Annotated in this window: 97 protein-coding genes and 3 pseudogenes (1 of these 100 running past the window's edge); 67 read left to right on the forward strand and 33 right to left on the reverse strand. The window is 67.7% G+C overall.

Features of this window, described 5'->3' with window-relative positions:
* The 10 genes from NNJEOMEG_RS20345 to NNJEOMEG_RS13740 all read left to right on the forward strand — a co-directional run.
* The coding region (locus tag NNJEOMEG_RS20345) for a hypothetical protein (RefSeq protein ID WP_217270542.1) at positions 1-618 on the forward strand (618 nt) is incomplete at its 5' end.
* Positions 608-1,090 carry a hypothetical protein gene (locus NNJEOMEG_RS13700; protein WP_217270546.1) on the forward strand — a complete coding sequence of 161 codons (483 nt, stop codon included), beginning with the start codon at positions 608-610 and terminating at the stop codon, positions 1,088-1,090. The genes NNJEOMEG_RS20345 and NNJEOMEG_RS13700, both read left to right, overlap by 11 nt.
* A gap of 204 nt (positions 1,091-1,294) precedes the next feature.
* Positions 1,295-2,758, forward strand: coding sequence for a signal recognition particle protein (gene ffh, locus NNJEOMEG_RS13705; protein ID WP_173085411.1), 1,464 nt, complete (start codon positions 1,295-1,297; stop codon positions 2,756-2,758).
* 72 nt (positions 2,759-2,830) lie between these two features.
* Positions 2,831-3,076, forward strand: coding sequence for a 30S ribosomal protein S16 (rpsP, locus tag NNJEOMEG_RS13710; protein WP_173085413.1), 246 nt, complete (start codon positions 2,831-2,833; stop codon positions 3,074-3,076).
* A 61-nt stretch (positions 3,077-3,137) separates the two neighbouring features.
* Positions 3,138-3,371: a KH domain-containing protein gene (locus NNJEOMEG_RS13715; protein WP_173085415.1), complete on the forward strand. Its 234-nt coding sequence runs from the start codon at positions 3,138-3,140 to the stop codon at positions 3,369-3,371.
* Positions 3,372-3,388: 17 nt separating this feature from the next.
* On the forward strand, positions 3,389-3,910 hold the full coding sequence (gene rimM, locus NNJEOMEG_RS13720) for a ribosome maturation factor RimM (RefSeq protein ID WP_173085418.1): 522 nt from the start codon (positions 3,389-3,391) through the stop codon (positions 3,908-3,910).
* Positions 3,911-4,050: 140 nt separating this feature from the next.
* A complete protein-coding gene (trmD, locus tag NNJEOMEG_RS13725; protein WP_173085420.1) occupies positions 4,051-5,328 on the forward strand; it encodes a tRNA (guanosine(37)-N1)-methyltransferase TrmD in 1,278 nt (425 codons plus the stop codon).
* A 36-nt stretch (positions 5,329-5,364) separates the two neighbouring features.
* Complete coding sequence (rplS, locus tag NNJEOMEG_RS13730) at positions 5,365-5,718, forward strand: 50S ribosomal protein L19 (protein WP_173085422.1); 354 nt, start codon at positions 5,365-5,367, stop codon at positions 5,716-5,718.
* 321 nt (positions 5,719-6,039) lie between these two features.
* Complete coding sequence (gene rnhB, locus NNJEOMEG_RS13735; protein ID WP_173085424.1) at positions 6,040-6,669, forward strand: ribonuclease HII; 630 nt, start codon at positions 6,040-6,042, stop codon at positions 6,667-6,669.
* A gap of 166 nt (positions 6,670-6,835) precedes the next feature.
* On the forward strand, positions 6,836-7,237 hold the full coding sequence (locus NNJEOMEG_RS13740) for a YraN family protein (protein ID WP_173085426.1): 402 nt from the start codon (positions 6,836-6,838) through the stop codon (positions 7,235-7,237).
* 111 nt (positions 7,238-7,348) lie between these two features.
* On the opposite strand, the gene NNJEOMEG_RS13745 is transcribed toward NNJEOMEG_RS13740, so the two are convergent.
* Together NNJEOMEG_RS13745 and NNJEOMEG_RS13750 are read right to left on the reverse strand one after the other, a co-directional pair.
* Positions 7,349-7,939: an O-methyltransferase gene (locus NNJEOMEG_RS13745; RefSeq protein ID WP_173085428.1), complete on the reverse strand. Its 591-nt coding sequence runs from the start codon at positions 7,937-7,939 to the stop codon at positions 7,349-7,351.
* A gap of 45 nt (positions 7,940-7,984) precedes the next feature.
* Positions 7,985-8,188 (reverse strand): hypothetical protein, encoded by a 204-nt coding sequence (locus tag NNJEOMEG_RS13750; RefSeq protein WP_173085430.1) that lies wholly within the window; start codon positions 8,186-8,188, stop codon positions 7,985-7,987.
* Between the two features lie 95 nt (positions 8,189-8,283).
* On the opposite strand from NNJEOMEG_RS13750, the gene rsmI reads away from it, so the two are divergent.
* From rsmI to NNJEOMEG_RS13765, 3 genes are all read left to right on the forward strand, one after another.
* Positions 8,284-9,147, forward strand: a complete 864-nt coding sequence (gene rsmI, locus NNJEOMEG_RS13755) for a 16S rRNA (cytidine(1402)-2'-O)-methyltransferase (RefSeq protein WP_173085432.1) — start codon at positions 8,284-8,286, stop codon at positions 9,145-9,147.
* The gene (locus tag NNJEOMEG_RS13760) at positions 9,137-10,645 is read left to right on the forward strand and encodes a two-component system sensor histidine kinase NtrB (RefSeq protein ID WP_173085434.1); all 1,509 of its coding nucleotides are present in this window, start codon (positions 9,137-9,139) and stop codon (positions 10,643-10,645) included. The genes rsmI and NNJEOMEG_RS13760 overlap by 11 nt, the downstream gene beginning before the upstream one ends.
* Before the next feature lie 144 nt (positions 10,646-10,789).
* Positions 10,790-11,140 carry an Hpt domain-containing protein gene (locus NNJEOMEG_RS13765; protein ID WP_173085436.1) on the forward strand — a complete coding sequence of 117 codons (351 nt, stop codon included), beginning with the start codon at positions 10,790-10,792 and terminating at the stop codon, positions 11,138-11,140.
* 10 nt (positions 11,141-11,150) lie between these two features.
* Here NNJEOMEG_RS13765 and NNJEOMEG_RS13770 read toward each other — a convergent pair whose 3' ends face one another.
* Complete coding sequence (locus tag NNJEOMEG_RS13770; RefSeq protein WP_173085438.1) at positions 11,151-11,363, reverse strand: type II toxin-antitoxin system HicA family toxin; 213 nt, start codon at positions 11,361-11,363, stop codon at positions 11,151-11,153.
* A complete protein-coding gene (locus NNJEOMEG_RS13775; RefSeq protein ID WP_173085439.1) occupies positions 11,360-11,563 on the reverse strand; it encodes a type II toxin-antitoxin system HicB family antitoxin in 204 nt (67 codons plus the stop codon). Before NNJEOMEG_RS13775 ends, NNJEOMEG_RS13770 begins: the two co-directional genes overlap by 4 nt.
* Positions 11,564-11,876: 313 nt before the next feature.
* Here NNJEOMEG_RS13775 and NNJEOMEG_RS13780 point away from each other — a divergent pair, with 313 nt between their 5' ends.
* From NNJEOMEG_RS13780 to NNJEOMEG_RS13830, 11 genes are all read left to right on the forward strand, one after another.
* Positions 11,877-14,663: a glycosyltransferase gene (locus tag NNJEOMEG_RS13780; protein ID WP_173085441.1), complete on the forward strand. Its 2,787-nt coding sequence runs from the start codon at positions 11,877-11,879 to the stop codon at positions 14,661-14,663.
* A gap of 101 nt (positions 14,664-14,764) precedes the next feature.
* Positions 14,765-16,588: an ABC transporter ATP-binding protein gene (locus tag NNJEOMEG_RS13785; RefSeq protein WP_173085443.1), complete on the forward strand. Its 1,824-nt coding sequence runs from the start codon at positions 14,765-14,767 to the stop codon at positions 16,586-16,588.
* Between the two features lie 10 nt (positions 16,589-16,598).
* Complete coding sequence (locus NNJEOMEG_RS13790) at positions 16,599-17,231, forward strand: DUF4136 domain-containing protein (protein ID WP_173085445.1); 633 nt, start codon at positions 16,599-16,601, stop codon at positions 17,229-17,231.
* On the forward strand, positions 17,228-18,409 hold the full coding sequence (locus tag NNJEOMEG_RS13795) for a glycosyltransferase (protein ID WP_173085447.1): 1,182 nt from the start codon (positions 17,228-17,230) through the stop codon (positions 18,407-18,409). The genes NNJEOMEG_RS13790 and NNJEOMEG_RS13795 overlap by 4 nt, the downstream gene beginning before the upstream one ends.
* 348 nt (positions 18,410-18,757) lie before the next feature.
* Positions 18,758-20,710 (forward strand): hypothetical protein, encoded by a 1,953-nt coding sequence (locus NNJEOMEG_RS13800; protein ID WP_173085449.1) that lies wholly within the window; start codon positions 18,758-18,760, stop codon positions 20,708-20,710.
* Entirely contained in the window at positions 20,707-21,684 is a 978-nt protein-coding gene (gene galE, locus NNJEOMEG_RS13805) for a UDP-glucose 4-epimerase GalE (protein ID WP_173085451.1), read from the forward strand. Before NNJEOMEG_RS13800 ends, galE begins: the two co-directional genes overlap by 4 nt.
* A 303-nt stretch (positions 21,685-21,987) precedes the next feature.
* Entirely contained in the window at positions 21,988-22,269 is a 282-nt protein-coding gene (locus NNJEOMEG_RS13810) for a late competence development ComFB family protein (RefSeq protein ID WP_173085453.1), read from the forward strand.
* 313 nt (positions 22,270-22,582) lie between these two features.
* Positions 22,583-23,068: a type VI secretion system contractile sheath small subunit gene (tssB, locus tag NNJEOMEG_RS13815; protein ID WP_173085455.1), complete on the forward strand. Its 486-nt coding sequence runs from the start codon at positions 22,583-22,585 to the stop codon at positions 23,066-23,068.
* A 66-nt stretch (positions 23,069-23,134) separates the two neighbouring features.
* A complete protein-coding gene (gene tssC, locus NNJEOMEG_RS13820; RefSeq protein ID WP_173085457.1) occupies positions 23,135-24,628 on the forward strand; it encodes a type VI secretion system contractile sheath large subunit in 1,494 nt (497 codons plus the stop codon).
* Positions 24,629-24,654: 26 nt separating this feature from the next.
* Positions 24,655-25,140 carry a type VI secretion system tube protein TssD gene (gene tssD / locus NNJEOMEG_RS13825; RefSeq protein WP_173085459.1) on the forward strand — a complete coding sequence of 162 codons (486 nt, stop codon included), beginning with the start codon at positions 24,655-24,657 and terminating at the stop codon, positions 25,138-25,140.
* A gap of 447 nt (positions 25,141-25,587) precedes the next feature.
* Entirely contained in the window at positions 25,588-25,770 is a 183-nt protein-coding gene (locus tag NNJEOMEG_RS13830; protein ID WP_173085461.1) for a hypothetical protein, read from the forward strand.
* A gap of 311 nt (positions 25,771-26,081) precedes the next feature.
* Here the strand turns inward: NNJEOMEG_RS13830 and NNJEOMEG_RS13835 are convergent, their stop codons facing one another.
* Positions 26,082-27,587 carry a FliG C-terminal domain-containing protein gene (locus tag NNJEOMEG_RS13835; RefSeq protein ID WP_173085463.1) on the reverse strand — a complete coding sequence of 502 codons (1,506 nt, stop codon included), beginning with the start codon at positions 27,585-27,587 and terminating at the stop codon, positions 26,082-26,084.
* A gap of 33 nt (positions 27,588-27,620) precedes the next feature.
* Positions 27,621-28,901, reverse strand: coding sequence for a hypothetical protein (locus NNJEOMEG_RS13840; protein WP_173085465.1), 1,281 nt, complete (start codon positions 28,899-28,901; stop codon positions 27,621-27,623).
* 428 nt (positions 28,902-29,329) lie between these two features.
* On the opposite strand from NNJEOMEG_RS13840, the gene NNJEOMEG_RS13845 reads away from it, so the two are divergent.
* From NNJEOMEG_RS13845 to NNJEOMEG_RS13865, 5 genes are all read left to right on the forward strand, one after another.
* Complete coding sequence (locus NNJEOMEG_RS13845; RefSeq protein WP_173085467.1) at positions 29,330-29,572, forward strand: hypothetical protein; 243 nt, start codon at positions 29,330-29,332, stop codon at positions 29,570-29,572.
* Positions 29,573-29,618: 46 nt separating this feature from the next.
* Positions 29,619-30,035, forward strand: a complete 417-nt coding sequence (gene tssE, locus NNJEOMEG_RS13850; RefSeq protein WP_173085469.1) for a type VI secretion system baseplate subunit TssE — start codon at positions 29,619-29,621, stop codon at positions 30,033-30,035.
* Positions 30,036-30,038: 3 nt separating this feature from the next.
* Complete coding sequence (gene tssF, locus NNJEOMEG_RS13855; RefSeq protein ID WP_173085471.1) at positions 30,039-31,772, forward strand: type VI secretion system baseplate subunit TssF; 1,734 nt, start codon at positions 30,039-30,041, stop codon at positions 31,770-31,772.
* The gene (gene tssG / locus NNJEOMEG_RS13860; protein WP_217270555.1) at positions 31,736-32,770 is read left to right on the forward strand and encodes a type VI secretion system baseplate subunit TssG; all 1,035 of its coding nucleotides are present in this window, start codon (positions 31,736-31,738) and stop codon (positions 32,768-32,770) included. Before tssF ends, tssG begins: the two co-directional genes overlap by 37 nt.
* Before the next feature lie 148 nt (positions 32,771-32,918).
* Positions 32,919-34,676, forward strand: coding sequence for a chloride channel protein (locus NNJEOMEG_RS13865; protein WP_173085475.1), 1,758 nt, complete (start codon positions 32,919-32,921; stop codon positions 34,674-34,676).
* A gap of 29 nt (positions 34,677-34,705) precedes the next feature.
* Here the strand turns inward: NNJEOMEG_RS13865 and NNJEOMEG_RS13870 are convergent, their stop codons facing one another.
* Together NNJEOMEG_RS13870 and NNJEOMEG_RS20350 are read right to left on the reverse strand one after the other, a co-directional pair.
* On the reverse strand, positions 34,706-35,302 hold the full coding sequence (locus tag NNJEOMEG_RS13870; RefSeq protein WP_173085477.1) for a CBS domain-containing protein: 597 nt from the start codon (positions 35,300-35,302) through the stop codon (positions 34,706-34,708).
* A 3-nt stretch (positions 35,303-35,305) separates the two neighbouring features.
* Positions 35,306-37,255 carry a methyl-accepting chemotaxis protein gene (locus NNJEOMEG_RS20350; RefSeq protein ID WP_235956965.1) on the reverse strand — a complete coding sequence of 650 codons (1,950 nt, stop codon included), beginning with the start codon at positions 37,253-37,255 and terminating at the stop codon, positions 35,306-35,308.
* Positions 37,256-37,499: 244 nt separating this feature from the next.
* Between NNJEOMEG_RS20350 and tssH the strand changes: the two genes are divergently transcribed.
* From tssH to NNJEOMEG_RS13920, 9 genes are all read left to right on the forward strand, one after another.
* The gene (gene tssH / locus NNJEOMEG_RS13880; RefSeq protein WP_173085479.1) at positions 37,500-40,124 is read left to right on the forward strand and encodes a type VI secretion system ATPase TssH; all 2,625 of its coding nucleotides are present in this window, start codon (positions 37,500-37,502) and stop codon (positions 40,122-40,124) included.
* 257 nt (positions 40,125-40,381) lie between these two features.
* The gene (locus tag NNJEOMEG_RS13885) at positions 40,382-43,042 is read left to right on the forward strand and encodes an ATP-binding protein (RefSeq protein ID WP_173085482.1); all 2,661 of its coding nucleotides are present in this window, start codon (positions 40,382-40,384) and stop codon (positions 43,040-43,042) included.
* 91 nt (positions 43,043-43,133) lie between these two features.
* Positions 43,134-43,988, forward strand: a complete 855-nt coding sequence (locus NNJEOMEG_RS13890) for a PilZ domain-containing protein (protein ID WP_173085484.1) — start codon at positions 43,134-43,136, stop codon at positions 43,986-43,988.
* A 252-nt stretch (positions 43,989-44,240) separates the two neighbouring features.
* Positions 44,241-44,441, forward strand: coding sequence for an SAP domain-containing protein (locus NNJEOMEG_RS13895; protein WP_173085486.1), 201 nt, complete (start codon positions 44,241-44,243; stop codon positions 44,439-44,441).
* Positions 44,442-44,666: 225 nt separating this feature from the next.
* Entirely contained in the window at positions 44,667-45,797 is a 1,131-nt protein-coding gene (locus tag NNJEOMEG_RS13900) for an FtsX-like permease family protein (RefSeq protein ID WP_173085487.1), read from the forward strand.
* Position 45,798: 1 nt separating this feature from the next.
* A complete protein-coding gene (locus NNJEOMEG_RS13905) occupies positions 45,799-46,503 on the forward strand; it encodes an ABC transporter ATP-binding protein (protein ID WP_173085489.1) in 705 nt (234 codons plus the stop codon).
* Between the two features lie 125 nt (positions 46,504-46,628).
* Complete coding sequence (locus NNJEOMEG_RS13910; protein ID WP_235956966.1) at positions 46,629-47,510, forward strand: HlyD family secretion protein; 882 nt, start codon at positions 46,629-46,631, stop codon at positions 47,508-47,510.
* Between the two features lie 115 nt (positions 47,511-47,625).
* Positions 47,626-48,279 carry a DedA family protein gene (locus NNJEOMEG_RS13915; RefSeq protein WP_173085493.1) on the forward strand — a complete coding sequence of 218 codons (654 nt, stop codon included), beginning with the start codon at positions 47,626-47,628 and terminating at the stop codon, positions 48,277-48,279.
* A gap of 192 nt (positions 48,280-48,471) precedes the next feature.
* The gene (locus NNJEOMEG_RS13920; protein ID WP_235956967.1) at positions 48,472-49,467 is read left to right on the forward strand and encodes an SDR family oxidoreductase; all 996 of its coding nucleotides are present in this window, start codon (positions 48,472-48,474) and stop codon (positions 49,465-49,467) included.
* Between the two features lie 120 nt (positions 49,468-49,587).
* Here NNJEOMEG_RS13920 and NNJEOMEG_RS13925 read toward each other — a convergent pair whose 3' ends face one another.
* The 18 genes from NNJEOMEG_RS13925 to NNJEOMEG_RS14005 all read right to left on the reverse strand — a co-directional run bounded on the left by NNJEOMEG_RS13925 (position 49,588) and on the right by NNJEOMEG_RS14005 (position 72,334).
* The gene (locus NNJEOMEG_RS13925; protein ID WP_235956968.1) at positions 49,588-50,799 is read right to left on the reverse strand and encodes an acylneuraminate cytidylyltransferase family protein; all 1,212 of its coding nucleotides are present in this window, start codon (positions 50,797-50,799) and stop codon (positions 49,588-49,590) included.
* The gene (locus tag NNJEOMEG_RS13930; protein ID WP_173085495.1) at positions 50,796-52,139 is read right to left on the reverse strand and encodes a glycosyltransferase family protein; all 1,344 of its coding nucleotides are present in this window, start codon (positions 52,137-52,139) and stop codon (positions 50,796-50,798) included. Before NNJEOMEG_RS13930 ends, NNJEOMEG_RS13925 begins: the two co-directional genes overlap by 4 nt.
* A gap of 23 nt (positions 52,140-52,162) precedes the next feature.
* A complete protein-coding gene (locus tag NNJEOMEG_RS13935; RefSeq protein ID WP_173085497.1) occupies positions 52,163-53,467 on the reverse strand; it encodes a radical SAM protein in 1,305 nt (434 codons plus the stop codon).
* A 67-nt stretch (positions 53,468-53,534) separates the two neighbouring features.
* Positions 53,535-53,918 (reverse strand): nucleoside-diphosphate sugar epimerase/dehydratase, encoded by a 384-nt coding sequence (locus NNJEOMEG_RS13940; RefSeq protein WP_173085499.1) that lies wholly within the window; start codon positions 53,916-53,918, stop codon positions 53,535-53,537.
* Positions 53,919-54,430: 512 nt separating this feature from the next.
* Positions 54,431-55,633: a DegT/DnrJ/EryC1/StrS family aminotransferase gene (locus tag NNJEOMEG_RS13945; protein WP_173085501.1), complete on the reverse strand. Its 1,203-nt coding sequence runs from the start codon at positions 55,631-55,633 to the stop codon at positions 54,431-54,433.
* A 22-nt stretch (positions 55,634-55,655) separates the two neighbouring features.
* Positions 55,656-56,843, reverse strand: coding sequence for a GNAT family N-acetyltransferase (locus tag NNJEOMEG_RS21000; RefSeq protein ID WP_173085503.1), 1,188 nt, complete (start codon positions 56,841-56,843; stop codon positions 55,656-55,658).
* Entirely contained in the window at positions 56,843-58,099 is a 1,257-nt protein-coding gene (locus NNJEOMEG_RS13955; protein WP_173085505.1) for a DUF268 domain-containing protein, read from the reverse strand. The genes NNJEOMEG_RS21000 and NNJEOMEG_RS13955 overlap by 1 nt, the downstream gene beginning before the upstream one ends.
* A gap of 8 nt (positions 58,100-58,107) precedes the next feature.
* Positions 58,108-59,214: a UDP-galactopyranose mutase gene (locus NNJEOMEG_RS13960; RefSeq protein WP_173085507.1), complete on the reverse strand. Its 1,107-nt coding sequence runs from the start codon at positions 59,212-59,214 to the stop codon at positions 58,108-58,110.
* Positions 59,215-59,245: 31 nt separating this feature from the next.
* Positions 59,246-60,427, reverse strand: coding sequence for a DUF268 domain-containing protein (locus NNJEOMEG_RS13965; RefSeq protein WP_173085509.1), 1,182 nt, complete (start codon positions 60,425-60,427; stop codon positions 59,246-59,248).
* Positions 60,424-61,548 carry a class I SAM-dependent methyltransferase gene (locus NNJEOMEG_RS13970; protein ID WP_173085511.1) on the reverse strand — a complete coding sequence of 375 codons (1,125 nt, stop codon included), beginning with the start codon at positions 61,546-61,548 and terminating at the stop codon, positions 60,424-60,426. The genes NNJEOMEG_RS13965 and NNJEOMEG_RS13970 overlap by 4 nt, the downstream gene beginning before the upstream one ends.
* Positions 61,545-63,221, reverse strand: coding sequence for a hypothetical protein (locus tag NNJEOMEG_RS13975; RefSeq protein WP_173085513.1), 1,677 nt, complete (start codon positions 63,219-63,221; stop codon positions 61,545-61,547). The genes NNJEOMEG_RS13970 and NNJEOMEG_RS13975 overlap by 4 nt, the downstream gene beginning before the upstream one ends.
* A complete protein-coding gene (locus tag NNJEOMEG_RS13980) occupies positions 63,202-64,935 on the reverse strand; it encodes a glycosyltransferase (RefSeq protein ID WP_173085515.1) in 1,734 nt (577 codons plus the stop codon). The genes NNJEOMEG_RS13975 and NNJEOMEG_RS13980 overlap by 20 nt, the downstream gene beginning before the upstream one ends.
* Before the next feature lie 14 nt (positions 64,936-64,949).
* The gene (locus NNJEOMEG_RS13985; RefSeq protein ID WP_173085517.1) at positions 64,950-66,197 is read right to left on the reverse strand and encodes a hypothetical protein; all 1,248 of its coding nucleotides are present in this window, start codon (positions 66,195-66,197) and stop codon (positions 64,950-64,952) included.
* Between the two features lie 148 nt (positions 66,198-66,345).
* Positions 66,346-67,890 carry a hypothetical protein gene (locus NNJEOMEG_RS13990; protein ID WP_173085519.1) on the reverse strand — a complete coding sequence of 515 codons (1,545 nt, stop codon included), beginning with the start codon at positions 67,888-67,890 and terminating at the stop codon, positions 66,346-66,348.
* A gap of 11 nt (positions 67,891-67,901) precedes the next feature.
* On the reverse strand, positions 67,902-69,068 hold the full coding sequence (locus tag NNJEOMEG_RS13995; RefSeq protein ID WP_173085521.1) for a hypothetical protein: 1,167 nt from the start codon (positions 69,066-69,068) through the stop codon (positions 67,902-67,904).
* Positions 69,056-70,342, reverse strand: a complete 1,287-nt coding sequence (locus NNJEOMEG_RS14000) for an SGNH/GDSL hydrolase family protein (RefSeq protein WP_173085523.1) — start codon at positions 70,340-70,342, stop codon at positions 69,056-69,058. Before NNJEOMEG_RS14000 ends, NNJEOMEG_RS13995 begins: the two co-directional genes overlap by 13 nt.
* 1 nt (position 70,343) lies before the next feature.
* Complete coding sequence (locus NNJEOMEG_RS21005; RefSeq protein WP_268885691.1) at positions 70,344-70,466, reverse strand: hypothetical protein; 123 nt, start codon at positions 70,464-70,466, stop codon at positions 70,344-70,346.
* A 77-nt stretch (positions 70,467-70,543) separates the two neighbouring features.
* Complete coding sequence (locus NNJEOMEG_RS14005) at positions 70,544-72,334, reverse strand: motility associated factor glycosyltransferase family protein (protein WP_173085525.1); 1,791 nt, start codon at positions 72,332-72,334, stop codon at positions 70,544-70,546.
* Positions 72,335-72,867: 533 nt separating this feature from the next.
* Between NNJEOMEG_RS14005 and NNJEOMEG_RS14010 the strand changes: the two genes are divergently transcribed.
* From NNJEOMEG_RS14010 to NNJEOMEG_RS14070, 13 genes are all read left to right on the forward strand, one after another.
* Entirely contained in the window at positions 72,868-73,788 is a 921-nt protein-coding gene (locus NNJEOMEG_RS14010) for an NAD-dependent epimerase/dehydratase family protein (RefSeq protein WP_173085527.1), read from the forward strand.
* Positions 73,785-75,341, forward strand: a complete 1,557-nt coding sequence (locus NNJEOMEG_RS14015; protein WP_173085529.1) for a methyltransferase domain-containing protein — start codon at positions 73,785-73,787, stop codon at positions 75,339-75,341. The genes NNJEOMEG_RS14010 and NNJEOMEG_RS14015 overlap by 4 nt, the downstream gene beginning before the upstream one ends.
* Positions 75,338-76,528 carry a radical SAM protein gene (locus tag NNJEOMEG_RS14020; RefSeq protein ID WP_173085531.1) on the forward strand — a complete coding sequence of 397 codons (1,191 nt, stop codon included), beginning with the start codon at positions 75,338-75,340 and terminating at the stop codon, positions 76,526-76,528. The genes NNJEOMEG_RS14015 and NNJEOMEG_RS14020 overlap by 4 nt, the downstream gene beginning before the upstream one ends.
* Before the next feature lie 94 nt (positions 76,529-76,622).
* Positions 76,623-77,624, forward strand: coding sequence for an NAD-dependent epimerase/dehydratase family protein (locus tag NNJEOMEG_RS14025; RefSeq protein WP_173085533.1), 1,002 nt, complete (start codon positions 76,623-76,625; stop codon positions 77,622-77,624).
* Between the two features lie 6 nt (positions 77,625-77,630).
* Entirely contained in the window at positions 77,631-78,236 is a 606-nt protein-coding gene (locus NNJEOMEG_RS14030) for a hypothetical protein (RefSeq protein ID WP_173085535.1), read from the forward strand.
* A complete protein-coding gene (locus NNJEOMEG_RS14035) occupies positions 78,220-79,314 on the forward strand; it encodes a phosphotransferase (RefSeq protein ID WP_173085537.1) in 1,095 nt (364 codons plus the stop codon). The genes NNJEOMEG_RS14030 and NNJEOMEG_RS14035 overlap by 17 nt, the downstream gene beginning before the upstream one ends.
* Positions 79,277-80,131 (forward strand): transketolase, encoded by an 855-nt coding sequence (locus NNJEOMEG_RS14040; protein ID WP_235956969.1) that lies wholly within the window; start codon positions 79,277-79,279, stop codon positions 80,129-80,131. Before NNJEOMEG_RS14035 ends, NNJEOMEG_RS14040 begins: the two co-directional genes overlap by 38 nt.
* A 3-nt stretch (positions 80,132-80,134) precedes the next feature.
* Entirely contained in the window at positions 80,135-81,064 is a 930-nt protein-coding gene (locus NNJEOMEG_RS14045; protein ID WP_173085539.1) for a transketolase family protein, read from the forward strand.
* 26 nt (positions 81,065-81,090) lie between these two features.
* Positions 81,091-82,614, forward strand: coding sequence for a PfkB family carbohydrate kinase (locus tag NNJEOMEG_RS14050; protein WP_173085541.1), 1,524 nt, complete (start codon positions 81,091-81,093; stop codon positions 82,612-82,614).
* Positions 82,615-82,643: 29 nt separating this feature from the next.
* The gene (locus tag NNJEOMEG_RS14055; protein WP_173085543.1) at positions 82,644-83,312 is read left to right on the forward strand and encodes a class I SAM-dependent methyltransferase; all 669 of its coding nucleotides are present in this window, start codon (positions 82,644-82,646) and stop codon (positions 83,310-83,312) included.
* Positions 83,313-83,319: 7 nt separating this feature from the next.
* Complete coding sequence (locus NNJEOMEG_RS14060; RefSeq protein ID WP_173085545.1) at positions 83,320-84,393, forward strand: radical SAM/SPASM domain-containing protein; 1,074 nt, start codon at positions 83,320-83,322, stop codon at positions 84,391-84,393.
* A gap of 28 nt (positions 84,394-84,421) precedes the next feature.
* On the forward strand, positions 84,422-85,288 hold the full coding sequence (locus NNJEOMEG_RS14065) for an SDR family oxidoreductase (protein WP_173085547.1): 867 nt from the start codon (positions 84,422-84,424) through the stop codon (positions 85,286-85,288).
* A 321-nt stretch (positions 85,289-85,609) separates the two neighbouring features.
* Positions 85,610-86,422 carry a hypothetical protein gene (locus NNJEOMEG_RS14070; protein ID WP_173085549.1) on the forward strand — a complete coding sequence of 271 codons (813 nt, stop codon included), beginning with the start codon at positions 85,610-85,612 and terminating at the stop codon, positions 86,420-86,422.
* Positions 86,423-86,447: 25 nt separating this feature from the next.
* On the opposite strand, the pseudogene NNJEOMEG_RS14075 reads toward NNJEOMEG_RS14070, so the two are convergent.
* From NNJEOMEG_RS14075 to NNJEOMEG_RS14085, 3 genes and pseudogenes are all read right to left on the reverse strand, one after another.
* A pseudogene (locus tag NNJEOMEG_RS14075) lies at positions 86,448-86,691 on the reverse strand (integrase core domain-containing protein); the annotation flags it as partial.
* 404 nt (positions 86,692-87,095) lie between these two features.
* On the reverse strand, positions 87,096-88,397 hold the full coding sequence (gene eno, locus NNJEOMEG_RS14080; protein ID WP_173085551.1) for a phosphopyruvate hydratase: 1,302 nt from the start codon (positions 88,395-88,397) through the stop codon (positions 87,096-87,098).
* The gene (locus NNJEOMEG_RS14085; protein ID WP_173085553.1) at positions 88,394-89,230 is read right to left on the reverse strand and encodes a type III pantothenate kinase; all 837 of its coding nucleotides are present in this window, start codon (positions 89,228-89,230) and stop codon (positions 88,394-88,396) included. The genes eno and NNJEOMEG_RS14085 overlap by 4 nt, the downstream gene beginning before the upstream one ends.
* Before the next feature lie 202 nt (positions 89,231-89,432).
* Between NNJEOMEG_RS14085 and NNJEOMEG_RS14090 the strand changes: the two genes are divergently transcribed.
* From NNJEOMEG_RS14090 to NNJEOMEG_RS21155, 3 genes and pseudogenes are all read left to right on the forward strand, one after another.
* Complete coding sequence (locus NNJEOMEG_RS14090; protein WP_173085555.1) at positions 89,433-90,488, forward strand: hypothetical protein; 1,056 nt, start codon at positions 89,433-89,435, stop codon at positions 90,486-90,488.
* A gap of 4 nt (positions 90,489-90,492) precedes the next feature.
* Complete coding sequence (locus tag NNJEOMEG_RS14095) at positions 90,493-92,979, forward strand: hypothetical protein (protein ID WP_173085557.1); 2,487 nt, start codon at positions 90,493-90,495, stop codon at positions 92,977-92,979.
* Positions 92,980-93,224: 245 nt separating this feature from the next.
* Positions 93,225-93,329: pseudogene (locus NNJEOMEG_RS21155) on the forward strand (IS481 family transposase); the annotation flags it as partial.
* Between the two features lie 164 nt (positions 93,330-93,493).
* Here NNJEOMEG_RS21155 and NNJEOMEG_RS14105 read toward each other — a convergent pair.
* The 4 genes and pseudogenes from NNJEOMEG_RS14105 to NNJEOMEG_RS14120 form a co-directional block, all read right to left on the reverse strand.
* Positions 93,494-94,615: an FkbM family methyltransferase gene (locus NNJEOMEG_RS14105; RefSeq protein WP_173085559.1), complete on the reverse strand. Its 1,122-nt coding sequence runs from the start codon at positions 94,613-94,615 to the stop codon at positions 93,494-93,496.
* A 166-nt stretch (positions 94,616-94,781) separates the two neighbouring features.
* Positions 94,782-95,831 (reverse strand): annotated as a pseudogene (locus NNJEOMEG_RS14110) (integrase core domain-containing protein).
* 199 nt (positions 95,832-96,030) lie between these two features.
* Positions 96,031-96,441 carry a hypothetical protein gene (locus NNJEOMEG_RS14115; RefSeq protein ID WP_173085561.1) on the reverse strand — a complete coding sequence of 137 codons (411 nt, stop codon included), beginning with the start codon at positions 96,439-96,441 and terminating at the stop codon, positions 96,031-96,033.
* Between the two features lie 284 nt (positions 96,442-96,725).
* Positions 96,726-97,085 (reverse strand): iron-sulfur cluster assembly scaffold protein, encoded by a 360-nt coding sequence (locus tag NNJEOMEG_RS14120; protein WP_173085562.1) that lies wholly within the window; start codon positions 97,083-97,085, stop codon positions 96,726-96,728.
* Positions 97,086-97,569: 484 nt separating this feature from the next.
* Between NNJEOMEG_RS14120 and NNJEOMEG_RS14125 the strand changes: the two genes are divergently transcribed.
* The 13 genes from NNJEOMEG_RS14125 to panB all read left to right on the forward strand — a co-directional run.
* Positions 97,570-98,139 carry a YkgJ family cysteine cluster protein gene (locus NNJEOMEG_RS14125; RefSeq protein WP_173085564.1) on the forward strand — a complete coding sequence of 190 codons (570 nt, stop codon included), beginning with the start codon at positions 97,570-97,572 and terminating at the stop codon, positions 98,137-98,139.
* A complete protein-coding gene (locus NNJEOMEG_RS14130; RefSeq protein ID WP_173085566.1) occupies positions 98,132-100,438 on the forward strand; it encodes a penicillin-binding protein 1A in 2,307 nt (768 codons plus the stop codon). Before NNJEOMEG_RS14125 ends, NNJEOMEG_RS14130 begins: the two co-directional genes overlap by 8 nt.
* Positions 100,439-100,458: 20 nt before the next feature.
* Positions 100,459-100,824 (forward strand): hypothetical protein, encoded by a 366-nt coding sequence (locus tag NNJEOMEG_RS14135; RefSeq protein ID WP_173085568.1) that lies wholly within the window; start codon positions 100,459-100,461, stop codon positions 100,822-100,824.
* A 445-nt stretch (positions 100,825-101,269) separates the two neighbouring features.
* Complete coding sequence (locus NNJEOMEG_RS14140) at positions 101,270-102,457, forward strand: AAA family ATPase (protein ID WP_173085570.1); 1,188 nt, start codon at positions 101,270-101,272, stop codon at positions 102,455-102,457.
* Complete coding sequence (locus tag NNJEOMEG_RS14145) at positions 102,454-103,011, forward strand: DUF4276 family protein (protein WP_173085572.1); 558 nt, start codon at positions 102,454-102,456, stop codon at positions 103,009-103,011. Before NNJEOMEG_RS14140 ends, NNJEOMEG_RS14145 begins: the two co-directional genes overlap by 4 nt.
* A gap of 127 nt (positions 103,012-103,138) precedes the next feature.
* A complete protein-coding gene (locus NNJEOMEG_RS14150; RefSeq protein WP_173085574.1) occupies positions 103,139-103,561 on the forward strand; it encodes a LexA family protein in 423 nt (140 codons plus the stop codon).
* Positions 103,546-104,805, forward strand: a complete 1,260-nt coding sequence (locus NNJEOMEG_RS14155) for a Y-family DNA polymerase (RefSeq protein WP_308464644.1) — start codon at positions 103,546-103,548, stop codon at positions 104,803-104,805. The genes NNJEOMEG_RS14150 and NNJEOMEG_RS14155 overlap by 16 nt, the downstream gene beginning before the upstream one ends.
* Positions 104,806-105,105: 300 nt before the next feature.
* Entirely contained in the window at positions 105,106-106,839 is a 1,734-nt protein-coding gene (ilvB, locus tag NNJEOMEG_RS14160; protein WP_173085576.1) for a biosynthetic-type acetolactate synthase large subunit, read from the forward strand.
* Positions 106,840-107,022: 183 nt separating this feature from the next.
* Complete coding sequence (locus tag NNJEOMEG_RS14165) at positions 107,023-107,946, forward strand: DUF362 domain-containing protein (RefSeq protein WP_173085578.1); 924 nt, start codon at positions 107,023-107,025, stop codon at positions 107,944-107,946.
* Positions 107,943-110,288: a carbamoyltransferase HypF gene (gene hypF, locus NNJEOMEG_RS14170; protein WP_173085580.1), complete on the forward strand. Its 2,346-nt coding sequence runs from the start codon at positions 107,943-107,945 to the stop codon at positions 110,286-110,288. The genes NNJEOMEG_RS14165 and hypF overlap by 4 nt, the downstream gene beginning before the upstream one ends.
* A 440-nt stretch (positions 110,289-110,728) precedes the next feature.
* Entirely contained in the window at positions 110,729-111,406 is a 678-nt protein-coding gene (locus NNJEOMEG_RS14175) for a LexA family transcriptional regulator (protein ID WP_173085582.1), read from the forward strand.
* Positions 111,407-111,661: 255 nt separating this feature from the next.
* Entirely contained in the window at positions 111,662-112,288 is a 627-nt protein-coding gene (locus NNJEOMEG_RS14180; RefSeq protein ID WP_173085584.1) for a LexA family transcriptional regulator, read from the forward strand.
* Positions 112,289-112,707: 419 nt separating this feature from the next.
* Positions 112,708-113,033, forward strand: the 5' end (the start) of a protein-coding gene (gene panB / locus NNJEOMEG_RS14185) for a 3-methyl-2-oxobutanoate hydroxymethyltransferase (RefSeq protein ID WP_173085586.1). The gene runs 526 nt beyond the window's last position; only the first 326 of its 852 coding nucleotides appear in the window; the start codon lies at positions 112,708-112,710; its stop codon lies beyond the right edge, outside the window.

Raw genomic sequence — 113,033 nt, forward strand, 5'->3', positions numbered from 1 at the left:
CCGGGCTGGGCATCGCCTCAAGGGGCAGCGCCCGGGCATGGTCTCCTCGGGTGGGCCGCTGCAACGCAACAACCGGGGCAACCCGGCCAGACCGGCACGTTTTGGGGCGATACGGTCCCATCGCCGTGGGATCGGCATGAGTCGCCGGAAGGCTGGCAGGAGGGTGGCGGCGATGGGCAGGAGGAAGAAAAGCCCAAGGAGGCCCCGAGCCCGGGAGGGACGATTCTGATTACGACGTATGGAACGTATGGGGGAATGTCGGTTGGTGACCATTCCGCGCTGTACGTTGAGGGCAAGAATTTCTTGTACGATCCTGGGGGCAGTTTCCGGAATGGTGAACGAGGGAGCGGGGATGTTTTCGATCTGGGCGACGAGGGTCTTGAATCGTACATCAAGTATCAGGAGAGCATCGGATCAACTGTTTGCAAGACAAATATTCCGACGACTGCAAGTGAGGAGGCAGAGATCGTCTCCAGGGCCGAGCTTCAGGGTGGAGGAAGAAAAGGGTCGTGTGCTCGTGATGTTTCAGCCGCCCTCGGTGGGGTGTGCGGCATCACCGGAGCGCTTACGCCAAGTGGACTTCATTCGCAGGCTGAAGGAGCAGTGCGTGAAAAATAAATTGACGGTGAAACGCGCAGTGTTGATTGTCGCGACTGTCTGTGTCGTGACATCAGTCTGGCTGATGACACCAATGTACAGAGTGTTCTATTTTCCCATGCCGTCGTCCAGGTTTAGGTTTGAGATGGCAGTGTTGTTCGTGGTGTGTTTCGCAATGTTTCTGTTGCGATGCAGAGCATTCGTGGAAAATAGGTCGCCTGTCGTTGTTGCCTCGGCATCAGCAGTGGCGGGGTTCGTGGTGACGATCTTTGGTATTGTCTATGAGCAATGTCGTTCTTGCTTGATGTACGGGTGCAAGTCCATGGGTGTTGGTGTCGATGCGACGGATGCGCTGATCGTCTTGGGGGTCGCCACGTTTCGTTCATGGTTTGTGTTGGCTGTCGTAATTGCATTGACTTACAAATTCCTTCCGAGAGTGGTAAGCGCCTGCTCGACGTTTTGGAGAAATGTTAAATCCTGGAAGGAAGGCTGACAGTCTTCAGCAGAAGCTGATCGGGTGATCAAGGGATCGTGGTTGCGCGAGGCTCATCCGCTCCGGCCATGGTTGCGCCATCGCCACGCCAATCTCCCGCGCGCGCCCGGTCTTCCCTCACCGCTTGTCGACACCCCTTGACTTGACGGCCCCCCCTGGCTAAGGGGGAGGGCTTCTTTTTTCACGAAGCCTAAAGAAGGGACCATGTTCGAAAGCCTGCAAGACCGCCTCGAAGGCGTATTCAAGAAGATTCGCGGCCACGCCCGCCTGGACGAGACCAACGTCCAGGAGGCCCTGCGCGAGGTGCGCCTGGCGCTCCTGGAAGCCGACGTGAACTTCAAGGTGGTCAAGGCCTTCACGGAGCGCGTGCGCGAGCGCGCCCTGGGCCAGGACGTCTTGAAGTCCCTCACGCCGGGCCAGATGGTGGTGAAGATCGTCCACGAGGAGGTCCTCGCCCTCCTGGGCGGAGAGGCCCAGACGCTCGACTTCCGCCAGAAGCCCCTCATCGTGATGATGACCGGCCTCCAGGGCTCCGGCAAGACCACCACCACCTCCAAGCTGGCACTCTGGCTGCGCCGCCACCACAAGCGCAAGCCCTACCTGGTGCCCGCCGACGTCTACCGCCCCGCGGCCATCGACCAGCTGCACAAGCTGGCCTCCCAGCTCGATTTCCCCGCGCACCCCTCCACCACCGGCCAGAACCCCGTGGACATCTGCCGCGAGGCCGTGGAAGAGGCCGCCCGCCAGGGCTGCGACGTGGTCATCCTCGACACCGCCGGACGCCTGCACATCGACGAACCCCTCATGGAGGAGCTCAAGGCCATCAAGGCCGCGGTGAACCCCCACGAAATCCTCTTCGTGGCCGACGCCATGACCGGCCAGGACGCCGTGACCGTGGCGGGCAGCTTCAACGAGCGCCTGGACATCACCGGCGTCGTGCTCACCAAGATGGACGGCGACGCCCGGGGCGGCGCGGCCCTCTCCATCAAGGAGGTCACGGGCAAGCCCATCAAGTTCGTGGGCATGGGCGAAAAGGCCTCGGACCTGGAGATCTTCCACCCGGACCGCGCGGCCTCGCGCATCCTGGGCATGGGCGACATCCTCTCGCTCATCGAGAAGGCCCAGGAGGAGTTCGACGCCACCGAGGCCGCCGAGATGGAGCGCAAGCTCCGCCAGGCCCAGTTCACCCTGGACGACTTCCGCACCCAGATGCGCCGGGTGAAGAAGCTGGGCTCGCTGGAGTCGATCCTGAAGATGATCCCGGGCATGGGCAAGATCACCAAGCAGCTTGGCGAGGTGCAGATGCCCGAAAAGGAGATGGCCCGCCTGGAGGCCATTATCGGCTCCATGACCAAGAACGAGCGCCTGGAGCCCAAGATCATCAACGATTCCCGCAAGCGCCGCATCGCCAAGGGCTCGGGCGTCCAGGTGGGCGACGTGACGGCGCTGTTGAAAAATTTCGAGCAGATGCGCATGATGATGCAGCGCATGATGGGCGGGGGCAAAATGCCCAAGATGCCGTCCATGCCCGGAGGGCGCATGCCCGCCGGAATGCCGGGCATGCCCGGTATGCCCGGCATGGCGGGACTGGCCGGGGCCATGGGGGCCAAGGCCGGGTCCACCAAGAAGAAGAAGGACAAGCGCAAGAAGCGCAACAAGAAGCGCTGAGCGCGGCCAAGCCCCACCGGGCTTGCCAGCGGAAGAAAACACGTTACTTATCCTCACTGGGGGTGAACGATTATGGCCGTCAAACTGAGACTTACTCGCATGGGCTCCAAGAAGCGTCCCTTCTACCGCATCGTCGCCATGGACAGCGCCACCCGCCGCGACGGACGCGCCCTGGACTACATCGGGCACTACAACCCCATGGCGAACCCCGCCGAGGTGGTGGTGGACGCCGAGAAGGTGGCCCAGTGGATCGAGCGCGGCGCGCAGCCCACCGACACCGTGGCGGCTCTCCTGCGCAAGGCCGGCAAGAGCAACTAGCCCGGATGCCGGTCGGCTCGATGCGGCGCCCTGAAACGTGCCCGACACACGGAGGCGCCAGATGTTGAAAGACCTCATCGAATACGTTGCCAGGTCGCTGGTCGACAATCCCGACGCCGTGCAGGTGAAGGAAGTCGAGGGCGAGCAGACGTCGGTGATCGAGCTCAAGGTCGCCAAAGAGGACCTGGGCAAGGTCATCGGCAAGCAGGGGCGCACGGCCAGGGCCATGCGCACCATCCTTGGCGCGGCCTCCACCAAGGCGCGCAAGCGCTCGGTGTTGGAGATCCTCGAATAGGCCGGGAGGGCCGGAGATTGGAGAAGTCCAAGCTGGTCGTCATCGGCGAGGTGGTCAAACCTCACGGTATCCGGGGGGAGTTCAGCGTGGAGAGCCACGCGGACTCCCCCCGGCTGTTCGCCGTCGGGGCGCGCCTCGGGCTGCGCGGGAAGAACCGCCCGGAGCGCTTCGTCACGGTGCGCTCGTGCCGTCCGCACCAGGGGCGGCTTTTGCTCACCATCGAGGGCGTGGAGGACCGCGACGCCGCCGAAGCTCTGCGCGGGCTGGAGGTGGTGGTGCCCCCCGAGGCCCTGCCGGAACTCCCCGACGACGAAATCTACCTGCACGAGATCGTGGGCTTCGCCTGCGTGCTGCCCGACGGCACGCCCGTGGGCGAACTGGAAGCCTTCATGGACTCCCCTGGGCAGGACCTCTGGCTGATCCGCGCCCCGGACGGACGCGAAATCCTGTTTCCCGCCCACGACGAATCCGTGCTGGAGATCGACGAGGAGCAGCGGCGGATCGTGATCGACCCGCCGCCGGGGCTGCTGGAGCTCTAGCGGGTGTCGCTTCCCTGCCCAGCCGTGGTGGAATGTTCACCACGCCGTGGTAAAATTTTTACCATGTCGGCGCGTCACGGTCTCCCCTCCCTCGGCGACCGCCTTTGGGCCGTGCCCGTCACGGCCCTGTGGAGCTGACCATGCGCTTCAACCTCCTCACGCTCTTCCCCGAATTCTTCGAGTCCCCGCTCTCCTGCGCGCTCATGGGCAAGGCCCGCGAGCAGGGCGTGGTGGACTTCAACCTCGTGAACCCGCGCGACTTCGCCTTCAACAAGCACCGCTCCGTGGACGACCGGCCCTACGGCGGCGGGCCGGGCATGGTCATGGCCCTGGACCCCCTGGCGCACGCCCTGCGCTCCCTGGAGAACCCCGGACGCATCCTGCTCATGAGCCCGCGCGGGCGGCCCCTCACCCAGGCCCTGGCCCGCGAGCTGGCCGCCGCCCCCGCCGTGACCATCCTCTGCGGGCGCTACGAGGGCATCGACGAACGCCTCCTGGACCTCTTCCCCGTGGAGCTCGTCTCGGCCGGGGACTTCGTGCTCTCGGGCGGAGAGTCGGCCGCCATGTGCCTCGTGGAGGCCGTGGCGCGCCTCGTGCCCGGGTTCATGGGCAAGGAGGAGTCCGGCGAGGAGGAGAGCTTCTCGGCCGGGCTGCTGGAATACCCTCAGTACACGCGCCCCGAGGTCTACGAGGGGCTGGGCGTGCCGGACGTGCTCCTGGGCGGCGACCACGCCAGGGTGGCCGCCTTGCGGCGTGAACAGTCCCTGGGCCAGACCCTGGCCCGGCGGCCCGACCTGCTGGGCGAGGCCCCCCTCACGGGGCCGGACCGGCGCTTCCTGGCGCAAAAGCCCCGCACTCTCCTGGGGCGCGCCCTCTACGTGGCCCTGGTGCACGGCCCGGTGCTCAACAAAAAAGGGCACACGGTCACTGTGTCCTTGACCAACCTCGATCTGCACGATATAGCCCGCATTTCCCGAACATACGGGCTTGCAGGGTTTTTCGCGGTCACTCCCCTGGAGGACCAGCAGGCCCTGGCGCGCACGCTCCTGGACCACTGGACCCTGGGCGCGGGCGGCCGGGCCAACCCGGACAGGGCCGAGGCGTTGGGGAAAGTCCGGGTGGCGGCCACTCTCGAAGAGGCCGTCTCCCAGGCGAGGGAACATGCGGGGCAGGACCCCTGGGTGCTGGCCACCAGCGCCCGGCCCGACGGCGGGGTGACCCCCGGCGCGGTGCGCGAAACGCTGCGGGAGCGCCCGGTGCTCCTGGCGCTGGGCACGGGTTCGGGGCTGGCCCCCGAGGCGCTGGCCCTCACGCACGGCCAGTTGGCCCCCGTGAGGCCCTTCGGCGCCTACAACCACCTGCCGGTGCGCGCCGCCTTCGCCATCCTCGCGGACCGCATCCTGGGCGACATTTTTTGAGGCTTCCCGGTGAAGCCAGACATAAGGAGACAGGCCATGGACATCATCCGTCAGATCGAAAACGAGCACATCCGCCTGGACATGCCCCAGTTCAAGCCCGGCGACACCGTGAAGGTGCACTTCCGCATCCTCGAGGGCGAGAAGGAGCGCATCCAGGTGTTCCAGGGCGCTGTCCTGCGCCTGCGCAAGGGCACCACCAACAGCACCTTCACCGTGCGCAAGGTCTCCGACGGCGTGGGCGTGGAACGCGTGTTCCCCATGTACTCGCCCTTCATCGAGCGCGTGGAAGTGATCACCGAGGGCAAGGTGCGCCGCTCGCGCCTGTACTACCTGCGCAAGCTGCGCGGCAAGGCCTCCCGCATCAAGTCCAAGAACGACTGGAACAACTAGTCCGTTTCCCGGCGATGCCGTTTCGGGCCGCCGACGCCAGCGCATTCGTCCGCTCCCGTGCCATCCGGCGCGGAGCGGGAGAGCCGCGCGGGCGTCGGCGGCTTGTCGTGTTTGCCGTGCGCTCCGGCGGGGCTGACGGCTGGGCGCGCCTGCGGCGCGGCCACGGCCTGACGGGAAGAGGTGTCGGCGTGGGCCTCGCAGGGGCGCGCGTCGGCCTGTCCGAGGCATGGGCCAAGGTCTGGCCCGCGTCGCGCGGCCTTGCTGGGCGTTGCGCCGGTTTGTCCGGGCTTTTCGTCCCGGCCTGCACAGCGCCGCGCGTTTTTGCGGCGCATCTCGGAGGTCGCCGTGCTGGCCGGGGTTGACGAGGCCGGGCGCGGCTGCCTGGCCGGTCCCGTGGTGGCCGGGGCCGTGATCCTGCCCGCCTCCTTCGACCTGCCCGGGCTCACCGACTCCAAGAAGCTCACCCCCGCCCGGCGCGCGCGCCTGGAGGGGGCCATCAAGGCCCAGGCCGCGGCCTGGGGCCTGGGTGTGGTCTGGGCCGCCGAGATCGACCGCATCAACATCCTGCAGGCCACCTACCGGGCCATGGCCCGGGCCGTGGCGGCACTGCGCGCCGTCCCCTCGGGCCTGGAGGTGGACGGCAACAAGACGATCCCCCCGCACCTGCTGGCCCTGCCGGGGCTCCCACAGCGGGCGGTGGTGGGGGGCGACGCGCTCATCCCGGCCATCTCGGCCGCGTCCATCCTGGCCAAGACCTTCCGCGACCGGCTCATGGAACACCTCGACCGCAAGTACCCCGGCTACGGCCTGGCCGGGCACAAAGGCTACGGCACGGCCGACCACCTGGCGGCCTTGGTCCGGCTCGGCCCGTGCAGGCTGCACCGCCTGACGTTCCGGGGCGTTCTGCCCGAGCCCAGGGGCGCGCAGGCGGTCCAGGGCTCCCTGTTGTGAGAGCGTTCATGGCGGCCTGCCGCAGGCCCGTCCGTCCGGCGGATGCCCCCCGGAAACCGCCCCCGGGGACTGCCAACCGCACCTGCCCCCCGCCGAGGAGTCCAGAGGAGCCTGCTCCTCTGGCCGCCAGAGGCTTCTCCAGCGACATTCCCCCCAAGCACGCCCCATGATCGCCGATCATCTCCTCCTGGGCCGCGAAGGCGAGGACGCGGCGGCCGCCCATCTCGCGTCGCGCGGCTACGAGGTCCTGGAACGCAACTGGCGCACGCCGCGCGGCGAGGTGGACCTGATCTGCCGCCACGGGGACACCCTGGTGTTCGTGGAGGTGAAGACGCGGGGCCAGGGCAGCCTGGCGGCCGGGACCGACGCTGTGCACGGGCGCAAGCGCTCCCGGCTTTTGCGCGCGGCGGCCGAATACCTCTCCGCAGGCGACTTGTGGGCCAGGCCCTGCCGCTTCGACGTTGTGAGCGTCGTACGCCACGGCGCATCCCTGCGCGTGGAGCACCTGGAGGACGCCTTCCGGGCCGATTTCGAGCGCTCGGGAGGGCGCGGCTGGCAGCCCTGGTGAATCTCTAGTGTTTCGTCCTCGAAATCCATCCATACGGATTGTCAAAACAAGCAGCCAAAACCATTGATTTACATTTTGAAAAACATATTCATGTTTTTCAAAATCGCGACACTAAAGCTTCCTGCAGACCAGTTCGCCGGAACCGATCGGGACCACCAGCGAGTCCACGCGCGGGTCCGTGGGGACGTATTCGAGAAACTCTGCCATCTCGTGGGAGTGGCTGATGGCGTTGTCAACCACGAGCAGCCCTCCGGGCACCAGCTTGGGCACGATCGCGTCGAAGCAGGCGCGCAGGATGGCGCGCTCGGCGTCCAGGAAACAGAAGGCCAGGGGACCATGGCCCGCCAGGAGCGGCACGGCGTCGGCCTCCACGAGGCGCACGCGGTCTTGCGCCCCGGCGGCGGCGAAGCTCTCCCGGGCCAGGGCGGCCTTGCGGGGGCTTATCTCGTAGGTGGTGAGCCGCGTGCCGCGCAGCCCGGCGGCCTGGGCCAGCCAGAGGGCCGAGTAGCCGCCCGACGTGCCCACCTCCAGCCATTCGCCCTCGGGCGCGTTGGCCGCCAGCAGGCAGAGGAACCGGCCCGTCTCGGGGGGGATCTGGCGCAGGCGGTCGAAGCGGGGGGTGCCGTCGGTCTTGTCTGCCTCGTGCATGGCGGCCAGCAGGGCCATGCGTTCGGTCACGGCCTCGGGAATGCTGTGGAACACCGGGACCTCCAGGGAAGACGGGCGGGACTCGGGGGCGGTTTCGGCCTAGATGACCACGTTGCCGATGATGCGCCCTTTCTCGGCGTGGTCGTAGACGCCGGTCCAGGCGTTCACGGAGACCGGCGGCTCGGCGGGGCGCTGGGCGAACTTCTCCACGGCGACCTGCTGCGGGTCGAAGGTGATGAGGCCGTTGGAGTTGGCCATGGAGATGGGGCCGTTGGAGCCCACGTCGTAAGCGGGATCTGCCATGGTTGAGACGTATGCCCGGCGTCCCGGCCTGTCAATGGCCCGCTTGCTCCTCGGCCCCGCTTGCATTCGGGCCGGGGCCATGGGATAGCCCTTCCATGCAGGGTGAGCCGGGAACGCTGTGGGTGGTGGCCACGCCCCTGGGCAACGCGGGGGACCTGACGCCCCGCGCGCGCGACATTCTCGGGCGCGCGGGCCTCTTGCTTTGCGAGGACACCCGCCGCGCGATCCGGCTCCTGGCGGACCAGGGCATCGCCCAGCCCCCGGAGGGACGGCGCATGCTCTCCCTCTTCGACCACAACGAGGAAGGCCGCATCCCCCAGGTGCTGGCCCATCTGGACCAGGGCGGCGAGGCGGCGCTCGTCTCCGACGCGGGCACGCCCGTGCTCTCCGATCCGGGATACCTGCTGGTGCGCGCCTGCCTGGAGGCCGGACACCGCGTGCGCCCGGCGCCCGGGCCCTCGGCCGTCATGGCCGCGCTGTGCGTCTCGGGCCTCGCGCCCCAGCCCTTCGTCTTTTTGGGCTTTTTGCCGCGCAAGTCCGGCGACGTGCGCCAGGCCCTGGCCCGCTTCGCCCCCACGGGGTGCACCCTGGTGTTCTTCGAGCGCAAGGACCGCCTGGCCAAGACCCTGGCCCTGGCCCTGGAGGTGCTGGGCGAGCGCGACTGCGTGGTGGCCCGGGAGCTTACCAAAACCCACGAGGAATTCCTGCGCAGCAGGCTCTCCGAAATGGCCGCCCAGGAGCGCGAACTCCTGGGCGAGATCACCGTGGTGCTCGGACCCGCCCTGGAGCAGGCGACGGCGGACCCGGATATGGTGCGCCGCGTGCTGGAGGAGGAGGCCCGCGCCGGGGGCAGGCCGCGCGAGGTGGCCCGCCGCGCGGCCGCCAGGCTGCCGGGACGAACGGCCAAGGAGCTTTACGCGCTCCTGGGCCAGGGGCGGGGAGGTGAGCATGTCACCTGAACGGCTGCCCGACGGATACTGCCTGTGGGAGCTGGAGGACAGCGCCTTCTGCGTGGGCATCATGGGCACGGGGCCGGGATTTCTCTCCATCCTGGACATCATCTTCAATCCGGCGGTGGCCGATTTCCTGCCACCCATGACCCTTGCCGCCCTGGCCGAGCCCGGCCCGGAGCGCGAAAAGCTGGGCGATCCCCGCGTGGAGGGCCTGCCGGTCTACGAAACCCACCAGGAGATGCTCCGGGCGCACCCGGACATCAACCTGCTCATCGAGCTGGTGGGCAAGCGCCACAAAGTGAAGTCAATCGTGGCCGGGCTGCCGGGCCACGTGAGCTTCATCGACCACACGGCCTCCTTCTTCCTGTGCGCCCTCAACAAGTTCGCGGCCATCAGCGCGCGCTGCCAGCTCAACCTGGACAACCAGCGGGTGCTCGTCCAGGCCGTGCTGGACGAGGTGCCCGAGGACATCCTGCTCCTGGACCGCCAGGGCCGCGTGGTGGACGTGAACCGCAACGTGGCCCTTCGCCGGGGCGCGCCCAAGGAGGAACTCCTGGGCAAGCCCTGCTGGGACGTGCAGGCCGTGCGCGACGACATGCCCTTCTGCCACCCCGAGACCAGGGACTGCCCCTTCCACCAGGCCCTGCGCACCGGCCGCAAGGCCGAATCCCTGGAGACCAGGGTGAGCAAGGAGGGCAGGCTCCTCTATTTCCGCGAGTACGCCTATCCAATCTTCGACGCCTCCGGGGGCATCTCCCACGTGATGGTCATGCGCCGCGACATCACCTCGCGCACCGAGTCCGAGAAGCGCGCCCAGCAGACCGAGAAGGTGGGCGTGGTGGAACGGCTCTCGGCCTACATGGCCCACGAGATCCGCAATCCGCTCTTCGCCATCGGCGGGTTCACCAACGCCCTGCTCAAATCGCCCAACCTGAGCGAACGCGAGCGCGAGAAGGTGCGCATCATCCTGGAGGAGACGGCCAAGCTGGACCGCATCCTCAAAGAGATGATAGGGTTCTCCCGGCCCGGCTCGGAACAGCCCGGGGAGGTGGACGCCGCGAGCGTGGCCCGCGAGGCCGTGGAGGTGCTGCGCGCCGGCTTCCTGCCCGCCGGGGTGGAGATCGCCCTGCGCCTGGAGGAGGCCCTGCCCCGGGTGAAGGCCCACGAGGAGACCCTGCGCCGGGCCATGATGCATCTGGTGACAAACGCCCTGGAGGCCATGGACGGACCGGGCCTCGTGGAGGTGTCGGCCGGGCTTTCGGCCGGTAACGTGATGCTGTCCGTCCGCGACACGGGCCGGGGCATGTCGCAGGAGACGCTGGAGCGGGTGTTCAGCCCGTTCTTCACGGGCAAGGGGCTGGGCAAGGGCAAGGGCTACGGCCTGGGCCTGGCGCTCATCCGCAAGGCCGTGGAGGACTGGGGAGGCCGGGTGGAAGTGGCCAGCCGCGAAGGCGCGGGCACCACGGTGTCGCTGGTGCTGCCGCCCGCCCTGGCACTGCCTTAGGATCGCGCCGGGCGGGACGCGCGGGCGTTCCCGGGCAAGGGCCAGGGCGCTGCAACCGTCCGCGAAGTCGCCGTTCTTCCCGTTGCCGAGGCCCCTACGGGGCCGACCGCGCCGGGCCGGACAAGCAAACATGAGGAAGTGGGAATGGTCGCGAATCTGGTGGACATGGCCAAGCTGGTGGAACGCATGGAAGGGGACCAGGACCTCATCAACGAGGTCTTCGACATGTTCGTGGAGGAGGCCCCGGCGCGCCGCGTGAAGTTCCAGGCCGCCCTGGCCGGGCAGGACGCGCAGGCCGTGGTCATGCTGGCCCATTCGCTCAAGGGCGCGAGCGGCACGCTGCACTGCGAGCCCCTGCGCCAGGCCTGTTTCGAGCTGGAGCACGCCGCCCGCGCCGCGGACCAGGAGCAGGTGTCGGCGCTCACGCCGCCCGTTCTGGATCTGCTGGAAAAGACCGCCGCCTGGATGGCTGCGTATCGCAAACAGGGGGCGTGAATCCGGCCCCCTAAATATCCCGCGGCCGCAATCCGGTATGCTTTGCGATGCGGGCCAACATGCGCGGCCCGATCTCCTCGTCGTCCCCGAAGGGAAACACATAGTGAGGCCACCCCTCGCGGACAAGAACCTTGTGGGATGTTCCTTTTCGAGCCCGGATACCCCATCCGATTCTGCACAGCGCCGCGAGCACGCGCCTGCCTTTCGAGGAGGCCCAGATCACGCGAAGCAGAGGGTTTCGCGCGTCTCCAGCGAGGCCTCGCCGTGTTCGATTCGCTCGGCCAGCACCCGAAGCGCCAGGGCCACGGCCATGTTGTAGGCCTCGCGCTGGGTGGCCCCGTAGGCCATCACTCCGGGAATCTCGGGGATTTCGGCGATGTAGCGCCCGTCCTCCTCTCGATCGAACTCAACAGTGTATCGCATGGGATGCTCCTTGGAGTTTTCCTTAACGCGCCTTGTGCGCGGGGTAAAGCGGGGGCGTGAATCCGGCCGGTTCCGCCAAAGTCCGTCAAGGGAAATTATCGTAACCGCCGCGTGCGCAGTTTTCGTAACCGGAGCGCGTCACGCATTTCACATGCCCGCCCGGCGCGGCTTCCCGGCCGCCTCGGCGCATGGCACACGCCTTGCTTTCACCCGCCCGCGCCGTCAGGCGCCTCCCCCGGCCGGGCACGCGGCCCGCTCCGGGAGATCACCAAGCGCGATCAACCGGCCATGCGCCGGAAAAGGTGAGGGCACCATGTTCCAGTTAGAAGGCGGCAGCGCCTCCCCGGCCATCTTCGAGCGCCCCCGCGTCCACGGACGCTTCCTCTTCCTGGGCGACAAGAAGTTCTTCATCAAGGGCGTCACCTACGGTCCGTTCCCCGAGAACGAGAACGGCGAGCCCCTGCCCGAGCCCGAGCGCGTGGCCGAGGATTTCCGCCTCATGCGCTCCATCGGCGTGAACACCATCCGCGTCTACTACGTGCCGCCCAAGTGGTTCCTGGACGCCGCCGCGACCCACGGCATCCACGTGATGGTGGGCATCCCCTGGCCCCAGCACCTGTGCTTCCTCGACCAGTGGGAAGTGAAGGAAGCCATCAAGGACGCCATGCGCGAGGCCGCCCGCGCCTGCGCCGGACACCCGGCCCTGCTGGCCTACCTGATCGGCAACGAGATCCCCAGCCACATCGTGCGCTGGTCCGGGGCCAAGAACGTGGAGAAGTTCCTGGGCAAGCTGGCCGCCATCGTCCGCAGGGAAGACCCCACGGGCCTGGTGACCTACGCCAACTACCCCTCCACCGAATACCTGAAGCTCCCCTTCCTCGATTTCCTGTGCGTCAACGTCTACCTGCACGAGGAAACGAGCTTCCGCGCCTACGTGAAGCGCCTTCAGAACGTGGCCGGAGACCTCCCGCTCGTGCTCTCCGAGTTCGGCATGGACTCCCTGCGCCACGGCGACGAGGCCCAGGCCAGGTTCCTCGAATGGCAGGTGCGCGCCGCCTTCGAAGAGGGCGTCTCGGGCACCATGGTCTTCGCCTGGACCGACGAGTGGTACACCGGCGGCCACCTCATCGAGGACTGGAAGTTCGGCATCGTCGACGCCGACCGCCAGCCCAAGGCCGCCTTCAACGCCGTGGCCAAGGCCTACGCCAACCCCCTGCCGCCCCTGCCGCCCCACGCGCCCATGATCTCCGTGATCGTCTGCGCCTTCAACGCCGACTCCACCATGGAAGGCTGCCTGGCCAGCTTCGAGCACGTGGAATACCCCAACTTCGAAGTGATCGTGGTGGACGACGGCTCCACCGACAAGACGGGGGAAATCTCCGACCGCTACGCGGCCAAGTTCCCCTTCATCCACGTGATCCACCAGCCCAACCTGGGCCTCTCCGCCGCGCGCAACGTGGGCATGCACGCCGCCCAGGGCGAGATCATCGCCTACACCGACTCCGACTGCTACGTGGACCCCCACTGGCTCACCTACATGGCCTGGGCCTTCCGCGACCAGCGCTTCGCCGCCGTGGGCGGACCCAACCTGCCCCCGCCCGAAGACAACCGCACCGCCGCCTGCGTGGCCGTCTCCCCCGGCGCGCCCACCCACGTGCTCGTCACCGACGAGATCGCCGAGCACATCCCGGGCTGCAACATGGCCTACCGCCGCGAACACCTCCTGGCCACAGGCGGCTTCGACGTGACCTACCGCGCCGCGGGCGACGACGTGGACCTCTGCTGGAGGCTCATGGACATGGGCCACACCATCGGCTTCCACGCGGGCATGATGGTCTGGCATCACCGCCGCAACACCGTGAAGGCCTACCTCAAGCAGCAGAAGGGCTACGGCCGCGCCGAGGCGCTGCTCATGCCCAAGCACCCGCAGCGCTTCAACGTGCTGGGCAACTCCCGCTGGGCCGGGCGCATCTACGGCGACATCTCCGGGGCGCTGCTCTCCACGCGCCCGGTGATCTACCACGGCGTCTTCGGCTCCGGCCTCTTCCAGACCCTCTACGAGCCCAAGGGCAGCCTGACCGCCTACCTGCCCATGAGCTTCGAATGGATGCTGGCCGCCGTGGCCGTGCTGGCCTCCGGCTTCGCCTTCGCGCCCCTCTTCGCCCTGGGCGCGGCCATGCTGGGCGTCACCTTCGCCTTCGTGGGGCACCGCGCCGCCCAGGCCAAGCTCCCCAAGGCCCACGACACCTTCCTGGCCCGGCTGACCATCTTCCTGCTCACCCTGGCCCAGCCCTGGATTCGCGGCAAGGCCCGCTACCAGACCCTCATGGACTTGCGCCGCCAGGGCCGCAGGGGCATCAAGAGCGGCAGCCTGGCCGTGCTGGGCCTGCCCGAGGAAGCCAACCTGCCCAAGTACACCCTCTGGACCCGCGTGAAGGACACCTGCTCCATCTTCCGCAGGGGCCTCAAGTTCCACCGCTTCTTCTGGAACGGCGCGTCCCTGGAGCGCGAGGACGTTCTCGACCACATCCTGCGCGTGCTGCGCACCCTGGGCGTGAGCCACACTGCGGGCACCGGCTACGCCGCCTCCTCCAGCGTGGCGCCCTGGGACCTGCGCATCCAGCCCGGGCTCATGAGCGCCCTGATGCTGCGCGTCACCGTGGAACACCACGGCGGGGACAAGCGCTTCGTGCGCCTGGCGGGCTCCGTGGCCCCCACCGGCCTGGCCGTGGCCCTCACCGGTCTCTCCCTGGCCGCCGGCCTGGGCTGCCTGGCCCTGGGAGCGCTGATCCCGGCCGCCGTCTGCGGCGGCGCGGCCCTGACGGCCATGCTCTGGACGGCCAAGGGCATGTCCTCCTCGGCGGCCATGGTCACCAAGCTGGCCCAGCACCTGATGACCTGCAAGCACGGCTGCTCCCTCACCGAGCCCGAGGACCCCAAGAAGGCCGCCAAGGAAGCCGCCAAGGCCGCCAAGGAAGACCAGGCCATCGCCGTGAAGCCCGTGAACGCCCCGGCCCAGGCTCCGGCCGAGGAAGACGAGCACCTGGAGGCCGGAAAGGCCGAGGCCGCCCGCGCCGCCGTGGACGCGCCCCTTCAGTAGTCGACATCAAAGACGCCATCGCGTAAGACCCGGACCGGGCCGGGGGGGCAGCCCTGCCCTCCCGGCCCGCTTGCGGTCAACCATCCAACCACCCGGATACCATGGCAGTTTTCCTCAAGCTTCTCGGCTACCTGCGGCCCTATTCACTCCTCTTCGCCTTCTGTCTGGGCCTGGTGGGGGTGCAAAGCGCCCTGGAACTGCTCAAGCCCTGGCCGCTCAAGCTCTGCGTGGACCAGATCATCGCCCGCCAGCCCCTGGAATTCTGGGGATGGACCGTGCCCGCCGACGTGCTCTCCACCGGGACGGAGCTGGCCGTGGTGGCCATCGCCCTGGTGGCCGTGCACTTCCTCTCGGGCTTCGTCCAGCTGGCCAACAACTACCTGACCATCCGCATGGGGCAGGACATGGTGCAGGACTTCCGCTGCGAACTCTTCGACCACCTGCAGCGCCAGTCCCTGCTCTTCCACCAGACCCGCCCCACCGGCGACCTGCTCTACCGCCTCATGGGCGACACCTACTCGGTGCAGACGCTGCTGATGAACGGCGTGTTCACCACGCTCACGAGCATCGTGCTCCTCATGGGCATGTTCTTCGTGCTCCTGGGCATCGACTGGGAGCTGACGCTCTACGCCATGGCCGTGGTGCCGCTCCTGATCCTGGCCATCGCCAGCGTGACCAAGAAGATCGGCAACCTGACCTACGAGACCCACATGAAGGAGTCCAAGGTCTATTCCACGGTGGAGAACATCTTCAACTCCATCTCGCTGGTGCAGGCCTTCGCCCGCGAAGACGAGGAGCGCAGGCGCTTCGTGGCCGAGAGCCAGCACAGCTTCGACCGCAAGCTCACGCTCTATTCGCTGCAGACGGCCTACGGCTGGCTGGTGGGCGCCATCACGGCGGCAGGCACGGCCTACGTGCTCTACGTGGGCGCGCGCCACGTGCTGGAGGGCGACCTCTCCACGGGCGACCTGCTCATCTTCCTGGGCTATCTGGCCTCGCTCTACACGCCGCTTAACAACATCGCCAACACCATGGGGGCCATCCGGGGCTCGCTGGCCCAGGCCCGGCGCGTGCTCGACGTGCTCGCCGAGGACAAGGCCGTGCCCGAGGCCCCCGACGCCAAGCCCCTGGAGATCACCAAGGGCGCGGTGGAGTTCTCCGGCGTCACCTTCGGCTACGATCCCGAACGCCCCGTGCTGAGCGGCGTGAGCTTCAAGGCCCGGGGCGGGGCCACCGTGGCCGTGGTGGGCCAGACCGGCGCGGGCAAGACCTCGCTCATCAGCCTGCTTCTGCGCTTCTACGACCCCCAGAAGGGGGCCATCACCATCGACGGGCAGGACCTGCGCAACGTCACCCTGAAGAGCGTGCGCCAGCAGGTGGCCATCGTGCTCCAGGACACGCACCTCTTCCCCATGAGCGTGCACGACAACATCGCCTACGGCAAACGCACCGCAACCCGCGAGGAAGTGGTGGCCGCGGCCACGCTGGCCAACGCCCACGAGTTCATCGAGGCCATGCCCCAGGGCTACGACTCGCTGCTCGACGAGCGCGGCTCCAACCTCTCGGGCGGCCAGCGCCAGCGCCTCTCCATCGCCCGGGCGCTCCTGAAGGACGCGCCCCTGCTCATCCTGGACGAGCCCACCTCGGCCCTGGACGCGGGCACCGAGGCCCAGATCATGGAAGGCCTGGACCGGCTCATGGAGAACCGCACCACCTTCGTGATCGCCCACCGCATGTCCATGATGCGCCGGGCCGACCTGATCCTGGTGATCAAGGACAAGACCGTGAGCGAGATGGGCACGTTCCAGGAACTCCTGGACAAGGGAGGCGAGTTCGCCCGTCTCCATGCTCTTCAGTTCGCGCCCCTCAAGGAACGCCGCCCCCGCGACGCCCAGGGCCAGGAGATCGTCGCCGAGGCGCCGTAAGGAGGCGTCCATGCCAAGCCGTTTCACCAGACTTCCGGCGCTGTTCGCGGCCCTTCTGCTGGCCGTGCTTTCGGTCGGCTGCTTCGGCGCCTCGGGCCTCTACACCATGCGCCTGGACGCCTACGCCGAGCATCTGCCCTACGGCAAACGCTTCGTGGTGCGCCCCGGGTTCATGGACATCGCGCCCGACGACAAGACCTTCCTGGCCTGCGCGGACATGCTCGCCAAGGCCCTGGAGCCCAAGGGCTACACCCGCGCGGCGTCACTGGAGGAGGCCGACCTGGTGGTCTACCTGGCCTGGAACGTCTCCGAGAACCGCCACATCCCGGCCGAATCCATGCCCCAGGGCTTCGCGGGCCACAACGCACGCCTGCTGGCCTTCCTGGACTACACCCGCGAGCTGGCCGTGGAGGCCGTGGACATGGCCCGCTTCAAGGCCAACCTCCCCAAAAACGTGGTCTGGCGCATGTACGTCATCTCCACCGGGCCCACCTCCGGCATGGAGAAGTCCATGCCCTATTTCGCGGCGGCCATCGCCGAGTACGCGGGCAAGAGCGGCGACGTGTCCGTGGAAGTTGATTCCGACTTCACCATCCGGCCCGTGAAACCGGCCCCCAAACCCTCAAAAGGCCCGAGGCCATGAACAAACGCACCATCATCGTCTCCGGACTGGCCTGCACCTACCCCCTGGGTGGCGTGGCCTGGGACTACATCCAGTACCTGCACGGCTTCCACAAGCTGGGGCACGACGTCTACTACCTGGAGGACACCGGCGGCTGGGCCTACGACCCCTTCAACGTCACCTTCACGGAAGACTATTCCTACCACATCAAGTACCTCACGGACTATCTCACGGCCCTGGACCCGGACCTGGCCAAACGCTTCTGCGTGCGCGACCCGTCCGACAACTTCCACGGCCTCTCCCAGGAGCAGCTCACCGACGTGGTGAAGCGCGCCGACGTGGTGTTCAACATCTCCACCACCCTCTGGCTGCGCGAGGAGTACCAGGGCATCCCCGTGAAGGTGCTCATCGACTCCGACCCCATGTACACCCAGGCGGGCATCCCTGATTATCTCGCGGGCACGGCCTCCGAGAAGGACGTGAAGAACATCGAGCACATGAAGCTGCACGATCGCTTCTTCAGCTTTGCCGAGAACTTCGGCAAGCCCGGCTGCCTGATCCCCCAGGGCGTCTTCGACTGGCGGCCCACCCGCCAGCCCATGGTCCTTGAGAGCTGGGACACCCCCCGCAAACCCGCCTCCGACGCCTTCACCACGGTGCTCTCCTGGCAACCCAAGGAGTCCGGCCCGGTGATCGGCGGCGTGCAGTACGGCGGCAAGAACATGGAATTCCTGCGCTTCATCGACCTGCCCAGGAAGACCTCCGCCACCCTGGAGCTGGCCCTGGGCCAGGGCAGGCCCCCGCGCGAGATGCTGGAGGAGAAGGGCTGGAAGCTCGAGGACGGCTTCGCCAAGTCCACCACTCCCTGGCTCTACCGCGACTACATCCAGGACAGCTTCGCCGAGTTCTCCATGGCCAAGAACGCCTACGTGGCCTCGCGCTCCGGGTGGTTCTCCTGCCGCAGCACCTGCTACCTGGCGGCAGGGAGGCCCTGCGTGGTGCAGGACACGGGCTTCTCCGAGTTCATGCCCACGGGCGAGGGCGTGCTGGCCTTCTCCAGCGAGGACGAAGCTTTGGCGGGCATCGAAGCCGTGCGCGCCGACTGGGACAGGCATTCCAAGGCCGCGAAGAAGTTCGCGAAAGAGTGGTTCGATTCCGACGCGGTGCTCTCGAAGCTCCTCAAGGAAGCGATGGAGTAGGGCGGCTGGCCCGCCCGGAGGCCGCGCGGAGGCCGTGCGCACCGGCGCTGACCGGCGGCCCTGTCCCGTGTCGGCCTTGCCGTACCGGGCGAGACCCGAGAGGTCTGGCCGGTGTGGGCAGGACCGGAGGGGTCCTGTCCGTGCCGGTCCGGTCCTGTCCGTGCCAGTCCGGTCCGGTCCGGTCCGGTCCGTGCCGGTCCGGTCCGGTCCGTGCCGGTCCGTACGGGGCCGGGCTCAGGGGCCTATCGACTCCCGAAGGAAAGGCCCCCGGTCCCGGAAACCGGCAACGGCGTCGGCGCGCGTTCGCGGGCCGACAACGGAACAACCAACAGATCACAGGACGTAGACGTGAGCCTTTCGCATCGCACGACGCGCCCCAGCCCTGGCCGTCCCCACGCCGCAGGGCGTTACTTCGCCCTGGCCGCCCTCCTGCTGGCGGCCATGCTTCTCGCGCCCGCCGTCGGTCTCGCGCGCGGCTGGTCCGTGGACACGTCCGCCGACGTGCGCTGGCTCGTCACGCCCCAGGGCGAGCGATTCTTTTCGCTGGGCGTGAACACCACCAACGGCGGCTCGAAATTCGACCTGGAAAAGGGCGACAAGGCCTACCACTTCAAGCGCTTCTACCCGGACCTCGCGGCCTGGGGGGCCAAGGCCCAGGAGCGCCTGACGGCCTGGGGCTTCAACACCGCCGGGGGCTGGTCCGAGCCTTCGGCGGTCATGAGCCTGCCGCTCATCCCCGAGATCGACCTGGGCCGCAACGCCAAGCTCCACTGGTACGACATCTTCGCCCCCTCCATGCAGGACGACGCCGACGCCATGGCCCGCGAGATCATGGGCTGGACCAGGAACAATCCCCGCGTGCTGGGCGTGTTCACCGACAACGAGGTGGGCTGGTGGAACGCGCCGCTCTTCTCCTGGCACCTGGAGCGGCCCTGGGCCATCCACTCCAAACGCGTGCTCTGGCGCATGCTCTTCGAGCGCTACGAGGGCAAATGGGAACGGCTTCTTGAGGATTTCGTCCCGGCCTCCGAAGGGCTCGACTCCTTCGAGAAGCTCAAGGAGGGCGGGGCCTCGCTCAAGCTGCGCCCCGGCGGGCGGGGCATCCGTGCCGTGGGGCAGTTCACGCGGCGCATCGCCGGGCGGTACTACGAGCTGGTCTTCCGGGCCATGCGCAAGGCCGCGCCGGAGCTTCTGGTGGTGGGCGACCGCCTGCCTCTCTATTACGACCAGAACGCCGTGCTGGCCCAGAGGGGCTTCGTGGACGTGCTCTCGAGCAACTACAACGTGGACTGCGAGGACGGCTGGGTGGCCCCGTACTACTTCGAGGGCCTGCGCGAGCTCTCGCCCGCGCCGGTGCTCATCTCCGAATTCTTCTTCGCCGCCGACGAGAACCGCAGCGGCAACACCAACAACGGCCACCTGATGCACGTGGCCACCCAGGCCGAGCGCGCCCGGGGCGCGGCCGCCGCCGTGCGCAACTTCGCGGGCTTCCCCAACGTGGCGGGCGTGCACTGGTTCCAGTACAACGACGAGCCCACCGGCGGGCGCGGCGACGGGGAGGACTTCAACATGGGCCTCGTGGACATCCACGACAAGCCCTACGAGCTGCTCACCCAGGCCCTCACGCAGGCCAACGCCCAGGCCCCGGCCATCCACGTCGCCAGCCGCTGGGCGCAGGCCCCGGCCGAGGGCGTGGCCCCGGTGCTCCTGCGCGCCGCGCCCGGGCATTCCGCCGCCGACGGCTCGCTCCTGGACTGGAAGGACAAGGCCGGAACGCGCCTCACGGGCTTCAAGGCCCCCAGGCCCTACGCGCCCTTCGGCGACGTGCACGTGGCCTGGTCCCCGGAGGGGCTTTCGTTCTTCACCATCGCGGGCAACTACGTGGACCTCTCGCTCATGGACGCCGCGAACTTCCCCCTCTCCGAGACCTTCCAGCTGCGCTTCACCGTGGACGCAGGGGCCGGTCCGCGCACCTTCGGCATCCACCTGGCCCCCAGGCCCCATTCGGTGTGGCCCGGCCGCTACGAGCTGGTCCCGCAGCTGTGGCGCTACGAGAACGGCAAGCCCGCAGAGCGCGTGGACGCCCCGGATCTGGTGAAGGCCCTGGACAAGCCCCTGCCCCACATCCAAGTGGAGGGCTTCCTCCCGGCCGGGCTCCTTGGCGTGCAGGCCCTCGGGCCAGGGCAGGAGATCCGCCTTGGCGTGGAGGCCGAGAACTTCTATCGTGAACTGACCATGGCCTGGGCAGGACGGACCGTCGTCCTGGGACAGGCCCTGGACAACGCCGGAGAAAAGCAATGAGCGCGAACATCCTGGTGACGGGCGGGGCGGGCTACATCGGCTCGCACACCTGCAAGGCCCTCAAGGCGGCGGGCTACAACCCCGTCACCTTCGACAGCATGGTCTACGGCCACGAGTGGGCCGTGAAGTGGGGGCCGCTGGTTCGGGGCGACATCCTGGACGGCGAGGCCCTGGACGCCGTGTTCCGGCAGTACGCCCCCCAGGCCGTGCTGCATTTCGCGGCCTTCGCCTACGTGGGCGAGTCCGTCTCCGATCCGGAGAAGTACTACCGCAACAACGTGGTGGGCACGCTGTCGCTGCTTTCGGCCATGCGCCGGGCGTCTTGCCGCCACATCGTGTTCTCCAGCACCTGCGCCACCTACGGCGTGCCCCAGGAGCTGCCCCTGCGGGAGGACCACCCCCAGAAGCCCATCAACCCCTACGGCTGGACCAAGCTCATGATGGAGCAGACCCTGGCCGACTTCGACCACGCCTACGGCATCCGCCATGCCAGCCTGCGCTACTTCAACGCCGCCGGGGCCGACCCCGACGGCGAGATCGGCGAAGACCACGACCCCGAGACCCACCTGATCCCCCTGGTGGTGTACGCCACGCAGGGCAGGCGCGGCCACGTGGAGATCTACGGCACGGACTACGACACCCGCGACGGCACCTGCGTACGCGACTACATCCACGTCACCGACCTGGCCGACGCGCACATCCTGGCCCTGCGCCGCATCCAGGACAAGGACGAAAGCCTCACCGTGAACCTGGGCACCGGCAACGGCCAGACCGTGCGCGAGGTGATAAGGGCCGTGGAGAAGGTCTCGGGCAGGCCCACCCCCGCGAAGGAAGGCCCGCGCCGCCCCGGCGACCCGCCGGGCCTCTACGCCCGCGCCGACAAGGCCTGCGAACTGCTGGGCTGGAAGCCTCAATTCGGCGACGTGGAGACCATCGTGGGCACCGCCTGGAAGTGGCACGAGAAGCACAGGTAGGGCGTAATCCGGCTCCCCTTCGACCCCGAGCGGCCGCGTAGGCCCCGCTGCGGTCGCGCGCGGCCTGGTGGAGTGCGATATCACGGCCTGTCTGGGCGGAACCCAGTGAAGCGAAACCCCTTCGGGCGAGTCCCGGAGGGGTTTCGCCGCCCATGGAGGGCGGGAACGGTGCAAGATGCGTCCGCGCGGCTGGCCTCTTCGCATCCGGAGCCCCCAACCCACGAGAACCTTTGACCCCGGCGCGCACTCTGTTATGGTGACCCGGACTCTTTTGGTTCCAACCGCCGTCGACGGAGGCCCCGCATGAAGGAAGAAAAGCTCGCCGCGCGCGGCGTGGATCTCTCCAGCATCCGCAACAAGAACGAGGGGAGGGTGGCCAGAATCCTGGAGGAAATCCTGGGCGAGGAGGCCGAGCCCCTCGACTCCCTGGACATCCAGGACATCTACGCCCTGGCCCTGAACCTCCTGCCCGCGCGCTACCGCCAGCAGGGCTCCATCGTGCTCTCGGAGCCGGTCAAGGACGCGCACATCGAGTCGGCCATCCGACGGGCCATGCGCTCCGTGAAGGAACGGCCCGGCCACTGAGCCCGGGCGGCTCCCCCCCCCTCGGCCGGACTGAAGGACCCGCGCCCGAATCCGCCGGGGCGCGGGGGCGAAAAACGTCCATGCGCCACCAGGAGGCCGACGGAACGCTCCGGAACGGCGCGACTGCCGCCGTGTAGGCCCGTGGCGAAGCGTTCGGGCCGGGAGGGCGGCCTCCGCGAGGCGTTTCCAGGCCTGCGCGCCGCTCCGACTCCAGCCTGCCGAGCGGCTTGCCACGAAAATAACGCTTTCAATTCGGACTGATTCTGGTAGAGAAAGAGCCGAAACTCCCACTATCGTTCAGGAGGGATCCCCAATGGCCCAGGAAGCTTCCGTCGCCCCCAAGGAGCGCGTGAACATCGTCTACAAGCCCGCAACGGGCGATGCCAAGGAAGAGGTCGAACTTCCGCTCAAGCTTCTCGTGCTCGGCGATTTCACCAATCGCCCCGACGACCGCACCGTGGAGAACCGCGACCCCATAAGCGTCGACAAGGACAACTTCGACGACGTGCTCAAAGCCCAGAACATCGAGCTGAACATCTCCGTGCCCAACAAGGTCTCGGGGAAGGACGGCGACGAAATGGGCGTGAAGCTCAAATTCGACAAACTCAAGGACTTCGAGCCCGACGCCATCGTGGCCAAGGTGCCGGAGTTGCAAAAGCTCATGGAACTGCGCGAGGCCCTGAAGGCCCTCAAAGGCCCACTCTCCAACGTGCCCGAGTTCCGCAAGAAGGTGCAGGAGATGGTGCAGGACCCGGCGCTGCGCGACAGGCTGCTCAAGGAACTGGGGGTCAACGCCTAGGCGCGGGGACCATTCCGCCGTTTTGCATGCCGGACGTCCGGCAAGGCCTTTCAAGGAGGACCACAGATGGCTGACGAAGCGACCCAGGCCCAGGAAGCGCCGGCCCAGGCACAGGCGGCCGCGGCCGATTCCTCGCTTTTGGACGATATCGTCGAGGCGACCAAGCTCAAGCCCTCGGACGACGCCTTTTCCACCACCAAGCAGGGCCTTCAGGCCTTCCTGGAGGAACTGGTCAAGCCCGAGCGCTCCGGCGCGCGCGTCTCCGGCGCGCTCGTGGACGACATGATCTCCCAGCTCGACCAGAAGCTCTCCAGCCAGGTCAATGAGATCATGCACAATCAGGACTTCCGCAAGCTCGAAAGCTCCTGGCGCTCCCTCAAATACCTGGTGATGCACACCGACTTCCGCGAGAACGTCCGGTTGCAGTTCATCAACGCCACCAAGGAAGACCTGCTCTCGGACTTCGAGGACGCCCCCGAGGTGGTAAAGTCCGGGCTCTACAAACAGGTCTACACGGCCGAATACGGCCAGTTCGGCGGCCAGCCCTTCGGGGCCATGATCGCCAACTACGAGTTCGGTGCCGGACCCCAGGACGTGAAGCTCCTGCAATACTGCGCCTCCGTGGCCTCCATGGCCCACGCGCCCTTCATCGCCGCCGCCGGGCCGCAGATGTTCGGCATCGAGAAGTGGGAGGACCTGCCCAACCTCAAGGACCTCCAGTCCATCTTCGAGATGCCCCAGTACACCAAGTGGAACTCCCTGCGCGAATCCGAAGACGCCCGCTATCTGGGGCTCACCCTGCCGCGCTTCCTGCTGCGCCTGCCCTTCGGGCCGGACACCGCGCCGACCAAGTCGTTCAACTTCAAGGAAGACACCTCCGGCGGCGACGACGACTTCTGCTGGGGCAACGCGGCCTTCGCCTTCGCCTCGCGCCTTACCGACTCCTTCGCCAAATACCGCTGGTGCGCCAACATCATCGGCCCCCAGGGCGGCGGCGCGGTGGAAGACCTGCCCCTCTACCAGTACGAGGCCATGGGCGAGATCCAGACCAAGATCCCCACCCAGGTGCTCATCAGCGAACGCCGGGAGTTCGAGCTGGCCGAACAGGGCTTCATCGCCCTCACCATGCGCAAGAACTCCGACAACGCGGCCTTCTTCTCCGCCAACTCCGTGCAGAAGCCCAAGTATTTCGGCATCTCCAAGGAAGGCAAGGAGGCCGAGCTCAACTACAAGCTCTCCACCCAGCTGCCCTACATGTTCATCATGAACCGCCTGGCGCACTACATCAAGGTGATCCAGCGCGAGAACATCGGCACCTGGAAGGAACGCTCCGACCTGGAAGACGAACTGAACAAGTGGATCAGCCAGTATGTGACGGAAATGGACAACCCCGCCCCAAGCGTGCGTTCCCGCAGGCCGTTGCGCATGGCCAAGATCGAAGTGCACGACGTGGAAGGGGATCCAGGATTCTATTCCGTCACCCTGCTGGCAAGGCCGCACTTCAAGTACATGGGCGCTTCGTTCACCCTGTCCTTGGTCGGCAAGCTCGATAAGAAATAAACCTGCATCAACACGGAGGTCTCGACATGGCTCTTACCGGTTACATGAAGGTCACGGGCAAGACTCAGGGACAGATCAAGGGCGATTGCGATCAGTCCGACTCCAAGAAGAAGGACACCATGCTGGTCTACCAGACCAACCACAACGTGGAAATCCCCAAGGACACCCACACCGGTCTGCCCACCGGCCAGCGCATCCACCATCCCTTCACCGTGACCGTGCACAAGAACCCCGGCTCGCCCAAGATGGCCCAGGCCTGCTGCAAGGGCGAACAGTGCACCGTGGAGATCAACTACTTCCGCATCAAACCCGACGGAAAGGAAGAGAACTACTACACCGTGAAGATGGAAGACGCCATCATCGTCACCATGCGGGAATACACCCCCATGACCTTCCTTCCCGACAACAAGCCCTTCCACGACATGGAAGAGTTCAGCTTCACCTACTCCAAGATCACCTGGACCTACAACGACGGCAACATCGAATACACCGACGACTGGAAGGGCGCGTAAAGCGCTTCCCGGACCGGCGGCCCAAGCGGGCCGCCGGAGCCGGGCTGTCCCACCGGGAGGCCCCATGAACGACGACGCGGCCGATCTGGCCCCGCTGAAAGACCCCATCCAGGATCCCCTCAAGGACCCCATCGTCAACCCCCTCGTGGACCCCATCACCGGGCTCCCCGAGGAATAGGCCTTCGCCCGGCGCTGCCCGCAACCGCGCGGCAGCGCCCCGCGCAGGCGGCGGTCGCGGACCCGGCTCACCGGCGCGGCGTCCGGCCGGGGCGGCAGCGCCGTCCCTTCGCCGTCGGCACGATCGGCTTGGCGGTTTGGCAGGCAACCGCAGCGAAGTGCGGCAGGGAGCAGGGCGGCTCTCAAGCCCCTCTCCGAGGGGCCGCCAAACCTCGGACGCGGGCCCGGACTCCGGCCCCGCCGCATCAATCCTTCCGCGCGAGGTGTCCCATGGCCGAGAGCGCATCCTTCTTCGACGACGTTGAACCAGCAGACAGCCTCTACCGGCTGCCGCCGGATCCCCTGTGCGATCCCGTCTACGCTCCCCCCGGCGCCGAGTCGGCAGCCGCTCCCGAGCCCGGCGCGGCGGCGCAGTCCGGACAGGCAGCCCCGGCCGGGGCCGCAAAGGCCTGAGCGGCCGCGCACCCCGCGACAGGATAGACCGGCCTGGGCCGATGTGTCCGCTCCAGTGCACGGAGAGCGTCGTCCCGCTCCCGGACGGACCGGCCTGAAGCCATGTGCCCGACCCACTGAACGACGAGCGACTTCCCGCGCTTGCCTGGCCCGGCCCGCGCGGCCAGCGCCAGGGCGCGGCTTCGGCGGCGGTCGGCCCGCGAGGGCAGGGCGTCCCGCCAGGCGTCCGTTTCGTCTCCCAGTTCAGGGCGCGTTCGCCGCGCGGGGAAAGCCGGGGAGATGCGCACCCAGGCGGAACGCTGGCAAAGCCCTCATCCCCTCAGCCCGGCGGGCAGCCTGATGCGGCCCTCGCGGGCCAGCCTCAGCGCTGCGGCCAGCACATCGCGTTGCGCGCTCCGCACATCCCGGAGCAGTACCCGGCCCATGCCGTTCACGTCCTCGCGAACCATTTGGTAGGCCCGTTCGCTCAGGTTCCGGCGGCACTTTTCGCGCAGGGCGTCTCCCGCGACGGCCAGGCTCTGGGTCAGCTCCTCGTTGCTGACCTCCTTGAGCAGCTCGCGGAAATCCTCGTCCGCGAGGTCGGCCAGCACGTCCACAGGAGCGGTCAGCAGGGTCAAGGCGCTCCCGGTCAATCCGGGACGCGCCTCCCTCGCGGCGGCCAGGAGCCGCACGCGGTCCGCCCGTCCCAGGCCGTCGAGCAGGGCCGACACGACCCAGGGACGGGCCCGCCCCCTCTCCGCCGGGTCGCCCGGCGCCTCCGCGAGATCCCGGGCCTCCAGTGCGAAATCCGCCAAAACGCCAGCCTGGACCGGCAACGCGAGCATCCCGAAAACCTGCTCCCCGCCGAGCCCAAGTGAAGAGGCAAGAGCCTCACCCACGCACCTGGGGCACTCGCGCCCGCCTGTTTCAAACAGCGCGTCGCGCCACGCGCTCACGCCGCAGGCCTGTCCGGCCGCTTCCCACGCGGCGCACCGCTCGCCCGTACAAGCGGCGCGCAGCAGCGGGCAGCACCTCGCGCCGTCCGTCTCCAGGCCGGGGGGCAGGGCCGCGCACGGCAACGGTTCGAGCCCGCTGAAGGCGGCTGAGAAGCCGGGCAGGTGCAGGCTCAGGCCTCCGTCCTCGCTGAGAAGCGCGGCCCGCTCCAGGGCGTCCCCGGCCAGGGCCAGGACCCCGGGCATGAAAACGGGGGATGCGCGGCGCGCGGCTTCCATGTCCCGGGACGTTGCCGCCGGGGCGGCCGCAAGCAGCGGCGCGCAATCCGCGTCGTCCAGGAGAACGGCCAGGCTTTCCAGTTCGTCGGGGCGGCAGGCGGCCACGAAGGTTTGCGCCGCATCGCCCCGCAGGAACCGGAAATCCCAGATTTCCCAGAAGGTCGAGGCGGCAGCCCGGCGGGGCATGCCGATGGCCTGGAGGGCTGTCGGCCCGAGCCGGTCCATCAGCCGGGCCAGCCTGTGGAAGGTCCGGCGCGGGTCGAGCCCCAGGCGTTCATCCAGGGTGGGGACGAAGCGCCGGGCGGCGTCTGCAACGATTTCGGCGTCCCCGGCAGGCCTGCCCGCGAGCGCCGCCGCGCTCCACGCGGGCGGGGCGCAGAGCAGCAGGCGGGCCAGAGCGGAAAACCCCTCGCCGGGGCGTGGAGACGGGGAGGGCAAGGCGCCAAGGAGCGCGACGCCTGCAAGGCAGTGCCGCGCCACGCAGCCCGGGCCGCCGCCGTTCCCGGCGGACCAGAACAGGCAGCCGCTTCCCCGGCAGGGACCGTTCAAAAAACGACAGGAGGCTCCGCCGCCGTCGGCCTGGGAATGCTGAAAAATGCCTGGCATGGACGTCTCCTGAAATGAGTTTCGCTCCGCCGGTCAGCGGAGGTAGTCGCGCGGATCGCGGCATTGCGCCAGCTGAGCCTCCATGAGCGCGAACGGCGTGAACCAGAACGACGCCATGGCCCCGGGGGAAAGCGCGGTCAGGACCATGGAGGTCCGGCGCTCCCAATCGGCCATCAGGGTCTTCGTCTTGAGCCGGACGGCCTCGCGCAGCAGCTCGGGGTCGCAGACCGCGCACAGGACGTTCAAGCCGCAGAGCATGACCGGGCATTGGCCCTCCGGACTGTCCGTGACCGCCTCCAGGGAGATCAGACCCTTTTCCCGGGCCAGCCGGTGCAGATGCGCCAGCGCAACGATCTGCGCGGCGGGTTCCATGTCCGGGCTGAAGCGCTGGAGGGGTGCGTGGGCCTCGAAGGGCGGCAGCTCGGGCAGGTCCGGGCCGGGCGATGCGTCCCGCAGGCGTTCCAGCAGGACAGGGGTTTCGATGGGCGCGTTGCCCTGGAAAACGCTGAAGAAGGCCTCGGCGCGGCGGTAGTAGGCCTCGAAGCGCTCCCGCTGCGCCCGGTGGAGTTCGCGCGAGCGTTCGAGGAACACGGCGTCCTCGTGGCGCTCCAGCACGAGGATGGCCAGCGACCGGCTGAAGGGGTCCAGCCTGTCCACGACTGCGGCAAGGGGGGCCGTACCGGCGTTGCGCATCTCCTTGTGCAGCGACACCCAGAACCCGATGCACGCTTCGGGCGTGGCCGTGAGGCAGTCGAAGAGGAGCGCCGGCCCGGCGTCTGGCAGAGTGGGTGGGGCGGTCTTCCCGGCTTGAGGCGTCGGGGAGAACCTTAGAAGCCGGAGCAGGCCCCTGGGGCTGGGCGCGGGCTTGCCGGGGGGCTCCCAGGGCCTGGTCTCGAGGACCGCGCTTGCCCCCATGTCGAACCTGGGGCCGGGGAAGGCGAGGGGGCCGATGCGGCCGTCGGAGATTTCATGGGCCAGGGTCCTTGCGAGGCGCTCGATCGCCTCCCGGGCCTCTTCGCTGGCGGGCGTCTCTCCGCCGAGGGGGTCGATTCCGGCCAGGACGCGCACGATCACCGCCCGGCGGAACGCGTCGAGGTTGGCCTGGGTCCGCTGGCGCGTCTCCGGGGAGGCCTCGAGCAGGAGCAGGGCGAGCTGGCGGTTGGTCAGCGAGCGCTCCGGGTCGCGCAGGGCGAGCAGGAGGGCGATGTCCCGGTCGGAGAGGAATTGGAATATCTCCGGGCCGTACTTGCGGACGGACGCTTCGATGGGGGATGGCGCTTCGGCGCCGGAGAGGCCTCCGGGGAGGTTGTTCATGGGGTCCGCCGGTGGATGGAGTGACGAAACGATCGAATGCCGGAGCGCGGCACGAGCCGATTCCGGGAGGCCGGGCGGGCTGATGGCGACGACGGGGCGCTGCCCCGGCATGGCTCCCGGCGTCCGACGCGGCGGCCCGGAAGGTTCGGGACGTCGCGGGCCTCCGCCAAGTCTCCAGGGAAGCCATGCCAGTCCCGGCGCGCTTGGGCAAGCGGGTCGCGGCGCCTGTGGGGGAAAGCCTCTCGCGTTGCGGGGCGCTTTCGCGCGCCGGGAGCCGGTCGCTGGCTCCTGCCGCCGCGTTGCCCGGGCATGGCGCGGGGAAGGACGACGGGCATCGCGCCGGGCAGTGTGAAGGGGGGGACTGCGGCAGCGCGGCCCGGGGCCATCCGCCCTTGACCTGGCGGCCCGGATCGGGCCAAGGTCGCCCCATGCGTGGAGACGACATCCAGGAAGACAACGCGCGCAAGCGCGGCGCGGTGCACCACGAAACCCCGCCCTCGCGCTCCGACGAGGCCCGGCCCGACCTGGTGACCCCGCCCGCCGGGCGCGACGTGGCCGTGATGTTCTGGGAGTCCATCGGCATGAAGCCGGGGGACGACTGGCGCGTGCGCGCCTCCGGGAGACCGGGGGAGACCCCGGACGAAGACCCCTCCCGGGAGACCCCGCGTTGACGCGATGCCGCGCTTGCTCTAACTCCTGCGCGAGGAAGGATTCTCCATGTACCAGCAGCGCCTCCTCGAACGCATCCGCGAGATGGAAAAGCACCCGGAGCTGCGCGGCAACCCCGACCCCGAGGTCGTGGTTGCCTCGGTGATGCGCCACCTGCGCATGATCCTCAACACCAAGCAGGGCACCGCCCCCATCGACGACGACTTCGGCGTGCCCGACTTCACCAACCTGGGCTCCACATTCGGCCAGGACACCATCCCCGACATCCAGCGCTCCATCGCAGACGTGGTGCGCAAGTACGAGCCGCGCCTGAAAAACGTCAACGTCACCTACATCCCCCAGAGCGACGACGTGCTCCAGGTGGCCTTCAAGCTCGAAGCCACCATCCAGACCGAATCCCGCGAGGTGCCCGTGGTCTTCGAAACCGTCATCGACCCCGACGGCAAGGTCAGCGTGAAGGAATAGCCCGTGATCAACCGCTACTACCAGCGCGAACTGGCCAACCTGCGCACCCTGGCCGTCGAGTTCTCCAAGAAGCACCCCGCCCTGGCCCCCATGCTCTCCGGCCCCTCCCAGGACCCGGACGTGGAACGCCTTCTGGAGGGCTCCGCCTTCCTCTCGGGCCTGCTGGCCCAGAAGCTCGACGACGAGTTTCCCGAGATCATCCACGGGCTCATGCGCCTCGTCTTCCCGCACTACCTGAGCCCCGTGCCCTCCATGACCATCCTCAAGTACACGCCCAAGCGCTCGCTCATGGAGCCCCTGACCGTGCAGGCCGGGTCCCACGCCGCGTCCATTCCCGTGGAGGGCACCAGTTGCACCTTCACCACCTGCTACGACGTGGACCTCTACCCCCTGGCCATCACCGACACGGCCCTGGTCACCTCGGCCGGGCGCGCCTCGGCCCTGCGCGTCTCCCTGGAGATGAGCGGCATGCAGCTCTCCAAGTGGCAGCCGCCCGCGCTGCGCTTTCACCTGGCCGGAGACTACGGCCACGCGGCCGACCGTTTCCTGCTGCTCATGCGCCGCACCGCGCGCATCGTGGTGCGCGCCAAGGAGGGCGGCGGCCAGGCCGTGCTGGGGCGCAGGAACCTGGTCCCCGTGGGCTTCGGCGAGAACGAGGCGGCCATCCCCTATCCGCGCCAGTCCTACCCGGGCTACCGCATCCTGCAGGAATACTTCACCCTGCCGGAGAAATTCCTCTTCTTTGACGTGACGGGCCTCGAGGCCTGGCAGGACCGCGGCACGGGGCAGGCCTTCGAGATCGTCTTCGAGTTCGACAAGCCCGTGACCGACCCCCCGGCCTTCACCAAGGACAGCCTCGCCCTCTTCGCCACTCCCGCCATCAACCTCTTCCCCCACGAGGCCGACCCCGTGCTCCTGGACCACCGCATGCCCGAATACCGGGTGATCCCGGCGGGCGAGTCCACGGGGCACTACCAGGTCTACTCCGTGGACAAGGTGATCGGCTTCATGCAGGGCTCCGTGGGCCAGCGCGAATACTACCCCTTCGAGATGTTCAACCCCATGAGCGAGGCCCGCCCCGTCTACTCGCTCAACCACCGCCAGAGCGCGTTGACCGAGCGCACCGACCTCTACCTCTCCGTGGCCTACCCCAAGGGCGCGGGCGACCCGCAGACCGAGACCCTCTCGCTCTCCATCCGCTGCACCAACGCCACGCTGCCCGAGAACCTCCAGATCGGCGACATCTCCAAGCCCACCGAGACCTCGCCCGTGCTGGCGGACTTCTCCAACCTGCGCCCCCCCACGGCCACGCGCCAGCCTCCCATCGGCAAGGAGAGCCTCTGGCGGCTTCTGTCGCACCTCTACCTCAACTACCTGCCCATGGCCGACACCGAGAACCTCAAGGCCCTGGTCAAACTCTACATCTTTCCGGAAACCAAGGACCGCGCCGGGGTGCTCGCGGGCATCAAGCGCGCCGAGGCCGTCAACGACCTCAAGGTGGAGACCACCAACCGCCTCGTGGGCGGCATCATGATGCGCGGACAGCTCATCGAAATGCGCCTCGACCCCACGGGCTTCGCCAGCATGGGCGACATGTACCTCTTCGGCTCCGTGCTGGATTGCTTCCTGGCGGGATACGCGGCCGTGAACTGCTTCACGCGCCTGGCCGTTGAGGACGTCTTCAAGAAGGAGCGCTACGAATGGCCGGCCCGGATCGGGGAACGCTACCTGCTGTGATCGAAACCCTGGCGGCCAAGCCCCAGGGTTTCTCCTACTTCCAGGCCATCAGGCTCCTCAAGCTCTGGGCGGGCAAGACCTCCCGGGACGACGCCGAGGAGTTCTACGACGCCGCCCTGCGCGTGCGTCCCTACCTCTCGCTCTCGTTCCCGGCCACGGACATGACCGACGTGGTCATCTCGCCCCCGGAGGAGGAGGGCGGCGAGCCGCGCGTGGAGATCACCGCCACCTTCCTGGGGCTCTACGGCACGGGCTCGCCCCTGCCAACCTTCTACACCGAGGAACTGCTCGAGGAACGCTCCGACGACAAGAGCGTCTCCAGGGACTTCCTGGACATTCTGGGCGATCGCTCCTACGTGCACTTCTACAGGGTCTGGTCCAAGTACCGGCTCATGGTGAAGACCCTCGAAGAGGCGGACCCGGACTACCTGGACCGCCTCTACTGCCTGCTGGGCCTGGGCCACGAGGAGCTGCGCTCCCGGCTTTCGCGCCCGTCGGCGGCCTTGCGCTACATCGGGCTCTTCACGCAGTACCCGCGTTCGGCCCTGGGCCTGCGCACCATGCTGGCCGACGCCGTGGAGGGCTCGCGCGTCAGCGTGGAGCAGTGCGTGCACCGCTGGGTGCCCATCCCCGACGACCAGCGCAACGTGGTGGGCCTGGCCAACTGCGCTCTGGGCGAAGACTGCTGGGTGGGCCATCTGGTGGAAGACCGCATGGGCAAGGTTGTGGTGGAATTCGCCGACCTGGAGGCCGACCGCTTCCACGAACTCCTGCCCGGCAGGGAACTTAACTACCATGTGGAGAGCCTCATCGGCATGTACCTGGTGGAGCCCGTGGAGCACGACCTTCTCCTGAAGCTAAGGCCGGGCGAGGTGCGCCGCGCCCAGTTGGGGGCTTCCCTGTGGTCGCGCCTGGGCTACGACACCTGGCTGTTGCACGACGGCTACGCCGGTTCGGCCGAGGCCACCTTCCAGGGGGCCAGCGGCGTGCCGGCCTGACGCCCCGGTCCCGGACAGCGGCCACGCGGACCGCGCGTCCGGGCGGCTCCGGCCGTCGACGCCAGGCGGATCGACGGTCCTTGTCTTTCAAGAGCGCAAAATGGCGCGGCGGGGGGGCTGACTCCCGGACGCCTCGCCGGATCACGGGATGTTGACGCCACTGAAACGTTTTTTCGGGTCCCGCCGCCTGCGGCGGGTGCTGCTCTTCGTGGGGGTGGGGGCTGCCACGGGCCTGTTGGCCGTGGCCTACTCCTTCGCGCTGGAAGTCGGCTCCCGTCTGATCCAGGGAGGACTCCTGGGGCTTCATGAGCCCACGGCCTCCTCCATGGCCACCCTGGCCCGGCCCTGGCTCCTGCCCGTGATCACCACCCTGGTGGGGGCGTTCACGGGGGTGTTGGTGGGAAAATTCCTCCCCGAGGCCCAGGCCTCGGGCACCGACGGCACCGACGCCATGATCCGGGCCTTCCACCAGGGGCAGGGGCGCATCCCGCCGCGCGCGGCGGCCCTGCGCACGGCCACCTCCGTGCTGACCATCGCCTCGGGCGGCAGCGCGGGCAAGGAGGGTCCGGTGGCCTTTCTCGGCGCGGGGTTCGGCTCCTGGCTGGCGGGCAAGTTCGGACTCACCGACCGCGACCGGCGCGTCCTGCTGCTCGCCGGGGCAGCCGGAGGCCTTGGGGCCATCTTCCGCTCCCCCCTGGGCGGGGCCATGACCGCCGTGGAAGTGCTCTATTCCGAAGACTTCGAAGGCGAAGCCCTGCTGCCCTGCATCGTCTCCTCGGTGACGGCCTATCTGGTCTGCACCTTCTTCTACGGCACGCAGCCCATCCTGCACATTCCCGACCCCAGGCCCGCCACGCTCCGGGAGATTCCCTTCTACCTCCTGCTGGCTGCGGCCTGCGCCGGGAGCGCGTGGCTCTATGTGCGGGGGTTCTTCTTCATCAAGTACAAGGTGTTCCGCCCGCTCGGGAAGCGCTTCGGGCTCGCGGCGGCCACGGCGGCGGGGGGGCTGGCCATGGGGCTCGTGGGCATGGCCTTCCCGGACGTGACCGGCTCCAGCCACGCCAGCCTGGAGCTGGCCGTGCTGGGGCAGATCCCGGCCATGACCCTGGCGGCGCTCCTGCTGGGCAAGATCGTGGCCACCTCCTTGACCATCGGTTCGGGCTTCTCGGGGGGCATGTTCGCCCCGGGGCTCTTCGTGGGGGCCATGACCGGCGGCCTGGCGGGCAAGCTGCTCGCCTTCTGGCGGGCGGACCTGGCCCCGAGCCAGGGCGCGTTCGTGCTGGTGGGCATGAGCGCCTTCTTCGCCTGCGCGGCCAACGCCCCCCTGGGGCCGCTGATCATGGTCTGCGAGATCAGCCAGGGCTACGCGCTGCTGGCCCCGCTCATGCTCTGCACGGCGGTTGCGCTTCTGCTCTCGGGGCGCTTCTGCCTCTACGAGAACCAACTGCGCGGCAAGGTGAACTCCCCGGCGCACCGAGGCGAAGCCGCCGAGGCGGCCCTGCGCCAGCTCCGGGTGGCGGACGCCTACACCCCTGGACGCGTGGCCGTGCTGGAGGAGGGCACCACCCTGGGCGCGCTTCCGGACATCATCGCCGGGACCGAGAACATCACCTTTCCCGTGCGCGGGGAGGGCGGGCGCATCACCGGGCTGGTCACCCTGGCCGACGTGCGCCGCGTGCTTTTCGAGAGCGCGCTCTATCCGCTGGTGGTGGCGCGCGATCTGGCGCGCCCGGCCGCGCTGCTCACGCCCGGGCAGGACCTGCACGAGGCCCTGCTGCTCTTCGTGGAGGCGGGCGTGCACCAGCTCCCGGTGGTGGACCCCGCGGACCGGGACGTGATCCTGGGCGCGCTCACCCTGCGCGACCTGCAGAACGCCCAGCGAGACCGGCAGCCCACCGGGGGCTGAGGCCGTCGCGCGCGGGCCCGAAGCCTGCGTCAGGCCATCTCGCCCAGCAGGTTGCCGAAGGCATGCAGGAGGTCCGTCTGGGTGATGATGCCCACGAGGCGTCCATCCTCCACAACGGGCAGACGGCGCACGCCTTCGCGGGCCATGAGCCCGGCAGCGTCAGAGGCGGGCAGCTGCGGGGACACGCTGAGGGGGGGCGTGGTCATGATGCGGCTCACGGGACCGCCGGGCAGGGAGGCGGGCACGGCCGCGCCGCCGGAGAGCACCCGCGCGGCCAGGGCCACGGGGGGCGCGTCCTTGGGCAGGCCCAGGGCGCAGAGGAAATCCTTCACCGAGACAACGCCCACCAGCCGCGCCCCCTGGCAGACCGGAGCCCCCGAAATGCCGGCCCGGGCCAGCAGCGCGGCGGCGCGGTCCAGCGGGGTGTCTGGCGCGAGCACGGTCAACTCGCGGGACATGAGGTCCCGCACGAGCACGGCGGCGCGCAGCCGGGCCAGGGTGCGGACCTGGGCGGCCTTGAAGAGCGCCTTGGCGTCCGCAGGGGAGATGGACGCCGAGAGAGCCATGGAGCGCATGGCTTCCCGGACGTCTTCTTCACTGGGTTCGAGCAGGTCGATTCCGGGCATGGTTCAACTCCGTTGGGCGGCGGAGGGCAGGGCGTGCTTCGTGCGGCGCCGCGTCCTGGCCTCCTGGCCTTGCGTGGTCTTGAAGAAGCTTATGACGCCGAGGAGCTGTTCGGCCTGGCTTGAGAGCTCCTCGGACGTGGAGGCCATCTGCTCCGAGGCCGAGGCGTTCTGCTGGATCACCTGGTCGAGCTGCTGCACGGCCTTGTTGATCTGGTCGGCTCCGGCGTTCTGCTCGCGGGAGGCCGCGGCGATCTCCTGGACCAGCTCGGCGGTCTTCCTGATGTCGGGCACGATGGCCGCTAGCATCTCCCCGGCCTGCCGGGCCACGGTCACGGAGTCGCTGGAGAGCACGGAGATCTCCGAGGCGGCCTGGCCGGAGCGTTCTGCCAGCTTGCGCACCTCGGCGGCGACAACCGCGAAGCCCTTGCCGTGCTCGCCCGCGCGGGCGGCCTCGATGGCGGCGTTGAGGGCCAGGAGGTTGGTCTGGCGGGCGATCTCCTCGATGATGGTGATCTTCCCGGCGATGGCCTGCATGGCGGCCGTGGTCTGGGCCACGGCCTGGCCTCCGGTCTCGGCGTCCCGGGCAGCCTTGAGGGCCATGGCCTCGGTCCGTGCGGCGTTTTCGGCGTTGTGCTGGATGTTGGCGGCCATCTGCTCCATGGAGGAGGAGACCTCCTCCACGCTGGCCGCCTGTTCGGAAGCTCCCTGGGAGAGCGACTCCGAAGTGGACGAGAGCTGCTGCGAGCCCGAGGCCACGTTGTTCGCGCTTTCGATCACCTCGCCGATCACCTCGGAGAGGCGTCCGGTCATGTCGCGCAGGGCGTCGGCCAGCTGTCCGATCTCGTCTCGCTGGCGCACGTCCAGTTGACCCGCCAGGTCGCCCTGGGCCATGCGCCGGGCGTAGGCCACGCCCTGGGCCACGGGGACGGTGACGCCCCGCGAGAGCCCGACGCCGAGGGCCAGGGCCACCAGCACGCCCGCCGCGCACCCGGCCAGGGTGGCCGCGCGCGCCGTGGCGGCGGAGGACTCGGCCTCCTTGACGGCACGGGCCGCCTCTCGCCCGTTCTCCTCCACCAGCCTGTTCATCTGGCCGAACAGGCTGCTCCGGGCCGCCTCGAACTCGGTGGCGGTCAGCCGGCCCAGTTCGCCGAAAAGGTCCACGGAGCGCTGCACCTCGGCGCGCATCTCCCGGAAGGAATCGAAGACCTTCTGGGCGCTGGGCGTCAGTTCCCGGGCCAGCAGGGCGCGCGCCTCGGCCGTCTCGCCCCGGGCCTGGGCCTGCTTGATGCGCGCCACGGCGGCGTGGAAGCGGTCGTGCTGGGGCTTGGTCTCGTTGACGATGGCCGCGAGCCTGGGGTTGCTCGTCGCAAAACCGGAGAGCCACTTGCCGAAGTTGCAGGCGGTGGGGTCCTCGCCGCCCTCGAAGCGGGAGTTTTCCAGAATGAGCAGCGCGGCCTTGGATTCCAGGCTGTAGTGGTCGCCCCGGAAGAGTTGCATGCTGGTCATGAGGGCGTCGGGATTGGGCACGTCCACCTGGATGAGCGAGCCCGAGAGGGAGACGGCCTTGCCCGCCAGACGCTCGAAGGAGTCGGTCAGGGGTGCCATTGCCTTGAAAATCTCTTCCTCACCGTTGCTTTTGGGCAGTCCGGCGTAGCCTGCCAGAGTCTGGCGCATCTGGGACAGCCCGGCCTGGGTTTCGCGCTGGACCGCCTCGCGGCGGGCGTTGTCCAGGAAGGGGCTGGCCAGGGTGCGCACCGCGCACGTCGCTGCGTTGGTCTCGTTCATGGCGCGCAGGAGGCTTTCCGCGCCCGGCAGGTGAACTGCGCCAAGGTCCAGGGCGTTCTCCGTCACGTTGCCGATCTGGCGCAGGGCGATGAGACCCACGGCCAGGGCCACAAGGGCGGTGCAAACAAACCCGCCGATGAGTTTCACCGGCAACTTCACGTTCTTCATTACGCACTCCTGGATACTGCTTGGGGAACCAACGCCAGACCGTCTGCCGATCAGCGACGTTTCCATAGGCGGAATCGACGGGACTCGTAAAGTCCATGGCGGCAAGAAGCAGACCTTCTGCGTAAAAGTTGAGCGTTTTCGCGAAAGCCTGTGTGAAAGCCGACGAGGTTCCTTCCCATTTCGGGATGGTTTGTGTAGGGTCGGCCCAGTATCCGAAAACCATCCGTCCGCCTGGAGCGAGCCCATGATCAACGTGAACATGAAGTCCCTGTTGTCCAAGCTCAACGCCTTCTGCACCAGCACGCTGCACAACGCCGCCGGGCTCACGGTCTCGCGCGCGCAGTACGAGGTGACGGTTGAGCACTTCCTGCTCAAGTGTCTGGAGGACGCGGGCTCCGACATCCCGGTGATCCTGCGCGCGGGCGGCGTGGACGCAGGACGCCTCGCGGCCGGGCTCACCGACTCCCTGGAAGACCTGAAGACCGGCAACGCCGGAAAGCCCACCTTCTCGCCGCTGCTCATCGAACTCATCGAGGACGCCTGGGTGGTGGGCTCCGTGGACCTGGGCGATTCGCGCGTGCGCTCCGGCGCGCTGCTCCTGGCCTTCCTGGCCCGGCCCAACTTCTACGGCTCCGGCCCCTACCTGGATCTGTTGTCCGCCCTGAACCGCGAGGCCCTGCTCAAGGACTTCTGGAACGCCACCAAGGCCTCCTCCGAGGCGGCCCAGGCCACGGCGGGCCCCATGGCCCCGGGGGGAGCGCCCGGCGCGGCCCCCTCGGGCGAGGGCTCCTTCATCGCCCGCTTCTGCCAGGACTTCACCGCCAAGGCCAAGGCCGGCGGCATCGACCCCGTGTTCGGCCGCGACGGCGAAATCCGCCAGATCGTGGACATCCTGGCCCGGCGGCGCAAGAACAACCCCATCCTCGTGGGCGACCCCGGCGTGGGCAAGACCGCCGTCATCGAGGGTCTGGCGCTGCGCATCGCCCTGGGCGACGTGCCCGAGTCGCTTCTGAACGTCACGCTCATCAACCTGGACATGGGCCTGCTGGAAGCGGGCGCGGGCATGAAGGGCGAGTTCGAGAACAGGCTGCGCGGCGTCATCAGCGAAGTGAAGGCCAGCGAGAAGCCCATCATCATGTTCATCGACGAGGCCCACACCCTGGTGGGCGCGGGCGGACAGGCGGGCGGCTCCGACGCGGCCAACCTGCTCAAGCCCGCCCTGGCGCGCGGCGAACTGAAAACCTGCGCCGCCACCACCTGGAGCGAATACAAGAAATACTTCGAGAAGGACCCCGCCCTGGCCCGGCGCTTCCAGATGGTGAAGCTCGACGAGCCCAGCGTGGAGTCCGCCACGCTCATCCTGCGCGGCCTGCGCGACAGCTACGAGAAAAGCCACAACGTGGTGATCCGCGACGACGCCATCAAGATCTGCGCCGAATACGCCGACCGCTACATCGCCGCGCGCTTTCTGCCCGACAAGGCCATCGACCTCCTGGACACCTCCTGCGCCCGCGTGAAGGTGAACCTCACGGCCAAACCCGCCGTGCTGGAGGACGCCGAGCGCTCCATCCAGGCCCTGGAGCGCGAGAAGAACGCCATCGAACGCGACAAGGACAACCGCATCCCCGTGGACGAGGAGCGCCTGGCCCAGGTGGCGGCCCTCATCGAGGAGAACACGAAAAAGGCCGCGGACCTCACCGCCGCCTGGGAAAAGGAGCGTGAGGCCGCCCACAAGGTGCTGGAAATCCGCGCCAAGGTCCACGAGACCCAGGGCGACGACAAGGCCGCCCTGGAAAAGGAGCTGGACGAGGCCGACGCCGCCCTCAAGGCCCTCCAGGGCGACGCGCCCATGATCCAGATCGAGGTGAACCCGGACCTGGTGGCCCAGGTGGTCTCGGACTGGACCGGCATCCCCATGGGCAAGGTGGCCCGCGACCAGGCCGCCACCATCGCCAACCTGGAAGACCGCATCAAGAAGCGCATCAAAGGCCAGGACATGGCCCTGGACGTGGTGACCCAGGTGATCAAGGCCGCCAAGTCCGGCATCAAGAACCCCGACCAGCCCCTGGGCGTGTTCCTGCTGGTGGGCCCCTCCGGCACCGGCAAGACCGAGACCGCACTGACCCTGGCCGACATCCTCTTCGGCAGCGAGCGCAACGTGGTCTCCATCAACATGAGCGAGTTCCAGGAGAAGCACACGGTTTCGCGGCTCATCGGCTCGCCCCCGGGCTACGTCGGCTACGGCGAGGGCGGCATGCTCACCGAGGCCGTGCGCCAGCACCCCTATTCCGTGGTGCTCCTGGACGAGACCGAAAAAGCCCACCCCGACGTGCTCAACCTCTTCTACCAGGTGTTCGACAAGGGCATGCTCTCCGACGGCGAAGGCAAGGAGATCAATTTCAAGAACACGCTCGTCATCCTCACCTCCAACCTGGCCACCGACGTGATCCAGGAGATGACCAAGGACGGCGCGCAGGTGCCCTACGACGCCGTGCTCTCGGCCGTGCGGCCCATCCTCTCGCAGTATTTCAAGCCCGCGCTCCTGGCGCGCATGAGCGTGGCCCCCTACGTGAGCCTCTCGCCCGACGCCATGAAAGACATCGTGGTGCTCAAGCTGGACAAGCTGGCCAAGATGCTCCTGGACAACAACAAGATGAAGATGACCTACACCCCCAAGGTGGTGGAGGCCGTTGTCGCCCGCTGCACCGAGGTGGAGACCGGGGCGCGCAACATCGAATACATCCTCAACGGCAACATCCTGCCCCGCATGTCCCAGGAGATCCTGGGCCACATGACCTCGGGCGGCCTTCCGGCCTCCGTGGCCCTGGACGTGGGCGAGGACGGCGGCTTCACCATGGACTTCGCCTGATTCCCGCGCGGGTCGCGCCGGTCCGCCGTCCCCCGGCGGTCCGGCGCTGCCCACGGCGCGTCTCCGCCGCGCCTTGCGTCCCCCCGTCGTTCCGGCGTCCGGCTCGTCTCGCGCCAGCCCCCCGCACTCCCCAGGCCACGAGAGGGCCAGCCCTCCCTTGCCGGTCTGTTTTTCCTTTTGACGGCGCACGCCGTTCCGTAGGATATCCTTCGCGTCCGGAGGTTCCACCAAATCACCGGCGTTCCGGACATCATTACATGAAGCTTACCGTAGTGCTCTCGCTCCTCCTCTTGCTCTTCGCGGCGTCGGCGGACGTGGGCGCGGCCGCCGCGCCGTCGCCGGAGACTCCTCAAATCTTCGTCCTGCACTCCTACCACCCGGGGTTCGCCCGCACGGACGGGCTCCAGCGCGGCCTGGCGGAGTCCCTTTCCGGCGAAGGACTGAACCCCAGGATGATCGTGGAATACCTGGACGCCGCGCGGCTCGCCCCTCTGCGCGGCTACGAGGGCATCCTGGACGCCAAGCGCTACGCCATCCTCACCATGACGGCCGCCGCGCGGCCCCAGGCGGCCGTGGTCACCGACTGGAAGGCCCTGGAATTCTGGAACGCCCACCGCGAGTCCATGGCCCCGGGCGTGCCCGTGGTGGCCTGCGTCCTGGGCGGCGCCATGCCCCGCTGGTTCCTGGAAGTGCCGGACACGGTGGCCGTGGTGGAACGCCTGGCCCTCAAGGAGACCGCAGCCATGGCCCGCAGGCTCAGCCCCCGGGCGGACAAGCTTTTGATCCTGGGAAGCAAGGCCCAGTACTTCAAGGTCATTCAGGACATGGTGGCTGCGGAGATCCCCGCACTCTCCGAGACCCTGCAGGTGGAGCTTTTCAACGAGAACGACATCCAGGCCCTGGAGGCGCGGCTGGCCAGCCTGGACAAGAGCTGGATCGTCCTGGCCGTGGGCCGTCCCGAGGAGAACGGGCAGTTGCTCACCTCCGCCGAGGCCGCGCGACGGCTGTCCCTGGTCAGCCCCGCGCCGCTCTACGCCGCATGGGGCTCCTGGATGGGCCACGGTCCCGTTGGCGGGCGGGTTCTCTACGCCGAGGACCAGGGACGAATGGCCGGGGAGATCGTCCGGGAACTACTCAAGGGGCGCGACGTGGCCTCCATGGACCGCTACCGCGAGGACAACGGCCGTTGGGTGTTCGACCACGCCGCCCTGGTCCGTTTCGGGCTGGACCCCTCGCTCCTGCCCCCGGGCAGCCAGGTGCTCAACGAGCCGGTGGGACTCTACGCCACCAATCCGCAACTGGTGTGGGCCTACTGCCTCGTCACGGCGCTCCTGGCCGTGGTGGCCGGCGTGCTGTGGTTCCACGCGGCAAGGATGCGCCGCGCCCAGGTGCAGGTGGCTGGCCAGATCAACCTCGTGTCCTCGCTCATGGAGGCCATCCCCACGCCCTTGTTCTACAAGGACACCGCCGGGATCTACCTGGGCTGCAACAAGGCCTTCGTGGAATGGTCCGGGCTTACGCGGGAAGCCCTGCTGGGCCGCACCGTGCACGAAGTTTTCCCCCGCGCCCAAGCCGACGTGTTCAAGGCCAAGGACGACGAGCTCCTGGCTTCAGGGCCGGTGCAGATTTACGAGTTCGTGAAGTCCACTCCCGGGGGCGAGCGTCACATCCGCTTCCACAAGGCCCTCTACAAGGCGGGCGACGGCTCCACGGCCGGTCTGGTGGGGGTCATCGCCGACTTCACCGACATCTGGACCGCCGAACGAGAGCTGGAGCGCGCCAGCGAATACCTGCGGGCCATCTTCGACTCCTCGCCCTCGGCCCTGGTCTGCGTGGACGCCCGGGGCGTGGTGACCAGGGCCAACGCCAAGGCCCTGGCCCTCTGCCCGGAGTGCGTTCCCGGGGCCGACAGCCGCCAGATGCCCGGCCTGGGAGGCCTTGTCGGCCATGCCCTGCGCGCCATCGAGGAGGGACGCCCCCTGGAGCTGCCCCGCGAGGTGGAGCGCAAGGGCGGCACGGTGACAGCTCGCGACGTGATGATCTACCCCGTGCAGGCCTCAGGGGTCCGCGAGGCCGTCGTCCGCATCGACGACGCCACCGAAAGCCACCGCATGCTCGAGGTGCTCGCCCAGTCCGAGAAGATGATGAGCGTGGGCGGGCTGGCGGCGGGCATGGCCCACGAGATCAACAACCCCCTGGGCGGCATCATGCAGAGCGCCCAGGTGGTGATCACGCGCATCCGCCCGGACCTCCCAGTGAATCGCAAGGCCGCCGAGGCGGCGGGCTGCTCCATGGACGGCGTTCAGGAATACCTTGCCCGCCGCGACATCCCTGAACTCCTGGAGAATCTGCGCGCCTCGGCCAAGCGGGTGGCGACCGTGGTCTCCAACATGCTGGAGTTCAGCAAGCGCAGCTCCTCGGCCTGGCTTCCCGAGGAACTCAACGAACTGGTGGAGAGGGCCGTGCTCCTCTGCCTGCAGGACTACAGCCTCGCCGACGGATACGGCTTCAAACGCATCACTCTGCTCCGGGAGTTCGACCCCGCCGATCCCTCGGCGCCCTGCTCCAGCCAGCAGATCCAGCACGTGATCTTCAACATCCTGCGCAACGCCGCCCAGGCCATGGCCGAGAGCCGCACGACGGACCCCACCATCATCCTGCGAACCTGGGTGGACGCCGAAAACGGCTACATCGAGATCGAGGACAACGGCCCCGGCATGGACGACGCCGCCCGGCGCAAGGTCTTCGAGCCCTTCTACACCACCCGGGAGACGGGCTCCGGCACGGGGCTCGGGCTCTCAGTCTCCTACTTCATCGTGCGCGAGAACCACGGCGGCGAAATCACCCTGGACTCCGAACCCGGCAGGGGCTCGCGCTTCACCATCCGCCTGCCCCGGCGAAACCGGGCCGCCCACTGAGCCCTGCGCGCCCCGCGTCGGACGCACTGGCGCGTTGACCGCTCCCGCCGCCATCGCGTATCAAACGCAGACCTCCATCCGCGAAACGACAATGATACTCGACCTTTTCAAAAAGAAGGGGCCGGCCCTCGACGAAACCTCCCGCCAAGTGCTGGAGCAGGCCCTGGTCCAGCGCGCCAAGATGGACCTGATCTTCGAGGAGTCCGTCACCAGCATCAAAGACCTGAGCTGCGCGGTGAACACCATCGGCGCGGACCGGCTGTATCTCGATCTCTACGGCCTGCGCCAGCCGGGCAACTTCGCCGGGCGCTACTTCAGCTGCTTCTTCCGCATCCGCGAGGGCAAGGGCGTGGGCTACTACGGCTTCCGGGCCAAGGCCCTGGGCGTGCGCCAAGCCACGACGGGCGGTCTGGTTCTGGAAGCCCAGCACCCCGTCAAGGTGGAGCGCTCCCAACGCAGGCGCAGCATGCGCGTGCGTGCGGACCTCGCCTGGTTCGAGGACCTGCGCGTCTGGGAGGGCGGCAAACTCGCCGCGCCTGTCCCGGAAGAGGCCATCATGGACCTGGAGTTCTTCCGGCAGGGCAAGCTCTGCCGCCTGGAGAACCTCTCCGCCGGGGGCTTGGGCCTGCACGTGCGCCGCATCTTCTGCACCGAGAACTCCTTCTGCCCCACCGGCCACGAGGAATACACCCTGCGCCTGCGCTTCCTCCAGGAAGTGCGCAACCAGCCCCGCGAGCTGTGGCTCTCCGGGCGCACGGTGCGCCTGGTGGAGGACCGCGTCTCCAAGGACCTGGACATCGGCCTGGAGTTCGTCCACGTGGGCCGCGCCGATCCCGTCTCGGGCGAGATCCTCTGGACCCCGGTCCGCGACAACGTGGCCGATGAGCTCATGACCCGCGTCTTCGAGTGGCACGCCGCCCTCTTTCGCGAACGCGGCGAACCGTAGCGGCGCTCCGTTCCTCCTCCCTTCGTTCCGGCCAAGACAGGTTCGCCGTAACCCGGGCGTTTTCCCCTCGCGTCCGCGCGGCCAGGGAGTGCGCCCCGGGCCGCCCCCTCCCGGAAATGCGGCGCGCGTCGTCGCACCCCCCTGTTGCCGGTTTGGCCGGCGTCGCGGATTGGGCTTTCGCCGTACGGCATTGCGCACCGTCACGAGATGGTCTACACGCATAGGTATGTTCTCCTCAGGAGGCAACACGCCATGAATATGAAAGAGATCCGGGACAAGGCCAGGGATGTGAACCTCAAGATCGCCGTGGGCTGGACCAAGACCACCGCCGTCCGGGCCATCCAGGTGGCCGAGGGCTACGAGGCCTGCTTCGGCAGGGGCCTCTATTCGGTCTGCGGCCAGCCCGACTGCTGCTTCAGGCCCGACTGCGAGAAGATCCCCGGCGAGCAGTAGCCTGACGGGCCGCATGCTCCAACGGGCTCGCTCCCCCCGGAACCGGGTTTCGGTCGCCCCCCGTGTCGGGGCGCGCCGCCAGATGCCCGGGCCGCGAACGGCGCTCCCTGACGGGCGCTTCCGGTCTTTCCGTGGGGGCACAAGAGTCCTGCCTGAACAGGCCCAGGCCATCCGCCGTCCGCTCTGCGCCGCCCCGGACCACGTCGGCGGGAGCACCGCGCAAACATGACCCTGACCATCGCCTTGCGCAACCTCCTGCACGACAAGGTGCGTCTCGCGGTCACGCTCACGGGCGTGGTCTTCGCGGTGGTGCTCATCGCGGTGCAGGCCGGGCTCTTCGTGGGCTTCACCACGGCAACCTCCACCGTCATCGACAACACCCGCGCCCAGTACTGGATCTGCGCGCGCGGCATGCGCAATTTCGACGTCACCTCCCCCCTGCCCCAGAAGGCCTTCCACCAGACGCTCTCCACGCCCGGGGTGGCCGAAGCGCGCCGCCTGGTGGTGCAGTTCGCCAACTGGAAAAAGCCCAACGGCGGCTTCGAGTCCGTGGAGGTGGTGGGCTACGAGGCCGCCTCGGACATGGGCGGCCCCTGGAACGTGGTGGAGGGCGACGCCGCGCTCCTCGCAGTGCCCGACACCGTGGCCGTGGACGAGGTCTACCGCGCCAAGCTGGGCGTCGCGCGTCTGGGCGAGCAGGTGGAGGTGAACGGCCACCGCGTCCGGGTGGCGGCCTTCACCCGGGGCATCCGCTCCTTCACCACGTCGCCCTACATCTTCAGCACGCTGCCCATCGCCCAGACCTTGTGCAACCTGCGGGAAGGCCGTTTCACCTACGTGCTGGTGGACGCCCTGCCGGGAACCGACCCCGAGGAATTCAAGCGCGAGCTGGCGCGGCGCGTGGACGGCGTGGACGTGTACACCTCCCGCGAGTTCTCCAGGAAGACCCAGCAGTACTGGATGTTCACCACCGGCGCGGGCATGGCCCTGCTCATCGCGGCGGCCCTGGGCCTGGTGGTGGGCGTGGTGGTGGTGGCCCAGACCCTCTACGCCACCACCATGGACCATCTGGCCGAGTTCGGCACCCTGCGCGCCATGGGCGCTCCGGGGGGCTACATCCACCGCATCATCGTGCTCCAGGCCCTGGCCAGCGCCTTCGCGGGCTACACGCCGGGCATCGCCCTGAGTTACCTGCTGGTGGGTCTGGCCGAGAAAGGCGGGGCATCCATCCTCCTACCCTCCTGGCTTGCGGTGGGGCTTTTCTTCGTCACCACGGGCATGTGCGTGGGCGCATCGCTCATCTCCATCAACAAAGTCACGCGCATCGACCCGGTGATGGTCTTCAAGGGGCGCTGAAGTGGGGCAGGAACGCCTTCGCGCCGCCGTCTCCGCGCGCGGCCTCTCCAAGGCCTTCGGCTCCGGGCAGGCCAGGACCCTGGCCCTGGACGACGTGTCCCTGGACGTGCACCCGGGCGAACTGGTGCTGCTCATGGGGCCTTCGGGCAGCGGCAAGACCACGCTGCTCTCCGTGATGGGCTGCATCCTGCGCCCGGACGCGGGGAGCCTCCTGGTGCGCGGGCGCGAGGCCGTCGGCCTGCCGGAGCGCGAACTGTGCCGTCTGCGCCTGGAACATATCGGCTTCGTGTTCCAGAACTACAACCTCTTCCCCACGCTGCGCGCCGTGGAGAACGTCATGGTGGCCCTGGACCTCAAGGGCCGGCCGCGCCACGAGGCCCGACGCCTGGCCGGTGAGGCCATGGAGTCCGTGGGGCTGGGCGACAAGCTCGCAAGCTGGCCGGCGGACCTCTCGGGCGGGCAGAAGCAGCGCCTGGCCATCGCCCGCGCCCTGGCCGGAGACCCGGAGATCATCCTGGCCGACGAGCCCACGGCGGCCCTGGATTCCGTGAACGGACGGCAAGTGATCGGGCTCATGCGCGAACTGGCCAAGGAGCGCGGCCGCGCGGTGGCCGTGGTGACCCACGACAACAGGATCTTCGACTTCGCGGACCGAATCGTCCGCATCGAGGACGGCCGCCTCGGGGCCGTGGAGAAGACGTCATGAAGCATGCTGCGCTGGTCGTTACCTTGCTGATGGCATCCCTCGCGTCGGCGGACGTGGCGGCACAAGGGCAGGGCGTCACCGGGCGCATCCCGCAAACGGGGCGTTGGGTGGCGGCCGCAGGGCGCGTGGAACCCGCCAGCGAGGAGATGCGCCTGGGCTTCGACATCCCCGGAAGAATCTCCGAAATGCTGGTTGAAGAGGGCGACAGGGTCTCGCGCGGGCAGCCCCTGGCGCGCCTCGCGGACGCGGACATCCAGGCCCGGCTGGAGCAGGCGAGGGCCGACGTGGCCTCGGCCGAGGCCTCGCTGGACAAGGTGGTGGCGGGGGCGCGGGCCATGGAGCGCGTGGAGGCGGCGGCCGTGCTGCGCGAGGCCTCCTCCGTGGCGGCCAACGCCCGGCGCGAGAGCGAGCGCCGTTCCGATCTGGTGGCCCGGGGCGTGATCTCGCGCGAGGAGGCCGACCGTGCCGAGAAGGACTTCCTGGTGGCCCGTCAGCGCGAGGAGCAGGCCCGTCAGCGCTTCCATCTGGTCAACGACCCCAGCCGCGCCGAGGACGTGCGCAAGGCCGAGGCGGAGCACGCCCGCGCCGTGGCCCAGCTCGAGGAGGCCCGGGCCTACGTGGAGAAGGCGCTCATCCGCGCGCCCCTCGACGGCGTGGTGCTGCGCAAGCACCGCCGGGCGGGGGAGATGGTCTCCACCAATTTCGATTCGCCGGTGGTCACGGTGGGCGACGTGACGGTCCTGCGCGTGCGCGCCGACGTGGACGAGAAGGACGTGGACAAGGTGCGCGTGGGCCAGCGGGCTTACGCCGTGGCCGACGCCTACGGCGACCGGCGTTTCGAGGGCCGGGTGATCCGCGTGGCGCGCATGCTCGGGCGCAAGAACGTGCGCACCGACGACCCGGCCGAGCGCCTGGACACCAAGATCCTGGAGACCCTGGTGGAGTTCGCCCCCGGCGAGGAGATTCCCGTGGGCATGCGCATGGACGTGTTCATCCTGATGGACTAGACGCGCCGCCCCGGGGGCCTTTGAGCTTGCCTGCAAGGGCGTCTGGCCTTATGAATCCGCCACCCGGCCGCCGTCTGCACGCGGCGCGCGTCATCACCATCATCAAGGAACCGCCATGGAATACGTTAGCCAGTTCGTCTGGATGCTCGGCCACATCAAGGAAACCCTGGAGATGCTCGTGGCCTCCTACGGAACGTGGACCTACCTGGTCCTGTTCCTGGTGATCTTCTGCGAGACGGGCCTGGTGGTCACGCCGTTTTTGCCGGGCGACTCGCTGCTCTTCATCCTGGGCGCGTTCTGCGGCGCGGGAAGCCTGGACCCCCTGGCGACCATCGGCCTGCTCACGGCCGCGGCCATCCTGGGCGACAACACCAACTACTGGATCGGGCGCACCCTGGGGCCTGCCGTGTTCAAGCGCGAGGACAGCTGGCTGCTCAACAAGAAGCACCTGGAGAAGACCCACGCCTTCTACGAGAAGCACGGCGGCAAGACCGTGGTGATCGCCCGCTTCATGCCCATCGTGCGCACGTTCGCTCCTTTCGTGGCAGGCATCGGCAACATGCACTATCCGCGCTTCCTCGCCTTCTCGGTGGGCGGCGGCATTCTCTGGATCGGCGGGCTGGTGGGCCTGGGCTACCTGGTGGGCGACCTGCCCCTGGTGAAGCAGAACTTCAACAAGGTGATCTACCTGATCATCGCGCTGTCGCTCATGCCCGGGGTGATCGAGTTCCTGAAGGCCCGCCGGGCCGCCGCGCGCGCCGTGCGCTGAGGCGCGGGTCGGCCCTGAAGGAATCGCCGGGTCTGCCGATGAGCAGTGGAGGGGACGCCCCGGGCGTTCCGGAACGTTTCGGCCCGTCAGCGGCTCCCGCGAACCCCTCTTCGGGGTTCGCCGTTTTATGAAAGGCGCCGCGAGGCGTCCCGGCAACCCCAACGCGCGGCCCGTGCCGCCCTAGGAGCATCGATGGCAGCGAGGATCAAGGCCCTGGTCACCGGCGGAGCGGGCTTCATCGGCAGCCACTTGGTGGACCGCCTTCTGGACGACGGTTGCGAGGTGGTGGTGGTGGACAACTGCTCCACCGGGCGTCTCCAGAACCTGGCCCACGCGGCCGGGCGCAGCGAACTCACGGTGCTCGAAGCCGACATCTGCGACTTCGAGCGCATCCGCCCGGCCTTCGAGGGCGTGGACCACGTCTACCATCTGGCCGCCCTGGCCGACATCGTGCCCTCCATCCAGCAGCCCGTGCCCTACTACCGCTCCAACGTGGACGGCACCCTGAGCGTACTGGAGGCCGCGCGCGCCGCCGGGGTGAAGCGTTTCCTCTACACGGCCTCGTCCTCCTGCTACGGCATCCCCGACGCCTTCCCCACGCCCGAGGACGCCGCCCCCAGGCCCCAGTACCCCTACGCCCTCACCAAGTGGCTGGGCGAACAGACCGCCCTGCACTGGCGCCAAGTCTACGGCCTGCCCGTGGTCTCCCTGCGCCTGTTCAACGTCTACGGGCCGCGCTCGCGCACCTCGGGCACCTACGGCGCGGTGTTCGGCGTGTTCCTGGCCCAGAAACTGGCCGGAAAGCCCCTGACCATCGTGGGCGACGGCGAGCAGACCCGCGATTTCACCTACGTCACGGACATCGCCGACGCCATGGTCACGGCGGTGCGCTCCGGGGTGTCCGGCAAGGCCTTCAACGTGGGCTCGGGCAACCACTACAGCGTCAATGCTCTGGCGAAGCTCATCGGCGGCGAAACCGTGGGCATCCCCAAACGCCCCGGCGAGCCCGACTGCACCTTCGCCGACACCACGCGCATCAGCGCGGAGCTGGGCTGGAGCCCCAAGGTCTCCTTCGAGGAGGGCGTGGCCCGCGTGCTTGAAGCCATCGACTACTGGCGCGAAGCCCCGGTCTGGGAGCCCGCGACCATCGCCGAGGCCACGGAAGACTGGTTCAAGTACCTCAAATAGGCCCGGGGCTGCCCGGCGGGCGTCTGCCTCGGCCCGGCCCGCTCCGGGCAAACCGGCCGGGCTGTCGCGGGTTGCGCGCCGTTTCGCCCGGAGGCAGGGCTGGCGCGCCGCCAGGGCGCGCTAGCTGTGCAGGGCGATCTGGAGCCGTTCCAACGGGTCGGCCGCGTCCAGGAGCTTTTCCCGGGACATGGGCCACATCAGGGGCGCGGCGCAACCAGGCTGCCCGGCGGCCGTCATCCCGGAGGGGACGTGCACGAGCCCGGGCGCGAACCGCGAGACCCTGGGGTAGGCTTGGCGCCTGCCGCGTACCGCCTGGGGGATGTCCGCAGCGTAGCGCAGGTAGCCCCGGGGATCCTCCACGAGCAGTCGGTAGGGGTGGAGGTCCTCGTCAACTTCGCAGCCGGAGACCACCATCCTGTCGCTCCCCCGCGTCGCCTCGGCGAAGGCGCGGATGTCCGATTCCCCCAGCAGGGGGTAGTCCCCATGCACCAGGATGCGTGGCTCCTCCGCACGCTCCGGCGCGGCGAAATGCTTTCCGAACAGCTCGAATCCCCCCTCGTCCCGGCCTTGGCGGTCGCTCCCGCCACCGTACCCGCCCAGGCCTTCGGCACGGCCCGCCCGCGCTGAAGCCGGGCCGCCCCGGGCGGCCACAAGCCTTGCCAGGTCCATGTCCTTGGGTTCGTCGAGGTCCACGGCCTCCAGGGGCGAGAGGGCGGCCGCCACCGGCAGGCAGTGCTGGGGGGGCAGGTGAGGGCGGCAATCCAGCACGATGTTGAAGGAGAAGAGGTTCTGGTGGACGCGCCCGCGCGGGGGCTCCTCGTGCGCGCCCCAGAAGGGGAGGGCCTCTCCCTTCGCGTCCAGTGTCCAGTAGTTGCGAGGGTCGCGGGTCAGGGGGACGACGCCCCGCACGTTCATCACGTCGGGCCTGTCGGCGGCCAGGCGCAGGGCGGCCTCCAGGCGTCCTGGGAGCCTGAAGGGATGGGTGGGGCTCATGCCGATCATGACGCCGGGCACGGCCCCCTCGTTGCGTGTGAGCCATTCGTACTGAAAGTGCAGGGCCTCCTCCAGGGACGAGTCGTCCTGGGCCATGGAGGCGGGACGCAGAAAGGGAACCTCGGCCCCCCAGGCCAGGCTGACGCGCCGGATCTCCTTGTCGTCGGTGTTCACGAGCACCCTGTCCACCAGCCCGGACTCCAGGGCCGCGCAGATGGTGTGGGCGATCACCGGCCTGCCGTTCAAGTCCAGGAGGGCCTTGCCGGGCAGGCCCTTGGAACCGCCGCGCGCGGGGATCCATGCCATGACGGTCTGGGGTTTGTGGTCGATGAGCATCATGCGTCGGGTTCTCCCTGCGCCTGGGCCCGGAGGGCCGGGTTTCCATCCGGGGTGATGTCGCCGGGCGTCCCGGCGAAGAGCGTCTTTCCGGTCACGTGGTTGTAGAGGTCGAGCAGTCGCGGAAAATGGCGGTCCATGCTCAGGGTGTCCCTGGCCCGGGCCACCCCGGCGTGAAGCCTGTCCCAGTCGGTTTCGCGGACCAGGGCGGCGAAATCCCCGATGTCCCGGCTTTCCACGCCCAGGCCGATGTCATGGGCTTCCAGGTAGCTGGCCACGTAGGCCGTGTACCGGGAGGCCACCACGGGCAGGCCCGCCTCCAGGAAGTTGAAGATCTTGGAACTCATCACCCGTGCGTGGCAGAAGGCCGTCTCCGAGCCCTGCTCGAAGTGCTGGTAGTTCCAGCCCAGGTCGTGAGCGCTGAGGGCGCGGGCCAGCAGGTGGTTGGGCACCGCAGGGTGGTAGGCGAAACGCTCGTTGGCGTCGGCCAGCTCCCTGAATGCCTCGAAGCCGCCCAGGCCGTTGTCGCAGGCGTTGTAGACCGTGAAGTGGAAGCCCTGGCGCGCCAGGGAGAGGGCCACGTCCAGGGTGGTGCGGCAGGTCTTGAAGTCGTGCTGGGCTGGGTCGCACTGGAGGCCCCCGGCGAACACGGCTCGGGAGGGCGTCCCGTCCCGAGGCCGCAGGGCTTCGGGGGGCATCCACTCCGGGCAGACGTAGGACTGGAATTCGATGGCCCGGGGCGTGTGGCCGTGCCTGCGCGAGAGATGGCGCAAGGACTCGGGCGAATCCTTGTAGACCACGCCCGCCGCGCCCGTGAAAATCCTGCGCCACAGCTCGAACTCCAGCCCGGCGTCCTGGACGCCGAAGGCCTGTTTGTGGGCCTCCAGGTCCACGCTGACGCCGTCGTCGTACATCAGCTCGCGGAAATCGATGTAGTCGGCCACCACGGGGGCGGAGCAGAGGCGCAGCAGTTCCGCGAAGGGGTAGGGGCTATAGGTGCCCACCAGGGCGTGCACGAGGTCGAAATCGTAACGACTGGCCAGGTAGGGCATCTCCAGCACATAGGGGTTGGAAGCCCAGTGGATGTCGAAAAAGCCCTGCCCGGCCAGGGAAGCGATGGGCGTGGCCCCGTTGATGCGCTCGTCTCCAGTCACCAGTGCCACGATGGCTCCGCGTTTGCGCAGGTGGTGGAGCAGCTTCAGGTAGTTGGACCCGAAGGAGAAGGCCGTGACCAGAATGACCGGGGCTTCGGGGCGCTCCCGGCGCAGGGCGTCGAGCCTGGCCATGAAGGTGGCGGCGCGCGCCTCGTCGACGGGTTTGAGCGATCTTCGCGGCAGGGGCATGGTCGGTTTCCTCGGGGGATGGTCTAGGTGTTTTGTTCCGCGCAGGGCCTGTAGAGCGAACACCCCGCGCAGGCCCGGGGCAGCCTGCCGTCGAGCCAGTCGAGGACGATGCGCTCGTGGCGCGGGCCGTGCAGCGCGGCCAGGGGGTCCGGGTGGTCGGGGTCTGCGATCACGAGGTCGTCGCGCAGGGTCTCCAGAAAACGGCACGGGCACAGGCGCAAGCTCCCGTCGGGCAGGGCGGTGCACGCGCCGCGCAGGATGAAATCGCAGGGCGGGGCTCCCGGCGTAACGGCCGGGGGTTTCAAGCGCAGGCCCTCCGGCAACTGCCCGGCGACCAGCGCGCCCGACCAGTTGTCGAACTCCACGCACCCGTCGCCCGGGTCGAAGAAGAGCAGGCCCTCCTTGATGAAGGGCAGGAGCTCCCGAAACCCTTCGTCGTCGAGGGCGGCCTGGGGCGGGCGGGGGCTGCGCAGGCAGAGGTTCACGTGGGCTCCGCCTCCCAGACGCCTCTTCACCGCCGCCACCTGGCGCAGCCCGTCAAGAACCTGCCGGAAAGCGTCCACCCGGAAGATGCGGCGGTACGCCTCACGGGACAGGCCGGGGGTGCTCACGGAGATGGTCTCGCATTCGCTCAGCAGCAGCTGAAGCAGGGCCTCGTCACGGCCCAGCAGCAGCCCGTTGCTGGTTATGAGCAGCCGCTGGATTCCGGCCTGCCGGGCGTGGCGGATCTTGTCGGCCAGGCCCGGGTCCAGCAGGGATTCCCCGATGAGCGGGCTGAAGTCCATGGTCAGCTCGCCGTGGGCGGCCATGGAGCTGGCCAGGCGGGCGAAGTGCTCCCTGGTCATGACGGCTCGGGGCTCGGTGTAGCCCGGATAGGCGCAGAAGACGCAGCGGCTGTTGCAGGCGTTGGTGAGGGTGACGTTCACCTGCCCCGTGCGGCGTCGGGACAGGGCCTCGAACTGGTCCAGCACCTGCCGCCTCTCCCTGGGGGGCGCGGTGAGGAGCTCCGGGGACGCGGCGGGCGGGTCGCAGTCCACGTGGACGTAGTAGCGCGGTGAGAGCCCGCGGGCGCTCAGGGTACGGACCACTTCGTCGTAGCGGTAAGCGCTGACGACGAGGTAGTCGAAGGTCTCCTCCGCCAGATGGGCGACGTTGCGCAGGGGGAGGCCCTCGAACATCCCGCCGTCTGAGAAGGAGTCCACGACGCAGGCCACTTCCAGATCCGGACGGTTGGCGGCGAGGCGCCGCAGCAGCCTGGCGGCGCGGCTGCCCGCGCCGTAGACGCAGATGCGGCTGTCCCCGGGGAGGTCCTTTTCGTCGTGAAACATGTTGCCGTGGCTTCCTTGTTGGTTGGATAGGACGATAGCTCGTCTAGCACGTTCCGGGCCATGGGCGTCAGAGAAGTTCCCTGAGCGCGGCAAAACAGTGCGCGGAGTGGAGTTCGTCCAGGCCGGTGAGCACCGCGAAGGAGCCCCCGCTCTCCCGCCGGAACTGCCGCAGAGCCGAGGCCACGGCGTGCTTGGCGTAGGTGGAGACCGCCACGGCCTGGATGCCCCATGCCTCCAGTGCCTCGGGGCCGGCCACCGGGAGCCCGTCGACGCGGCGGCCGCGCAGCGCGGGGTCGGAGTCCAGGAATCCCGCCACCTCGCACTCCGGAACGGTTTCCCGGAGGAAGCGCGGGAGCGTGCGCCCCTTGCCGCCCGCTCCGTAAAGCGCCAGCCGCGTGGCCCCGCCCAGGAGGCCGCGCACGTGCGAGGCCTCCACGGGGTGCACGGCCACCCGGCGGGCCTGCCCGAGCGGCGCGGCCAGGATGCGCTGGCTCAGGGACCTGAAGGCCGGGCTGGAAGTAGACGTGTCCCCGGTGCATGGCCTCGCGCATGCAGGGTTCGCCCAGCGCCAGGGCGAGCCTGCGCCGGACCTCGCGGATGCGGTGCGGGCCCAGGCCCAGGCGCGGCAGGAAGAAGGACTTGGCCTCCCGGCCCTGCTCCCGGAAGACGTTGACCAGGATGGCGGCCTGGCAGTTGCCCAGGAAAAGCGTTTCCATGGTGTCTCGTATGCTCCGGTGTCTCTTGCCTGTTCCGGGAGCGTCACAGGTTCCTGCGGCAGGTCCGCGCCGTCCGGGAGCGGTTCACGCGGGGGCGGCCTGCCGGATCAGAGCCATGCGGGGTCCGCGCCCTCCCGCGCCGTAGATCCAGATATCTCCTGACGGGAGGTCGGCGGCGCAATGGATCACGTTCATGCGTATTCCGTGGTTCGGGGTCCAGTCCCGGGCGCCGTGGTCCCTCCCGGAGCTACTTGAGGTACCACTGCTCCACCTTGCGCACCGCGCGCAGCACGTCCTGGGCCTCTTCCTCTCCGTAGCGTTCGTTGAGGTAGAGATTGAAGGAACTGTCGCGTACGGCGAAGGCGTTCACCGTGGTGAAATCGTCCGAGAGCAGAGGCTTGGCGAAGCTCCATTCGGCCACCAGGCAGCCGTAGTGCTCGCCCAGCCCGATGCCCTCGGCCTGCACGGCCAGGGCGAATTCGGTCTTGGTGCAGGCGATCTTCTCGGCGTCCACCATGATGGGGAAGTAAAACGGCGAAAAGCCTTCGTGAAAGGGGTAGGGAGCGCAGACCTCGGAATCCTCCAGCAGCGCGGAGAGCCTGCGCACGAAGGCTACGCGGCGGGCCACGCTATCGTCGAGCCGTGCGAGCGAGGCCAGGCCGATGGCGCAGGACAACTCGTCGGTGTTGAAGTTGAGCGCGGGGAAGAGCGCGTGGCCGGGGTTGCGCAGGTCCACGTCGGTGCGCCAGGCGGGCTTGCCCCGGTCGGCGTGGGCCAGGGCGCGGCGATAGGTGTCCTCGTCCGGGGACCAGACCAGCCCCCCGCTGGCCCCGGCGGTGAGGGTCTTGCGGTACATGGTGGAGAAGGCCGCGATGTCGCCCGCCGTGCCCACCTTGAGGCCCTTCCAGCTGCCGCCGGGGCACTGGCTGCAATCTTCCAGCACCTTGACGCCGCGCGCGTGGGCCGCCTCCACCAGCCGGTCGATCTCCAGGGGCTCGCCCGCGCTGTGCACCGCCAGCACGGCCGAGGTGCGCGGCGTAACCCGGGCGAGGAACTGCTCCACCCCCATGTTGTAGGAGCCCGGGGCTGAGTCGGCCACAACGGGCACGAGCCCCTGCATGAGGATGCAGTTCAACGGGCCGCTGTCCGTGACCGGTGAGATGATCACCTCGCTGCCCCGGGGCAGTTCCAGCGCGGCCAGGGCCACGAACACGGCGGCCGTGCCCGTGGCCACGGCGTCGGTGTGTCCGCCGCCCATGTACGCGGAGAAGGCCTCGCAGAGCAGGCGCTCGTAGCGTCCCTGGTAGGGCGGGTCCTCGTCGCGGGAGGCGTAGTAGTCCACGGCCTCCATGAGCATGGCGCGTTCGGCCTCGCCGAAGGCGCGGCGCGGGGGCATGGGGGTCCGGCGGGTCTTCTCGCCGCCGTGGATGGCCAGGGGGTGCTTGTGCATGAGCTTGTCCTGTGTTCCGGGTCTAGGGGTAGACGGCTTCCATGTAGACCTCCACGTCCGGCTCGAAGCGGGCCATGCCGGAGTGGAAAGCCGGGCGTTGCACCACGGGCAGGCCGCACTTCTCGAACACCCGGATGGAGGCCTTGTTGGTCTTCTTGGCCATGGCGTAGAGCATGCGCACCGCGCGGGTGTCTCGCATGTGGGCGATGGACCTGGCGAGCATCTCGGCCCCGACGCCCTTGTAGCGGCAGTTGGGGGCCAGGTTGATGCTGATCTCGTAGGCCTCGCCCTGGCAGCGGTTGAAGCGCACGTTGCCGATGGGCTTGCCGTTCTGCAAGCCGATGCACAGGGTGGCGTCGGGGTTGGCCAGCATTTGGGCGAACCAGCGGCAGTGCCCGGACCAGCCCACGTAGCCGTTCTGCTTGAACATCCTGCGGGTGACGGGGTCGTTGATCCAGAGCCAATTCAGGAGCAGGTCGTCCCCGGTGGCCTCGCGCACGGTCACGGGGCCCTGGGCCGGGCAGGCCCTTTCGCGCAGGAGGGCGGGGAAGAAGGGGGTGTGGCCCGCACCCTCGTAGGGATCGGCGCCCCGGGTCCGGGCGAAGGCGGCCGGGTCGCGGCGGTACTCCTCGCCCAGGCGCGCCACCTCCGCGGCGGGAGTGCTCCAGCGCTGCGGGAAGAGGTCCAGGAGCGTCTCGGAGCGACGGCGATCGTGGCAGGAGCCCAGTTCGTCCAGGGCGTCCTGGGGCGTGGCGTGGCAGCTTCCCCCCGCGATGGCCTCCCAGTGTTCGATGAACAGGTCCTCAAGCGCGTCCATGAGGATTTTCCAGGAGGTCTCCAGCGTTTCGTCCAGGGAGAGGTCCACGAGGCGGCGGGCGATGAGCGCTCCGGAGTCGACGCCCTCGTCGATGAAGTGCAGGCTCACGCCCTGGGGGGCGTCCTCGAAGCAACTCCAGACGTTGCCCATCATGCCCCGCCCCCAGGGGAGGAAGGTGTTGTGGAGGTTCACGATGCGGCCTGGGTAGCCTCGAGTCACTTCCGGGCCGATGATGTGCGGGTAGCCGTGGCAGACCATCAGGTCCACGCCGTCGCGGCGCAGGGCCTCCAGGGACAGGGGTCCGGATGTCTCGGCGAGGCGGTCGACGCGGGGCTCCAGGAAGGCGCGGATGCGGGCGGAGGGGGGCGCTCCGGTGAGCAGCAGGACGTTCATCAGACGGTCTCCTCTGGGGGTGTGGCGGCGGGCGCGGCCGGGAGGTCGCAGGGCGAACCGGGCCGGTCCTTGCGGAGCACGAAGAGCGGCTCGAAGCGAGCGTCGGGATCGCTGGCGATGCGTTTGATGTCGTAGCCGTAGGCCCCGGCCACGCGGAAGCCGCGCAGCAGCAGGGGGAGCCTGTGGCGGCCGTAGACGCGGCAGCCGTTGAAGTGGACGCTGTCGTTGCCCGCCACGGGCACGTTGAGGAAGAGCAGGCCGCCCGGGTTGAGCCGTTCGTGCACGAGGCGCATGGCTTCGAGGTCGGCGTCGGGGTCCACGGGGTCGCCGTAGGCCCCCAGGCCGTCGTGCTCGAAGGAGGAGATGGAGAGGGCGTGGTCGAAGGTTTCGCCCCCGGCCTTGAGCGCCTCCACGGTGATCGTGCGCAGCCTTGGCGAGCGCGAGACGATGGCCGCGTACTCCACCGTGACGGGCCGCGCGCCGTGGTGCAGGCACATGGCCTCGTACCAGGGGCTGGTGGAGCCGAAGACGGCCACGCTCGCCCCCTGCACGGGGTGCTCGCGCAGGGCCAGGCGGATCAGCCGGTCCAGGGCCGCGTAGACGGTGGCGTCGCCCTGTTCGATCCTGGCCAGGCAGTCGTCCAGCTCCTCGTCGGTGTAGAAGAGCGCGTGGTTGACGGGCAGGCGCTGGTCCCGCACGTCCAGGCGCAGGGCGGCGCGGCCGTCCATGGTGAAGCGCCGGACCTCCTCGGGGGTGAGGCCGGTCACGAGGGGCGCGGGGGCCTCGGGGGGGCCGAAGTGCTCCCGGCAGAGCGCCAGGTAGCGCCAGCGGTAGACGTTCTCCCAGAAACGGTGGCCCTGGGCCTGGTCGAGGAAGGGGCGCGGGTTCTCGAAGAGGTCGCGGTGGGCGAACCAGTGCGCGCCGCGCAGGCTCACCACGGGCACGTGGCAGCGCGTCGGTCCGCGCCCGGCCAGGACGGCGGCCACGGCTTCCACCCCCGCCGCCGTGACGACCACCTCCACGGGCTCGGCCCGGAAGTCGAAGTCGTCCACGTTGACCACGGGGAGCCCGTCCAGGCTCTCCCCGGTGGGCCGGAAGGTGTCCAGGAAGCAGACGGGGCGCAGGTCCGGGCGGGATTCGCGGAGCCGGGCCAGGTAGTGCCTGCCGTAGTCCCCCGCGCCGTAGAGGACGACACGTGCCCCGGGGGGCAGGTCCTGGGGCGAGGCGAGGTCTGTGAGGAGCGGGGCGTGGTCCATGGCCTGGCTCAGATGGATTCCATCAGTTTGAAGCAGTCGCGGATGACCACGTGCATGTTGTCGTAGTGGTATTTGCCCATGCGCCCGATGGTGTGCACGTCCTGGGGGAACATGGCGATGTAGCGCTGGGCCTTGGCGATGTCCGCCTTGACGGGGTAAGGGTAGAGCTTGTTGTCGAAGGTGGGGATCTCGATGCCCAGGAGCGTGTCCGGCGCTGTGTAGCCGGTCAGCAGCTTGTATTCCACCACGCGGGTGTAAGGTTCGTCGCCCGCGTAGTAGAGGAAATAGTAGGGTTCCGGGGTCACGCGTTCGCAGGGCAGGATCAGCTTCATGAAGTGGCGGCCGATGTAGCGCAGTTCGCCGTGGCAGTAATCGAAGACGATGTCGGGCGAGATGGTGCTGACGATGAGGTCCGCGGAGAGCCACTGGTCGCCCGCCAGCACGCGCTTGTTGTCCAGGTCGAAGCGGTGCACGGGCGTGTCGCGGATGACCGTGGCGTCCTGCACGCAGGCCTCGAAGAAGGGGTTGAAGCCTTCGAGGTTCACGGGGTAGCCGATCACCTTGGAGCCCTCGAAGCTGACCCGGTCGCCGTCCTTGAGGGCCACGCCCTTGGGGGAGAAGCCGAAGTCGTCGATTTCCTGGTTGTTGCGCAGGCCCCACATCTTTTTGGAGTAGGTGTTCACGAACTTGTCGTAGAGCGTGTGCCCCACGGAGTTCACCCAGTACTCCTCGAAGTTTTTCGACGCCGACACGTCGCCCCGGTTGGCCAGCTCGTTTTCGATGGCCTCTTTGTCGGGCATGGAGGCGATTTCGTCCTTGTGGATGGGGTAGGTGTAGAACCTGTCGTCCTGGCTCACATAGGTGAGGCTGTGGTGGCGCAGTTCGCGCATCTCCACGAAGCGCTCCACGTATTCCCAGGTGTACATCTCGTCCACGTCCACCAGGATGTGGCGCGGGCCTATGGTGTAGGGGTGGCCGTGATAGAAGAACGTCCGGCAGCCGCCGCCGATGGTGCTTCCGGCCTCCACCACGGTGACCTGGAACCCCTTGCTTTGCAGCATCTGCGTGACCACGCACCCGGCGAAGCCTCCGCCTACCACGATCGCTTTCTTCATGACGCCTATCCTTCTCGTCCGGCAGGGCCGGTTAAATGTTTCTCAAGACGAAGAGGGGGTTGAAAACTTCGCGTGGGGCATTGCGCAGGCGCGCGGGGTCGTGCCCCCAGCTGTCCAGCACCTCGAAGCCTTCCAGCAGCAGAGGGAGCCTGTGCCGGCCGTAGACGCGGTACTCGTTGAAGTGGATCATGTCGTCCCAGGCCGTGGGCACGTTGAAGAAGACCAGGCCTCCCGGACGCAGCAGGGTCTTCATGGCCCGCATGGCCTTGAGGTCGCCGTCGGGGTCCAGGGGGTCGCCGTAGGCGCCCAGCCCGTCGTGTTCGAAGGAGGAAATGGAGACGGCGTGGTCGAAGAGCGCGCGTCCCTGGCTGGCCTCGGCCAGGGTCATGGTGCGGATGCGCGGCGTCCGCGAGACCACGGCGTTGTAGTCCATGGTCACGGGGCGCGCGCCGTGGCGCAGACAGAAGCTCTCATACCAGGGGCTCAGGGAGCCCATCACCGCCACTTCGGCCCCGGCCACGGGGTGGCGTTCCAGGGCCTCGCGCATCCAGTCGTCGAGCTGGCCGTAGACGCTCGTGTCGCCCTCGTCGATACGGCGCAGGCAGTCGTCCACCTCGGCGTCGGTGTAGATCAGGGGATAGTTGGCCGGGTAGCGCTTGTCCCAGACCGGGCCGTGCACGATCTCGCACCGGCCGTGCATGGCGAAGGCCTCGCGCAACTCCCCGGGGATCTCCCGGGGCAGGGGGGGCAGGGGGGCGGGCGCCCCGAAGTGCTCGCGACACAGCGCCCGGTAGCGCCAGAGGTAGAGCGTGTGGAAGTAGCGGTGGAACTCCGTCTCGCCCGCGAGCGAGCGCGTGGCCTCGTGGACCTCCTTGTCGCGCCGCACGGCCTCGTCCTCCAGGGAGCGCATGAGGATGAACCAGCGGGGGCAGCCCAGAGCCTCCAGCCGTTGGCCGATAGGCTCGTAGTTGGCCGAAGCCACGAGCACGGCGTCGATGCCTTGCAGCAGCCCGGACGTGGCCTCGCCGGTGTTGACCAGGCGCAGTCCCTCGAACTCCCCGGACGGCTTGAAGCTGTCGAGGAAGCAGGAGATCTCCATGTCCGGGCGTTCGCGTCGCAGGTCCGCGAGCACCCGGACGCCGTAGGCGCCTGCGCCATGGATGGCCACGGTGCGGCCGGGGACCGCCGCGAGTGAGTGCAGGATGTGGGTCATGGGGTGTCCGGGGAAGGGGTTGCCGGGTTCAGGGGGCGCCAGGGCCGCACCAGGAAGAGGCCTTTTCCGGCCAGGCCGCGCTCCATGGCGTCGAGCGTCTGGCTGTTGTTGGAGCACAGGATCACCACGTCGTCCTCGCGGAAATCGCCGCAGCGCTCAAGCCCGAACACGGGCTCGCGCTCCCCGGCGAAGTTGTCGTCGTGGAACAGGCAGACGGCGCTGGGCATGCGGCGGCGCAGCTCCCTGTGGAGCAGCCGGAAGATCGTGTAGACTCCGAAATACACGATGCGCCCGCCGCGCCGGACCATGTCCTCCACCTGTCGCAGGGCCTGCTCACGGTTGCGTTCGAGCCGGGCGCACAGGCCCAGCGCCTCCGACGCGCCGCGCGCGCCGGGCCGGTGCGGAGCCCGCGTCTTGCGGAACACGGCGCGCAACGAGGCCTCCTGCTCCATGTCAACGGCCTCGAAGCCTTCCAAGGCCAGGGCCAGCGTGTGGGCGTCGTAGTAGCCCACGTGGTGCAGGACGAAGCCTTCGGTGGCGTCTCGCAAGATCCATTCCAGGTTTGGCACGTCCACGTAGAGGAAGCCGTCGTCGGCCAGGACCTGCTTCACCCCGGCGAGGAAGGCCCGGGGGGCGGTGAAGTGTTCCAGGATGTGCTTGAGGACCACCACGTCGAAGCGCGAGGCGAAGCGCTCCGGGTCGAAGTGGTCTCGCACGGTGGGCACGCCCCTGTCGTCGGCCTGGCCGGGGTCCACGCCCAGGACGTTGCAGTCGGGCCGGGCCTCCTTGAGGAGGTAGAGCAGGTCCCCCTTGTTGGAGCCGATCTCCAGCAGGGAGGGCATGGGCCGCGCCGGGAGGTGGCGCAGGATCATGTCCCTGGCCTTCAGGTTCTCGGCGTCGCGGCGCGGGAAGTCGAAGATGTCGTGGCCGTAGTAGGTCTCGTAGCCCGCGCGCATGATGCGCCTGTATTCCGGGTCCAGTGCGCTGGTCTGGAAGAGGAAGCCGCAGTCCGCGCAGGCCTCCACCACGAGGTGGAGGCGCTCTTCGCGGTCGGCGAAGGTGGCGTGGGGGTTGCGGTAGGCGGGCCGGAGGCTGCCGTCGCAGAGGGGGCATGTGGTCATGGTGTGGCCTGTTTGCGTGCGAGGCGGTCGTAGAAGGCGATCATGTCCCTGACGTGGACGTCCACGTCAAGATTCCGGCAGAAGGCTTCCAGGCGGGCACGGCAGGCCTCGGCGTCGAAGGCGTCCAGGATTTCGGGCAGACGCGGCCAGTCACTGCTTTGCACGGTGAGCCCCAGGCCGTTGCTCTCCACGAGTGCCCGGCAGTGCTCGAACTCGGGGGACACGAGGGTGGGGAGTCCGGCCTGGGCGTAGGCGAAGACCTTCAGCTGCAGGTTGGTGCGCACGAACTCGCCGGGCACTCCCTCGAAGCGGAAGCCCAGCCAGCCGTAGTCGTAGGCCTGCAGTTCGCGCAGGAACCGGTCATAGGGGATGCCCGTTCGGTATTCGAAGAGTGGGTTCTCCCGGGCCAGGGCCATGAGGTCCTCCCAGCCGGAGCCGTCGGGGTCCATGCTGTTGTAGACGGTGAAGCCCAGGCCCGTGGCGGTGATATCCCGCACGAGGCGCATGAAGGCGTCCTGGTCGTACCATTCCTTGTGGAAGAAACCCTGGTGGAGGCTGTGTCCGAAGGCGATGCGCCGGATGCCGTCCCGGGCGGAGCGCTTCATGCCCGTGGAGCCGGGGAGCATGCCGCCTTCCGTGTAGGGGAGGAAGAAGAGCCGCTCCGGGGACGCCCCGAAGAGCGTGGTGAAGCGGTCCAGCACCTGGGTGGCGTCCTTGTGGATCACGGCGTCCACGTTACGGAAGAAGTCTCGGTAGCAGGCGCGGATGGTCTGCTGATCCAGTTCGGTGTTCTCGCTGAAGCGGCGGGCGTAGTCCGTGTCGTTGTAGAACGAGGAGAGGAAGTTGTCGGCGTAGGCGATGGTGGCGCAGCGTGCGCGGCGCGCCACGGCCGAAACGTACCAGACGTTGTTGAACTGCTTGGGGAACTCGAAGAGCGTGAAGAGGTCCGTGGTCTCCAGCAGTTCGAGCAGCACCAACTGGAGCATCTCGTCCGAGGAAGCCACGTAGAGGTGGTCCACGACGCCCTCCGACTCCATGGCCTCGGCGGACATGGGCAGGGTGGCCGCGCGCGTGGTGGCGAGGGCCACGCGGTACCCGGCCTCGCGGATGCGCCGCAGGGGCCCGGGACGGTAGACGGAGCCGAAGTTCATCAGGTGCAGGCCCAGGACGGGGCCGTCGCCGGGCAGGGCCTCGGCCAGTTTGCGGGCCACCCGTCGGGCCTCGGCCCGCACGTCCTCCAGGCAGGCCCGCAGGGCCTCCTCGGAGACATGGGACCGGATGATCCCGGCCAGGCCCACCATGCGCTGGGCATCGACCCCTGCCAGGTTCTGGCGCATGGCCTGGTCGAAGGTGGCCGAGAGCAGCACGATGTGCTGCGGGGGGGCGGCGCGAACGGCCTCCACGTCGCGTTTCGGGTGGCCGTGGAAGAGGCGATCGGGCTCCTGGCGGGTGGTGAAGAATACGGCGCGGTGGCGGCCCAGGCTCTCCCCGTGCTCCACGGCCAGGCGTCGGGCGATGCCCCCGCAGCCGTAGAAGGCCAGCGTGGAGCCCCCGGGCAGACTGTCCAGCCAGGAGGCCACGGCCTGTGCGCGTTCGGGTTCGCGCTCGGGCGCACGGGCCAGCATCCGGCGCAGTTCCACGCGCAGACCGGGGTCAGCGAGGTCCAGGGGCATGGCCGTTCACCGCCTTGTGGCGCTGTCGCACGGTTTCGTAGAAGGCCGCCAGTTGCGCGGCGGCGCGCTCCGGGGAAAGCGTGTCCCTGAAGGTCCGGATGTCTTCCACGCTCCTCTGGGAGTCGAAGGCCTCCATGCGCTCGCGCGCCGCGCCCCAATCCTCGTAGGGCAGGGTGAATCCGAGGTTGTGCGCGAGCGTGAGTTCACCCAGGTAGGCCAGTTCCGGCGAGACGATCACCGGCGTGCCCGCCGCCACGGCCTGGAAGATCGTCAGGGGCAGGTGCGTGCGGTGGTAGCCGCTGCCGCCCGGTTCGACCTTGCGGGCCAGCCAGACGAAGTCGTGTGCGGCAATTTCCTCCAACAGGGCTTCGGGATGGATGGCCGGGCTGTAACTCAGCAGGGGGTTCTCCTCGGCCGCCCGGCGCAGGGATTCGTAGCCGCCGCCCACGTCCAGAGGGTTGAAGATGGAGAACTCCACGCCCTGGCCGGTGAGGGCCGCGATGGGCTCGTGGATGCCTTCCAGGGTCCACGCCACGTGGCTGGTCACGTCGGATCGGGTGTGCGGCGAGCACACGAAGATCACCCGGGGCGCGCGTCCTCGCAGGGGCGGGCGGACGCGGCGACCGTCGCCGACGGGGAGGAGCGGTCGGTAGAACGTCAGGCAGGGGGCGTCGCTGGCGTGGAGGGCGCGCGTCTCTTCGAGCTGCCGGGGGGGGATGCGCGAGATCACCCCTCCTGCCCGGGCGAAGAGCGTGCGCTCCAGTTGGTGGGCGCGCGGCAGGTCGATGTCCTGGGTGGACAGGAGGAATTCGCGCATCCCCTCCTCCCGGATCACCTGGGTGAGCACCGTGTCCAGCCAGACCGCCACGGGGCCGGAAGAACCCGCGAGCACACGGTTCACGAGGGGATACGTGTAGCAAAGGCCCCAGAGGTTCACCAGGCCGAACCGGACCAGGCCGCAAAGCCGCTCGGCCAGCACCCACAGGAAGTGGAGCGAGGGGGCCTGGTGGAAGAAGTCCGCGTAGCCCCGGGCCACCATCTCCTTCCCGGGGACCATGCTTGGCACGTGGCTGCGCGAGAGCAGCACCACCGCGTGCCCTTGGCCGCGCAGTCGGGCGTAGGTCTCCAAGTAGGGCATGGTCAGCTCGGGGTCGATGAAACAGACGGTGCGTTCGAGGTCCGGGAAGCGTTCGCGCAGTTCGGCCGCGAGGCCTTCGGCCTCCTGGTGGATGCGCGCTCGGGCCTTGTCCAGGAGCGCCTCCGTGCAGCCCCGACATACGGCTTCTTCGAGCGTCGTGACGGCCGAGGGCGGCAGGAAGGCCAGCTCCTGGCGCATGGCCGCCTCGTAGGAGCCGGAGAGCAGCAGCACGCGGGGGGTGTCCGGGGGGAGCAGGGCGGCCTTGCCCAGGGGGAAGCCCCGGAAGGAGGCCTCCCCGGGCGAATCTGTGACGATGAACGTGGCGCCCGCCTCCCGGAGGGTGGGGCCGTGCCCGTCGGCAAGGGCGCGGGCCAGAGCGCCGCAGCCGTAGAGGACCACGCCGTGCGGCGAATCCAGCGCGGCGATGTGGGCGGCCAGTGCATCGGCCCGCAGGGGGAGAAACACATCGTCCAGGATGATGCTTTTGATGAGCGTGTCTTTGACGAGGATCTGGGTGGGCTCCAGGGGCTCGGGGCTCTTGGATTCCGCCATGCCTAAGAGTTGGATGTGCGCCATGGAATCGGCCCTCCTCAGGCTGGGTCGAAGATCTCGCCGAGCATCATGGCCACGGATCGGCTGTTGGTGTGGTCGCGGTAGGCCTTCAGGTTGCGGCACAGGGTCTCGTAGTCGCAGGCTCGGGCCATGTCCGGTGTCTTTTCCAGGTCCTTGAGTTCGTAGGAGAGGCCGAAGCCGCCTTCCACCACGGTTTCGTGGATGTAGGGGGCCTGGGTGTGCACCAGGATGGGCAGGCCCGCCTCCACGTAGCTGAAGATCTTCGTGGCCATGTTGATGGCGAAGTGGTCCGGGTTGTAGCTCGATTCGGGGATGTTCTCCCAATAGATGGCGAAGTCGTGGGCGGCGAGCTTGGCCGGCAGCTGGAAGAAGGGCACCCCTTTCTCGAAGGAGAATGCGGGATAGACGTTCTGGAAGTCGATGTAGCGCTGATGCTCCTGCCAGAACATCTCCCGGGCGTTCTGGTTGACCACGAAGGTCATGGCCCCGCCGTGGCCGCAGACGGCGTGGATCAAGGGGTCCATGATGTGGTTCTCGTGCCCGCGGGCCACGGCGATGTGGTAGGGGATGATGCCGCCCGCGAAAACGAAAGCCGGGTCGCGCGAGCCGTCGTAGACCCCGCAGGGCTGGAAGATCTCGGGTTCGGGCAGGCTGTGCACCTGCCAGTCGGGCGTCTCGAAGCGCCAGTCGGCGCGCATGCGCTCCACTCCCCAGCCGGGCATTTTGTGCACTACGGCCGAGGCCCGCTTCAGGATGCGGGCCTCGATCTGGCACTCGAAGTCGTTGGGGTCCTTGCGCATGTAGTAGAGCGAGTCGTTGATGTCCACGACGGCCAGGGCCCCGGTGTTCACGGCGGCCTCCACGGCGAGGGCGCCGTTCACCAGAGGCTGGATCACGCTGACCACGGCCCAGACCCCGGCCGAGGCCAGGAGGGTGTAGAGCTCCTCGTAGTCGCGCGCCTCGTGGCACTGGTCGAAGAAGCGCTCGGGGGCGTGGTCCTGGCGGATGCAGCAGCCGATGAACGTCAGGTGGTAGTCGCCGCTCTTGCGCAGGGCCCATGCCTTTTTGCAGATCGCCGGCTGGAGGTAGTAGGAGCAGAAGACCACGTGGCGCTTGCCGTCCACCAGACGCTGATCCATGTGGGCGGGCGGATCGCGGTAGACAAGCTCCGCCCGGCCCCGGGGCATGGGGGCTTCGAAATAGGTCTTGCGAAGGTACTCGCGCTGCGGAGCGTCGAGCCAGGTGAAGCGTTGGGGGGAGGTCATGCGTTTTCCTCTCTCCGGAGCGGGAGGTTGTTGCTGTCGGGAGAGCGCCCGGCGGAGCGCGCGGCGTGGCGCGCCGCTGCGCCCTGCCGGGGACGGCTGGCGGTAGGCGCGCACCGCGCGAAGAGACGCTCAAAAACGGGGGGCGCGCTCATTGTCCGTATTCCCGCGCGGCTTGCTGGGTGAAGCTGTCCAGGCGCTCGCGCATAAGGGCGATGATCTCCTCCCGGGAGCGGAGGCGACAGCCCGGCGGGGGCGGCGCGAAAAAGGCGGCGAGCCCCGGGAAGTCGGCGGCGTACATGTCTTGGTAGTTTTCCCTGGCGTAGTGCGCCTCGTGGAGCGGGTGGCCCTGGCGGACGAACACTCCGTTGCCCACCACGAACTTCCTGGCGTCGTCTGGCGCGATGGGGTCGCATTGGCCCGCGAGGCGCCCGGTCCAGTATTCGCGGGCCTTGATGTGCGCGCCATGGCAGATCAGGAGCGGGGCGAATCCGGCGCGGTACAGCTCCTCGTAGAGGTAGGCCCGGTTCTTTTCCGGCGACTCGCAGCCGAAGCAGTGGGCGAAGAACACGCCCTGGGGCTTGAGCTTCTCCCGGAACAGGTTCAGGTAGTCGCGCAGGGCGTCGGTGTTGAATTCGAGCAGGTTGGCGTTGGAGTTCACCACGTCGAAGGCCGTTTTGGAATCGGCGATGTCTCCGAGCTTCCACCAGGGGTAATGGCGCACCGTGGCCTGGGCCTCCACGTCCGTGAGGGAGAGGGCCGCATGGAGCGGGTCGTCGCGGCGGATGTACCATTCCCCGCCCGAATCCTCTGAGAGCATCTGGCGGAATCTCCCCTGGAACAGACGGCGGTTGATGGCGTCCTGGAGGATGTAGAAGCTCTCGCAGCTCTCGGTGAGGGAGTAGTTCTCAAGCCCCGGGTGGCGCTTGAGGAAGAAGGCCAGGTAGCCGCAGCCCGGGCCCACCTCCAGGATGGAGCGGAAGCCCGGGGCCACCGCCGAGAGCTTCCTGTAGACCACGAGCATGGCCAGGAGGGTGTCCAGGGGGACGATGACGCGGTTGCCCGGGTAGTGCTGGAGCTGGAAAGCCGCCAGGTCGGCGCAGGCGTCGGCCAGCAGGAGGGCGTCGGCGTCGGTCAGCCCTCCCAGCTCCTCCTGGAGTTTGCCGAAACGGCTTTCCTGCATGGTGTCCAGAAGCTGCCGGGTTTCCAGGAAATGGGTGATGCGCACGGGGAAGCCGAAACGCTCGAAGTGGTCCAGGTTGTGGCGCTGGCCGATGCGCCAGTTGGGCAGGGCTCGCTTGGCGAGGCTCTCTCTGTCCCTGTAGCCCAGGAGGGTCGATCGGCCGTGCAGGATGTGGCTTCCGCCGTTGCGGGCCTCGCCCGGAAGCGGCAAATCCTCGTAGATGCTCCACTCCCGGATGCCGGCCTGGGCCAGGGCGATGACGATCTGCGGGTAGAAGGCCGAGGCCACCACCACGTGGTCCTTCCCGGGGTCGTAGGTCCGGGCGAACTCGTCGAGGCGCAGCACGGGGAGGCCCTGGAACTCGCCGGAGGCGAAGGAGTCCACGAAGCAGCGGACCTGGGGCCTCGAGGCTACGCGTAAGGCCGCGTGGAGTTCCGCTCCGCGTGCGCCCTTGCCGTAGATGCAGATTCGGCTTCCCTCGGGGAGCTGGCCTGCGTTGTGGATGAAGCGCATGGCCGCTCTCCTCATGCCGCCTGGCTAAGCCGCCGACGCACGGCGTCGGCGACCTCGGAGCGGGTGTAGCGTCGAGCGTCCTCGGGCGCGGGCGCGAAGAACCCTGTCAGGCAGGGGTGGGCCAGGACGAAGGCGTTCCTGTACGAGCCTGCCTCGTAGCACGCGGTGAAGAACGGGTGGGACTCGGTGATCAGCACGGCGAAGTCGCTGCCGAAGCGGCGGGCGTCGCCTTCCCGGATGAAGGAGCATTCCCCCAGGGCGTGCTCGCGCCAGAAGGCCCTGTCCTTGGTCACGGGGCCGGAGGTGATGAACAGGGGCGCGAGGCGGCGCTCGTGGAGTTGCTTGAACAGGTAGCCCTTGTTCCTGTCGGGCGTCTCGAAGCCCAGACCCTGGATGAAGACGAGCCCGTCCTCGGCCAGGACGTCCTTGAAGAGTTCCAGGTAGTCCTTGAGGGCCTCGGGGTTGAACTCCAAAAGGTTCGAATTGGCGACGATCACGTCGAACCGTTCTCCCCTCTCCCGGAGGGTGCGCAACCGCCACCAGGGGTACTGATAGGCCTTGCGCGGCCAGCCTTCGCCTGCCGTGAGGAGCGTCCCTGCCGCGAGGCCGTCGTCGGCGCGTATGAAGTGTCTTGATACACCCTCGGGGTAGGCCATCTGCCGGAAGCCGTCGCCGAAGGCGAACACGTTGAGGTAGTGCTGGAGAAGATAGAAGCTCTCGCAGCACTCCACCGTGGAGTAGTTTTGCAGGGGGGCGTGGTCCGCCGCCAGAAGGGCGAGATAGCCGCAGCCGGGGCCGATCTCCAGGATGGACCGGGCAGGCGTGCCCAGGGCCGTGAGCCGCTTCCAGGCGCAGAGGGCGGCCATGGCCGTGTCCACGGGGACCATGGGGGGCTGGTCGGGGTAGTGCGTGAGTTGGAAGGTCACGAGCCTGGCGCAGAGCCTGGTGAGCATGTCCAGGTCCAGGGGGGCCAGACCGCCGAAGTCGTCCTGGTATTTCTCGAAGCCGTTCTCCTGCATGGTGTCCAGGAGCTGACGCGTCTCACCAAGGGTGGCGATGCGCACCGGGAAGCCAGTCATTTCAAAATGGTCGAGGTTGTGGCGCTGGGCGATCTGCCAGTTGGGCAGGGCGGCCTTGGCCATGGATTCGTAGTGCCGGTAGGCGATCATCTCCAGCATGCTGCTCCCCCGTCGTGGTTGGTTTCGTCCGGCCGAGGCCCTTGTCCGGCGTCGCTTCGCGCCGCGAACTCGTCGGCTAGGCGGGAGGCCACCTCGTCCGCGAATTCCGCCGTGTAGTGCACTTCGTCGAGGTAATGGTTTTTCGTGGAGTTCTCCTGCATGGCGGAGAGGTCGATCACGTGCTCCCGGATTGTCTCGGATCTGTCCAGGGCGTCCAGCAGGGCAGGATATACGTCCCTGACGGCCTCGTTGAGCCCCTGTCCGTAGGCAGTCGCCTTGTGGAGGGAGATGTCGTACTTGTAAGACGGAACGGGTTGCACCACGAAGAGAGGCTCCACGCCCGAGTGTACGGCTGCGGCGAGGATCTGACCGTAATTGGCTAACATCCTGTCCACCACCTCTCGGATCTGATCGGCGGAGTAAGGCTCGTAGGGTGGCCTGACGCGGCGCTCGTCTTCGGTGCGCCTCGCGGCGAGGACCTCCGCGGCGTAACATGTCAGACGCACGAGCGGCAGCGAGGACAGAAAGAGCCGCAAGCGGATCCAGCGGACCCTGGCCCGAATCTGAAACTCGGCCAGTTCGCGTTCCTGGCTGGAGCGTTCGCGCAGCAGTTCCCGGTACATCGTCGAGGTGGCCGTGGCCCCGTCGGCGCGCACCGAGTCGTTGAGTCCGTCGAGGAATACGGCCACGTCTGGGCGGTGGCCCTCGACGAGAAGTTGCAGGAAAAGCACCTTCTCCTGTGAGGAGAAGTAGGCGCAGCGCCCGAAATTGTACACGCATACCGGCTTGCCTCGCCGGCGGCGGAGGTGCGTCTGGAGTCGGGAAGGGATGGAGGTCCAGTCCGGGCCGACGTGGTAGGCTGTGGAACCGCCGAAGAAGAAAATGTTGTAGTTGGCCCCGCTGGGCGGCCAGGGGCCCTGGTTGGCCACCTCGCGGAAACCGTGTGGCGAGACGTTCCAGAAGCGCCCCTGCATGGGCCTGTGCCGGAATTCGGAGAGGGGTTCGTAGTCAATGTCTATGGCGGTGGGAACGGTCTCTTTCCAGTAGGCGCGGAACTCCTCCGGCGTGTCGAGGTCAAACCATTTGTGATTGTCCTCCCTCTCGTAGAGCGACAGAAGCCGTCGGGGCATCCAGCGGTCTTTGTCCTTGCGGAGCATGCCGCGCCCGGGCAGCAGCCGCAGGGCGAGCCAGGCGGCGAGGTTGAGCCCCGCGAAGCCAAGCCCCGCGCCCAGCAACGCCCTGGCGGCGAAGGTGTATGCTTGGTCGATGTCCATGCTAGAAGAGGGGGTAGATGTCTTGGAAGGTTTCCTTCTTTTTCCGGCGCGCCCGGCGCACGGCGAAGACGGCACAGCACGCCAGGACGGCGACGAGGATTCCGGTGGCGACGAGATAGTCCATGGTGTTGCTCCAGGCCGGCCGGACAGGGGCCTTGTCCGGGATGGTACGGGTTGCGCTTTGGAAAATGCGGCCTTGCGTCAGGCGTCGGCCCGGCTTACGGCCGTGAGCTGCTCCACGAGAAGGTTGAAGATGTCCCTGCTCATCTCGCGCAGGTTCATCAGAAAATACTTCGCACCCTGCAATTTGGACTCACGATTGGTCGTGAAGAACATGTCGTGGAACGTTTTGTTGTCGAAGTGATGGTACTGCGTCAACATGAATGATCGATTGTCCTGGTCGCAATGGGCTATGTAGCGCGAAGCGACAGTGAGGGCATCCGCGTCCTGCATGCCGAACTGCCTGAGCAGGATGTCCGCCTCCTTCATGCTCCTGCGCCAGTTGCCCAGTTCCGACTGCAGATACTGTCTGATCCGCTCGCGGCTGGCGGCGGGGGGAGTGATGCGGATGTCCAGCATGCGTTCCCGGAGTGTCGGGTCGGGCGGGACGGGCGGTTCCTCCTCCACGCGGATTTTGCCGCCGTGGATGATGGATTCGCCGCTGGTGTTGACCACCTCCAGGGTCGAGCCGTGGATGCGGTCGATGAACCACTGTGTGGAGTCGTAGAAGTTGAGCGTGGTGTACATGGTGCGCCCGTTGGCGGCCTGCACGGGGTAGAGCTGGGGGAACCTGTTGACGAAGAGCGAAGGCTCGATCTCGCCGTCGTACTCCCCGTGGATGGAGCCCCTTGAGTAGCTGAGCTTGCTCGGGTGGTGCGAAGCGAGTTGAGCGCCCACGAGGTAGGCCCTGGCGCAGCCCATGTACTCCGCCAGCGAGAAGGCCGTTGTGATCACGGAGCCGTGCAGGATGAGGTCGTCGCGCGGGGGGAAGGGCTGGCGATCCACGTTGCCGAAGACGAAGACCTTGCCGAAGCTCCCCCGGGAGAGTTCCGAGAGGCAGTGCCCCACCAGGGTCGTGTCCGGAAGATCGGGCAAGTTTTCCAGCGTCTTGCCGGAGGCCAGGGACGTGTCGTTGATGACGACGAAATCCGGGGACACCCCATGCTCCAGCAGAGGACGCAGGGCGCTGTTGACCGCGATGGTCACGGCGTCCTGCCGGTGGGCCTTGATCCATTCGATCTTGTCCGTCAGGGCGGGGCCGGCCGCAATGAGGATGGCGGAGACGCCCGGGAGTGCGCCCTTGAGGTCGTTGATGGTTCCAGATTCGAGGATGGTGCGCGTGTTGTTGTAGGAGTGGAATGTGCAGTCGAACGTCAGGTGGCGCGTCATCTGGCGCAGGGGGAAACCCTTGTAGTGTTCCGGGCCGGAGATGTAGTAGATCACATTTCTGTAGTAGAACAACTCCACGTGCTGGATGATGTAGTTCGTCACATCCAGAGATTCGAGCCCATCCTGAATGAAGAAGACGGGGAATCCGGTCTTCGAGAGCGAGTCGGGGAGCGTGGCGGAGAGCGACGGCGAAAGGTTCCGCACGTCGCCGCCCCAGTAGAAGGCGCTGTTGGTCATGTGCGCTCTGGTCCCCAGCGTGCCGAGAAACACCTCGAGCTTGTCGATGTTGGGCTCGAAGACGAGACAGATTGTCCCCTGGGACCCCAGGGCTGTTTTCATCTCGGGGCTCAGGGATGCGCCGATGAAGCACACGAATCGCGTGTGCCTCATCGCCTCTTCAATGCCCGTGCCGGGGGGGAGCGTTTCGAACGCGGGGCTGATGCCGGAGAAGCTGGCGAAGGGGTTCTTGCTCCTGGGGTGCTCGAAGTCCCAGAGGGGGACGTGCCCGGAGAAGCGGTGAACGGGCGCCGCATCCGCGTATTCCAGGCTTTCCAGCGCGGCGGCGCACACGCCGAGCTCTTTGGCAATGGCAATATTCTTCACGTCCTGCCCCTTGAGCGGCCGCCGCCCCCGGACCGCAAGCGGCGGCAGGGCGCGTTTCGCGCGCTCTTGTCCGGGTTTCGCGTCCCGTCGGGCTCCGTATGCAGGAAAGGTGCCGAGGTTGCGAACCCTCCGTCCCCCGCCGTCCGGGGGGACCCTTGACGGTTCCCTGAGGGGGCGCTGTGCGGGGGGCGCGTCAGGTTCTGGACGGTTCGTTCGCCAACCGAGTGATCCATGCTGTTTTCCCGCTTGCTCCGGAAAATCCGCCGCGCATTGACGCGGCCTCGCAAGAGCTGCTAGAGATGGCCGAACCCGTTGAGAGAGGTTGGTTTTTTTGTTTGCAAGCAGCGATTGTTTCTGGATGGAATAAATGCTGCATATGCCCCTCCGTGTCCAGGAATTTTTTGCCACCTAATCATTCGCGGCGGATCGAGGTCGCTCTTCCGGCCTTCGGTCCCGCGGCCGCCTGTAATGATCCGACCGCGGCCTTCCCGTTGGGCGCCTGCGGCGTCCGGTCCGGCCTGGGAGCGTGAACCATGATCGAGCAGTGCAAGGATGTCCTGATCTTCGGCGCGGGCGGCTTCATAGGCTCCACGGCCGCCGCGTTCCTGGCGGCGCGAGGCTGGAACGTGGAGGCCCGCACCCGGCAGGACTGCGACCTCACCGACCCCGATGCCGCGGCGAAGGTCTTCGCCGGACGCTCCCGTCCGGTGCGCGTGCTGCTTTGCGCCTGCGTGAGCCGCCACCTGGAGGACACCTTCGGCACCATGGTGAAAAACGTGGCCATGGTGGAGAACTTCCTGCGCGCCGCTCGCCCGGGCCAGGTGGCCTCCTGCGTCTACCTGAGCTCCACCGACGTTTACGGCAACCGGCCCCTCCTGCCCGTCACCGAGGAGACGGCGGCCCTGCCCGAGTTCTACTACGGCGTCTCCAAGCTGGCCAACGAGACTCTGCTCCTTCGCGCGGGCCTGGCCGATTTCCCCGTGGCCGCCCTGCGCCTGCCGGGCATCTACGGCCCCACGGACCAGGGCCATTCCATCCTGGGCATGTTCGCCCGGCGCGTGCTGCGCGGCGAGCCGCTCACCGTCTACGGAGACGGCGGCACCCTGCGCGACTTCGTGCTCGTCACGGACCTCTGCTCGGTGATCGAACGGCTCCTGGAGCGGGAGTTCCACGGACCGCTCAACGTGGCCACGGGGTCAAGCATGCGGCTCCTGGACATTCTGCATCTGCTCGCGGCCGCGGCCGGCCGTGAGCTGGACCTGCGGCACGCCCCGGCCGGGTCCCGCTCCCACGATCTCGCCTTCGACACCAGGGGCCTTCACGCGGCCGTGGGCGAAAACCTTTCCATGACCCCTTTGCGCGCGGGCGTGCGCATCCTCGTCGATTCCCTGCGGGCGGAGGCGGCCCCCCCCGCCCAAGCCGCGAAGCCCGGCGCCCGCGGAGGCGCCCAGTGACCATCGCAGGCCGGGATGCCCCGGCCCAGGCCGCCCCGGGAACACCCTTGCGCGCCGTGCCCTGCGTCGCCCTCGTGCGCCCCGCCCAGCCGGAGGACCCCTCGCTCTCCGGTCTGGACGGCAGGCGCTTCCTGCCGGAACTCATGGCGGCCCTGGCGGCGGAAGGCGTTTGCTCCCGGGCCGTGGCCGCCGTGCCGTCCGGGCTGGAGGGCGAGGCCGTGCTCGAACTGCGCCGCGCCTGTCTGGAGGCCGGAGTGGAGTGGTTCGAGGGCAGCGAAACCCCCCAGGGCCGTCTGGAACAGATCATGGAAGTCAACGGCTGGGAGGCCGCCCTGGTGCTCACGGGCTACGCCGCCCTGCTGGACGGCCAGGCCCTGGCCCGCGCCTGCGAGGCCGTGGCCTCGGGGAGAGCCCGGGCCGCCTGGGGCGGGGGCGTGGGGCCGGAGCGCTTCTTCTGCGTGGTGGACCGCCAGGCCGCCCGCGCCCTGGCCGGTCGCGCCCTGTCCGGCCACGCGGGGCCGCCCCTGCCGCCCACGGCGTTTCCGGCGGCGCTTCAGGCGCTGGGCGTGGAAGGGCTGGCCATTGATGGGCTTGAGTCTCCCGCCGAGCGCTTCGTCACGGGCGCGCGGCTGGCCGGGGAGGGCAGGCCCCTGGACGCGGAGCTGGTCCGCGCCGTGCTGGACCCCGCGCGCCCCGGAGCCTGGCTCGACGCCAGCGCCCAGCGCGAGGCCCTACGGCGGCGCTGCGGAGTGGCCGACTGGGAGGCCCTGGATGCCGCCGTGGCCCCGCTGCCCGCCGACTGCCTGGATCGCCTGGCCGCCCAGGTGCGACTTTTCGACGCCCTCCGGGAGCACCTGCCCGCGCGGCGCGGCCGCTTCGTGGAGCTGGGCGCGGGGAGCGTGCCCCTGTGCGCCTGCCTGCTGGCCGAACATTTCCGCGAGGGTCTGGCCCTGGAGCCCCACGTCCTGGACGAGGCGGCCCTGGCCCACACCCGGACCCTGGCGCGCACGCTGCGCTCGGCCTGGCCGGGGCTGTTGCCCGGCGTCGCGGGGGCCGGGCCGGAAGCGCCGGAGGCCCGGGCGCTCTGCCACGAGGCCCAGCGCCTGGAAGCGCTGAACCTGCCCGGGGGCTCGGTGGACTTCATCTACTCGCGCATGACCCTGGAACACGTGGACGACATGGAGTCACTCTCGCGCGAGTTCGCCCGCGTGCTCGCCCCGGAGGGGACCATGCTCCACCGCGTGGATTTCCGCGACCACCGGGGCGAGGGCGAGCACACCGCGGTGCACTTCGATTTCCTGCGCCACGGCCCCGAGGAGTGGCGCGCCCTGGACGGCGTGACCAACCAGCTGCGAGTGAGCGACTACGTTTCGCTCTGGGACAACCTGGGTTTCGCCGTCCGCGTGCTGGACCGGCGCTGGCGCAGGGTGCCCCCCGGGACCCTTCATCCCTTCTGGGCGAACCGCCCGGAGGAGGACCTCTACTGCTACGACGCCCTGCTGGTGGCCCGCCGCGCGGCAGGCGCACTCCACGGAGACCCCTCATGCTCATGAGCGACGAAGAATTCATGCGGCTCTACGGCCCCCGCTTCGAGGCCGCCCTGGCCGAGGCCAGGCGCTACGTGGACGACCCGGCCATCCTGCGCCGCGAGGTGGACGCCCAGGCCGCCCTGGCCGACCGCTCGCGCCTCATGGTGCCCAAGCCCGACCAGTTCACCTACCGCATGATGAACTACCGGGGCTTCACGCGCTTTCCGGAGCGGCTCAAGAACAACATCCTGGCCCGCGACGAGTCGCGCTCCGAGGAGTGCCTCTCGCTGCCCTTCATGATGGACGTGGAGCCCGTGAGCCGGTGCAACTTCCGCTGCATCATGTGCGCCACCGTCAAGCGCGAGGGCAAGCCCAAGCCGGACCTCTCCCTGGAAGACTTCAAACGCTTCATGGACCGCAACCCCCAGCTCATGGAGGTGAAGATCCAGGGAGTGGGCGAGCCCCTGCTCAACCGCGATCTCTTCGGCATGATCGAGTACGCCACCGCGCGCGACACCTGGGTGCGCACCACCGTGAACGGCTCGCTCCTGCACGTGGACGACAATTTCAAACGCCTGGTGGATTCCGGCATCGGCGAGGTGCAGACCTCCTTCGACGGAGCCACCAAGGAGGTCTTCGAGCACATCCGCGCCGGGGCCGACTTCGACCAGATCGTCAAGAACCTGACGGCGCTCAACGCCTACGTGGCCGGGAAGGACCGCGACCACACCCGCATGTGGGTGCTCCTGCAGAGCAACAACCGCCACCAGTTGCTCGATTTCATCCGCATGGCCGCTCGCATGGGCTTCAGGCGCATGACCTACTCGGTGGTGCTCACCGGCTGGGGCGAGGAGAACAGCTTCAGCGACCTCAAGGTGCGCCCCTTCACCGAGCAGGAGGAGTCCCGCATCCTGGAGTTGGCCGAGCGCGAAGGCGTTGAGGTCTCCGTGTGGAACTGCACCGACCGCTTCCGCATCGGCAACCCGGCCACACTCTGCCCCGTGCCCTTCTCCCGGGCCTTCATCGGCTCGGACCTGCGCATCCTGCCCTGCGGCACCATCGGCCACTACGACGACGTGAACTTCGGGCACGCCCTGGCCTTCCGCGAAACCTGGAACTCCCCCACCTACCGGCAGTTCCGCCGGGCGCACCTGGAGGGGCGCATCCCCTCCTTCTGTCGGGAATGCTACTCTCTGGAAGAGGGACTCTGAGAAAGCCGGGCCGCGCACTCCAGCACTCGCGACCAGAACACGAAACACACGGCCCCCCGGGCCGCAAACAGCATAACAGAGAGGAACACACGCCATGGAAAAGAAATTCAAGAGGATCCTCGTCACCGGCGGAGCGGGGTACGTGGGCAGCGCGCTGGTGCCGCGCCTGCTGCGCGAGGGTTACGAGGTCCGCGTGCTCGACCTCTACATCTACGGCGACCACGTGCTGGACGAGGTGAAGGGCCACCCCGGCCTCACCGAGATCAAGGGCGACATGCGCGACCGCGCCCTGCTGGAGCGCGCCGCCGCCGGGTGCGACTCCGTGATCCACCTGGCCTGCATCTCCAACGACCCCAGCTTCGAGCTGGACCCCGGCCTGGGCAAGTCCATCAACTACGACGCCTTCCTCGACCTGGTGGACGTGTCCAAGCAGGCCGGGGCAAGGCGCTTCATCTACGCCTCGTCCTCCTCTGTCTACGGCATAAAGGACGAGGAGCAGGTCACCGAGGACCTCTCCCTGGAGCCCCTCACCGACTACTCCAAGTACAAGGCCATGTGCGAGGACGTGCTCCTCAACGCGGGCAGCGCCTCCTTCGTGCCTCTGGTCATCCGCCCCTCCACCGTGTGCGGCTACGCCCCGCGCCTGCGCCTGGACGTGGTGGTGAACATCCTCACCAACCACGCCTACCACACCCGCAAGATCAAGGTGTTCGGCGGCGAGCAGCTGCGCCCCAACATCCACATCAACGACATGGTGGATGTCTACATCCAGGGCATGCTCTGGGAGGACAAGGACATCTTCAACAAGATCTACAACGTGGGCTACATGAACCAGAAGGTCCGCGAGCTGGGAGAGCTGGTGCGCGAAACCGTGGGCGGCGACATCGACATGGAGATCGTGCCCACCAACGACAACCGCTCCTACCGCGTCTCCTCCGAGAAGATCCGCCGCGAGCTGGGCTTCGCCCCCAAGTTCGACATCCAGGACGCCGTGCGCGACCTGGTGGACGCCTTCAAGGCCGGGAAGGTCCCCAACTCCATGACCGACCCCATCTACTTCAACATCAAGCGCATGCAGGAAATCAACCTGAAGTAGGCCTCCATGCGCATCGCCCTGGACCTGGACAACACCCTCGTCTCCTACGACGCGCTCTTCCGGCAGGCGGCCCTGGACCGGGGCCTCGCCCCGCCGGAGATCGCCGCCTCCAAGAGCGCGGTGCGCGCCCACGTTTGGCGCACCGTGGGCGACGAGCCCTGGCAGGAGCTCCAGGCCGAATGCTACGGGCCGCGCATGGCCCAGGCCCTCCCCATGCCCGGCGCGGACCGGTTCCTGCGCCGGGCCGGGGAGGCCGGGGCCACCCTGTGCATCGTGAGCCACAAGACCCGCTACGCAAGGCGAGACACCACCCGCACCGACCTGCGCCAGGCCGCCCTGGAGTGGCTCGCGGCCCGGGGTTGGCTGGACGACCCGGCCATCCCCCTGGAGCGCTCCCGGGTCTTCTTCGAGGACACGCGGCGCGAGAAGGTGGAGCGCGTGCTGGCCCTGGGCTGCGCCGTGCTGGTGGACGACCTGCCCGAGGTGCTCGCGGACGAGGCCCTGGGCGGGGTGCGGCGCGTGCTCATCGCCCCGGAGGGCGGACCCGCCCCGGACGGAGCGGTGGCCTGCGGGGACTGGAAGGAGATCGGGGACCATGTCTTCGGACGCTGAAGCCCTCTGGGAACGCCTCGCGGGAGGCCCCGTGCTCGCGCGGCGTCTCTCCTCCAACGGGCGCAACAGCCGCGTCTACCGCCTGGAGCTGCCGGGCGGCGGCCTGCTGGCGGGCAAGCGCTATCCGCAAAACCCCGCCGACCCCCGCGACCGCCTCGGCGCGGAGCTGGCGGGCCTGACCCTCTGCCGCAGGGCGGGGCTGCGCGTGCCAGAGCCTGTTGCCTTCAGCCGGGAGGAGGGCGCGCTGCTCATGGAGTTCGTGCGGGGCGAGCCCGTGGGCGACCCGGGCGAATCCGGCGTGGACGAGGCCGTGGCGTTCCTGGCGGCTTTGCGCGCGCTTTCGGCCCAACTGCCCGGCCAGGCGGAGGTGGCTCTGGAGTGCGGGAGGGATTTGTCCCCTGGCCCGCTGTCCGGCGGCCAGTCGCCGGGCCATCGGGTGTTCCTCGCCCCGGCCTCGGAGGCCTGCTTCACGGGCCAGGCCCTGGCCGCCAACCTGGAGGTACGCCTGCAGCGCCTGGAAGCCGCCCGTGGGGAGGAGCCCGAGTACGCCGCCCTGACGGAGCTGGTGTCGGCCCTGCGCGCACGGTTCGCCCGGGCGCTTCGCGAATCTCCGGCCGGGTTCGGGCCGACCTGGGAAACGCCCCTGCCCGAGGCGCAGCGCACACTCTCGCCTTCGGATTTCGGCTTCCACAACGCCCTGCGCCTGTCCGGCGGCGGTCTGTGCTTCCTCGACCTGGAATATTTCGGCCGGGACGACCCGGCCAAGACCCTCTGCGACTTCGTGCTGCACCCGGGCATGGCCCTGCCCGATCACCTGGCCGGACGCTTCCTGGCCGGGGCGGGGCGGGCGCTCCTGGAGGCTGGCGGGGCCGGCCGCTCCGTGGCGGCCTTCCCGTTCTACGCCCTCAAGTGGTGCGCGATCGTGCTCAACGAGTTCGTCGCCGCCGACCGCGCCCGCCGCGACTTCGCTGGCCGCGACACCCGGCGAGAAACCCTGCGCCGCCAGCTGGCCCTGGCAACGCGCATCCTGGAGGACCTCGATGAACGACATGCATGGTTCGGCTCGCGCCTGGCATGAGCAGGCCATGGGGGCCGCCCTGGACGCGCGCTCTCTGGAACTGCGCCGCACGGTGGTGGAGATGCTCGCCCGGGCGGGCAGGGGGCACCTGGGGTCCTCCCTGTCGCTCATCGAGATGCTGCGCGCGCTCTACGACCACGTGCTGCGTTTCGATCCCGCCCGGCCCGGCATGCCGGAGCGCGACCGCTGCATTCTGAGCAAGGGCCACGGCTGCCTGGCCCTCTACGCCCTGCTGGCGGACAAGGGCTTCTTCCCTCGCGAGGAGCTGTGGCGCTTTTGTCGCAAGGACGCCCTGCTGGGCGGCCATCCGGACGCCACCAAGATTCCCGGCGTGGAGGCCTCCACGGGCAGCCTGGGCCACGGGCTGCCCATCGGCCTGGGCATGGCCCTGGCCGTGCGCGGCCGAAGCCCGGAGCCCCGCGTGTTCGTGGTGCTGGGCGACGGCGAGTGTAACGAGGGCTCCGTGTGGGAGGCCTGCCTGAGCGCGGGCAACCGGGGCGTGGAGAATCTGACGCTCCTGGTGGACTACAACAAGTACCAGTCCTACGACGCCACCTGCGTGGTGCAGGACCTGGAACCCCTGGACGAGAAATTCCGGGCCTTCAAGTGGGCCGTGCGCCACGTGAACGGCCACGACGTGCAGGCCCTGCGTCAGACCCTCTCGGGCGTGCCCTTCGAGCCCGGCATGCCCTCGGCCGTGATCTGCCACACCGTCAAGGGCAAGGGCATACACTTTGCAGAAAACAATCTGCAATGGCACCACAAAAGCTCCATCAACGAGGAAATGGCCGCGCGCATGCGCGAGGCCCTGGGGTAGCCCATGCGTAAGAAAGCCTTGGACATGGTCCACGATCTGGCCCGGCGCGACGCCCGCGTGGTGTTCATCGGGTCAGACCTGGGATGCGGCACCCTTGAGGCGCTCCAGAAGGAGCTGCCCGGCCAGTTCCTGATGGAGGGCATCAACGAGGCCTGCGCCGTGGGCATGGCGGCCGGCATGGCCATGGAAGGCCGCGTGGTCTACGTGAACACCATCGCCACCTTCCTGGCCCGGCGCGCCCTGGAGCAGGTCTGCGTGGACCTGTGCATGCACAAGCTCCCCGTGCGGCTCATCGCCAACGGCGGCGGGCTGGTCTACGCGCCACTGGGCTCCACCCACTTGGCCGTGGAGGACCTGGCCCTCATGCGCGCCCTGCCCAACATGACCGTGGTGGCCCCCTGCGACGCCCCCGAAATGGAACGCTGCATGGCCCAGACCCTGGACTGGCCCGGCCCCATGTATATCCGCCTGGCCAAAGGCTACGACCCCGTGGTCTCCGACCCCGCAGCGGGCTTCGCCATCGGCCGGGCCATCCACTGCCGCAAAGGCTCCGACGTGCTGCTGGCGGTCACGGGCGTGGCCCTGCAGCAGGCCCTTGGCGCGGCCGACCTGCTGGCCGCCCAGGGCGTTTCGGCCGGGGTGCTGCACATGCACACCCTCAAGCCCTTCGACGCCCAGGCCCTGCTGGAGGCCGCCGCCGGAGCGCGCGCCGTGGTCACCGTGGAGGAGCACACCCTCCTGGGCGGCCTGGGCAGCGCCGCCGCCGAGACCCTCCTGGAGGCCGGCATGGCCCGACCCTTCAAGCGTCTCGGCATCCCCGACATCTTCCCCGACTACTACGGCACGCAGCTGGAGATCATGGCCCGCCTGGGCCTGGACGCCCAGGGCGTCGCCCGGGCGGCCCTGGAGCTGCTCGAAGCCCCCCGGACCTGAAGGGCCGCAAACCCCGCGAGACCATCATGAGCGTACACGACAAGATTCTCGACCTGGACGACCTGCGCGCCGAGCTGGACCGCATCCGCGACTCCAGGCGCATCGTGCACTGCCACGGCACCTTCGACATCATGCACCTGGGCCACATCCGCCACTTCCGCAAGGCCCGGGAGCTGGGCGACGTGCTGGTGGTCACCGTCACGCCGGACCGCTTCGTGAACAAGGGGCCGCACCGCCCCATGTTCACCGCCGAGCACCGCGCCGAGGTGCTGGCCTCCCTGGCCGAGATCGACTACGTGGCCGTGAATCGCTGGCCCACCGCCGTGGAGACCATCGCGCTCCTGCGCCCCCACGTCTACGTGAAGGGCGACGAGTACCGCCAGGCCGAGAACGACGTGACCGGCAAGATCGTGGACGAGCAGCAGGCCGTGGAGGCCGTGGGCGGCGAGATCCGCTACACCGAAGACATCGTCTTCAGCTCGTCCAACATCATCAACCGCACCATGTCGCCCTTCTCCGAGGAGGTGCAGGCCTGGCTCCTGGACTTCTCCTCGCGCCACGACAGCCGCTCCATCCTGGAAGCCCTGGAGCGCATGCGCTCCCTGCGCGTGCTGGCCCTGGGCGAGACCATCGTGGACGAATACCACTTCTGCGAAACCCTGGGCAAATCCGGCAAGGAGCCCGTGCTCGTGGCCAAGTGCCTGCACAAGGAACGCTACGCCGGGGGCATCCTGGCCGTGGCCAACCACCTAGCCGCCTTCGCGGACCGCGTCTCGCTGCTCTCCCAGGTGGGCGGCCAGAACCCCCAGCTCGATTTCATCCGCGAGAGCCTGCGCCCCAACGTGGAGCAGGACTTCCAGGAGGTGCCCCACGGCGTCACCCTGGTGAAGCGTCGCTTCGTGGAACGCTACCCCTTCCAGAAGCTCTTCGAGACCTACACCATGAACGGCAACGAGTACGACCCCGTGCACTCGGTGCGCTTCCGCCAACGGCTCGAAGAGATCCTTCCCGAGATGGACCTGGTGGTGGTGGCCGACTACGGCCACGGCCTCATCCACCCCGACACGGCCGAGCTTCTGGAGGAGAAGGCCCGCTTCCTGGCCATCAACACCCAGATGAATGCGGGCAACCAGGGCTACCACGCCTACTCCAAGTACCGCCGGGCGGACCTCATCTCCATCTCCGAGAACGAGCTGCGCATGGAGGCCAGGAGCCGCACCGCCACCGTGGAGGAACTCATCCTGCGCGCGGCCGAGCGCGCCAACTGCGAGCGCATCGTGATCACCCAGGGCGAACGAGGCTGCCTGTGCTGGTCCGCCGCCGAGGGCTTCTTCCGCGTGCCCGCCTTCACCACCAAGGTGGTGGACCGCATCGGCGCGGGCGACACGGTGCTTTCGGTGGTCTCGCTCTGCGGCGCCCTGGGCCTGCCCATCGAAGTGGCCGGGTTCCTGGGCAGCGTGGCCGGGGCCGAGGCCGTGGCCACGGTGTGCAACAAGAAATTCCTGGACAAGGTGGGCTTCCAGAAGAGCGTCGTCTCGCTCCTCAAGTAGCCCCCCCAACCCCAACACGGGATCGCGCCATGCCCCTCATCGACTTCGTCTCCGTCCTGCACAAGAAGACCGTCCGCGACTACAAAGAGCGGGTGTGCGTCCACGACAAGATCGAGTGCGCCACCGTGGCCAAGCGCTACGGCCGCGACTACTGGGACGGCGACCGCAGCCACGGCTACGGCGGCTACCGCTACGACGGCCGCTGGGAGCCCGTGGCCCGGGCCATGATCGAGCATTACGGGCTCAGGGACGGCATGAGCCTCCTGGACGTTGGCTGCGGCAAGGCCCATCTGCTCCACGAGTTCAAGAAGCTCCTGCCGGGCCTGGAGGTGCGCGGGGTGGACATCTCCCGCTGGGGCCTGGACACGGCCAAGGAGGAGGTGCGCCCCTTCCTGACCGAAGCCCCGGCCCAGGAACTGCCCTTCGCGGACAACTCCTTCGACCTGGTGATCTCCCTGGCCACCTTCCACAACCTCAAGGTCTTCGAGCTCAAGCGGGCCATCGACGAACTCAACCGCGTGGCCAAGGACCCCGCCCGCTCCTACGTGATGCTCGAATCCTACCGCAATGAGGCCGAGCGGGTGAACCTGATGTTCTGGCAGCTCACGTGCGAGAGCTTCTATTCCGTGGAAGAATGGGAATGGCTCTACGCGCACTTCGGCTTCAAGGGCGATTATTCCTTCATCTTCTTCGAGTAGGTCCGTCATGGAAAACCTCTACAGCCAGGTGAAGATCTTTCACTACCGCGAGCGCCTGGACGCCCTGGAGCAGGGCCGGGCGCTGCCGCCCCTGCACGTGCGGCTCAAGCCCATCAACGCCTGCAACCACCGCTGCTCCTACTGCTGCTACCGCAGCGACAGCCTCTTCCTGGGCGAACTGCTCTCCGAGAAGGACAGCATCCCCCGCGCCAAGATGCTGGAGATGGCCGCCGACATGATCGAAGTGGGCGTGCGGGCCGTCACCTTCACCGGCGGCGGCGAACCGCTCATCTATCCCCATTTCGCCGAGGCGGCATCCCGGCTCCTGGAGGGCGGGGTGAAGGTGGCCACCCTGACCAACGGCTCTGCCCTGCGCGGCGAGGCCGCCGACGTGCTGGCCGCCGGGGCCAGCTGGGTGCGCGTTTCCATGGACTCCCTGGACGGCCCCTCCATCGCCCGCTCGCGCGGGCTCAAGCCCGAAGAGTTCGACCGGATCATTGAGAATCTGCGCGCCTTCGCCAAACGCAAGCACGCCGACTGCGAGCTGGGCATCAACTTCATCCTCACGGCCGACAACGCCCACCGCGTCTATGAGTTCTTCAGGCTCATGAAGGAGACGGGCGCGGACCACGTGAAGGTCTCGGGCTGCGTGGTGGGCACCACGGCCAGGGAAAACAACGACTACCACGCCCCCCACTTCCGCATGGCGGCCGAGGGCATCGCCCGGGCGGCGGCGGAGCTGGCCGACGCCTCCTTCAAGGTGGTGGACAAGTTCCACGAAATGGACGGGCAGTACGCCAAAACCTACGACTATTGCCCCTTCGTGAGCGTGTTCCTCAACGTGATCGGGGCCGACCAGAACGTGTACACCTGCCAGGACAAGGCGTACACCCGTTCCGGGCTGCTGGGCTCGGTGCGCGACCGCTCGCTCAAGGAGTTCTGGCTCTCGGAGGAGTACGCCCGGGCCGTGCGCGGGGTGCGCCCCTGCGACGCGTGCGCCCACCACTGCGTGCAGCACGGCAAGAACCTGGCCCTGCTGGACTACCTGGGCACCGACAGGCGGCATCTGGATTTCGTGTAGCGGCCCGGACGGGGTCGCAAAGGGCATCATGGCGTTTCATCGAGGACACGGGCTCCGGCCCTTCCTGGTGCTCGGGGCCGGGGGGCTCCTGGGCGCGGCCATCGCCCAGCGCCTGGGCGCGCGCGCCGTGGCCCTGGCCCGCGCGGACCTGGATATCGCCGACGTGGCCCGCTTTCGCGAGGCCTTAGCGCTCCATCGCCCGCTGGCGGTGATCAACGCCGCAGGACTCTCCCACGGCGGCGAGGACGAGCTGATGGAGCACAACGCGAGGCGTCCCGCCCGGCTGGCCGAGGCCTGCGTGGAGGCTGGCTGCGGCTTCGTGTTCTTGAGCAGCTCCCGCGTGTTCGGAGACGCCTCTCCCGGGGCGCGCTCCGAGTGCGACCCGCCGAGCCCGGCCGAGGCCTACGGCGCGAGCAAGCTTGCGGGCGAGGAGGCCGTACGGGCGGTGCTGGGCGATACGGGGGCCTGGGTGGCGCGCATTTCCATGGCTCTGGGCCACCGGGCGGCGCGCGGGGAATCCCAGATCGTGAACCGCCTGCTGGAGGCGGCCCGCTCGGGCGCGCGGGAGGTGCTTGCGGCCTCGGACGTGCGCCACTCCCCGGTGCACGCGCGCGACGCGGCGGCCCTGGTGGAGCGCATGCTGCTCGACCACCCTCCGGGAACCTACCACATCACCGGGGCCACGCCCGTGACCCTGGAGCACCTGGTGCGCCGCGTCTTCGCGAGCGCGGGCCTGAACTGCGCCGTGCAGGGCGTGGAGTCGGCCCGCTTCGGCGGCCCCGCCCTGCCGGACCTGACCCTGACCACCCGCCTCCTGCCCCCCGCCGGACCCTGGGAAGAGGCCGCCGACCGGCTGGCGGAGGACTACCGGGAAGCGTGGGGGGGCGGAAAGTAGCTGCCCTGACGGAATTTGGGGATGCGCGGATGCAATGTCCCAAACCGGGTGTTTCAGGTGCAACTTCCGGACAAAGACCCTGCCTTAACCATCCATCCTTGACGGCCCAATAATTTCCGAGTGGGCGTGCCACACTGAGGGCTATAAGAAGCCTTGAGGAATAAATCATCCCTTGTTGGCTATAAGACTCTGGTAAAAGCGAGGCAGGGGTGGTATGGGTATTCACGAGTTAATCCGAAATGATGGCCTAGGACAGTGGACGTTCTTTGTGCCCCAACGCTGGAGAGCAAAGCATACCTGTGGTACTGAAGCACGACAAGTATGGATAAGATAGATATAATCAACTATTATGTTGGTGAAGTACGCAGTGGGATTGCCGACTTACACCAAGAACTTGCGTCTTCCATAACGACCATTGAAAGAAGCCACGCGGCTAAGGGAACCGTGAAGAGTGGCGGATTTGTGCATGACATACAATGTGCTTATATTTCCATTCTAGATAGTGCGGTGAAACTTATATTTTCAAAGGCACGCGACATGGTGATCGATTTTGATGTTGAGTTTGACGATGATTTTAAGAGCAAGATGGTGGAATTGCTTGACGCATACTTCTCCTCTTTGTCAATGATGTGCAGTCTTGAGCGTTACTTCGGGCGGTTTGGGCAAGCAGCGGATGACATGCTGCGTCCCGGGCATTTTGCTCACAAAATTTCATCTGTTGAATGTTGGTACAAGAATAACATAGAGCCGTTCACATTCAAGCTAAGGCGTGAGGTCTCGAGAATGAAGGAAGAAAAATGCGCTAAGCATGGGTTTGTGGTGCACGCCTATAATAGCAATGTGGTTAATGCGCACAATTCTAATGTCCAGATCGGGCAGAACTCATCAGCGTATACCATCGATGCGGTTTCAGCTATGGAAGCGCTTGTAGCATACCTCAGGGAGAATAAGGTTCATGAAAGTGACGAGGAACAGGATGATCTTGTTGCGGCCCTAAAAGATGCCAAGGAAGAGGTGAAAAAGGAGAAGCCAAGCAGGTTCAAGCTCTTTGCGATACTGGATGGAGCGGGGAAATTGGTTGGTCAAGTTCCCCAATATGTTGCGGCATGTGAGGCTATTAAGAAATTGTTCTAGTAGGCGAGGACTGGAGTCGCCCCCGCTAAACTGAACACCCCGCGGTTGCTAAGAATCGGATGACCTCTCTGGGCGAGAGCATCCGCAGCCACTTGTGTGGGTGCATCCCGTTGTAGTCCTCGAACCAGGCAGCGAACTGGCCAGGACGGTCCGAGCATCCGGTCGATCGTTGACGTACACGTAATCGCGCTTGAAGTTTTGACGAAAGCCTCGGCCATGCCGTTGCTTTCGGGGCTTCTGACCGGGGTGAACCGGCTGAAAAGACCAAGCCAGTCCGCAGAACAATTCCATGCACCTCAAGGCCGTCAATGAGGAGGGCGAACTGAGTGAAGCGGCAACTTGTAAGGATTTCTTACAAGTTCGAACTGAGGGAAATCGTTCGATAAATCGTTCGATCAAACCTGTTATTGTGGAGTACCCCGTTTAGACCGGACAGACTAGTCAACCGAGGAGGTAGGGCTGGAGGTATGTCCAGACATAGTGCTAACGAGTTCGCCACGGTCGAATTGGTGAACGAAGTCTAGCGTCGTCGCTGGGCATTGGCTGGTCAGTTAAAATTCAATAATTTCGCTATACTGCGGGCATGATCAAAAACCCCTCCCGGCCACGCCGGAAGGGGTCTTCCTTCGTCGCGGCGGGGGCAAGGCCCCCGCCGCCTGATAGGCTTTTCGGTCTACTCCTCGCCTTCCTCGTCGAACCACTGGGCGGCCATGACGGGGCCGTAGTAGAGGGCCTCGTCCTCCAGCTCCTCCTCGATGCGCAGGAGCTGGTTGTACTTGGCCAGGCGGTCTGAGCGGCAGAGCGAACCGGTCTTGATCTGGCCCGCGTTCACGGCCACGGCCAGGTCGGCGATGAAGGAATCTTCCGTCTCGCCGGAGCGGTGGGAGATCACGGTGGTGTAGGCGGCCTGCTTGGCCATCTCGATGCAGTCGAGCGTTTCGGTGAGGGTGCCGATCTGGTTCAGCTTGATGAGGATCGAGTTGGCGATGCCCTCGTTGATGCCGTCGGCCAGGATGTCCGGGTTGGTGACGAACACGTCGTCGCCCACCAGCTGGATGGCGTCGCCCAGCTGGTCGGTGAGGAGCTTCCAGCCGTCCCAGTCGCCCTCGGCCAGGCCGTCCTCGATGGAGATGAGGGGGTACTTCCTGGTGAGGCCCAGGTAGTAGTCCACCAGCTCGGAGGAGCTGAACACGCGCTTCTCGCCCGCGAAGGTGTACTTGCCGTCCTTGAAGAACTCGGAGGCGGCGGCGTCGATGGCCAGGGCGATCTCCGCGCCGGGCTTGTAGCCAGCGGCCTCGATGGCCTTGAGGATGTAGTCGAAGGCCTGCTCGTGGCTGGCCAGGTTGGGGGCGAAGCCGCCCTCGTCGCCCACGGCGGTCATGTGGCCGTCCTTGGCGAGGATCTTCTTGAGGGCGTGGAAGGTCTCCGCGCCCATGCGCAGGGCGTCGGCGAAGGTGTCCGCGCCCACGGGCAGGATCATGAATTCCTGGATGTCCAGGTTGTTGGGGGCGTGCGCGCCGCCGTTGATGATGTTCATGAGCGGCACGGGCAGCACCTTGGCGTTCACGCCGCCCAGGTAGTTGTAGAGGGGCAGGCCCAGGAAGTTGGCGGCGGCGCGGGCGTTGGCCATGGAGACGCCCAGCATGGCGTTGGCCCCCAGGCGGCCCTTGTTCTCGGTGCCGTCGAGCTCGATGAGCAGGTTGTCCAGGGCGGTCTGGCGCAGGGCCTCCATGCCCACCACGGCTTCGGCGATCTCGCCCTGCACGTTCTCCACGGCGCGGCTGACGCCCTTGCCGTCGTAGCGGTCCTTCTCGCCGTCGCGAAGCTCAAGAGCCTCGCGCGAGCCGGTGGACGCGCCCGAGGGCACGGCCGCGCGGCCAACGGCGCCGGAATCCAGGGTGACCTCCACCTCCACGGTGGGGTTGCCGCGCGAGTCGAGGATTTCCCTGGCCCAGACAGCAGCGATGGTGCTCATGTGGTTCTCCTTTGGGGGATGATGGTCTGTTCACGGTCCTTCGCGCGGGCGTGGCGGGCGCGCGCGGATTCCTCATACACGAGTCTCAGGCCTTCGAGAAGAAGTTCGGGCCTGACGTTTGCGATGGCGGGGCAGACGCGCGCCAGTTGCGCGGCGAATCCGCCCGTGGCCACCACGGTGACGGGCTCGCCCAGGTGGTCTTCCAGGCGGTCCAGGATGCCCTCCACCATGGAGGCGAAGCCGAAAAGCAGCCCCTGGTTGAGGCTCTCCACCGTGGAGCGCCCGATGGTCAGCTTGAGCGAGGCCGGTTCCAGGTCGATCTGGGGGAGCTTGGCCGTGTCCTGGGCCAGGGCGCGCGCCGAGGAGAGCACCCCGGGGCAGATGAGCCCGCCCAGGTAGCTCGATCCGCGCACCACGTCGAAGGTGGTGGCCGTGCCGAAGTCCACCGAGACGAGGCAGTGGGTGGAGGAGCAGCGCCTGGCCGCGTAGGCGGCCACGAGGCGGTCGGCCCCCACCTGCTCGGGGCGCTCGTAGCGGTTTTCCAGAGGCACGGGGACGTCCTCGGGCACGAAGAGCGGCGTTTTGCCCAGGAAGCGGTTGCAGGCCTGGCGGAGCATGGGGTTCACGGGGGGCACCACGCTCACGGCCAGGACGGCCTCCAGCGCCTCGGGCTCCACGCCCTCGCGGACCAGAATGGCGGCCAGGTCCAGCCCCAGCTGGTCGGCCGTGCTGGAGCGCGGCGTGGGCAGCACGTAGGACGAAAGCCCGGACTCGGCGCGGTAGAGGCCGAGCTTGATGTTGGTGTTGCCGATGTCGAAGAGAAGAAGGGCCATGGATGTCTCCGCGCGACGCGCAAAGGATGCGGCGCTGGTGGGAAAGACGACCGAAGATAGACTATTTTCCGGCCCTTGAAAAGATGATACCCAGGCGACGGGGCAGTGCGGCAGGACGCGCGGGGCGCGCGGCCTGCGCTTTCGATCTCGCGGGCGGCCCGCTCGTTTTTCCCGCGAAGCACCCTTGCGTCAAGAGGTATCCATGGAGCCCGGAGCTCTCATCCCGGCGGCCGACGCCATTCCGGCATCGCCCTGGTTCTTCAGGGTCCTGCTGGACGCCACGTTCGCAGTTCACCTGATCTTCATGAACCTGATGTTCGGCCTGGCGCTCCTGGGCTTCGCCCGCGCCCTGCGCGACGCGCCCGGACTGGACCGGCAGGCGGGCCTGGCCCCCAACCTTACGGCCCTGGCCGTGAACCTGGGCGTGGCCCCGCTGCTCTTCGTGCAGACGCTTTACGGCCAGTTCTTCTACGTGAGCTCCACGCTCATGGCCGTGTGGTGGTTCGGCGTGGTGCTGGCCGTCATGGGGGCCTACGCCCTGGCCTACCGCCAGAAGTACGCCTTCCACGCGGGCAGGGGGCCGGGCGTGTGGACCTGGGCGCTCATGTGCCTGCTGCTCCTCTACACCTCCTTGGCCCAGACCCACAACGCCGTGCTCCTGGTGCGCCCGGACCTCTGGCGCGGCTACTTCGCCGACCCCTCCGGGACCCTGACGGCCTGGGCCGATCCCACCGTGATCCCGCGATGGCTGCATTTCGTGCTGGCCTCCGTGGCCCTGGGCGGTCTGGCCCTGGCCATGATCGGCCACGGCCGCGCCAAACGGCGCGACCCCCACGGCGAGGAGATCCGCCGCGAGGGGCTGGCCTGGTTCTGCTGGGCCACGGTGCTCCAGGCCGGGGTGGGCTCCTGGTGGCTCATGGCCCTGCCCAGGAACATGATCCCGGCCTTCATGGGCGCGGACAAGGCCGCCACGGGGCTGCTGGCCGCGGGCGTCGCGCTCACCCTGGCGGCGGTGGTCTTCGCCTTCCGGGGCAGGCTCATGGCCGCGGCCGGGGCGGGCGCGCTCACCGTGCTCGTGATGACGGCCCTGCGCGGCGTGCTGCGCAGCCTCTATCTGGACCCGCTCTTCGACCCGGCCACGCTCCCCGTGACGCCGGAGCCTTCCACCACGGCCATGTTCCTGGGGTGCGTGGTTCTTTCGCTGGCGGTGATCCTGTGGGCGTCGGGCATGCCCAAGGTCGACCGGAAGGGGGCTTGACGCCATGGAATATCCTGTCCTGCACTGGAACTACTGGGGCGGCGGACTGCTCATCGCCCTGGTGGCCACCATCCACGTGTTCATCGCCCACTTCGCCGTGGGCGGGGGCCTCTTCATCGCCGTCATGGAAACCAGGACCCAGCGTCTGGGGCTGACCAGCCTGCGCGACTACCTGCACCGCCACGCCCGGTTTTTCCTGGTGCTCACCATGGTGGTTGGCGGGCTCACGGGCGTGGGCATCTGGGCGGCCATCTCGGTGACGGCCCCGGCGGCCACCTCGGTGCTCATCCACTCCTTCGTGCTGGGCTGGGCCACGGAGTGGACCTTCTTCCTGGCCGAAATCGTGGTGCTCCTGGCCTACATGCGCTCCTTCGAGGGGGCGCGCTCCACGCGCAGGCTCGTGCTGGCCTGGCTCTATTTCGTCTTCGCCTGGGGCTCGCTGGCCGTGGTGCAGGGCTTCATCTCCTTCATGCTCACCCCGGGCGAGTGGCTCGTCACCCACCGTTTCTGGGACGGCTTCTTCAACCCCACCTATTTCCCCGGCCTGGTGTTCCGCACGGCCATGGCCGCCGCACTGGCCGGTGCTTTCGGCCTCCTGACGGCCCAGGCTTCGGAAACGGAGAGCCAGCGCAAAAGCCTCTCGCGCTTCTGCGCCCTGTGGACCATCCTGCCCCTGCCCGTGGTGGTGGCGGCCGGTTGGTGGCACATCGCGGCGCTTACGCCCGGACAGCAGGCCCTGGCCCTGGGCCGCTCGCCCGAGGTGGCGGCTGGCATGCGCGTGTTCTGGTGGGCCGTGCCCGCCATGCTGGCGGGCGGCGCGCTCCTGGCCGGGGGGCTGCCCCGGCGCTGGGCCAGGCCCGCGTCCGTGGCCGTCCTTGCGGCCTCGTTCCTGTTCATCGGCTCCTACGAATACATGCGCGAGGCCGCGCGCAGGCCCTACCTGGTCACGGGCCACGTCTACTCCAACGGCGTGCTCGTGGCCCAGGCCCCGGCGCTGAACGAGTCGGGCTTCCTGGCCAAGGCGCGCTGGTCGCGGGTGAAGCAGGTGACGCCCGAGAACCGCATCGAGGCCGGGCGGGAACTCTTCTACCTGCAATGCGCCAGCTGCCATTCGACAGGCGGGCCGCTCCTGGACATCCGGCCCCGCGCGGCCAAGTATTCGCTCACGGGGATGGAATCGCTGCTCACGGGCCTGGGCAAGATCGGGCGCTACATGCCGCCCTTCTTCGGCAGCAAGGCCGAGAAGCAGGCCCTGGCCGCCTTCCTGGCCCAGGAGATCGGGGGCGACAGGCCCGCCAAGGCCGCAGCCCTGGCCCAGCTGCCCCCCGAGACTCCCGCGCCCTTCGCCGACGACGCCGAATACGTGCTCGTGGCCGCAGCCGACCGGGCCATCAGCATGTTCGAGCCCCACGACGGCCGCATGGTCCTGGGCCTGCCCGCCCAGGGGCTCACGGCCCAGCTGGTGCGCCGGGGGCCGGGGCCGTCGCTGGTCACGAACGCCCGCGTCACCTGCGAGGTGGTGGGGCAGCCCGCCCTGACGCTCAAGGCCGAGGGCAACCGCTACCGCGCCCCCTACGTTTCTCTGTCGCCCTACGGGGCCGACGGATCCTTCAGGCCCTATCCCGTGGGCGTGGTGCGCGCCTGGGACGCCGAAGGCAAGACACTCCTGGCCGAGACCAAGGTGGTGCTGCCGGTCTCCTCGGAGATGGGCTGCAGGAACTGCCACGGCGGGGAGTGGTCCCACGGCGTGGGGGGCCTCTCCGAGGCCACCGTGCGCGACGTGCTCAAGGCCCACGACCGCCTGAGCCTCACAGCGCTCGCCGGCCAGTCCGGCCCGTTGCGCTGCAAGGGCTGCCATTCGGGCGAGGGCAAGGGCCGGGCCATGAACCTCTCGGCCTCCATGCACGGCCTGCACGCGGTCTATCTGGCCGGGCGCGGGGCCGACGCCTGCAACCTGTGCCACCCCACCGACCCCATGGGCGCGACGCGCGCCCTGCGCGACCCGCATCCGGCCGCCGGGCTCGACTGCACCAGCTGCCACGGGGCCATGGAGGACCACGCCCTCTCGCTGCTCGTCCGCGAGGAGCAGCAGGGCGTGGCGGCCGCCAAGCCGCTCATGGCCCTCATCAAGCCCCGCGAGGGCGCGCCCGTTCCGCGTGAACCCTGGGTGAACGAGCCCAAATGCGTCACTTGCCACACGGGCTACAAGGCCCCCGAACAGGCCCAGGCCTACGGCGTCTGGACCAAGGACGCCGGGGACCTCTTCAAGGCCAAGCCCGACGACATGGGGGCGCTCACCTGCGCCGACTGCCACGGCGCGGCCCACTCGGTCTATCCGGCGGTGAACCCCTACGGAGCGGACCGCGACAACCTGCAACCCCTGCAATACCAGAAGCTCGCGCGGGCCATGGGCGGCAAGAAGAACTGCCAGAGCTGCCACCGCGAGGCCATGGACACGGCGGCGCATCACCCGGGCATGGGCGTGGAGTAGGGGAGAGGTCGGCTACAGGGCCTTGCCGCCGACCGGCGGCGCGGTCCGGGGGGAGATGGCCCTTAATGCAGTGAGCCCGGTGGGCGACGGCGCATGTGCGGCCATGGAACGGCGGTGGGCCTGGGTGGGCCCCTCAGGGTATAAACCTGACAGCCCCTCTCGAAAGAGGAGGTGGTCATGCCGACCCTGGCTGGGGTACGCGTGGAGTTGCGAAGCTTCACCCAACCCTAACCGAGGAGATCGTCATGACCAACGGCGAGAAAGTAGCACGAAGGAAACTGGCCTTGCTGGAGCTGGCGAAGGAGCTGGGCAATGTGAGTAGTGCGTGCAAGCTCATCGGGTATTCGCGGTAGTGACCTTCCCTGCGCCGCCTTCCGCGAAGGCCTTCTTAAAGGCATCGAGGCGAACACAGACGAATCGGGAGAAGCAGCTTAAAAGCTGCCCCGCCAGGGCGGCGGTGTCAGGCAATAACCTTCATTGTACACTTGCTCCCGATTTCGAGCCCGGTCCCGAGCTAGCTTTCCACACACTCCTCGGGAATAGAATACCACACTGTTTCATCAAATATTTCTTTTCCATAATGGGCAACATAATGCTTGTAGCCGGGCAACGTGGTACGCAGAAGTTCGGGGATCGTGGCAAACTCGGCCGCTGAGTGATAAATACAGATTGCCAACTGTGGCCTGTGCTCGCGTATTGTTTCCTCGGCGCCTTCGAGGATCGCAGTCTCAGATCCTTCGACATCCAGCTTGATCAGATCGATTTTTTTTAAACCATTTGTTCGAACATATTCGTCAAGAGTGATGGCTGGGACACTCAATCCCGTTTGATTTGGAGTGCCCTCTCTGGTGCTTGACGCACTTCCCAGAGGGGTCAACTCGACTAAGCAATTTGAGCGCCACAGAGCCCGGGCCTCCAGCTTTCTTGACGGTCCGGCAAATTGATTACGAAGGTTGAATTTCTCGACATTTGATTGATCCGCCTCAAAACCGATGACTAGTGCCCCAGGTGGCATTTTTTGCAGAAAGTCCTCGGTTGTTTTTCCGTCAAACACTCCTCCGTCAATGGCTGTATAGACCTTGTTCCAGTTGACGTATCTGAGATATTGCCCTCCTTTGTCCAGTATGGAGTCAGGTGTTTTGTACACGTCGGCCTGCTGTCTTCGCGGTACAAACATGCAGCGCATCGCATAGCACACCTTATACGTTTCCCGTGAAGAGTAGTCTTCCAGGCTTTGCAGGTTTGCTTCGACTGTCGGCGCGTAATGTTTTTGTTGGTCATCATTGAAAAGAGATCGATTCATCGGGTCAGCATTGCAAATTATGTAGTTCCTCACGGCGGCATCAATAAGGATTTTTTCAATATCTGGCCAAAAGGCCGACGCAATGATAACAATGTCTACCTTTCGCGCTAGACTTTTGTTGTCTGCAAAGACATATATTGGAGAACCATCCTGGCTTCCTTTATTGAAGCTATCAAAATAGAAATCGAAAGAGATGTCAGGACGACACTTTTTTAAAGCGAGGACCACTCCTTGCCCCACTTTTCCGGTTCCGTAAACTGCCACGTTTATTCGGGCAGGGAGTGATGTGACATCACTAATAAATTCAGCATACAGTTCAGCACAAGCGCTCATTACACCTCCGGAAGCGAATGGAATTGGCCATTCGCCATGCACACCCGTCAATTTAATTGAAATAGTGAAATATTACATCTTGTTAAATCATGTTCCAATTGAATGCTTTTGTCAAGTTGTACAGTGATGGTTATTGCCTGGCGCCGCCTCCCTGGCGGGGCAGCTTTTAAGCTGATTCTCCCGATTCGTCTGTGTTTGCCTCGCTTCCTTCAAAAAGGCCTTCGAGGAGGTCGGGGCAGGGTGTCCTTCCGTTCATGTCTCGGTCCTGGTGCGGGCGCTCCCGGCTGTAGTGCTGGAGATACGATTCCTGTGTTTTCTGCATCTCCTCCATTGATTCATGCCAAATCTGCCTGCCTTGAATCCGAAAATGCTCTTCGAACAATGTCCGGTGCAGGCGCTAAACGAAGTCGTTGCTTTGCGGGCGGCGAACCATGATCGTTCTGTGCTCGACGCCTTCGAGCTGAAGGAACAGCTCATGTGGGTGCTTGTCCGGTCTGCCACGGAACTCGCGCCCATTGTCCGAGAGGATCGTTTCGACCCGGGCGTTGTGCTCCTCAAAGAACGGAAGAACGTCCTCGTTGAGCACATGCGCCGCGGTCAGCGGCAGCTTCCTGGTGTACAGTCGAACCAAGCTTACCTGCTATGGCAGTCGATGACCGACTGCAGGTAGAACCGGCCAACGCTTTTGAGCGAGCCCACCATGAAGGTGTCCACGGACACCAAATCGCCCGTGTGGCTGGCCTCGATGTGCCGGGCGCGGAACTCCGGGCTAACGCGCTTCAGAAGTCTGATCTGCTCGTTGGACCGCTTCAGCTTTTGCCCGCGCACGCTTTCTTCCAGGCGCATGAGCCGTTCGTGTTTGGTCAACAGGCCATGACGGCTCCAAGCCCCTCGGACTTCGGCAGAGCTGACCTGGATGCCCTGAAGAGCCAGATACGGCGCTACGGGCAGTGGGCCATGCGTGGGGTGTACGTCAGGCAGTAATCCAGAAAGGCCTTTTCCACGGAGTCCTCCACACGGTTCGGGTGCGGTCCGCGTGGCCCAGGGGGCGATCCAACAGCCCTTCGGCTTCTTACGTCGGGAAATTGCGGCGAATCTCGTAAAACAGCTGTCGCGAATAGCCGACGAGCTTGCACGCTTTGCTCACATGGCCCAACTCGGTGGCCAACTCTAGCAAGCTCAGCTTCTTCCGTGCTACTTTCTGATCGGTGGTCATGACGATCTCCTTGGTTAGGGTGCCTGAAGCTTCGCAACTCCACGGCTATCCCAGACAGGGTCGGCATGCCCACCTCCGCTTTCGAGGGAAAACAGTAAAAATATAACCATCTCAGCACAGTCAAGCCAATGATGCCCGCCCATAGGGTGGGGGGGCTGTCAGGTTATAACCATCTCACTTCAGATGAGCGCCGCCAACACTAGAGGAATAGCTTGCGCGAAAGATACGGTCCGGACAGGAGCGTGATGGGCACGAGCGGCCAGAGGCGTCCCCGGAAGAGGTCGTAGTCCGCCAGCAGGGCGGAGAGGGGCAGGCCCCGGGCCAATCCGAAGCCGAACTCGAAAGCCAGGGTGGCCAGGCACCAGAAGAGTCCCACGCCCAGGAGCGACGCCGTGTCCCGCACGTTGCCCCGGCGCACGAACCAGCGCGCGGCCCACAGAAAAATCAGGCAGAGGAACACCGTGCACACCGCCCGGGCCAGGGTGTCGCCCAGGCGCGGGGTGAGCAGGAACTCGCGCGCCGCGCCGCAGGCAACGGCGCAGGCCAGGAAGGAGAGCCACAGGCCGAAGGCCTGAAGGTAGAGCGGGAATCCCCGGAGCGTCTGGGTCATGCGTCCATCCGGAGGGTGCGGCATCGCCCGGAGGGCGGGATCAGTTGTTCATCGCGTGCCGGGCATTCCGGCGTCCAAAGAGAAACGGGGCCGCCTTTCGGCGGCCCCGTCAGCCTGATGACAAACCCCGAAGCGGGGCTTGTTAGAGTCGCTAACGGGCGGCAAAGCCGCCCTGCTCCAGGCTGCGCTCCGCGCAGGGCTGCTGAATAAGCCGCAAAGCCGACTTTTTCAGCAGCCTCACGGGGCCGCCTTTCGGCGGCCCCGTTCCGGGCAGTGTTTCGCCGTTAGGCGGCCATCTTCTTCTCGTAGTCGCGCAGGGCGAGCTTGAGAGCGCCGATGGTGAAAACGTCGCAGTCGTAGTCGTCCTTGACCACGGCGAGGTGGGGACGGAGGTCGGCGTTGGTCATGGGGTAGAGGTCGTAGATGGACATGCCCTTGATCATGGAGATCAGCGCGGCCAGACACTGGCGGCTGTAGAAGCAGCCCTCGGCCTTGCCGCCGGCTTCCTCGACCTTCTCATCGACGATGCGAAGCTGCAACGTGATGGCCTTTTTGCAGGTCGTGCAGCCGTGCACGCCTTCGGCGTTGAAATTATCGACGGGACGAATCAGCTGGGCGAACGAATCCTTCACGCGAGTGCTCATGGCGAATACCTATATTGTATGAAAAAAAGCGTTGCTACCAAGGCGGTCGGGATTAAACGCACCGATCGCCGAGGCGGCGCAAGGACTGGATTGGAAAAGGGTCCAAAAGGTTCAGTCGAAATGCGTCGCCGCGTTCCTCACCACTGCCGACCCCTCCATAACCTCACGTTTTGACACCCGTCAACGGGAAAAAGTGGGCAAATGAAAAAAATCACAATCAACAGGCTTGGCGATATGCGCTCGTGCCGGATAACATGCTGAAATCGCGGAGGATCAACCGGCCCTTTTGCTCAGGTCGTCGGGTTCCGGCACTCCGGGGCGTCGGTCGTTTCCGGCTGGCGAAAGCCCTTCGTGCCAAGCGCGGCGGGGCTTGCCAGGGGATGGGGGGCGTACGGCGTTCAGCGGTCCGCGCGGCGCGGGTTTCTTCGGGAGGCTTGCCAGCGCGCCCGGGCGGTCATAAAGGCTTTGCAGGAGACGCCCGGACATGAACCAGACCAAGGACGCCTACGTCTGCGCCCGTTGCGCGGCGGTAGGCGCCACCTGCTGCCGCCTCAACCCGGGCCAGGAAGATATCTGCTTCCCGGTCTCGGAACTGGAGCGCCAGCGCATCGTGGAGTACGGGCCCCGGCTGGGGGGGCTCACCGGGGCGCCAAACTCCAAGTCCTTCTTGGACAACCTGCGCAGGCTCTTCCCCGGGGACCGCGCCCTGGTGACGCGGCGCTTCCCGCCCCACGGCGAGCATCTGCGCCTGGCCACGCGGCCCGACGGGGCCTGCGCCTTCCTGGCCCCGGACGGCTGCGTGCTGCCCCGGGAGGCAAGGCCTTATTATTGCCGTCTCTTTCCGTTTTGGATATCGGCAGGGGCCGTCACGGCGTTCGAGGCGCGGGGCTGCCTGGCCTGCACCGAGGCCCGCACCGTGGCGGGCATGCTGGAACTCTTGGGAATGACCCCGGCAAACGTCCGGGAATTGCACGGGCGGTTGCGCCTGGCCTGGGGCCTCGTCCCCGGGGGGCCGGAGGAGCCGCTTCCGGCCAAAGTGGAGAACAATGCGTAAATTCATTTTGTTTTTCGTGCTCTTCATGGCCTTGTGCGTGGTTGGCGCGGGCGTGGGCCTCGTGGGCGTCTACTTCTGGGCCGCCAGCGACCTGCCGGGCTTCAAGAACCTTACGGAGTACAGGCCGCCCGTGGTCACCACCGTGACCACCCACGACGGCAAGGTGCTGGGCAACCTCTTCGCGGAGAAGCGCTTCCTGGCCTCCCTCTCGGAGATGCCGCCCTTCCTGCCCAAGGCCTTCCTGGCCGCCGAAGACTCCTCTTTCTACCAGCACGAAGGCGTCGACCCCGTGGCCATCTTCCGCGCCTTCGTGAAGAACCTCCAGGCCGGAACCTCCCGGCAGGGCGGCTCCACCATCACCCAGCAGATCATCAAGCGCCTGCTGCTCACCCCCGAGCGCAGCTTCAAGCGCAAGATCAAGGAGGCCATCCTGGCCTACCGCCTGGAGCGCTACCTCACCAAGGACGAAATCCTCACCATCTATCTCAACCAGATCTTCTTCGGCTCGCGCGCCTACGGCGTGGAGAGCGCCGCGCGCACCTTCTTCGGCGTGCACGTGAAGGACCTCACCCTGGCCCAGGCCGCCGTGCTGGCGGGCCTGCCCCCGGCCCCCAGCCGCTACAACCCCTACAAGGATCCGGACGCCGCCAAGGTCCGCCAGAAGTACGTTCTCGGACGCATGCTGGAACTCGGCTGGATCTCCCAGGCCGACCACGACAAGGCCGTGCGCGAACCCCTGGTCTACAAGGCCATGGAGGAACAGAGCTGGGGCGTTGGAGCGTACTACCTGGAAGAGGTCCGCCGCTGGCTGGTGGACCACTACGGCGAGGACACGGTCTACACGGGCGGGCTCAAGGTGGTCACCGGATGCGACCTCTTCCATCAGGAGCAGGCCGAGAAGGCCCTGCGGGGCGCATTGGTGGCCTCCTCCAAGCGCCGGGGCTGGCGCGGCCCGGTGGAATCGCTGCCCCCCAACCAGTGGAACGACTTCCTGGCCCAGGACGTGAACATGGACCAGTTCAAGGCCGGGGCCTGGGCCAAGGCCCTGGTCACAGAGGCCTCCCCCAGGGGGCTCACCGTGCGCTTCGGCAAGTCCACCGGGACCATCGACGCCAAGTTCCTTGGCTGGACCCGCAACAAGGGGCCGCGCCCCGGCGACGTGGTCTTCGTCTCCCTGGCCCCCGAGGACCCGCGCAACAAGGGCAAGGCCCCCTCCAAGACCGCCCCCCGCGCCGGGGAGGACCTCATCCTCCAGCAGGAACCCGACGTGCAGGGCGGCATGGTCTCCATGGACCCCAAATCCGGCGCGGTGCTGGCCGTGGTGGGCGGCTTCTCCTTCGAGAAGAGCCAGTTCAACAGGGCCACCCAGGCCCTGCGTCAGTGCGGCTCCACCTTCAAGCCCATCGTCTACTCGGCGGCCATCGACGAAGGCATGACGCCCGCCACGCGCGTAATGGACAGCCCCTTCATCTACGAGGACCCCGTCACCCACAAGATCTGGAAGCCCGAGAACTACGAGGGCGGCTTCCAGGGCGAAATGAGCCTGCGCTCCGCCCTGGCCAAGTCGCGCAACCTCGTCACCATCCGCGTGGCCCAGCAGATCGGCATCCAGAAGGTGATCCAGCGCGCCAAGGACATGGGCATCGAGTCCGAGCTCGGCCCCTACCTGCCCATCTCGCTGGGCGCGGGCGCGGTGCACCTGATCAACCTCTGCCAGGCCTACACCGCCTTCGCCAACGGCGGCGAATCGGTGAAGCCGCGCTTCGTGCTCTCCGTCACCGGGCCTGACGGCCAGGAACTCTACAAATCCGAGCCGGAACGCCGCCAGTCCATGTCGCCCCAGACGGCCTTCATCATGGACGCCATGCTGCGCGAAGTGGTGCGCGCGGGCACCGCGGGCAAGGCCACGGTGATCGGCAAGCCCATCGCGGGCAAGACCGGCACCACCAACGACGAACAGGACGCCTGGTTCATCGGTTTCACGCCCTACCTGCTCACCGGCGTCTACCTGGGCTTCGACCAGGTGCAGTCCATGGGCAAGGGCGAGACCGGCGGCACGGCGGCCCTGCCCGCGTTCATCGAATACCGCATGGCCGTGGAGCCCTTCTACCCCACCGAGGAGTTCCCCCAGCCCCCGGGCATCGCCTGGGCCAGCGTGGACGGCGTGCAGATGCCCTTCAAGGAAGGGCAGGACCGCAACGCCTTCGCGGGCATCATCGGCGGCGACGGCAACGTCAACTTCTCCGACCCCAACGCCCCCCTGGCCACGGGCGAGGACCTGCTCAAACAGATGTACTAGGCCCGAGCCCGGAGCACCCCATGGAACACACCGAACAGATCGCACAGGCCCTGGACCTCGCCCGCGAGGCCGCGCACGACATCCGCGCCCTGGAAGCCCAGGCCCTGGCCGCCCTCCATGAGCGCGGCGACAAGGAAACCCACCGCCTGCGCATGGCCGAGAAGTGCGAACGCCTCGCCGACCTGGCCGAAGCGGTCGAACCCCTCCTGGACGGCGGCGACGAGACCGCCCAACGCCTGCTCCACGGCCTGCGCGACTTCGCCCGGCGCGCCAACATGGCCCTGGACCTGGAGAGCATCTTCTTCATGGGCGCGCTGCTCTACCCCGAAGACTACCAGGACGGCGACCCCAACGACCTGGAACGCTTCATCCTGCGCTTCGAATAGACCGGGACTGGGCGCGGCGGCGACGCAGGGCGGCCGGCCAGGCGTGGAGGAACGGGGCTCCGCCCCGGACCCCGCCGGGGCGAGAGCCTCCCCCCGGACCCCGGCAATTGCTTCGCGGGTTTCACCGGAGACGACCCGGCAGAGAGGACAGGCCGGAGACGTCGGAGCAGAGAGAGTGTGACCGGCATGAATCTGGACGACTTGCGCGGCCTGGCCACGAACAGTCGGATTCTCGTAGGTTGATCACCCCGCATGAGGCCCAACCTCTTGATGATTTGACGCATTTCCTGCACGATGCATGCGGTGACTCTTTGAGAACTCCGTGACGCATCCTTCTCGCACGCCGTCCGTCCGGGGCTGATTCTTACCTGGAAGGCTCACGGCGGCCATGCGGCGTTGCGGCCCGCGCCACCCGAACTCCCTGGCCGGACACTGCGGAGACCCAATGAAGATCGAATCGCTCAGGCTGAAGAACTTCAAGTCTTTCCGGGATGTCGTGTTTTCCGATCTTCCGAACTTCTGCGTTGTCGTCGGGGCCAACGGCACCGGCAAGAGCACGGTGTTCAGCGTCTTCGGATTCCTGCGCGATGCCATGGCCAGCAACGTCAACGCCGCGCTGGTCAGGCTCGGCGGGAGCCGGGGCTTTCAAGAGGTACGGAGCCGGAATTCCGATGGCCCCATCGAGATCGAGATCAAGTTCCGATCGAAGCCGGATGGTCCGTTGACAACGTACAGTCTCCAAATCAGTGAGAAGAACGGCAAGGCATTTGTCGAGCGGGAAATCCTGAAATACCGCAGGGGCAGCAGCGGGCAACCATGGCAGTTCCTGAATTTCTCCAAGGGGGAGGGCCGTGCCGTCACGAACGAAGTTGATTCCGTCAAGGAAGTCAGTGAACTGAACCGCGAGGAACAGCGGTTGAAATCGCCGGATATCCTAGCCATCAAAGGGCTCGCACAGTTCGAGCGGTTCCAGGCCGTGGTGGCCTTGGGCAACCTCATCGAGAACTGGCATGTCTCCGATTTTCACATCAGCCGTGCACGCCCCGAGCAGGAAGCCGGTTATGCCGAGCACCTTTCCCGAGAGGGCGAAAACCTCTCGCTGGTCATCGAGTATCTGTACAAGAACCACAGGAAAGCGTTCGACAGGATTCTGTCGCTTCTGCAGTCTCGGGTTCCCGGCATCTCCAGCGTGGAAGCCAAAACCACGGAAGAGGGCCGCGTGCTGCTGAAGTTCCAGGACGGCTCTTTCGAGGACCCTTTCCTGGCCCGCTACGTTTCGGACGGGACCATCAAGATGCTGGCTTACCTCACGTTGCTTTACGATCCCCAGCCGCACCCGCTGCTCTGCGTCGAAGAACCCGAGAACCAGCTCTACCCGAAACTGTTGCAGGAGCTTGCCGAGGAGTTCCGGGCTTACGCCGAACGGGGCGGGCAGGTGTTCGTCTCCACCCATTCGCCGGATTTCCTCAACGCAGTGGAACTCGACGAAGTGTTCTGGCTGGTGAAGAAGGATGGATACACCCAGGTGCGCCGGGCAAGGGAGGACGAGCAGATCAAGGCCTACATGGAGGATGGAGACAGGATGGGCCACCTGTGGGCGCAGGGATTTTTCGAAGGAGCCGATCCGCAGTGAAGACCCTGGTCTTCTTTCTGGAAGAACTCTCCGCGGAGGCGATGCTCAAGGGCGTTCTGCCGCGCCTCCTCCCGGCGGACATCCATCCGGCGTATTTCCCCTTCCCGGGAAAACAGGCCCTCGAAAAGGAACTCTTGCGCAAGCTGCGCGGCTGGCGGAAGGCCGACTCGATGTTCGTCGTCCTGCGCGACCAGGACAGGGGCGACTGCCGGGCCGTCAAGGAAACGCTCGCCGCCATCAGTCGAGCCGCCGGAAGGCCCGAGGCACTGGTGCGGATTGCCTGCCGGGAACTGGAGAGCTTCTATCTGGGCGACCTGGCCGCCGTGGAAAAGGGACTGGGACTCAAGGGCCTGCGCGCCCAGCAGGGCAAGGAGAAGTTCCGCAACCCGGACCTGCTGGCCGACGCCTCCGGGGAACTCCGGAATCTGACGAACAAGGCCTACCAGAAAATTTCCGGATCGCGGGCCATCGCCCCCCACCTGGTCCTGGAGAACAACCGTTCGCCCAGCTTCCGGGCGCTCATCACGGGAATCCGCCGCCTCGTGGCCGCGTAGGGCGGGCCGTTCGGAGGCAGAACCGCAGGCTCCACGGCGCTCTCCGGTGCGATGGGCCGTTCCCGCCCGCCCCCTGGGTATCGCGTTCAGCTTGACGATATCGTCATCATTCGCTAGACATCGCGTCATGCCGCCATCGACGCTCGCGCTTCCCCTCGTGCACGCTCCGGCCGGGTTTCCCTCTCCGGCCGAGGACTACATCGACCAGCGCCTGGACCTGGCCGAGCACCTCGTGCGCAATCCGCCCTCCACCTATTTCCTGCGCGTGCAGGGCGATTCCATGCGCGGCGCGGGCATCCACTCGGGCGACCTCCTGGTGGTGGACCGCTCCGTGGAGCCCAGGCCGGGCCACGTGGTGGTGGCCGCCGTGGACGGCGAGCTCACGGTGAAGCGCCTCAAACGCCTGGGCCGGGGGCTGGCGCTGGCCCCCGAGAACCCGGACTACCCGCATGTTCCCCTGGACGGCGAGCGCGGCGTGGAAATCTGGGGCGTGGCCCTGCATGTCATCCATTCCTTGACTCCCGGAGGCTCCCGGTGGACCTCGCGCTGATGGACTGCAACAACTTCTACGCCTCCTGCGAGCGGGCCTTCGACCCCCGCCTGGCCGGTCGCCCCGTGGTGGTGCTCTCCAACAACGACGGCTGCGTCATCGCCCGGTCGGCCGAGGCCAAGGCCCTGGGCGTGCCCATGGGCGCGCCCGAGTTCAAGTGCCGCGCGCTTTTCGCCCGCCACGGCGTGGCCGTGTTCTCCTCCAACTACGCCCTCTACGGCGACATGTCCGCCCGGGTGATGGCCACGGCCGGGGCCATGGTCCCGCGCATGGAGGTCTATTCCATCGACGAGGCCTTTCTGGAGTTCGCCGGTCTGGAGGGCGGCCCGGAGGCGGCCGCCCGGCGCGTGCGCGAGGCCGTGTTGCGGGCCACGGGCATCCCCGTGTCCCTGGGAATGGGGCCCACCAAGACCCTGGCCAAGGCCGCCAACAAGATGGCCAAGAAGGACCCCTCCCTGGGCGGCGTGCTCCTCCTGCCCCGGGGCCGCGCGCGCGAGGAGTTGCTGGCGCGCCTGGACGTGGAGGACGTGTGGGGCGTGGGGCCGCGCCGTGGCCGCTGGCTCAAGGCCCGGGGCGTGACCACGGCCCTGGATTTCATGCGCCTGCCGCGCGAGCGCGTGCACAAGAAGATGACCGTCACCGGGCTGCACACCTGGCTCGAACTGCACGGCACGCCCTGCATCCCCCTGGAACTGGCCCCCCGGCCCAAGCAGTCCATCGTCTCCTCGCGCTCCTTCGGCCGCCCGGTGACCAGCATGGAGCACCTGCGCGAGGCCGTCTTCGCCTATGCCTCCCGCGCGGCCGAGAAGCTGCGCGCCCAGGGAGGCGTGGCCTCGGGGGTGCTCGTCTGGGTGCAGACCAACCGCTTCAAGGAGGGCGAGCCCCAGTACAGCGCGGCCCTGAGCCAGGCCCTGCACCCGGCCACGGCCCGGGCCGGGGTGATCGCCCAGGGCGGAGCGCGCCTGCTGGAGCGGCTCTACCGCCCGGGCTTCGCCTACAAGAAGGCCGGGGTGATGCTCACGGGCATCGAACCCGAGGGGGCGGGACGCCTCTCGCTCCTGGACGCGCCCGATCCCGAGGCCGCCGCGCTGTCCCGGGTGGTGGACCGCGTGAACGCCAAATGGGGCCGCGACGCCCTCTTCCTGGGCGGCTGCGGCGTCCGGCGCGAGTGGCGCATGCGCCAGGGCATGCGCTCGCCGCGCTACACCACGGCCTGGTCCGAGCTGCCCGTGGCCAGGGCCTAGTGTCTGGCGAATCCCTGGCTGGCGAGCGCGGCGCACCATCCCGGACGTTCCCGCGCGCCGCCCCTTGACATGGATGCCCTGCCGGGCGTAGGTCGCTTCCATGCACCGTTTCACGACCCTATGCGCCGCCACCTCCTGCGTCGTAGTACGTCAGGTTCTTTGCGCGTCCGCTCCCAGCGGGTTGTGATTCGTTTGCCGTAAGCCCCGAAGCATCAACCCCCGCAGGCGGACAGCCGGCGGGGGTTTTCCTTTTCCAGGCCAAGCCTCCCGCCGCACCGCAGGCACAGCAGGGAGGCAGCCATGCAGACCACAGGCGCTCGCTACATCGTCCAATTCCTGGAAAGCCGGGGCGTGAAAACCGTCGCGGGCATCCCCGGCGGATCCATCCTGCCGCTCTACGACGCCCTGGCCCAGCGCGGAACCATCCGCCACGTGCTGGCCCGCCACGAGCAAGGCGCGGCTTTCATGGCCCAGGGCATGGCCCGGCTCACGGGGCGTCCCGGCGTCTGCCTGGCCACGTCCGGGCCGGGAGCCACCAACCTGGTCACGGCCATAGCCGACGCCAGGCGCGACGGCGTGCCCCTGGTGTGCATCACCGGCCAGGTGCCCCTGGCCCAGATCGGCACCGAAGCCTTTCAGGAGGTGGACATCGTGGCCGTGGCCGGTCCCCTGACCAAATACTCCCGCATGGTGCGCTCCGCGAGCGAGCTGCCCGAGGCACTGGAAGAGGCCTTCGAGGCCGCCGTGACCGGACGCCCAGGCCCCGTGCTGCTGGACGTGCCCAAGGACGTGCAGACCGGGCGCTTCACGCCCCCGGCCCTCTCGCTGATTCCGGGGGAACCGCCGGCCAGGCCCGCGCCGTCGCGCTGGGACGTGTCGCGCGCGGCGGCCCTCGTCAACGCCGCACGCCGCCCGGTGCTCCTCCTGGGCGGGGGCGCATCGCGCGGGCGCGCCCCGGAGCTGGCGCGCCGCCTGGCCGAGAAAGCCGGGCTTCCCGTGACCATGACCCTCACCGGCCTGGGCGCGCTCCCCGACGCCCACCCCCTCTGCCTGGGCATGCACGGCATGCACGGCCACGCGCGCGCCAACCGCGCCCTGGACGCCTGCGACCTCCTCCTGGCCGTGGGCAGCCGCTTCGACGACCGGGCCACCGGCAGGCCCGAGACCTTCTGTCCCGGGGCGCGCATCGTCCATGTCAACGTGGATGCGGCGGAACTCGGCCGGATCAAGCGCGCCGAGGTGGCCGTGGAGTCCGACGCGGCGCACTTCCTGGAGGCCCTGCTGCCCCTGGTGGAGCGCCGCGCGCGGGGCGGCTGGCTGGCCGAGGTGGAGGGCCTGGACGACGCCCCGATGCCCCGCCTCCCAGAGGCCCGGCGCGAAGAGGCGCGCCCGCCCCACGAGGCCAGGGAGCTGGTGGCGCGGGTGGCGGAGCGCCTGCGCGACGACGCCGTGGTGGTCACCGACGTGGGCCAGCACCAGATGGTGGTGGCCCAGGACTTTCCCTTCCGCAACCCCGGCCGGTTCCTGACCTCGGGCGGCCTCGGCGTGATGGGCTTCGGGCTCCCTGCGGCCATCGGGGCGGCCCTGGCCGAACCGGGCGCGCAGGTGGTCTGCTTCTCGGGCGACGGCAGCTTCAAGATGAACGTGCAGGAGCTGGCCACCCTGGCCGAGACCGGGGCCAACGTGAAGGTGGTGGTGCTGGACAACCGCAGCCTGGGCCTGGTCTCCCAGCAGCAGCGGCTGTTCTACGGCGGGCGTCGCACGGCCTCGCGCTTCGAGGGCGGCACGGACTTCGCGGCCCTGGCCAGGGCGTTCGGCATAGCGGGCGTTTCCCTGGAGGCGGAAGAGGACTGGAGCCGCGCCCTGGACGAGGCCCTGTCGCGGCCCGGGCCGGCCCTGGTGCACGCGCGCGTGGACGCCGAAGCCATGGTGTTTCCCATGGTGCCTCCCGGAGCCTCCAACCGCGAGATGCTCACGGAGCGCCCGGACCCGGCCGAAGGGGACGGACGCGTCGATCAGGCCGTCTCGGCCTGACGCCTGCCTGTTGGATGGCTGAGCCGGAAGCTCCTTTCCCCGGGAGCGGAGGCCGCGGCCCCGCAGGACGGATGTCGCGGGGCGAGGCGGGCGTGTCCAGGCGCGTCCGAGGGGACTCGGGGGCCGCAGGGGCCGCCCTGGCGCGGCTTGGCGAAAGGGGCCGGTGCGTGTAGTGAAGCGCCCATGCATCGCCAAGCTTTCCTCGAACGCATGGAGGGCTACGGCCGGACGGACCTGGACGCCGTGGCGGGCCGCCTCCTGGAGCTGGCAGGCTGCCGCCCCGCCAAGGGGACGCGCGTGCTCGTGAAACCCAACCTGGTGGCCCCGGCCTACGCGGGGCTGGCCTGCACCGAGCCCGCCGTGGTGCGTGCCGTCTGCCGCTATCTGCTCGACCGCGGGGCGCGCGTCACCGTGGGCGATTCCCCGGCCTTCGGCACCGCACGCATCGTTGCCAGGGCCTGCGGCCTGGACAAGGCGCTGCGGGGCCTGGGCGTGCCGGTGGTCAACTTCTCCCGTGCCCGGCCCGTGGCGCTCACTCTGGGCGGGCAGGTGATGGCCGCCTCCCAGGCCCTTGACGCGGAATTCATCGTCAACGTGCCGCGCTTCAAGGTGCACGACCAGATGCTGCTCACCCTGGCGGTGAAGAACTTCTTCGGCGCGGTGACGGGGTTCCGCAAGTCCCTGGCGCACCAGGTGCACGGAGAAAAGGGCAACCGCTTCGAGAGCATGCTCCTGGACGTGTGCCTGGCCATGCCACCCTCGGTGAGCCTGGTGGACGGCGTGACGGCCATGCACGTGCGCGGCCCGGCCAAGGGCGAGCCCTTCCAGCTGGGCCTCCTGGGCGCGGCGGCCGACCCCGTGGCCCTGGACCAAACCCTCCACGCCGTGCTGGGGCTGCCCCCGGAGGCCACGCCCCTGGGGCGCGAGGCGGGCAGGCGCGGACTGCTGGGACCCGTGGAGACCCCGTTGCGCCAGCCCGGCGACTTCGACGCGCGCGGCTTCGTTCTCCCCGGGAAGCTGGCCCCCGTGGCCTTCGACGCGGGGCGCTTCGTGCGCGGCAGGCTCCGGAGCCTGTGGCTGCGCCTCACCTGCGGGAGGGCCTCGTGACGGGGCTTTCGCGTGAGCGTCACGTGGTGGCGGGTCGGGTTCAGGGCGTGGGGTTTCGTCCCTTCGTCTACCGGCTGGCCCTGGAATCCGGCGTGACGGGGTTCGTGCGCAACGCCCCCGAGGGTGTGGTCATCGAGGTGCAGGGGCCGTCCGAGGCCCTCGAATCCTTCGCCAGGAGCTTCCGCGAGACCCTTCCGCCCCTGGCCCTGGTGGTGGAGCATTCCCGCGCAGGGGTCCCCGTCGTGGAGGCCGAGGAGGGCTTCGCCATCCTGAAGAGCGCGGCCGGGACCGGCCACCACGTGCTCGTGAGCCCGGACATCGCCACCTGCCCGGACTGCCTGGCCGACATGGCCGATCCGGCCGGACGCCGCCGCGACTATCCCTTCACCAACTGCACCAACTGCGGCCCGCGCTACACCATCACCAGGAGCCTCCCCTACGACCGCTCCGTGACCTCCATGGCCTGCTTTCCCCTCTGCGAGGCCTGCCGCGCCGAATACGAAGACCCCCTGGACCGGCGCTTCCACGCCCAGCCCAACGCCTGCCCGGCCTGCGGCCCGCGCCTCTGGCTGGCCGACCGCAAAGGGCGGGCCCTGGCCCGGAACGGCAAGGCCGTGGACAAGGCGGCGAAAGAGCTGGGCCGTGGGGCCATCCTGGCCCTCAAGGGCCTGGGAGGCTTCCATCTGGCGGCCGACGCCTTCAACCACGACGCCGTGGCCGCGCTGCGCCGCCGCAAACGCAGGCCGAGCAAACCCCTGGCCGTGATGGTGGCGGATTTGGCCGCCCTGCGCGCCCTAGCCGAGCCCTCTCCGGAGGAGGCCCGGATGCTCGAAGGGCGCGAGCGGCCCATCGTGCTGGTGCGCCTGCGGCCCGGCACGGGGCTCTCGCCGCTTGTCTCGCCCGACACCATGGAACTCGGCGTCATGCTGCCTTACACGCCCCTGCACCACGTGCTCCTGGCCCGCCTTGGGGAGTTGCGCGGCGCGCCAGCCGCCCTGGTGATGACCAGCGGCAACGCCAGCTCCGAACCCCTCTGCCTGGGCAACCGCGAGGCCCTGGCCCGCCTGGGCGGCATCGCCGACCGCTTCCTGCTGCACGATCGCGACATCCTCGTACGCACCGACGACTCCGTGGTCCGCTTCCTGAAACCCCAAGGCGGCGAGCCCAGGCTCCAGTTCCTGCGCCGCGCCAGGGGCTGGACGCCCAGTCCGGTCTTCCTGGCGTCCAAGGGGCCGAGCGTCCTGGGCGTGGGGCCGGAACTCAAGAACACCGTGTGCGTCACCAAGAACGATCAGGCCTTTCTGAGCCAGCATGTGGGCGACATGGGCAACCTGGAGACGGCCCGGTTCCACAGGGAGGTCGTCGAGCACCTGTGCGGCATGCTCCAGGTGCGCCCCGAGCTGGCGGTGGCGGACAAACACCCGGACTACCTCTCCACGCGCTGGGCTCTAGAGGAAAGCGGGCTGCCCGTGGCGCGCCTGCAGCACCACTTCGCCCACGTCTTCGCGGCCATGGCCTCCAACCGTCTGGACGAGCCCGTGCTGGGCCTTGCCCTGGACGGATCGGGCCTGGGCGACGACGGCACGATCTGGGGCGGGGAATTCCTCTACGTGGACCCGCGCGACCTGACCATGCGCCGCGCGGGGCACTTCGCGCCCATGCGCCTGCCAGGGGGCGAGGCGGCCATCCGCGAGCCGTGGCGCATGGCCGCGGCCTGCCTCAAGGCCGTAGGGCGCGACCCTCTCTCCCTGGGCCTGCCCTGGATCGAAGGGCGCGCCCAGGCCGCGTCGCTGGTCTGCTCCATGCTTGAAAAGGGGATCAACAGCCCCGTGACCACCAGCTGCGGCAGGCTCTTCGACGCCGTGAGCGCCCTGGCCGGGCTGTGCGATCGCGCGGAATACGAAGGTCAGGCCGCCATCCGCCTGGAGGCCGCCGCATCGGGGCTCCCGGAGGGAAGCGCCGAGGGCTACGATTGCCCCCTCCAGGAAGGGGACCCGGTCGTGCTGGACACCCTGGCCCTGTTCGACCAGGCAGTGCGGGACATCCTGGCGGGCGCGGCGGCGCGGCAGGTCTCCCGGCGCTTCCATCACGGTTTGTGTACGGGATTGGCTGAATGCGCATGGAACCTGTGCAAAAAACTCGGAACGCGACGTATTGTCTTGAGCGGTGGCGTATTTCTCAATGGCTCTTTGTCCACACTGCTGCCGAAGTTGCTTGACGCCAGAGGTGCAATGATAGATATGCATTGGCAAGAGCCTCCCGGGGACGGATGCATATCCCTCGGCCAGGCGCTTTACGGCAAATGGGTTCTTGAAGGACGGGGAGAAGGCGTCTCCGGGTGATGCCGCATCGGAATCGATTGTCCGTATTGTTTGACTCTTCGGAAGTGCGTTCGCTTGATGACAGTCGTGTGTCAAAAGGGGCTTGAGTGCACAGAAATGAAGGATTGTGTGGAAAGATGTCGGATGGTTGCGTGTTTTTCGCCAGAGACATGGAGGGAAACCCTACTTTTTTGCTTGCCTCTTGCTGTTTGTTATATATAGAAAAGAGTACGCCGTGTGGCGCGGGCTCAGGAGCCAGGCGGGATGTCCACCGCTTGTCCGGCGCTGATCGGGAGTGAGCCCTGCCCGTGCGTGGGGCCTTCGGGGCCTCAGGCGGACAAAGTGTAAGTGAAGCAGTAAGAACCGCCTCGGTGATGGCCAGGTGGACGCATTCAGCGGATAGAATCGATAGGATCAAAAACGGAGCGCGCCGGGAACCAGCCGGGCGCCACGAGGTAACCATGTACAACGCATTCGACGAGGCTTTGGAGCGCATCAAGCGTGCGACGGGCGCACGCACTCAGGTCGATCTGGCTGCTATTCTGGGCATCCGCCAGTCGAGCATTTCCGACGCGAAAAGGCGTCAGTCCATTCCCGCGGACTGGCTGCTCAAGCTCTATCGCAGCCATGGCCTCAATCCCGACTGGGTTTCCAGCGGCGATCAGCCCCAGGTGCTGCGCGAGGGCATGGCCCTCCCCGTGGGCGTGATGGAGCCCGGGGCCGGCTACAACGCCGACAAGCCAAAATCGCGCACGGTGACCGTGAGCTCCATGACGGGCGTCATCGCCGAGGACGGCTCCTTCCAGGAGCGTCCGGTGGAGATGATCTCCATCCCCGAGCCTTTCGTCTGCCCCGGCCTCACGGTGCTCAAGATGGAGCACCAGAACATGGACCCCCTGCTGCGTCGCGGCGCCTACCTGGGTCTGGGCAAGGAGCAGCGCCAGCTGCGCTCCGGCGAGATATTCGCCGTGGCCGTGCCCAACGAGGGGCTTGTCATCCGCCGCCTCTTCAACGATTTCGAGAACAACAGGGTGATTCTTCGCAGCGAAAACCCTTCCTACAAGGAAGAATATATCTCGGCGACCGCCCTGGCCGGCAATATCGTGGGACGCGTCTGCTGGGTGCTCCAGGAGCTCTAGACCCTTACGCCTGAGGCTGGTCTCCGGCTTCAGGGTGTGACCATTCGTACGGTTTGGCGAACAGACTGCCGGTGTACAACCGGCAGTCTGTTCGCATTTTTACGTATAGGTTGGCGGTGAGGTTTTCGCTTGGCATTGAGGGTGTTCTGCATCTTTTGCAGGACATTCGATGGCATGGGCTTGCTTTTCGGGCTAGCCGATGGTAATATTCTCCTTGGTAATAATCTGTATAGACAACGCCAAGGAGTTTGGTTGATGCCTCTGTGTTCGCACCGCGCCGATACGGGCCAGAAAAGCCGCAAAGGAAGCAAATCCGAGTTCGATCTGGGGTTCGATCGCATCCGGGAGGCCCTTGGCTTCAAGTCCCAGGTTCGTCTGGCCGAGGTGCTGGGCATCTGCCAGTCGAGCATCTCCGATGCGAGTCGGCGCGGAGTCATACCCGGCGAATGGGCGCTCAAGCTCTACCAGAAGCACAGGCTGAACCCCCTCTGGGTCTACGACGGCCTTCCGCCCGTGTTCCTGGGGCAGGCGGCCCTGGGCGCGGCGGACACGGCCTTTGCGGGTTCCGCGTCGTTTCTGCTGAACTATCCCGATCGGTCGTTGGTCTATTTCCAGATGCGCGACGCCTCGATGGCCCCGGTGATCCCCAAAGACTCCTTCGTGGGCGTCGACACGCGCGTGCGGGGCGCGACGCCCGAAGGCCTCTACGGCGTGGATCTGCCGCTGGAGGGGCGCACCGTGCGCGCCGTGCGCTTCGCCCCCGACCAGCAGGGCGTGATGCTGCATGCCGAAGATGACCGTGTGCCCCCCCAACGCCTGTCTCTTCAGGAAGCGCAGGTGCGCCTTGTGGGGCGCGTTGTCTGGGTGATGTTCAGCACCTAGCGCGTCGTTGTCCGGCCTGGGGACGGCGGCAGCCGACCCGATGGCGCTGGAGGTTTCACCCCGGCGACGGCCGTCCTGGCGGACGCGATGGCGGGCGCGGAATGTCGGGGCCTCCGGGCCAGCCTCTCCGGCGGGTTCGCCCCTTCGGTCGCTTGTCGCGGCTTGTTGCGCACCCCGCCATGTCCCCGGGGCGAACGGCCTCGTGCCTCACACATTCCTCACTGCCAAACGTCGCATGTCCCCGGTCCATCTTCCGGGGCCGCGTCGGCGCGTTCGCCCGGGCCGGGCGGCCTTTGGCGCTGCAGTTCCCCCAGGCGGATCGCGGCCTGCACCGGTCGGCCCTGCCAAGCCTGCGCGCCGGGCGCGACAACCGGACCGATTTCCGCTAGAATACCCTCCCGTCTTGCAAGGGAGGAATCATGCCGGACTCCAAGACCACCGTTCCCTCCGTGACCCGCTCCAAGGGCGAGCGCAAGCTTGTGGTGATCACCGCCTACGACGCGGGCCAGGCCGCCCTGGCCGAGGCCGCCGGAGCGGACATCCTGCTGGTGGGCGATTCCCTGGCCATGGTGGTGCTCGGGCATCCCGACACCCTGAGCGTGACCATGGACGAGATGCTCCACCACGTGAAGGCCGTGTCGCGCGGGGCTTCCAAAGCCCTGGTGGTGGCGGACATGCCCTTCATGTCCTACCAGGCCGACGTGGCCGAAGCCGTGCGAAACGCCGGGCGCATGCTCAAGGAAGG

Origin of the sequence: Fundidesulfovibrio magnetotacticus (genome assembly GCF_013019105.1) — a bacterium.
GTDB lineage: Bacteria > Desulfobacterota > Desulfovibrionia > Desulfovibrionales > Desulfovibrionaceae > Fundidesulfovibrio > Fundidesulfovibrio magnetotacticus.

What these genes read in the sequence shown, in the direction of transcription:
- ffh (WP_173085411.1), top strand. Translation starts at nt 1,295, where the DNA reads ATGTTCGAAAGCCTGCAAGACCGCCTCGAAGGCGTATTCAAGAAGATT.
- rpsP (WP_173085413.1), top strand. Translation starts at nt 2,831, where the DNA reads ATGGCCGTCAAACTGAGACTTACTCGCATGGGCTCCAAGAAGCGTCCC.
- NNJEOMEG_RS13715 (WP_173085415.1), top strand. Translation starts at nt 3,138, where the DNA reads ATGTTGAAAGACCTCATCGAATACGTTGCCAGGTCGCTGGTCGACAAT.
- trmD (WP_173085420.1), top strand. Translation starts at nt 4,051, where the DNA reads ATGCGCTTCAACCTCCTCACGCTCTTCCCCGAATTCTTCGAGTCCCCG.
- rplS (WP_173085422.1), top strand. Translation starts at nt 5,365, where the DNA reads ATGGACATCATCCGTCAGATCGAAAACGAGCACATCCGCCTGGACATG.
- NNJEOMEG_RS13740 (WP_173085426.1), top strand. Translation starts at nt 6,836, where the DNA reads ATGATCGCCGATCATCTCCTCCTGGGCCGCGAAGGCGAGGACGCGGCG.
- NNJEOMEG_RS13750 (WP_173085430.1), bottom strand. Translation starts at nt 8,188, where the DNA reads ATGGCAGATCCCGCTTACGACGTGGGCTCCAACGGCCCCATCTCCATG.
- rsmI (WP_173085432.1), top strand. Translation starts at nt 8,284, where the DNA reads ATGCAGGGTGAGCCGGGAACGCTGTGGGTGGTGGCCACGCCCCTGGGC.
- NNJEOMEG_RS13760 (WP_173085434.1), top strand. Translation starts at nt 9,137, where the DNA reads ATGTCACCTGAACGGCTGCCCGACGGATACTGCCTGTGGGAGCTGGAG.
- NNJEOMEG_RS13765 (WP_173085436.1), top strand. Translation starts at nt 10,790, where the DNA reads ATGGTCGCGAATCTGGTGGACATGGCCAAGCTGGTGGAACGCATGGAA.
- NNJEOMEG_RS13775 (WP_173085439.1), bottom strand. Translation starts at nt 11,563, where the DNA reads ATGCGATACACTGTTGAGTTCGATCGAGAGGAGGACGGGCGCTACATC.
- NNJEOMEG_RS13780 (WP_173085441.1), top strand. Translation starts at nt 11,877, where the DNA reads ATGTTCCAGTTAGAAGGCGGCAGCGCCTCCCCGGCCATCTTCGAGCGC.
- NNJEOMEG_RS13785 (WP_173085443.1), top strand. Translation starts at nt 14,765, where the DNA reads ATGGCAGTTTTCCTCAAGCTTCTCGGCTACCTGCGGCCCTATTCACTC.
- NNJEOMEG_RS13790 (WP_173085445.1), top strand. Translation starts at nt 16,599, where the DNA reads ATGCCAAGCCGTTTCACCAGACTTCCGGCGCTGTTCGCGGCCCTTCTG.
- NNJEOMEG_RS13795 (WP_173085447.1), top strand. Translation starts at nt 17,228, where the DNA reads ATGAACAAACGCACCATCATCGTCTCCGGACTGGCCTGCACCTACCCC.
- galE (WP_173085451.1), top strand. Translation starts at nt 20,707, where the DNA reads ATGAGCGCGAACATCCTGGTGACGGGCGGGGCGGGCTACATCGGCTCG.
- NNJEOMEG_RS13810 (WP_173085453.1), top strand. Translation starts at nt 21,988, where the DNA reads ATGAAGGAAGAAAAGCTCGCCGCGCGCGGCGTGGATCTCTCCAGCATC.
- tssB (WP_173085455.1), top strand. Translation starts at nt 22,583, where the DNA reads ATGGCCCAGGAAGCTTCCGTCGCCCCCAAGGAGCGCGTGAACATCGTC.
- tssC (WP_173085457.1), top strand. Translation starts at nt 23,135, where the DNA reads ATGGCTGACGAAGCGACCCAGGCCCAGGAAGCGCCGGCCCAGGCACAG.
- tssD (WP_173085459.1), top strand. Translation starts at nt 24,655, where the DNA reads ATGGCTCTTACCGGTTACATGAAGGTCACGGGCAAGACTCAGGGACAG.
- NNJEOMEG_RS13830 (WP_173085461.1), top strand. Translation starts at nt 25,588, where the DNA reads ATGGCCGAGAGCGCATCCTTCTTCGACGACGTTGAACCAGCAGACAGC.
- NNJEOMEG_RS13835 (WP_173085463.1), bottom strand. Translation starts at nt 27,587, where the DNA reads ATGCCAGGCATTTTTCAGCATTCCCAGGCCGACGGCGGCGGAGCCTCC.
- NNJEOMEG_RS13840 (WP_173085465.1), bottom strand. Translation starts at nt 28,901, where the DNA reads ATGAACAACCTCCCCGGAGGCCTCTCCGGCGCCGAAGCGCCATCCCCC.
- NNJEOMEG_RS13845 (WP_173085467.1), top strand. Translation starts at nt 29,330, where the DNA reads ATGCGTGGAGACGACATCCAGGAAGACAACGCGCGCAAGCGCGGCGCG.
- tssE (WP_173085469.1), top strand. Translation starts at nt 29,619, where the DNA reads ATGTACCAGCAGCGCCTCCTCGAACGCATCCGCGAGATGGAAAAGCAC.
- tssG (WP_217270555.1), top strand. Translation starts at nt 31,736, where the DNA reads ATGGCCGGCCCGGATCGGGGAACGCTACCTGCTGTGATCGAAACCCTG.
- NNJEOMEG_RS13865 (WP_173085475.1), top strand. Translation starts at nt 32,919, where the DNA reads ATGTTGACGCCACTGAAACGTTTTTTCGGGTCCCGCCGCCTGCGGCGG.
- NNJEOMEG_RS13870 (WP_173085477.1), bottom strand. Translation starts at nt 35,302, where the DNA reads ATGCCCGGAATCGACCTGCTCGAACCCAGTGAAGAAGACGTCCGGGAA.
- NNJEOMEG_RS20350 (WP_235956965.1), bottom strand. Translation starts at nt 37,255, where the DNA reads ATGAAGAACGTGAAGTTGCCGGTGAAACTCATCGGCGGGTTTGTTTGC.
- tssH (WP_173085479.1), top strand. Translation starts at nt 37,500, where the DNA reads ATGATCAACGTGAACATGAAGTCCCTGTTGTCCAAGCTCAACGCCTTC.
- NNJEOMEG_RS13885 (WP_173085482.1), top strand. Translation starts at nt 40,382, where the DNA reads ATGAAGCTTACCGTAGTGCTCTCGCTCCTCCTCTTGCTCTTCGCGGCG.
- NNJEOMEG_RS13890 (WP_173085484.1), top strand. Translation starts at nt 43,134, where the DNA reads ATGATACTCGACCTTTTCAAAAAGAAGGGGCCGGCCCTCGACGAAACC.
- NNJEOMEG_RS13895 (WP_173085486.1), top strand. Translation starts at nt 44,241, where the DNA reads ATGAATATGAAAGAGATCCGGGACAAGGCCAGGGATGTGAACCTCAAG.
- NNJEOMEG_RS13900 (WP_173085487.1), top strand. Translation starts at nt 44,667, where the DNA reads ATGACCCTGACCATCGCCTTGCGCAACCTCCTGCACGACAAGGTGCGT.
- NNJEOMEG_RS13915 (WP_173085493.1), top strand. Translation starts at nt 47,626, where the DNA reads ATGGAATACGTTAGCCAGTTCGTCTGGATGCTCGGCCACATCAAGGAA.
- NNJEOMEG_RS13920 (WP_235956967.1), top strand. Translation starts at nt 48,472, where the DNA reads ATGGCAGCGAGGATCAAGGCCCTGGTCACCGGCGGAGCGGGCTTCATC.
- NNJEOMEG_RS13925 (WP_235956968.1), bottom strand. Translation starts at nt 50,799, where the DNA reads ATGATGCTCATCGACCACAAACCCCAGACCGTCATGGCATGGATCCCC.
- NNJEOMEG_RS13930 (WP_173085495.1), bottom strand. Translation starts at nt 52,139, where the DNA reads ATGCCCCTGCCGCGAAGATCGCTCAAACCCGTCGACGAGGCGCGCGCC.
- NNJEOMEG_RS13935 (WP_173085497.1), bottom strand. Translation starts at nt 53,467, where the DNA reads ATGTTTCACGACGAAAAGGACCTCCCCGGGGACAGCCGCATCTGCGTC.
- NNJEOMEG_RS13945 (WP_173085501.1), bottom strand. Translation starts at nt 55,633, where the DNA reads ATGCACAAGCACCCCCTGGCCATCCACGGCGGCGAGAAGACCCGCCGG.
- NNJEOMEG_RS21000 (WP_173085503.1), bottom strand. Translation starts at nt 56,843, where the DNA reads ATGAACGTCCTGCTGCTCACCGGAGCGCCCCCCTCCGCCCGCATCCGC.
- NNJEOMEG_RS13955 (WP_173085505.1), bottom strand. Translation starts at nt 58,099, where the DNA reads ATGGACCACGCCCCGCTCCTCACAGACCTCGCCTCGCCCCAGGACCTG.
- NNJEOMEG_RS13960 (WP_173085507.1), bottom strand. Translation starts at nt 59,214, where the DNA reads ATGAAGAAAGCGATCGTGGTAGGCGGAGGCTTCGCCGGGTGCGTGGTC.
- NNJEOMEG_RS13965 (WP_173085509.1), bottom strand. Translation starts at nt 60,427, where the DNA reads ATGACCCACATCCTGCACTCACTCGCGGCGGTCCCCGGCCGCACCGTG.
- NNJEOMEG_RS13970 (WP_173085511.1), bottom strand. Translation starts at nt 61,548, where the DNA reads ATGACCACATGCCCCCTCTGCGACGGCAGCCTCCGGCCCGCCTACCGC.
- NNJEOMEG_RS13975 (WP_173085513.1), bottom strand. Translation starts at nt 63,221, where the DNA reads ATGCCCCTGGACCTCGCTGACCCCGGTCTGCGCGTGGAACTGCGCCGG.
- NNJEOMEG_RS13980 (WP_173085515.1), bottom strand. Translation starts at nt 64,935, where the DNA reads ATGGCGCACATCCAACTCTTAGGCATGGCGGAATCCAAGAGCCCCGAG.
- NNJEOMEG_RS13985 (WP_173085517.1), bottom strand. Translation starts at nt 66,197, where the DNA reads ATGACCTCCCCCCAACGCTTCACCTGGCTCGACGCTCCGCAGCGCGAG.
- NNJEOMEG_RS13990 (WP_173085519.1), bottom strand. Translation starts at nt 67,890, where the DNA reads ATGCGCTTCATCCACAACGCAGGCCAGCTCCCCGAGGGAAGCCGAATC.
- NNJEOMEG_RS13995 (WP_173085521.1), bottom strand. Translation starts at nt 69,068, where the DNA reads ATGCTGGAGATGATCGCCTACCGGCACTACGAATCCATGGCCAAGGCC.
- NNJEOMEG_RS14000 (WP_173085523.1), bottom strand. Translation starts at nt 70,342, where the DNA reads ATGGACATCGACCAAGCATACACCTTCGCCGCCAGGGCGTTGCTGGGC.
- NNJEOMEG_RS21005 (WP_268885691.1), bottom strand. Translation starts at nt 70,466, where the DNA reads ATGGACTATCTCGTCGCCACCGGAATCCTCGTCGCCGTCCTGGCGTGC.
- NNJEOMEG_RS14010 (WP_173085527.1), top strand. Translation starts at nt 72,868, where the DNA reads ATGATCGAGCAGTGCAAGGATGTCCTGATCTTCGGCGCGGGCGGCTTC.
- NNJEOMEG_RS14020 (WP_173085531.1), top strand. Translation starts at nt 75,338, where the DNA reads ATGAGCGACGAAGAATTCATGCGGCTCTACGGCCCCCGCTTCGAGGCC.
- NNJEOMEG_RS14025 (WP_173085533.1), top strand. Translation starts at nt 76,623, where the DNA reads ATGGAAAAGAAATTCAAGAGGATCCTCGTCACCGGCGGAGCGGGGTAC.
- NNJEOMEG_RS14030 (WP_173085535.1), top strand. Translation starts at nt 77,631, where the DNA reads ATGCGCATCGCCCTGGACCTGGACAACACCCTCGTCTCCTACGACGCG.
- NNJEOMEG_RS14035 (WP_173085537.1), top strand. Translation starts at nt 78,220, where the DNA reads ATGTCTTCGGACGCTGAAGCCCTCTGGGAACGCCTCGCGGGAGGCCCC.
- NNJEOMEG_RS14040 (WP_235956969.1), top strand. Translation starts at nt 79,277, where the DNA reads ATGAACGACATGCATGGTTCGGCTCGCGCCTGGCATGAGCAGGCCATG.
- NNJEOMEG_RS14045 (WP_173085539.1), top strand. Translation starts at nt 80,135, where the DNA reads ATGCGTAAGAAAGCCTTGGACATGGTCCACGATCTGGCCCGGCGCGAC.
- NNJEOMEG_RS14050 (WP_173085541.1), top strand. Translation starts at nt 81,091, where the DNA reads ATGAGCGTACACGACAAGATTCTCGACCTGGACGACCTGCGCGCCGAG.
- NNJEOMEG_RS14055 (WP_173085543.1), top strand. Translation starts at nt 82,644, where the DNA reads ATGCCCCTCATCGACTTCGTCTCCGTCCTGCACAAGAAGACCGTCCGC.
- NNJEOMEG_RS14060 (WP_173085545.1), top strand. Translation starts at nt 83,320, where the DNA reads ATGGAAAACCTCTACAGCCAGGTGAAGATCTTTCACTACCGCGAGCGC.
- NNJEOMEG_RS14065 (WP_173085547.1), top strand. Translation starts at nt 84,422, where the DNA reads ATGGCGTTTCATCGAGGACACGGGCTCCGGCCCTTCCTGGTGCTCGGG.
- NNJEOMEG_RS14070 (WP_173085549.1), top strand. Translation starts at nt 85,610, where the DNA reads ATGGATAAGATAGATATAATCAACTATTATGTTGGTGAAGTACGCAGT.
- eno (WP_173085551.1), bottom strand. Translation starts at nt 88,397, where the DNA reads ATGAGCACCATCGCTGCTGTCTGGGCCAGGGAAATCCTCGACTCGCGC.
- NNJEOMEG_RS14085 (WP_173085553.1), bottom strand. Translation starts at nt 89,230, where the DNA reads ATGGCCCTTCTTCTCTTCGACATCGGCAACACCAACATCAAGCTCGGC.
- NNJEOMEG_RS14090 (WP_173085555.1), top strand. Translation starts at nt 89,433, where the DNA reads ATGGAGCCCGGAGCTCTCATCCCGGCGGCCGACGCCATTCCGGCATCG.
- NNJEOMEG_RS14095 (WP_173085557.1), top strand. Translation starts at nt 90,493, where the DNA reads ATGGAATATCCTGTCCTGCACTGGAACTACTGGGGCGGCGGACTGCTC.
- NNJEOMEG_RS14105 (WP_173085559.1), bottom strand. Translation starts at nt 94,615, where the DNA reads ATGAGCGCTTGTGCTGAACTGTATGCTGAATTTATTAGTGATGTCACA.
- NNJEOMEG_RS14115 (WP_173085561.1), bottom strand. Translation starts at nt 96,441, where the DNA reads ATGACCCAGACGCTCCGGGGATTCCCGCTCTACCTTCAGGCCTTCGGC.
- NNJEOMEG_RS14120 (WP_173085562.1), bottom strand. Translation starts at nt 97,085, where the DNA reads ATGAGCACTCGCGTGAAGGATTCGTTCGCCCAGCTGATTCGTCCCGTC.
- NNJEOMEG_RS14125 (WP_173085564.1), top strand. Translation starts at nt 97,570, where the DNA reads ATGAACCAGACCAAGGACGCCTACGTCTGCGCCCGTTGCGCGGCGGTA.
- NNJEOMEG_RS14130 (WP_173085566.1), top strand. Translation starts at nt 98,132, where the DNA reads ATGCGTAAATTCATTTTGTTTTTCGTGCTCTTCATGGCCTTGTGCGTG.
- NNJEOMEG_RS14135 (WP_173085568.1), top strand. Translation starts at nt 100,459, where the DNA reads ATGGAACACACCGAACAGATCGCACAGGCCCTGGACCTCGCCCGCGAG.
- NNJEOMEG_RS14140 (WP_173085570.1), top strand. Translation starts at nt 101,270, where the DNA reads ATGAAGATCGAATCGCTCAGGCTGAAGAACTTCAAGTCTTTCCGGGAT.
- NNJEOMEG_RS14150 (WP_173085574.1), top strand. Translation starts at nt 103,139, where the DNA reads ATGCCGCCATCGACGCTCGCGCTTCCCCTCGTGCACGCTCCGGCCGGG.
- ilvB (WP_173085576.1), top strand. Translation starts at nt 105,106, where the DNA reads ATGCAGACCACAGGCGCTCGCTACATCGTCCAATTCCTGGAAAGCCGG.
- NNJEOMEG_RS14165 (WP_173085578.1), top strand. Translation starts at nt 107,023, where the DNA reads ATGCATCGCCAAGCTTTCCTCGAACGCATGGAGGGCTACGGCCGGACG.
- NNJEOMEG_RS14175 (WP_173085582.1), top strand. Translation starts at nt 110,729, where the DNA reads ATGTACAACGCATTCGACGAGGCTTTGGAGCGCATCAAGCGTGCGACG.
- NNJEOMEG_RS14180 (WP_173085584.1), top strand. Translation starts at nt 111,662, where the DNA reads ATGCCTCTGTGTTCGCACCGCGCCGATACGGGCCAGAAAAGCCGCAAA.